Source organism: Klebsiella sp. SYXHC3, from assembly GCF_057196925.1.
On record NZ_JBXUNG010000006.1, the window covers coordinates 55738 to 169794 of the forward strand.

General features: G+C 55.9%; 105 protein-coding genes (2 of these 105 cut by a window edge). 46 read left to right on the top strand and 59 right to left on the bottom strand.

Translation table 11 applies throughout. The annotated features are described in order from the left end of the window. The 3 genes in view from AC2CGP_RS16195 to cecR are tightly spaced (each overlapping or abutting the next) and all read right to left on the bottom strand, a layout consistent with a single transcriptional unit that may run on beyond the window. Positions 1-1442: the 5' portion of an ATP-binding cassette domain-containing protein gene (locus AC2CGP_RS16195; protein ID WP_020079305.1), read on the bottom strand. Its footprint begins 298 nt before the window's first position; 1442 of the gene's 1740 nt are visible here — the first part of the coding sequence; the start codon lies at positions 1440-1442; its stop codon lies off the left edge, out of view. Next, complete coding sequence (hlyD, locus tag AC2CGP_RS16200) at positions 1435-2427, bottom strand: secretion protein HlyD (RefSeq protein WP_015704812.1); 993 nt, start codon at positions 2425-2427, stop codon at positions 1435-1437. Before hlyD ends, AC2CGP_RS16195 begins: the two co-directional genes overlap by 8 nt. Continuing rightward, positions 2424-3101: a transcriptional regulator CecR gene (cecR, locus tag AC2CGP_RS16205; protein ID WP_015704813.1), complete on the bottom strand. Its 678-nt coding sequence runs from the start codon at positions 3099-3101 to the stop codon at positions 2424-2426. The genes hlyD and cecR overlap by 4 nt, the downstream gene beginning before the upstream one ends. A 259-nt stretch (positions 3102-3360) precedes the next feature. Between cecR and rhlE the strand changes: the two genes are divergently transcribed. The 3 genes from rhlE (at position 3361) to ybiB (ending at position 8060) form a co-directional block, all read left to right on the top strand. After that, complete coding sequence (gene rhlE / locus AC2CGP_RS16210) at positions 3361-4701, top strand: ATP-dependent RNA helicase RhlE (RefSeq protein WP_015367592.1); 1341 nt, start codon at positions 3361-3363, stop codon at positions 4699-4701. Positions 4702-4896: 195 nt separating this feature from the next. Continuing rightward, positions 4897-7041, top strand: a complete 2145-nt coding sequence (gene dinG, locus AC2CGP_RS16215; protein ID WP_015367590.1) for an ATP-dependent DNA helicase DinG — start codon at positions 4897-4899, stop codon at positions 7039-7041. A 50-nt stretch (positions 7042-7091) separates the two neighbouring features. Continuing rightward, entirely contained in the window at positions 7092-8060 is a 969-nt protein-coding gene (gene ybiB / locus AC2CGP_RS16220) for a DNA-binding protein YbiB (RefSeq protein WP_046883532.1), read from the top strand. A 102-nt stretch (positions 8061-8162) separates the two neighbouring features. Here the strand turns inward: ybiB and ybiJ are convergent, their stop codons facing one another. The 4 genes from ybiJ to AC2CGP_RS16240 all read right to left on the bottom strand — a co-directional run bounded on the left by ybiJ (position 8163) and on the right by AC2CGP_RS16240 (position 10129). Beyond that, a complete protein-coding gene (ybiJ, locus tag AC2CGP_RS16225; protein ID WP_015367588.1) occupies positions 8163-8423 on the bottom strand; it encodes a DUF1471 family protein YbiJ in 261 nt (86 codons plus the stop codon). Positions 8424-8707: 284 nt separating this feature from the next. Next, on the bottom strand, positions 8708-8974 hold the full coding sequence (locus AC2CGP_RS16230) for a DksA/TraR family C4-type zinc finger protein (protein ID WP_046883531.1): 267 nt from the start codon (positions 8972-8974) through the stop codon (positions 8708-8710). A gap of 119 nt (positions 8975-9093) precedes the next feature. After that, positions 9094-9357 (bottom strand): YdgH/BhsA/McbA-like domain containing protein, encoded by a 264-nt coding sequence (locus AC2CGP_RS16235; RefSeq protein ID WP_015704817.1) that lies wholly within the window; start codon positions 9355-9357, stop codon positions 9094-9096. Between the two features lie 157 nt (positions 9358-9514). Further along, a complete protein-coding gene (locus AC2CGP_RS16240) occupies positions 9515-10129 on the bottom strand; it encodes a flavin reductase family protein (RefSeq protein ID WP_015704818.1) in 615 nt (204 codons plus the stop codon). Positions 10130-10226: 97 nt separating this feature from the next. On the opposite strand from AC2CGP_RS16240, the gene rlmF reads away from it, so the two are divergent. Further along, a complete protein-coding gene (gene rlmF, locus AC2CGP_RS16245) occupies positions 10227-11141 on the top strand; it encodes a 23S rRNA (adenine(1618)-N(6))-methyltransferase RlmF (RefSeq protein WP_015704819.1) in 915 nt (304 codons plus the stop codon). On the opposite strand, the gene ybiO is transcribed toward rlmF, so the two are convergent. From ybiO to rhtA, 6 genes are all read right to left on the bottom strand, one after another. Continuing rightward, positions 11138-13336, bottom strand: coding sequence for a mechanosensitive channel protein (gene ybiO, locus AC2CGP_RS16250; protein WP_484502394.1), 2199 nt, complete (start codon positions 13334-13336; stop codon positions 11138-11140). The genes rlmF and ybiO overlap by 4 nt on opposite strands. A 111-nt stretch (positions 13337-13447) precedes the next feature. Beyond that, positions 13448-14170 (bottom strand): glutamine ABC transporter ATP-binding protein GlnQ, encoded by a 723-nt coding sequence (gene glnQ / locus AC2CGP_RS16255; RefSeq protein ID WP_015367582.1) that lies wholly within the window; start codon positions 14168-14170, stop codon positions 13448-13450. Next, positions 14167-14826 (bottom strand): glutamine ABC transporter permease GlnP, encoded by a 660-nt coding sequence (glnP, locus tag AC2CGP_RS16260; protein ID WP_015367581.1) that lies wholly within the window; start codon positions 14824-14826, stop codon positions 14167-14169. Before glnP ends, glnQ begins: the two co-directional genes overlap by 4 nt. Before the next feature lie 125 nt (positions 14827-14951). Continuing rightward, complete coding sequence (glnH, locus tag AC2CGP_RS16265) at positions 14952-15698, bottom strand: glutamine ABC transporter substrate-binding protein GlnH (protein WP_015367580.1); 747 nt, start codon at positions 15696-15698, stop codon at positions 14952-14954. 390 nt (positions 15699-16088) lie between these two features. After that, on the bottom strand, positions 16089-16592 hold the full coding sequence (gene dps, locus AC2CGP_RS16270; protein WP_015367579.1) for a DNA starvation/stationary phase protection protein Dps: 504 nt from the start codon (positions 16590-16592) through the stop codon (positions 16089-16091). Between the two features lie 238 nt (positions 16593-16830). After that, positions 16831-17718, bottom strand: coding sequence for a threonine/homoserine exporter RhtA (rhtA, locus tag AC2CGP_RS16275; protein WP_015367578.1), 888 nt, complete (start codon positions 17716-17718; stop codon positions 16831-16833). Between the two features lie 352 nt (positions 17719-18070). Here rhtA and ompX point away from each other — a divergent pair, with 352 nt between their 5' ends. Further along, positions 18071-18586: an outer membrane protein OmpX gene (ompX, locus tag AC2CGP_RS16280; RefSeq protein WP_015704823.1), complete on the top strand. Its 516-nt coding sequence runs from the start codon at positions 18071-18073 to the stop codon at positions 18584-18586. A gap of 69 nt (positions 18587-18655) precedes the next feature. On the opposite strand, the gene AC2CGP_RS16285 is transcribed toward ompX, so the two are convergent. Together AC2CGP_RS16285 and mntS are read right to left on the bottom strand one after the other, a co-directional pair. After that, positions 18656-20233, bottom strand: a complete 1578-nt coding sequence (locus tag AC2CGP_RS16285; protein ID WP_046883530.1) for a phosphoethanolamine transferase — start codon at positions 20231-20233, stop codon at positions 18656-18658. A 268-nt stretch (positions 20234-20501) separates the two neighbouring features. Then, entirely contained in the window at positions 20502-20627 is a 126-nt protein-coding gene (gene mntS / locus AC2CGP_RS16290; protein WP_015367575.1) for a manganase accumulation protein MntS, read from the bottom strand. A gap of 186 nt (positions 20628-20813) precedes the next feature. On the opposite strand from mntS, the gene mntR reads away from it, so the two are divergent. From mntR to AC2CGP_RS16315, 5 genes are all read left to right on the top strand, one after another. Further along, a complete protein-coding gene (gene mntR / locus AC2CGP_RS16295) occupies positions 20814-21281 on the top strand; it encodes a manganese-binding transcriptional regulator MntR (RefSeq protein WP_015367574.1) in 468 nt (155 codons plus the stop codon). Further along, entirely contained in the window at positions 21278-22390 is a 1113-nt protein-coding gene (locus AC2CGP_RS16300; RefSeq protein ID WP_015367573.1) for an anion transporter, read from the top strand. Before mntR ends, AC2CGP_RS16300 begins: the two co-directional genes overlap by 4 nt. A 107-nt stretch (positions 22391-22497) precedes the next feature. Further along, positions 22498-23538 carry an aldo/keto reductase gene (locus tag AC2CGP_RS16305; protein WP_047036390.1) on the top strand — a complete coding sequence of 347 codons (1041 nt, stop codon included), beginning with the start codon at positions 22498-22500 and terminating at the stop codon, positions 23536-23538. A gap of 156 nt (positions 23539-23694) precedes the next feature. Beyond that, positions 23695-25071 carry a glycoside hydrolase family 1 protein gene (locus tag AC2CGP_RS16310; RefSeq protein WP_015704827.1) on the top strand — a complete coding sequence of 459 codons (1377 nt, stop codon included), beginning with the start codon at positions 23695-23697 and terminating at the stop codon, positions 25069-25071. A gap of 60 nt (positions 25072-25131) precedes the next feature. Further along, a complete protein-coding gene (locus AC2CGP_RS16315; RefSeq protein WP_020079300.1) occupies positions 25132-25848 on the top strand; it encodes a GntR family transcriptional regulator in 717 nt (238 codons plus the stop codon). A 91-nt stretch (positions 25849-25939) separates the two neighbouring features. Here AC2CGP_RS16315 and ldtB read toward each other — a convergent pair whose 3' ends face one another. After that, complete coding sequence (gene ldtB / locus AC2CGP_RS16320) at positions 25940-26854, bottom strand: L,D-transpeptidase (RefSeq protein WP_015367569.1); 915 nt, start codon at positions 26852-26854, stop codon at positions 25940-25942. A 198-nt stretch (positions 26855-27052) separates the two neighbouring features. Further along, a complete protein-coding gene (locus tag AC2CGP_RS16325; protein WP_015704829.1) occupies positions 27053-27835 on the bottom strand; it encodes a tyrosine-protein phosphatase in 783 nt (260 codons plus the stop codon). Positions 27836-28014: 179 nt separating this feature from the next. Between AC2CGP_RS16325 and AC2CGP_RS16330 the strand changes: the two genes are divergently transcribed. Further along, positions 28015-29607, top strand: a complete 1593-nt coding sequence (locus tag AC2CGP_RS16330) for an ABC-F family ATPase (protein ID WP_015367567.1) — start codon at positions 28015-28017, stop codon at positions 29605-29607. 620 nt (positions 29608-30227) lie between these two features. Here the strand turns inward: AC2CGP_RS16330 and AC2CGP_RS16335 are convergent. Then, positions 30228-32591, bottom strand: coding sequence for a glycoside hydrolase family 31 protein (locus AC2CGP_RS16335; RefSeq protein ID WP_213759835.1), 2364 nt, complete (start codon positions 32589-32591; stop codon positions 30228-30230). Positions 32592-32606: 15 nt separating this feature from the next. Next, positions 32607-33908, bottom strand: a complete 1302-nt coding sequence (locus AC2CGP_RS16340; protein WP_475702359.1) for an MFS transporter — start codon at positions 33906-33908, stop codon at positions 32607-32609. A 296-nt stretch (positions 33909-34204) separates the two neighbouring features. Here AC2CGP_RS16340 and AC2CGP_RS16345 point away from each other — a divergent pair, with 296 nt between their 5' ends. Next, positions 34205-35278 (top strand): LacI family DNA-binding transcriptional regulator, encoded by a 1074-nt coding sequence (locus AC2CGP_RS16345; RefSeq protein WP_020079297.1) that lies wholly within the window; start codon positions 34205-34207, stop codon positions 35276-35278. Here the strand turns inward: AC2CGP_RS16345 and AC2CGP_RS16350 are convergent. The 6 genes from AC2CGP_RS16350 to moeA all read right to left on the bottom strand — a co-directional run bounded on the left by AC2CGP_RS16350 (position 35275) and on the right by moeA (position 43128). Further along, positions 35275-36540: a DUF1479 domain-containing protein gene (locus AC2CGP_RS16350; protein WP_015704832.1), complete on the bottom strand. Its 1266-nt coding sequence runs from the start codon at positions 36538-36540 to the stop codon at positions 35275-35277. The genes AC2CGP_RS16345 and AC2CGP_RS16350 overlap by 4 nt on opposite strands. A gap of 139 nt (positions 36541-36679) precedes the next feature. Then, entirely contained in the window at positions 36680-37495 is an 816-nt protein-coding gene (locus AC2CGP_RS16355) for a Cof-type HAD-IIB family hydrolase (protein ID WP_213759833.1), read from the bottom strand. A 150-nt stretch (positions 37496-37645) separates the two neighbouring features. Then, positions 37646-40078 carry a formate C-acetyltransferase/glycerol dehydratase family glycyl radical enzyme gene (locus tag AC2CGP_RS16360; RefSeq protein ID WP_213759831.1) on the bottom strand — a complete coding sequence of 811 codons (2433 nt, stop codon included), beginning with the start codon at positions 40076-40078 and terminating at the stop codon, positions 37646-37648. A 3-nt stretch (positions 40079-40081) separates the two neighbouring features. Beyond that, positions 40082-40981, bottom strand: coding sequence for a glycyl-radical enzyme activating protein (locus AC2CGP_RS16365; protein ID WP_213759829.1), 900 nt, complete (start codon positions 40979-40981; stop codon positions 40082-40084). 156 nt (positions 40982-41137) lie between these two features. After that, positions 41138-41893: a molybdopterin-synthase adenylyltransferase MoeB gene (gene moeB, locus AC2CGP_RS16370; protein WP_046883527.1), complete on the bottom strand. Its 756-nt coding sequence runs from the start codon at positions 41891-41893 to the stop codon at positions 41138-41140. Further along, positions 41893-43128 (bottom strand): molybdopterin molybdotransferase MoeA, encoded by a 1236-nt coding sequence (gene moeA, locus AC2CGP_RS16375; RefSeq protein ID WP_032711277.1) that lies wholly within the window; start codon positions 43126-43128, stop codon positions 41893-41895. Before moeA ends, moeB begins: the two co-directional genes overlap by 1 nt. A 179-nt stretch (positions 43129-43307) precedes the next feature. Between moeA and iaaA the strand changes: the two genes are divergently transcribed. Genes iaaA through gsiD form a run of 5 tightly spaced genes read left to right on the top strand, consistent with a single transcriptional unit; the run spans position 43308 to position 49572 of the window. Continuing rightward, a complete protein-coding gene (gene iaaA, locus AC2CGP_RS16380) occupies positions 43308-44249 on the top strand; it encodes a beta-aspartyl-peptidase (protein WP_015704837.1) in 942 nt (313 codons plus the stop codon). Between the two features lie 14 nt (positions 44250-44263). Then, positions 44264-46117: a glutathione ABC transporter ATP-binding protein GsiA gene (gene gsiA, locus AC2CGP_RS16385; protein ID WP_213198066.1), complete on the top strand. Its 1854-nt coding sequence runs from the start codon at positions 44264-44266 to the stop codon at positions 46115-46117. 33 nt (positions 46118-46150) lie between these two features. Then, positions 46151-47692, top strand: coding sequence for a glutathione ABC transporter substrate-binding protein GsiB (gene gsiB / locus AC2CGP_RS16390; protein ID WP_015367555.1), 1542 nt, complete (start codon positions 46151-46153; stop codon positions 47690-47692). Positions 47693-47738: 46 nt separating this feature from the next. Next, on the top strand, positions 47739-48659 hold the full coding sequence (gene gsiC / locus AC2CGP_RS16395; protein ID WP_020079290.1) for a glutathione ABC transporter permease GsiC: 921 nt from the start codon (positions 47739-47741) through the stop codon (positions 48657-48659). Position 48660: 1 nt separating this feature from the next. Continuing rightward, complete coding sequence (gene gsiD / locus AC2CGP_RS16400; RefSeq protein WP_213759825.1) at positions 48661-49572, top strand: glutathione ABC transporter permease GsiD; 912 nt, start codon at positions 48661-48663, stop codon at positions 49570-49572. A 205-nt stretch (positions 49573-49777) separates the two neighbouring features. On the opposite strand, the gene rimO is transcribed toward gsiD, so the two are convergent. After that, positions 49778-51103: a 30S ribosomal protein S12 methylthiotransferase RimO gene (gene rimO, locus AC2CGP_RS16405; RefSeq protein ID WP_046883526.1), complete on the bottom strand. Its 1326-nt coding sequence runs from the start codon at positions 51101-51103 to the stop codon at positions 49778-49780. A gap of 257 nt (positions 51104-51360) precedes the next feature. Between rimO and bssR the strand changes: the two genes are divergently transcribed. Together bssR and AC2CGP_RS16415 are read left to right on the top strand one after the other, a co-directional pair. Continuing rightward, positions 51361-51744, top strand: a complete 384-nt coding sequence (bssR, locus tag AC2CGP_RS16410) for a biofilm formation regulator BssR (protein ID WP_015367550.1) — start codon at positions 51361-51363, stop codon at positions 51742-51744. Positions 51745-51848: 104 nt separating this feature from the next. Continuing rightward, positions 51849-52952, top strand: coding sequence for a PQQ-dependent sugar dehydrogenase (locus AC2CGP_RS16415; protein ID WP_026612365.1), 1104 nt, complete (start codon positions 51849-51851; stop codon positions 52950-52952). A 5-nt stretch (positions 52953-52957) separates the two neighbouring features. On the opposite strand, the gene AC2CGP_RS16420 is transcribed toward AC2CGP_RS16415, so the two are convergent. Further along, the gene (locus AC2CGP_RS16420; RefSeq protein ID WP_015367548.1) at positions 52958-53584 is read right to left on the bottom strand and encodes a glutathione S-transferase family protein; all 627 of its coding nucleotides are present in this window, start codon (positions 53582-53584) and stop codon (positions 52958-52960) included. Positions 53585-53840: 256 nt separating this feature from the next. Here AC2CGP_RS16420 and dacC point away from each other — a divergent pair, with 256 nt between their 5' ends. Next, on the top strand, positions 53841-55043 hold the full coding sequence (gene dacC, locus AC2CGP_RS16425) for a serine-type D-Ala-D-Ala carboxypeptidase (protein WP_032705602.1): 1203 nt from the start codon (positions 53841-53843) through the stop codon (positions 55041-55043). 28 nt (positions 55044-55071) lie between these two features. On the opposite strand, the gene deoR is transcribed toward dacC, so the two are convergent. Together deoR and ybjG are read right to left on the bottom strand one after the other, a co-directional pair. After that, the gene (gene deoR / locus AC2CGP_RS16430) at positions 55072-55830 is read right to left on the bottom strand and encodes a DNA-binding transcriptional repressor DeoR (RefSeq protein WP_015367546.1); all 759 of its coding nucleotides are present in this window, start codon (positions 55828-55830) and stop codon (positions 55072-55074) included. A gap of 86 nt (positions 55831-55916) precedes the next feature. Then, positions 55917-56510, bottom strand: coding sequence for an undecaprenyl-diphosphate phosphatase (gene ybjG / locus AC2CGP_RS16435; protein ID WP_045359985.1), 594 nt, complete (start codon positions 56508-56510; stop codon positions 55917-55919). Positions 56511-56813: 303 nt separating this feature from the next. On the opposite strand from ybjG, the gene kdeA reads away from it, so the two are divergent. After that, positions 56814-58046: a multidrug efflux MFS transporter KdeA gene (kdeA, locus tag AC2CGP_RS16440; protein WP_015704845.1), complete on the top strand. Its 1233-nt coding sequence runs from the start codon at positions 56814-56816 to the stop codon at positions 58044-58046. 41 nt (positions 58047-58087) lie between these two features. On the opposite strand, the gene AC2CGP_RS16445 is transcribed toward kdeA, so the two are convergent. Both AC2CGP_RS16445 and AC2CGP_RS16450 read right to left on the bottom strand, forming a co-directional pair. Next, on the bottom strand, positions 58088-58900 hold the full coding sequence (locus tag AC2CGP_RS16445) for a Cof-type HAD-IIB family hydrolase (protein WP_015367542.1): 813 nt from the start codon (positions 58898-58900) through the stop codon (positions 58088-58090). Then, a complete protein-coding gene (locus AC2CGP_RS16450; protein ID WP_046883524.1) occupies positions 58900-60102 on the bottom strand; it encodes an MFS transporter in 1203 nt (400 codons plus the stop codon). The genes AC2CGP_RS16445 and AC2CGP_RS16450 overlap by 1 nt, the downstream gene beginning before the upstream one ends. Positions 60103-60215: 113 nt before the next feature. Here AC2CGP_RS16450 and AC2CGP_RS16455 point away from each other — a divergent pair, with 113 nt between their 5' ends. Further along, entirely contained in the window at positions 60216-60770 is a 555-nt protein-coding gene (locus AC2CGP_RS16455) for a TetR/AcrR family transcriptional regulator (protein WP_213759824.1), read from the top strand. Here the strand turns inward: AC2CGP_RS16455 and AC2CGP_RS16460 are convergent. Continuing rightward, positions 60763-61560, bottom strand: a complete 798-nt coding sequence (locus AC2CGP_RS16460) for an SDR family NAD(P)-dependent oxidoreductase (protein WP_046883522.1) — start codon at positions 61558-61560, stop codon at positions 60763-60765. The genes AC2CGP_RS16455 and AC2CGP_RS16460 overlap by 8 nt on opposite strands. Positions 61561-61771: 211 nt before the next feature. Between AC2CGP_RS16460 and AC2CGP_RS16465 the strand changes: the two genes are divergently transcribed. Beyond that, the gene (locus AC2CGP_RS16465) at positions 61772-61993 is read left to right on the top strand and encodes a hypothetical protein (RefSeq protein ID WP_046883521.1); all 222 of its coding nucleotides are present in this window, start codon (positions 61772-61774) and stop codon (positions 61991-61993) included. A gap of 75 nt (positions 61994-62068) precedes the next feature. Here the strand turns inward: AC2CGP_RS16465 and AC2CGP_RS16470 are convergent, their stop codons facing one another. The 3 genes from AC2CGP_RS16470 to AC2CGP_RS16480 form a co-directional block, all read right to left on the bottom strand. Continuing rightward, complete coding sequence (locus AC2CGP_RS16470) at positions 62069-62404, bottom strand: hypothetical protein (protein WP_046883520.1); 336 nt, start codon at positions 62402-62404, stop codon at positions 62069-62071. Between the two features lie 173 nt (positions 62405-62577). Further along, a complete protein-coding gene (locus tag AC2CGP_RS16475; protein WP_015367536.1) occupies positions 62578-63276 on the bottom strand; it encodes a DUF6216 family protein in 699 nt (232 codons plus the stop codon). A 395-nt stretch (positions 63277-63671) separates the two neighbouring features. Further along, positions 63672-65357 (bottom strand): aspartate:alanine antiporter, encoded by a 1686-nt coding sequence (locus tag AC2CGP_RS16480; protein ID WP_015704851.1) that lies wholly within the window; start codon positions 65355-65357, stop codon positions 63672-63674. A 266-nt stretch (positions 65358-65623) separates the two neighbouring features. Here AC2CGP_RS16480 and AC2CGP_RS16485 point away from each other — a divergent pair, with 266 nt between their 5' ends. Then, a complete protein-coding gene (locus tag AC2CGP_RS16485) occupies positions 65624-66007 on the top strand; it encodes an inner membrane protein YbjM (RefSeq protein ID WP_015367534.1) in 384 nt (127 codons plus the stop codon). A 6-nt stretch (positions 66008-66013) separates the two neighbouring features. Here AC2CGP_RS16485 and AC2CGP_RS16490 read toward each other — a convergent pair whose 3' ends face one another. Beyond that, positions 66014-66277 (bottom strand): GrxA family glutaredoxin, encoded by a 264-nt coding sequence (locus tag AC2CGP_RS16490; RefSeq protein WP_015367533.1) that lies wholly within the window; start codon positions 66275-66277, stop codon positions 66014-66016. Positions 66278-66468: 191 nt separating this feature from the next. Between AC2CGP_RS16490 and AC2CGP_RS16495 the strand changes: the two genes are divergently transcribed. From AC2CGP_RS16495 to AC2CGP_RS16550, 12 genes are all read left to right on the top strand, one after another. Next, entirely contained in the window at positions 66469-66759 is a 291-nt protein-coding gene (locus AC2CGP_RS16495) for a YbjC family protein (protein WP_015367531.1), read from the top strand. Continuing rightward, positions 66743-67465 carry a nitroreductase NfsA gene (gene nfsA / locus AC2CGP_RS16500; RefSeq protein WP_015704853.1) on the top strand — a complete coding sequence of 241 codons (723 nt, stop codon included), beginning with the start codon at positions 66743-66745 and terminating at the stop codon, positions 67463-67465. Before AC2CGP_RS16495 ends, nfsA begins: the two co-directional genes overlap by 17 nt. 66 nt (positions 67466-67531) lie before the next feature. Further along, positions 67532-68434 carry a 30S ribosomal protein S6--L-glutamate ligase gene (gene rimK / locus AC2CGP_RS16505; RefSeq protein WP_015367529.1) on the top strand — a complete coding sequence of 301 codons (903 nt, stop codon included), beginning with the start codon at positions 67532-67534 and terminating at the stop codon, positions 68432-68434. A gap of 88 nt (positions 68435-68522) precedes the next feature. Next, entirely contained in the window at positions 68523-69008 is a 486-nt protein-coding gene (locus AC2CGP_RS16510) for a type III secretion system chaperone family protein (protein WP_015367528.1), read from the top strand. 330 nt (positions 69009-69338) lie between these two features. Beyond that, positions 69339-70451 (top strand): spermidine/putrescine ABC transporter substrate-binding protein PotF, encoded by a 1113-nt coding sequence (potF, locus tag AC2CGP_RS16515; protein ID WP_032711260.1) that lies wholly within the window; start codon positions 69339-69341, stop codon positions 70449-70451. Positions 70452-70574: 123 nt separating this feature from the next. Then, positions 70575-71708 (top strand): putrescine ABC transporter ATP-binding subunit PotG, encoded by a 1134-nt coding sequence (gene potG, locus AC2CGP_RS16520; RefSeq protein ID WP_015367526.1) that lies wholly within the window; start codon positions 70575-70577, stop codon positions 71706-71708. Positions 71709-71718: 10 nt separating this feature from the next. After that, positions 71719-72672: a putrescine ABC transporter permease PotH gene (gene potH / locus AC2CGP_RS16525; RefSeq protein WP_015367525.1), complete on the top strand. Its 954-nt coding sequence runs from the start codon at positions 71719-71721 to the stop codon at positions 72670-72672. Continuing rightward, a complete protein-coding gene (potI, locus tag AC2CGP_RS16530; protein ID WP_484502395.1) occupies positions 72669-73514 on the top strand; it encodes a putrescine ABC transporter permease PotI in 846 nt (281 codons plus the stop codon). Before potH ends, potI begins: the two co-directional genes overlap by 4 nt. Before the next feature lie 182 nt (positions 73515-73696). Further along, positions 73697-74185 carry a YbjO family protein gene (locus AC2CGP_RS16535; protein WP_015704855.1) on the top strand — a complete coding sequence of 163 codons (489 nt, stop codon included), beginning with the start codon at positions 73697-73699 and terminating at the stop codon, positions 74183-74185. Between the two features lie 42 nt (positions 74186-74227). Beyond that, on the top strand, positions 74228-75355 hold the full coding sequence (rlmC, locus tag AC2CGP_RS16540) for a 23S rRNA (uracil(747)-C(5))-methyltransferase RlmC (protein ID WP_046883518.1): 1128 nt from the start codon (positions 74228-74230) through the stop codon (positions 75353-75355). Between the two features lie 77 nt (positions 75356-75432). Beyond that, positions 75433-76149, top strand: a complete 717-nt coding sequence (locus AC2CGP_RS16545; protein WP_045359971.1) for a response regulator transcription factor — start codon at positions 75433-75435, stop codon at positions 76147-76149. Then, a complete protein-coding gene (locus AC2CGP_RS16550; protein ID WP_046883517.1) occupies positions 76146-77618 on the top strand; it encodes a sensor histidine kinase in 1473 nt (490 codons plus the stop codon). Before AC2CGP_RS16545 ends, AC2CGP_RS16550 begins: the two co-directional genes overlap by 4 nt. Positions 77619-77681: 63 nt before the next feature. Here the strand turns inward: AC2CGP_RS16550 and artJ are convergent, their stop codons facing one another. From artJ to yahO, 8 genes are all read right to left on the bottom strand, one after another. Continuing rightward, entirely contained in the window at positions 77682-78413 is a 732-nt protein-coding gene (gene artJ, locus AC2CGP_RS16555) for an arginine ABC transporter substrate-binding protein ArtJ (RefSeq protein WP_015367519.1), read from the bottom strand. 179 nt (positions 78414-78592) lie between these two features. Further along, positions 78593-79261, bottom strand: a complete 669-nt coding sequence (gene artM, locus AC2CGP_RS16560; protein ID WP_015704859.1) for an arginine ABC transporter permease ArtM — start codon at positions 79259-79261, stop codon at positions 78593-78595. Next, entirely contained in the window at positions 79261-79977 is a 717-nt protein-coding gene (gene artQ, locus AC2CGP_RS16565; protein ID WP_015367517.1) for an arginine ABC transporter permease ArtQ, read from the bottom strand. Before artQ ends, artM begins: the two co-directional genes overlap by 1 nt. 6 nt (positions 79978-79983) lie before the next feature. Continuing rightward, positions 79984-80715, bottom strand: coding sequence for an arginine ABC transporter substrate-binding protein ArtI (gene artI, locus AC2CGP_RS16570; protein ID WP_015367516.1), 732 nt, complete (start codon positions 80713-80715; stop codon positions 79984-79986). 19 nt (positions 80716-80734) lie between these two features. Then, positions 80735-81463 (bottom strand): arginine ABC transporter ATP-binding protein ArtP, encoded by a 729-nt coding sequence (artP, locus tag AC2CGP_RS16575; RefSeq protein ID WP_015367515.1) that lies wholly within the window; start codon positions 81461-81463, stop codon positions 80735-80737. A 226-nt stretch (positions 81464-81689) separates the two neighbouring features. Beyond that, the gene (locus AC2CGP_RS16580) at positions 81690-82205 is read right to left on the bottom strand and encodes a lipoprotein (protein ID WP_015704860.1); all 516 of its coding nucleotides are present in this window, start codon (positions 82203-82205) and stop codon (positions 81690-81692) included. A 146-nt stretch (positions 82206-82351) separates the two neighbouring features. Continuing rightward, complete coding sequence (locus AC2CGP_RS16585; RefSeq protein ID WP_032707672.1) at positions 82352-83539, bottom strand: OmpP1/FadL family transporter; 1188 nt, start codon at positions 83537-83539, stop codon at positions 82352-82354. Between the two features lie 299 nt (positions 83540-83838). Next, positions 83839-84111 (bottom strand): DUF1471 family periplasmic protein YahO, encoded by a 273-nt coding sequence (gene yahO, locus AC2CGP_RS16590; protein WP_020079275.1) that lies wholly within the window; start codon positions 84109-84111, stop codon positions 83839-83841. A 365-nt stretch (positions 84112-84476) separates the two neighbouring features. Here yahO and AC2CGP_RS16595 point away from each other — a divergent pair, with 365 nt between their 5' ends. Then, positions 84477-85616 carry a GGDEF domain-containing protein gene (locus AC2CGP_RS16595; protein ID WP_015367511.1) on the top strand — a complete coding sequence of 380 codons (1140 nt, stop codon included), beginning with the start codon at positions 84477-84479 and terminating at the stop codon, positions 85614-85616. Continuing rightward, positions 85604-86446 carry an N-acetylmuramoyl-L-alanine amidase gene (locus AC2CGP_RS16600; protein WP_032714154.1) on the top strand — a complete coding sequence of 281 codons (843 nt, stop codon included), beginning with the start codon at positions 85604-85606 and terminating at the stop codon, positions 86444-86446. The genes AC2CGP_RS16595 and AC2CGP_RS16600 overlap by 13 nt, the downstream gene beginning before the upstream one ends. A gap of 45 nt (positions 86447-86491) precedes the next feature. On the opposite strand, the gene AC2CGP_RS16605 is transcribed toward AC2CGP_RS16600, so the two are convergent. The 4 genes from AC2CGP_RS16605 to poxB all read right to left on the bottom strand — a co-directional run bounded on the left by AC2CGP_RS16605 (position 86492) and on the right by poxB (position 91804). Further along, positions 86492-87505, bottom strand: a complete 1014-nt coding sequence (locus AC2CGP_RS16605; RefSeq protein ID WP_015367508.1) for an NAD-dependent epimerase/dehydratase family protein — start codon at positions 87503-87505, stop codon at positions 86492-86494. A gap of 87 nt (positions 87506-87592) precedes the next feature. Further along, positions 87593-89035: an SDR family oxidoreductase gene (locus AC2CGP_RS16610; RefSeq protein WP_046883516.1), complete on the bottom strand. Its 1443-nt coding sequence runs from the start codon at positions 89033-89035 to the stop codon at positions 87593-87595. A gap of 10 nt (positions 89036-89045) precedes the next feature. Next, positions 89046-90047, bottom strand: coding sequence for a low-specificity L-threonine aldolase (gene ltaE, locus AC2CGP_RS16615; RefSeq protein WP_015704864.1), 1002 nt, complete (start codon positions 90045-90047; stop codon positions 89046-89048). Positions 90048-90085: 38 nt separating this feature from the next. Next, positions 90086-91804 carry a ubiquinone-dependent pyruvate dehydrogenase gene (poxB, locus tag AC2CGP_RS16620; protein WP_015704865.1) on the bottom strand — a complete coding sequence of 573 codons (1719 nt, stop codon included), beginning with the start codon at positions 91802-91804 and terminating at the stop codon, positions 90086-90088. 152 nt (positions 91805-91956) lie between these two features. On the opposite strand from poxB, the gene AC2CGP_RS16625 reads away from it, so the two are divergent. Continuing rightward, positions 91957-92391 carry a DoxX family protein gene (locus AC2CGP_RS16625; protein ID WP_046883514.1) on the top strand — a complete coding sequence of 145 codons (435 nt, stop codon included), beginning with the start codon at positions 91957-91959 and terminating at the stop codon, positions 92389-92391. Positions 92392-92708: 317 nt separating this feature from the next. Here AC2CGP_RS16625 and hcr read toward each other — a convergent pair whose 3' ends face one another. From hcr to aqpZ, 4 genes are all read right to left on the bottom strand, one after another. After that, complete coding sequence (gene hcr / locus AC2CGP_RS16630; protein ID WP_020079271.1) at positions 92709-93677, bottom strand: NADH oxidoreductase; 969 nt, start codon at positions 93675-93677, stop codon at positions 92709-92711. An 11-nt stretch (positions 93678-93688) separates the two neighbouring features. Continuing rightward, positions 93689-95341 (bottom strand): hydroxylamine reductase, encoded by a 1653-nt coding sequence (gene hcp / locus AC2CGP_RS16635; RefSeq protein WP_047036376.1) that lies wholly within the window; start codon positions 95339-95341, stop codon positions 93689-93691. A 143-nt stretch (positions 95342-95484) separates the two neighbouring features. Then, on the bottom strand, positions 95485-96384 hold the full coding sequence (locus AC2CGP_RS16640; protein WP_015367501.1) for a LysO family transporter: 900 nt from the start codon (positions 96382-96384) through the stop codon (positions 95485-95487). 117 nt (positions 96385-96501) lie between these two features. After that, positions 96502-97197, bottom strand: a complete 696-nt coding sequence (aqpZ, locus tag AC2CGP_RS16645) for an aquaporin Z (RefSeq protein WP_015367500.1) — start codon at positions 97195-97197, stop codon at positions 96502-96504. 395 nt (positions 97198-97592) lie between these two features. On the opposite strand from aqpZ, the gene AC2CGP_RS16650 reads away from it, so the two are divergent. Continuing rightward, on the top strand, positions 97593-99251 hold the full coding sequence (locus AC2CGP_RS16650) for an ATP-dependent endonuclease (protein ID WP_020079270.1): 1659 nt from the start codon (positions 97593-97595) through the stop codon (positions 99249-99251). Here the strand turns inward: AC2CGP_RS16650 and AC2CGP_RS16655 are convergent. Beyond that, on the bottom strand, positions 99248-100204 hold the full coding sequence (locus tag AC2CGP_RS16655) for a VirK/YbjX family protein (RefSeq protein WP_015367498.1): 957 nt from the start codon (positions 100202-100204) through the stop codon (positions 99248-99250). The genes AC2CGP_RS16650 and AC2CGP_RS16655 overlap by 4 nt on opposite strands. A gap of 158 nt (positions 100205-100362) precedes the next feature. Between AC2CGP_RS16655 and macA the strand changes: the two genes are divergently transcribed. Both macA and macB read left to right on the top strand, forming a co-directional pair. After that, positions 100363-101478, top strand: coding sequence for a macrolide transporter subunit MacA (macA, locus tag AC2CGP_RS16660; protein WP_015367497.1), 1116 nt, complete (start codon positions 100363-100365; stop codon positions 101476-101478). Next, the gene (gene macB, locus AC2CGP_RS16665; protein WP_213759819.1) at positions 101475-103421 is read left to right on the top strand and encodes a macrolide ABC transporter ATP-binding protein/permease MacB; all 1947 of its coding nucleotides are present in this window, start codon (positions 101475-101477) and stop codon (positions 103419-103421) included. Before macA ends, macB begins: the two co-directional genes overlap by 4 nt. Before the next feature lie 68 nt (positions 103422-103489). Here the strand turns inward: macB and cspD are convergent, their stop codons facing one another. Continuing rightward, a complete protein-coding gene (gene cspD / locus AC2CGP_RS16670; RefSeq protein ID WP_015367495.1) occupies positions 103490-103711 on the bottom strand; it encodes a cold shock-like protein CspD in 222 nt (73 codons plus the stop codon). Positions 103712-104035: 324 nt separating this feature from the next. Here cspD and clpS point away from each other — a divergent pair, with 324 nt between their 5' ends. From clpS to AC2CGP_RS16685, 3 genes are all read left to right on the top strand, one after another. Then, positions 104036-104353 (top strand): ATP-dependent Clp protease adapter ClpS, encoded by a 318-nt coding sequence (gene clpS / locus AC2CGP_RS16675; protein ID WP_015367494.1) that lies wholly within the window; start codon positions 104036-104038, stop codon positions 104351-104353. Between the two features lie 30 nt (positions 104354-104383). Continuing rightward, entirely contained in the window at positions 104384-106663 is a 2280-nt protein-coding gene (gene clpA / locus AC2CGP_RS16680; RefSeq protein WP_015367493.1) for an ATP-dependent Clp protease ATP-binding subunit ClpA, read from the top strand. 98 nt (positions 106664-106761) lie between these two features. After that, positions 106762-107238, top strand: a complete 477-nt coding sequence (locus AC2CGP_RS16685) for a hypothetical protein (protein WP_045359950.1) — start codon at positions 106762-106764, stop codon at positions 107236-107238. A gap of 83 nt (positions 107239-107321) precedes the next feature. On the opposite strand, the gene infA is transcribed toward AC2CGP_RS16685, so the two are convergent. The 5 genes from infA to trxB form a co-directional block, all read right to left on the bottom strand. Next, entirely contained in the window at positions 107322-107540 is a 219-nt protein-coding gene (gene infA, locus AC2CGP_RS16690) for a translation initiation factor IF-1 (protein ID WP_001040187.1), read from the bottom strand. A 359-nt stretch (positions 107541-107899) separates the two neighbouring features. Then, complete coding sequence (aat, locus tag AC2CGP_RS16695; RefSeq protein WP_015367492.1) at positions 107900-108604, bottom strand: leucyl/phenylalanyl-tRNA--protein transferase; 705 nt, start codon at positions 108602-108604, stop codon at positions 107900-107902. A 42-nt stretch (positions 108605-108646) separates the two neighbouring features. Then, a complete protein-coding gene (gene cydC / locus AC2CGP_RS16700; RefSeq protein ID WP_484502396.1) occupies positions 108647-110368 on the bottom strand; it encodes a heme ABC transporter ATP-binding protein/permease CydC in 1722 nt (573 codons plus the stop codon). Continuing rightward, entirely contained in the window at positions 110369-112135 is a 1767-nt protein-coding gene (gene cydD / locus AC2CGP_RS16705; RefSeq protein ID WP_046883511.1) for a heme ABC transporter permease/ATP-binding protein CydD, read from the bottom strand. It lies immediately after the preceding gene. A gap of 114 nt (positions 112136-112249) precedes the next feature. Beyond that, a complete protein-coding gene (gene trxB / locus AC2CGP_RS16710; protein WP_015367489.1) occupies positions 112250-113218 on the bottom strand; it encodes a thioredoxin-disulfide reductase in 969 nt (322 codons plus the stop codon). Positions 113219-113750: 532 nt separating this feature from the next. Here trxB and lrp point away from each other — a divergent pair. After that, positions 113751-114057, top strand: partial view of a leucine-responsive transcriptional regulator Lrp gene (gene lrp / locus AC2CGP_RS16715; RefSeq protein WP_000228469.1) — the 5' portion only. 188 nt of this gene lie beyond the right edge of the window; 307 of the gene's 495 nt are visible here — the first part of the coding sequence; its start codon is at positions 113751-113753; its stop codon lies beyond the right edge, outside the window.

The window sequence follows — 114057 nt, forward strand, 5'->3', positions numbered from 1 at the left end:
ATGTCGGGTTCATGCATCAGCGAGCAGGCCAGCGCCAGCCGCTGCTTGTAGCCGAGCGGTAGCTCGTCGGCGGCGTGGCCGGCGATACTTTTCAGGCCAAAGGCATCGCTCATGCGCGCGATTTTTTCATTTTGCGCCCGGCCGCGTAGGCCGTAAACGCCGGAGAAAAAACGCAGGTTCTGTTCGACGCTGAGGTTGCCGTACAGCGAGAATTTTTGCGCCATATAGCCTAAATGTTGACGTGCTTTACCGGAGCTAACCTTGAGGTCCATCCCCAGCACCAGCGCTTTTCCGTCGGTCGGCACCAGCAGGCCGCACATCATTTTGAAGGTCGTGGATTTACCGGCGCCGTTAGGGCCAAGCAGGCCGAAAATCTCACCGCGCTTAACCTGGAAATCGACGTGATCGGTGGCGGCGAAATCACCAAACTTTTTCGTTAACGACCGTGCTTCAATGACCGTTTCGTCTTTGTTGCCGTCCACGTGATGAATAATCTCTCCTAACGGCGACTCGGCGGTTCCGGCGCCGCCTAACAGGTCGATAAAGGCGTCTTCAAAACGCGGCGCAGTTTCGGCCACCTGTAGCGGCGGCATGTTGCCGTTTTGCTGAACCTCATCAATGCGGGCTGCCTTTTTCAGGATCAAACGCACCGATTTGCCCTGAATCACGCCATCGCTAATTTGCGGCAGTTTCAGCGCCCGCTGCAACAGGCGGCGGTTGTTTTCCTGCGGGCTGGAGACCAGAAAGCTGCGCCCGGCCATGGTTTGCGTCAGCGCCTTCGGTTCGCCCTGGTAAAGCAATTTACCTTCGTTCATCAGCAGCACATCGCGGCACTGCTCGGCTTCATCGAGATAAGAGGTGCTCCACAAAATTAGCATGCCGTCGCCGGCCAGTTCGTGCACCATCTGCCACAGCTCGCGGCGCGAGATAGGGTCGACCCCGACTCCGGGCTCATCTAACAACAGCACTTTAGGATCGCCCACCAATGTACAGGCGAGCCCCAGCTTTTGTTTCATGCCGCCGGAGAGTTTGCCGGCTAATCGCCCGGTGAAAGGGCCAAGAGATGTGAATTCCAGCAGGCGCTCGAATATTTTCTTGCGCGCCTCGCCGGTGACGCTGCGCAGATCGGCGTACAGGTTCAGGTTTTCCATCACCGTCAGATCTTCATACAGGCCGAATTTCTGCGGCATATAGCCGAGCGCCGCGTGCAGCGCGCCGTCGTCCTTCAGCGGATCGAAGCCGATTACGCTGGCGCTGCCCTCATCAGGCTTAAGTAAACCGGCCAGCATTCGCATCAGCGTCGTTTTACCTGCGCCATCTGGGCCGACGAGCCCTGTGACGTAGCCTGAGTGAATCGTACAGTTCAGCGGCGCGACTGCGGGTCGGTCCATACCGGGAAAACCGCGTGTCAGTCCGGTTAAAGTTATCGCGTCCTTACTCATGCCCGTTTCCGTTGCTGAAGGAGACGGTCACCGGCATGCCCTGGCGCAGCGCGGCGTCGGCGTCGTTCACCACGATGCGCAGGCGGTAGACGAGATCGGTGCGCAAATCCGGTGTTTCTACGGTCTTTGGCGTGAATTCGGCGCTGGGGGAGACAAAGCCGATTTTACCGTGATAGGGCTTGTTCGGCCGGCTATCGGTATACAGCAGTACTTCGCGCCCCGGCTGCGCCTGGCCGAGATTTTTCTCGTCAACGTAGGCGCGTACCCAAACCGGATGGGTTAACGATAGCGTCAGCACCGTGCCGCCGGCGTTTAACATGGTGCCAGGTTCGACGGCGCGGGTCATCAAGGTGCCGTCGGACGGCGCGGTCAGTACGGTATCATGCAGGTCCAGTTTGGCTTGCGCCAGGGCCGCCTGCGCCTGTTCAAGGCTGGCTTTGGCCTGGGCAATTTCCTGCGGGCGGTTACCGGCGCGATATTGACGCAGTTTATCCTGCGCCGATTTTAAGGTCGCCTGCGCCTGATCGCGTGAAGAACGGGCGTTTTCGAGGTCGTTGGCGGAAATCGCGCTGCTGGCGCGCAGGCCGAGCTGACGTTGATAAAAATTCTGCGCATAGACCCAGGCGGCCTGCGCCTGATTAACCGCGGCCGCCGCCTGCGCAATCTCTTCGGCACGGTAACCCGCCATCATCAAATCGTACTGAGCCTGGGCGGTGGAAACGTTGGCCTGCGCCTGTTGCAGCGCGTTTTCATATGGCGCGCGGTCAAGTTCGCCGAGGGTTTGCCCACGGCGAATTTCATCGCCTTCATCGACGTTCAGGGTTGCCAGCCGCCCGCCGACGCGGAAGCTCATATTCACAGTGCGAATATCGACATTGCCGTAGAGAGTGAGATCTTTTGCCTGGCTGCTTTGATACCACCACCAGCCGCCGCCGAGCGCGGCGAGCACGATGACGACCAATAGAACGACGACGGGTTTTTTCATGATCCCAGGCTCCTTTGCGCTAACCCTTGCAGAATGAAATCGATATGACAGGTGATCACCTGAAAAATTTGTTCAGCCTTTTGTTGATCGAACTGCGCCCAGCCGGTACGCAGTAAAATGGTTTCCCGCCCGAGCCGGAAGGCCAGCACCTCGCCAAGCAGGGCGTGGGTGTGCAGAATCATCTGCGTATCGTTGGCATCGCGCCCGGTCCAGGCGGCGATAAGCCGGGTCAAATAGCTATGTAGCGGGGCGATAACCTGCTGATGGATAAGCTGGTAAGCCGCGGTAGGGGAGAGCTGCTCGCGAGAGATAAACTTGCTGAGGTTGACCGTGTCGTCCTGGGTCAGCAGCAGACTCATATCGCGGCAGCTGCGCAGAATCAATTCCCGCAGCGCCGGTTTGTCAGGTTTCGTCTGGGCCAACAGGGCTTCGGCCGCCTCGGCATGCGGGCGGAAATTCTCGCCGATACAGTCGGCGATCCACTGCGCGCAGGCGAGATACAGGTCGTCTTTCGAACCGAAATAATAGGTGATAGCGGCGATATTTTGCCCGGCCTGCGCGGCGATATCGCGGGTCGTCGCATGGAGGCCATATTCGCCGAATTGCGCGATGGCGGCGGCGATAAGCTGGCTTTTGGCTTGTTCGCCTTTACTGGTCACGGAGGTACTGTTCATCGCACTCTAAAAAATTAATCAATCGATTGATTAAGAATAGGGGCGATTCGCTGAACTGTCCACCATGGTGAAGACGAAAAATTACCCGGCGCAAGCGAGCATTATTTTGCTGGTAATTCCTGCGGGGATATTTTATGCGGTTCGTCACAAAATCTGCTAAACTGCGCCCCTTCATGGCATTGTGGTTTTTGCCATCTCTATCGCAATAATCTCCCTGAAAACTACGCCCTTAAACGGGCCGGGGCGGTTCGGAGTTGTTATGTCTTTTGATTCCCTTGGCCTGAATCCCGATATCCTGCGCGCCGTCGCCGAGCAGGGCTACGTTGAGCCGACCCCTATCCAGCAGCAGGCGATCCCGGCAGTACTGCAGGGCCGCGATCTGATGGCCAGCGCCCAGACCGGGACCGGCAAGACCGCCGGTTTTACGCTGCCGCTGCTGCAGCGCCTGACCCAGGAGCAGCCGCACGCGAAGGGGCGCCGTCCGGTGCGCGCCCTGATCCTGACGCCGACCCGCGAACTGGCGGCGCAGGTGGGTGAGAATGTCCGCGACTACAGCAAATATCTGAATATCCGCTCGCTGGTGGTTTTCGGCGGCGTGAGCATCAACCCGCAGATGATGAAGCTGCGCGGCGGCGTCGATATCCTCGTCGCCACCCCAGGCCGTCTGCTGGATCTTGAACATCAGAACGCGGTCAGCCTGGATAAAGTCGAAGTGCTGGTACTGGATGAAGCCGACCGCATGCTGGATATGGGCTTTATCCACGACATCCGCCGCGTGCTGGCTAAACTGCCGCCGCGTCGTCAAAACCTGCTGTTCTCCGCCACCTTCTCTGATGAGATCAAGGCGCTGGCGGAAAAACTGCTGCATAACCCGCTGGAAGTCGAAGTGGCGCGCCGCAACACCGCCTCTGAGCAGATCACCCAGCACGTTCACTTTGTGGATAAGAAACGTAAGCGTGAACTGCTCTCGCAGCTGATTGGCGAAGGCAATTGGCAGCAGGTGCTGGTCTTTACCCGTACCAAGCACGGTGCCAACCATCTGGCGGAGCAGCTGAATAAAGACGGTATCCGTAGCGCCGCCATCCACGGCAATAAGAGCCAGGGGGCGCGTACCCGCGCGCTGGCTGACTTTAAATCCGGCGGCATTCGTGTGCTGGTCGCCACCGACATCGCCGCGCGCGGGCTCGATATCGAAGAGCTGCCGCACGTGGTCAACTATGAGCTGCCAAACGTGCCGGAAGATTACGTGCACCGGATTGGCCGTACCGGACGCGCGGCGGCGACCGGCGAAGCGTTGTCGCTGGTCTGCGTGGACGAGCATAAGCTGCTGCGTGATATCGAACGCCTGCTGAAAAAAGAGATCCCGCGTATTGCTGTTGCCGGTTACGAGCCGGATCCGTCGATTAAAGCGGAGCCGATTCAAAATGGTCGTCAGCAGCGTGGCGGCGGTGGCCGCGGTCAGGGGCAAGGACGCGGTGGTCAGAGCCAGGGCCGTAGCCAGCAGGCGCCGCGCCGTCAGGATGGCGAAGCGCCGAAAGCGCGTACCCAGGACGGTAAACCACCGCGTCGCCGTCGCCCGCGTAAACCTGCCGGCGAATAATATGCTGCTGCCTGGGACGATAAAGCGCCCAGGCATCATCACGGCCCGTCTCTCCGCGTGCGCGGCGGCGGGCCGTTTTTTTTACCGTTCATTGCGTTTTTATCGAGCGCGATTCCACCCTCTACAGAAAGCAATACCTCCTGGCCGGCAAAAATGGCACAATAGTGGCTGTTTATACAGTATTCAGGTTTTCTCATGGCTTTGACCGCTGCGCTTAAAGCGCAAATCGCCGCCTGGTATAAGGCGCTTCAGGAACAGATCCCGGACTTTATCCCCCGAGCCCCGCAGCGGCAGATGATCGCCGATGTGGCGAAAACGCTCGCCGGGGAAGAGGGGCGGCATCTGGCTATCGAAGCGCCGACCGGCGTCGGCAAAACGCTGTCATATCTGATCCCCGGCATCGCCATTGCCCGTGAGGAACAAAAAACGCTGGTGGTCAGTACCGCCAACGTCGCGCTGCAGGATCAAATCTACAGTAAAGACCTGCCGCTGCTGCGCAAGATTATTCCCGACCTGCGCTTTACCGCCGCCTTTGGCCGTGGCCGCTACGTTTGTCCGCGTAATCTGGCGGCGCTGGCCAGTACCGAGGCGACGCAGCAGGATCTGCTGGCGTTCCTCGATGACGATCTGACGCCAAAAAACCAGGCCGAACAAAAGCTCTGCGCGACGCTGAAAACCGATCTCGACGGCTATAAATGGGACGGCCTGCGCGATCATACCGACAAGCCCATTGATGACGCCCTGTGGGGGCGGCTAAGCACCGATAAAGCCAGCTGTCTTAACCGCAACTGCCACTACTACCGCGAATGCCCATTCTTCGTCGCCCGGCGCGAAATCCAGGAAGCGGAAGTGGTGGTGGCCAACCATGCGTTGGTGATGGCGGCCATGGAGAGCGAAGCGGTGCTGCCAGAGCCGAAAAACCTGCTGCTGGTGCTCGACGAAGGCCACCATCTGCCGGACGTCGCCCGCGACGCCTTAGAGATGAGCGCGGAGATAACCGCGCCCTGGTACCGGCTGCAGCTGGATCTGTTCAGCAAATTGGTGGCGACCTGCATGGAGCAGTTCCGTCCGAAGACCACGCCGCCGTTGGCCAATCCGGAACGGTTAAATGAACACTGCGAAGAGCTATATGAGCTTATCGCCTCGCTCAATAATATTCTCAATCTCTATATGCCTGCCGCCCAGGAGGCGGAGCATCGCTTCCCGATGGGCGAACTGCCGCAGGAAGTGATGGAGATTTGCCAGCGGCTGGCCAAGCTCACCGAAATGCTACGCGGGTTGGCGGAGCTGTTTCTCAACGATCTCAGCGAAAAGACCGGCAGCCACGACGTGGTGCGTCTGCATCGTATCCTGCTGCAGATGAACCGGGCCCTTGGCATGTTCGAAAGTCAGAGCAAGCTGTGGCGGCTGGCCTCAATGGCGCAGTCTTCCGGCGCGCCGGTGACCAAATGGGCCACCCGCGAGATTCGCGATGGCCAGATCCATGTCTGGTTCCACTGCGTGGGAATCCGCGTCAGCGATCAGCTCGAACGCCTGCTGTGGCGCAGCGTGCCGCATATTGTCGTCACCTCGGCGACGCTGCGTTCGTTGAATAGCTTCTCGCGCCTGCAGGAGATGAGCGGTCTGAAAGAGAAAGCGGGCGATCGTTTCGTGGCGCTGGACTCGCCGTTCAATCACGTAGAGCAGGGAAAAATCATTATTCCGCAAATGCGCTATGAGCCGCTTATTGATAACGAAGAGCAGCACATCGCCGAAATGGCGGCTTTTTTCCGTGAGCAGGTCGAGAGCAAAAAGCATCTTGGTATGCTGGTGCTGTTCGCCAGCGGGCGGGCCATGAATCGCTTTCTGGAACATGTTACCGATCTGCGCCTGATGCTGCTGGTGCAGGGCGACCAGCCGCGCTATCGACTGGTCGAGCTGCATCGTAAACGCGTTGAAGGCGGCGAGCGCAGCGTGTTGGTTGGCTTGCAATCTTTTGCCGAAGGGCTGGATTTAAAGGGCGAGCTGTTAAGCCAGGTGCATATCCATAAAATCGCCTTCCCGCCGATCGACAGTCCGGTGGTGATCACCGAAGGCGAGTGGTTGAAAAGCCTCAACCGCTATCCCTTTGAGGTGCAAAGCCTGCCGAGCGCCTCATTCAACCTGATTCAACAGGTCGGGCGCCTGATCCGTAGCCATCAGTGCTGGGGCGAAGTCATTATTTACGATAAGCGCCTGCTGACTAAAAATTACGGCGCGCGATTGTTAAATGCGTTACCGGTATTTCCCATAGAGCAGCCGGGCGTTCCCGAGGTTATAGTAAAAAGCAAAGCAAAACAGACGCGTCGCCGACGCCGCTAAGCGCATAAGCGGTGCGGTCGGCGGAGCCTACCGCTGGAGGGAGCAAGTCGATGGATTACACCAAAATCATCAAAGAAGTCGGGCGCGGCAAAAATCACGCTCGCGACCTGGATTTAGTCACGGCCCGTGCGCTGTATACGCGGATGTTAAACGGCGAAGTGGACGATCTGGAACTGGGCGCTATTCTCATCGCGCTGCGCATCAAGGGCGAAGGCGAAGCTGAAATGCAGGGCTTTTATGAGGCGATGCAGCTACAGACCATCCGCCTGACGCCGCCGGTAGCGAAACCGATGCCGATTGTTATCCCCAGCTATAACGGCGCGCGCAAACAGGCCAACCTGACGCCGCTGCTGGCGGTACTGCTGCATAAACTCGGTTTCCCGGTGGTGGTTCATGGCGTCAGTCATGATCCAACCCGCGTCCTGACCGAGACCATTTTTGCGCTGATGGGGATCCCGGCCACCACCCACGCGGGTCAGGCCCAGGCGCGTCTCGACAGCCATGAGCCGGTCTATATCCCGGTCGGGGCGCTGTGCCCGCCGCTGGAAAAGCAGCTGGCATTGCGTTGGCGGATGGGGGTGCGCAACAGCGCGCATACGCTGGCCAAACTGGCGACGCCGTTCGCTGAAGATGCCGCGCTGCGGCTGTCGAGCGTGTCGCATCCGGAATATGTCGGCAAGGTCGCGGCGTTCTTTACGCAGATCGGTGGCCGGGCGCTGCTGATGCACGGTACCGAAGGTGAAGTCTATGCCAACCCGCAGCGCTGCCCGCAAATTAACCTGATTGATGCGGCGGGAACCAGAGTGTTGCATGAGCGGGCCGACGAGATTGTGCAGGAAAAAGTGGCATTGCCGGAATCCAAAGATCCTGAAATTACCGCGAGCTGGATTGAGCGCTGCGTGAGCGGTAGCGAGCCGGTTCCGCAGTCGCTGAAAATTCAGCTTGCCTGCTGCCTGGTTGCCACCGGTCAGGCGACTTCGCTCGCTAATGGCCTGGCGCAGGTTGCCGAACGCTGGTAAACGGACAAAAAAAAGCCCGTCCGGTGGCTCGGACGGGCAAACAAGGGTATTTAAAAGGTCTTTTCAGGGTTAATTCAGTGGCATTTCAGAGTATTGCTGCGATTATTTGTAGATAACCGCGGTACCGCTAACTTTGTTGTTGGTGTTAGCGGAGGTGATGCTGTAGCCGGTTGCGCCAGCGGCATCGGCTTTAGCAGCCAGTTTGGCTTCCAGACCATCCAGTGTTGTTGCGCCTTCAGCGGAAACAACGCCGATTTTATTCATGCTTTCTGCCTGGGCTGGGGTTACCGGCTGAGCGGCGAATGCGCCGAAAGACAGAGCGGAAAGGGCGATAGCAGCGGCAGCGTATTTGATGTTTTTCATAATTAATCTCTCGCAGTGTGTTCTGTAGGGGGACGATGTTCCGTCGATGTGATAAGTATCACGTTTTTTGTCGCGAGATAAAATCGAAGGAAATTCACAGTCTTCATCGAATTTTTTGAATGAATAATAATTTATTGATTATTAATAAATTATTTTACGCTATTGCTGCGCTAGAAGGACAAACTAGTTGCCATGGCAACTAAAGGCACATTTTGCCACTTTTTTCGCCAAAAAACGTGCGTGAAAAGATAGCGCAATCAGCGGTAATGAACGGTAAAGGAAGGTCAGCGAAGCTGGCTGTCTTTGGAACCGCGACGATTATATCCTGAATATGTATTGTTATGTAAATCTTTATCCTGCTGGCACTTCACGCAGTATCTGACCCCGGCGAGCGCCTTGCGCCGCGCTTCCGGAATAGGCTCTCCGCATTCTTCACAAAATTTGTTGCTCTCTCCGCCAGGAAGCTCGCTGCGGGCGCGGGCGACGGCATCGTTTACCGTGCTGTCAATTTGATCCTGGATGGCTCCATCGTTTGCCCAACCTGATGCCATGATGCGATCCTCGTGTTTGCAATCTATAAACAGTATAGAAAATATGGGGGCGAAAAATGCGCAGCCAAGTCCAGGGAGGCGGGATTTCCGGCTGCGTATTCCCGACGAGGGCAGAAGGATTATTTATAAATTATCGCGCTGCCGGCTAATTTGTTGCCGCCGCCAGCGGCGTTTATTCGCCAGGCAATCGCCCCCTGCTGGTGGGCTTTTTGCGCCAGTTGCGCCTGTAAATCGTCGAGGGTGCTGGCGCCGGAGGCGGAAACTGAGCCGGACGGGCGCAGCGGGCCAACGGCCACGGCAGCGGTCTCGGGGTTGTTGGCCTGTGTGGGTGAGGAGAGAAGAGCAAGGGCGATAAAAGCGGGGGCGAGCAGAAAGGTTCTCATGGCTATATCCTCATTAACAGCATGGGACATACCTTAAGTTTAGGTCGTGATGAGCAGAACCACCGGATAAATAATAATGGGCAAACAAGCACTTTACGTGCGTAATGCCGCCGGGCATTCGCCCGCGGCGGCATGTATTAGCCTTGCTACGCTAAAGTTAACGAGCGTCCGGGCGGATCATATCGAAGCGCTGGCTTTCATCAATGCTGTAGTAGGCCGTCGGCCCGCCGGCGCGTAAAATCGGCTGCGCTTTCGCGGTTTGATAAATCCCGTCTTCCAGCAGCGACTCATCGATATGCACGGCGACCACTTCACCGAGCACCAGCCAGCTATCGATGGCTTCACCGCTGGCGCGCGTTAACTGAATACACTGCGACAGGCGACATTCGAAGTTGACCGGGCTTTCCGCCACGCGCGGGGCGCGGACGATCCGGCTCGGCGCAGCGGTCAATCCGGCGCGCAGGAATTCATCTTCATGACGTGGAATAGTGGCGGAAGTTTCATTCATCGCTTCGGCGAGTGGCCGGGTAGCCAGATTCCAGACAAATTCTTTTGTTTCAACAATGTTCTGCACGCTGTCTTTCCAGCCGCCGCTGGCGAAACCGATGATCGGTGGCCGATAGTTAAAGCAGTTGAAGAAGCTGTAGGGGGCGAGATTGCGTTGCCCTGCGCTATCGAGCGAAGCGATCCAGCCGATGGGGCGCGGCCCGACGATGGCATTCAGCGGGTCGTGCGGCAGGCCGTGGCCTTCGGCAGGTTGATAGAAGTACATAGAGCACCAGAAAGCGAAATAAGAAGATATCCAGACTCCCTTATTTACCGTGCCGCCGTCAACGGGTATCTTACGCGGCTGTTGAAAGGAGATTGCCATGAAAGCCGAAAAGCCGGGGTTGCACCCGCGTAACCGTCATCACCAACGCTATGATTTGCCAGCGCTGTGCCAGACTCATCCCGAGCTGCAAAGCTATATCACCCTGAATCCGGCAGGTGAGCAAACCATTGATTTTGCTAATCCACTGGCGGTGAAGGCGCTGAATAAGGCGCTGCTGGCGCACTTTTACGCGGTAAAACACTGGGATATTCCTGACGGCTTCTTGTGCCCGCCGGTGCCGGGACGCGCGGACTATATCCACCATCTGGCCGACCTGCTGGCGCAGGATAGCGGCGAGATCCCGAAAAATGCCACCATTCTCGATATTGGTACCGGCGCGAACTGCATCTATCCGCTGATTGGCGCACATGAATACGGCTGGCGCTTTACCGGTAGCGAAGTCAACCCGCAGGCCTTTGCCAGCGCCCAGGCGATTATCAACGGCAACCCAGGGCTGACGCGACAAATTCGTCTGCGTCGTCAGAAAGAGGGCCAGGCAATCTTTACCGGCATCATTCATAAGAATGAAACCTATGATGCGACCCTCTGCAACCCGCCGTTCCACGATTCCGCCGCCAGCGCGCGTGCCGGTGGCGAGCGTAAACGCCGTAATCTGGGGCTGGGGGAAGATAGCGTACTGAACTTCGGCGGCCAGCAGCAGGAACTGTGGTGTGAAGGCGGGGAAGTGGCCTTTATTTCGCAGATGATCCGCGAAAGCCAGCAGTTCGGCCGCCAGGTTAAATGGTTTACCTCGCTGGTCTCCCGCGGCGACAATCTGCCGCCGCTGTATCGCCTGCTGACCGAAGTCGGCGCGGTGAAAGTGGTGAAAAAAGAGATGGCGCAGGGGCAGAAACAGAGCCGCTTTATCGCCTGGAGCTTTATGGACGACGCAAAGCGCCGCCGTCCATTTTAAGTCTCTGCCGCCGGGTTTGCGTTGCCCGGCGGCGGCAATACCTGCCAGGTTTGTACCGGCGCACGCACGCCGGCGCGATCGAAATGCTGCTTCACCTGGGTATCGAGGGCAAAGCGTACCGCCCACTGCTTCAGCGGCAGCGTCGTAAAGCTGACGCGTAACGTAAACGCGGTATTGCTTAGTCCTACCAGCCCGGCGAACGACGGTTCGCCAATAATCAGCCCGCGGATCTCCTCCTGCGCCATCAGATCGTCTACCGCCGCCTTCAGCGCCTGATTGGCTTTATCCAAATCCTCCTGCCTGTCGACATCATAGTTGGCGACCACCGAACCGATCCCGCGCACAAAGTTGGCGAAGGTGGTTATCGAAGACCAGGGAATAATATGGTACGCCCCGGTATCCTGGCGCACGCCCACCGAGCGGATCGACATCCGTTCCACCGTACCGGTTAATGGCCCGATGGTCACCAGATCGCCGGTGTTCATCCCGTTTTCAAACTGGATAAAGATGCCGGTAATAATATCTTTGACCAGCGTTTGGGCGCCGAAAGAGATAGCCAATCCTAATGCCCCGGCGCCCGCCAGCAGCGGCGCGATGTTCACCCCCACTTCCGACAATAAGATCATTATCGTAATAGTGGTAATGACCACCGCCAGCGCGTTGCGAAACAGCGTCAGCAGCGTTCTGGCGCGAGCGCTGGGCAGCGGGCGTCCATGAATGTCCGATGACAGGCGGTTCTCAATCAGGCTTGCCAGCAGGGTCCAGCCGACGGCGGAGAAAAACAGGATCAGCGCGATACGAATCAGGACATCCACCGTTTTCTGCCCGGCATCATTGTGAAGCCATTGCTGAAAATCAAATAGACCCCAGGCGCTCAGCAACAGCATCACCGCCACGCATACCGTAAGGATCCGCGCGGCTTTCAGCGAGGCGGAGATCCAGCCGTTGAGCCGTTTTTGCAGCTCCGGGTAGTGGCGTTGGGTTTCTGGCGACAGGGTGATGGTTTTGGCTATCCAGCGTGACAAAATACCGGATACCAGCGCCGCGGCGCCGACGATAGCGAGGCTGCGCAGCGTCGCGCCCATCATAAATTTGAGGCTGTTGCCGGGGTCAAAGAGCGAAAAGAAGAACAGCACGATAAAGTAAGCGCAGGCCAGCCAGTGCCAGACCAGCGCAAAAGCGCGAATAAACAAGCTGAAGAACGGCAGCGAGCGGTCGGCAAGATGGATAAGCCCCTGAGTGATGGCGCGTTTGTTGTGGAAAATCAGATACAACGCCCACACCGTAATGCACAACATTATGATGACGTTGGCCAGCGCGCCAATCTGCACGTTAACCTGGTTGGAGATAATCGGTACCGCCACGATCAGCCCGTAACCAATCAGGCTACTCAGGGCGCTGAGGCGTAAGTTCCAGTAGATTGCGTGTTCGTCGCTGATATTGAAGGGGCGTAAATCGGCGATACGAGGACAAAAAATCAGTCGCAGAATGGCTTTAAAAAACTCGATCAGCGCGAAGGCGTTAAGAAACAGGCTTTGTTGAAAAGCAATGGTGCGGTTGCCGCCGTTTAAACGATCGCTTAACAGCTGGCCGATAAACAGCGTTAGCGCCAGCAAAAGCAGGTCAATGATAAAAGCGCCAGCAATGGTTGCCGGTAACTGGAGCCAGTTATTGCGCTCACGGTTTTTGTGCCTTCCCCAATGGCCCATTTTGCGGTACAGCGGCAGCGCCGCCAGGCGTACTAACCACCAGAAGGCAAATACCAGCCCGGCCAGCAGCAGGAAGTCGCCAGCGGCATTGCGAAAAGCATCGGCATGGAAAGGCTTATGCGGCGAGCCGGTGATATTGCGCCATAGCTGCGAAAACCGTGACGACAGGCGCTCGCTATACTGGCGGCTAATTTCCGTCACGCTTTCCAGAACGGTTTGCTCGTCTTTGACTTCTGGCGGGGTCAGCGTGGGGGCGGCGGCAGGGGGCTGGGTAGCGGCGGCTTTGCGCAGCTCATCGATTAACTCCTGCCGCGAGTCTGGATTATCCAGCACGTCAGCTAATGCCGCCAAGGCGGCTTTTTTTTGTTCGAGGTCAGGCTCGCTGGCTGTGCTTTTGTCGGTTGTCGCCGCCGGAATGCCGGGCAATGACGCCGCCGACAGCGGCGAAATCCACAGCGCAGCGAGCAACAGTAGGATCCACGGCATGGGCGCCTCCATTGCATCTCAAACTGCTAAGTATAGAAGGGGTCAGAGGAGAAGGAGCGGTGGGATGAATCTGGAAAGCGGCTCTCCCCTTACCGGGGAGAGCCGGGCGCATCAGGCTACGTGCTGCAAAAACTCGCGCAGACGCGGGCTTGGCGGGTTCTTCACCAGAACCTGCGGGTCGCCGTCTTCGGCGATGCGGCCTTTATCGATGAAGATCAGCCGTGATGCCACTTTTTCAGCAAAGCCGATTTCGTGGGTTACGATGACCATCGTCATGCCTTCTTCGGCCAGGTCCTGCATGACTTTCAGCACTTCATGGCGCAGTTCCGGGTCAAGTGCCGAAGTCGGCTCATCAAACAGCATCATTTTCGGTTTCACCGCCAGCGCGCGGGCAATAGCGACGCGCTGCTGCTGGCCGCCGGAGAGTTCGGATGGATAGTGGTGCGCGCGTTCCGCAAGACCCACCTTCGCCAGCAGCTCTTTCGCCAGCGTTTCCGCCGCCGCTTTCGACGCGCCGCGCACGCGCTGCGGGCCGAACATCACGTTCTCCAGCGCCGTCAGGTGCGGGAACAGATAGAACTGCTGGAATACCATTCCGGCTTCCTGGCGAATTAAGCGCTCGTCAACTTTCGGGTCGTTCACCTTCAGGCCATCGACGATAAGATCGCCGCTGGTGATCTCTTCCAGTTTATTGATGCAGCGCAGCAGCGTGGATTTACCGGAGCCGGACGGCCCGATGATCACGACCACTTCGCCTTTGTTGATCTTCAGATCGATATCGTGCAGCACTTTAGTCGGGCCAAAGTGTTTGGAAACGTTTTTAAATTCAATCACAGGATTTTCATCCTTCTTTCAAGACGACGCAGAATGAAGCTCAACACCAGGGTGATGATCAGATAAATGACGGCAACGGCGCTCCAGATTTCCAGCGCGCGGAAGTTACCGGCAATAATTTCCTGGCCCTGGCGGGTCAGTTCGGCGACGCCGATAACGATAAACAGCGACGTATCTTTGATACTGATAATCCATTGGTTACCGAGCGGCGGCAGCATACGGCGCAGCGCCAGCGGCAGGATCACGTGGCGGATGGTCTCGCGGCGGGAGAGTCCCAGCGCCAGACCCGCTTCGCGGAAACCTTTATGGATGGACAGCACCGCGCCGCGGGTGATTTCTGCGATATAGGCGCCGGAGTTGATCATGATGGTCACCACCGCGGCGGTGAACGGGTCAATGCGTAAGTCGCTAAACGCCATCGGCAGCGCGAAGTAAATGAACATCACCTGCACCACAATTGGCGTGCCGCGGATGATTTCAATAAATACCAGCGCGATGTGGTTGGCTATCCAGCCGCCGAAACAGCGGGCGAAACCGGCCACCAGACCGATGATAAGGCCGCCAACCAGGCCGAGGACCGAAATCCACAGCGTCATTTTGGCGCCTTCCAGCAAAATAGGAATGGCGGGCCAGATGGCACTCCAGTCAAACTGCATAATGTGTTCCTGTTACTGTTACCGTGTCGAAAGCAGAGAAAGCCTCTGCGAATACGGCGCCGGGGAAAGAGACTCTGGCGCCGTGGAGCCCGCGGCGGATTGGCCGCGGGAAGTCGTCCTGATTATTATTTTGGTTCAGTACCGAACCATTTTTTGTAAATTTCGTTGTAGGTGCCGTTTTCACGCAGCGTTTTCAGCGCGCCGTTCACTTTTTCGCGCAGTTCGTCGCTGCCTTTCGGGAAGGCGATACCGTAGCTTTGCGCTTCCAGCGATTCGCCTACCGCTTTGAACTTGCCCTGACCGGCAGTTTTAATGAAGTACAGGATGTTTGGCGTGTCGTGCAGTACCGCGTCAGCGCGGCCGGTGCCCAGTTCCATATAAGCGTTATCAATGTTCGGGAACTGGCGCAGATCTTTGGTTTTGATGTTGGCTTTCGCATAATCAACGGAGCCGGTGCCGCTCTTCACGGCGACCACTTTGCCGTTCAGGTCTTTCACATCTTTGATGTCATTGTTTTTCGCGTTCACCATCACCAGCAGGCCGCTTTTGTAGTAGCCGTCGGAGAAGTCGATTGCTTTTTTACGTTCGTCGGTGATGGTGATCCCCGCCAGCGCCAGATCGATGTTTTTGGTCTGCAGCGCGGGAATGATGCCGCTGAAGTCCATTGGTTTCAGGGTGTAGTCCAGTTTCAGCTCTTTGGCGACCGCGGCCCACAGGTCAATATCGAAGCCGACGTATTTATCACCTTGCTTAAATTCAAACGGAACAAACGCCGTATCGGTGGCGACTACCAGTTTTTTATCTGCGGCGTGAGACGAAACCGCAAAAGCCAGGGTCAGTGCAGCCAGTGACACTTTTAATACAGACTTCATAGTATTTCCTTTTTTATCCACGGGACGAGCCCCTGCGAGAACGTGTAGCCTAATGAAAAAATCGTGCCAGTTTTACAAGCTATTGTTTTTCAACAGGAGCTTTCATATTGCTTGCACAATTTCGGTTACTCGATACAGCAAACGCACCGTGACGGGGCATCATTTTGGTGCAATATAAACGTAGCGAATAACCAGAGCATTTTTAACGCAAACCCTGATGGGAAAACAATCTTGCTGTAACGATTGTGTGAGGTGATTATTACAATTGTTTTACTTTAGTACGTATTGTGTACATACATATGCACCAAAAGAGGGCGAGCTAAGCGATTGCGGGGGGGAGTGTGGGAGAAAAGGAAAAAGCCGCCAGCGGGCGCTGACGGCGGTAGACGTTTATTCGATATTCGCTTCGATGAACCACAGGAATTTATCCAGGTCGCGGGAAGCCGCGGTAAAGATATCGGCGGTGTCTTCATCTTTCGCTTCGCTGATCGCTTTACGCACATCATTGGCCACGATGGCGTAACGGTCCGCCAGCTCTTTCAGGTGTTCCTGAACGGTGTGAATATCCAGCGGGTAGCTTTTCAGCGGGCTTTTGCTGTTGATGACCTGAGTGGTGCCCAGTGCGACGCCGCCCAGTTGAACGGCACGTTCAGCCATCGTATCAAGGTGATCGGTGAGCGCAGTGCGGAAACCATCCAGCATTTCATGGACGGCGATAAAGTTGGCACCGCGCATATTCCAGTGGGCCTGCTTGGTAATCAGCGACAGGTCGATGAACTGGATCACCTGACGATTCAACAGCTCAACGGTAGCTTTTTTCTCGTTGTCTGCGACATCGTTACGGGTATAGAGCAGGTTAGACGCTTTAGTTTTAACCAGTTTTGCGGTACTCATAGTTTCATATCCTCTTGATATTGATACTCGTCATACTTCAAATTTGAATTATGTAGAGCGTTTGTCCCAAATGACTTCGGGACTAATTATAGCAAGGGATATTGGGTATGAGGCATCGGCTGTCCATATCAGTCCGATAGCGCTAAGTTGTTGGCTATTTAAAAAAATTTATTAAATCAGATAATTAGAAGTAAATGACTGGCTCGCTATGAACGCGAGCCAGTGCGGTAACAAAATCTTAATTTATATCGACTTTCTCGATTTTGCTTTGCCGTTGCATGGTCAGCGTTGAGCCCATTGAGGCAATAATGATGGCCCCTAATGCCAGAGTTTGCGTCAGCGTCAGCGTCTCGCCGAGGAACACCATTCCCGACAGCGCCGCCAGCGCCGGCTCCATGCTCATCAGCGTGCCGAAGGTACGGGTGGGCATCCGGGTCAGGGCGATCATTTCCAGCGAATAGGGTAGGGCGGTGGAGAGAATGGCGATGCCAAGCCCCAGCGGCAGCAGCGACCATTGTAGCAGCGTATCGCTGGCCTGGACGACGCCGATGGGCACAAAAATTACCGCCGCGATGAGCGAGCCCATGGCCACCGTCGCCGGGCCATGTTCTTCACCCGCGCGCTGGCCGGTAAGAATATAGACCGCCCAGAATGCGCCGGCGCCGAGCGCGAACAGCGCGCCGACTAAATCCACTTCCCCTACGTTTTGCCCAAGCGGCAGCAGGAACCACAGCCCGAGCACCGCCAGCGCCACCCAGACGAAATCAAGCGGGCGGCGTGAACCGAAGAGCGCCACCGCCAGCGGCCCGGTGAACTCCAGCGCGACCGCGACGCCAAGCGGGATCCGCTGCAGCGATAAATAGAAGAGATAGTTCATCGCCCCTAGCGCCACGCCGTAAAAGAACAGCGGTAGCCGCTGCTGCGGGGCAAAGCGCAGTCGCCACGGCTTAAAAATAACGACTAAAATTAAAGTGCCGAGCGTCAGGCGTAGAGCGGTGACTCCCGGTGCGCCAATCAACGGGAAGAGCGATTTCGCCAGCGATGCGCCGCTCTGAATGGAGACCATGGCGATCAAAATAACCAGTATCGGCAACCACGCCGGAACTTTACGGGACGAGCCGGGCATCCTTTCTCCTGTCAGGGTTTGTCAAAAGAGGTAAAGGTTCCAGTGTACTGGAATAACCGCTTAACGGTTTACCGATTGTTGAAAAAAGAGGGTGGAAAAACAGTACAATGGCGTAAAATGCGTAGGGGAATGCCTTCGCGACTAGGAATAATCTGGATGCACAGCGCTTACGGCTGGTAAACGTTAAGCACTTTTTGCGCGAAAAGTGTTTGATTTCCAGATTGTTACGAAATCGTGGAAACTTTTGCTTACATGAAAAAGTATGTTAGACAATGTAAAGTCAAAAGAGTTTCCCAAAAGTTTTTGATATATTTAAGACTTAGGACTTATTAGAAACACATTTGAGGTGGTTATGAATAAAATTGCACGTCTTTCAGCACTGGCCGTTGTTCTGGCTGCATCCGTAGGTACTACTGCTTTCGCTGCAACTTCTACCGTTACCGGTGGTTACGCTCAGAGCGACATGCAGGGTAAAGCTAACAAAGCAGGCGGTTTCAACCTTAAGTACCGTTACGAGCAAGATAACAACCCGCTGGGCGTTATCGGTTCCTTCACCTACACCGAAAAAGACAACACCAGCAACGGTACTTACAACAAAGGTCAGTACTACGGCATCACCGCTGGTCCGGCTTACCGTCTGAACGACTGGGCGAGCATCTACGGCGTAATCGGTGTTGGCTACGGTAAGTTCCAGAACAACAACTTCCCGAACCACAAATCCGACATGAGCGACTACGGTTTCTCTTACGGCGCTGGTATGCAGTTCAACCCGATCGAAAACGTTGCCCTGGACTTCTCCTACGAGCAGTCTCGCATTCGTAACGTTGACGTCGGCACCTGGATTGCTGGCGTAGGTTACCGCTTCTAATCACTTCGGTGATATAAAAAATCCGCCTCAAGGGGCGGATTTTTTTTGCCTGTGATTCGGCGATACCGTTTAGTTGACGGTAAACTCGTCGCTGCCCAGATGGTTGTAGTCCACCTTCTGTAACTGGAAATTGGTGATATACACCGGTCCGGCTTTCTGTTCCGAGATAAAGCGATAGCGTGGGGTAATTTCCTGTGCGCTGATGCCGGTCCACTGCGAGAAGAAGCTGAGGAAATCATTCGCCGAGCGGCGGGCTTTAATCATCTTATGCGCTTTATCGTCGCTGGAGAGCACCATAAACGGTACCTGGAAGTTCTGCTGATATTTGTCATCATGGGCGAGATACTGCACCGCTTTACCGCGTTCTTTAAATGCCAGACCGTGATCGGAAAAATAGGTGAGCGAGAAAGAGCTGCCGGAATTCTGTAGCTGGCCGTAGAGTTTCGCCAACAGCGCGTCGGTTTGCGTCACGCTGTAGAGATAGCATGAGGTCTCCTTTGACTGCACAAAGGTGGTGTACTTGCCTTTGGTACGATCGCAGGCCTGCGGGTGCGAGCCCATAATATGCAATACGATCAACTGCGGCTGGCTGCGCTCGACTGATAATACCTGCTCGGTCAGTTTCAGCAGCTGCTCATCCTGCGTATTTTTATTGGCTTCAAAATCCCCATTTTTCAGGAACTGCACCTCATCGGCGCGTTTGGCGATGCTGGCGATGGCGGTGTCGTATTCACCAATTTGCCCTTGATTGGAGAACCACCAGGTCTGGAAGCCCGCGCGGTTGGCGAGGGTGACGAAGTTATCCTGATACTGGGGTTTACCGTCTACCACCCGATTGAGGGTCAGGCCCAGCGATTTCTGCGTGGAGCCGCTGGCGGCGACGTAGTTTTTAAACAGATAGCCGTTGACCGAACTGGCGAACGGCGTGTTGTCCCAGTGGCCGCCGAAAGCGCCAAGCGCATCGCGGCGCGCGCTCTCACCAATCACCACGACATAGAGATGGTATTTCGGCTTCACCGCCAGCACGTGCCAGCTATCTTTCATGTTCGCCAACTGCGCCATCCGCGCCTGTTCATCCAGCACTTCATTGTTATTAACGATCACGTCTTTTACGAAGCGCACGGCGGGGTAACCGCTATCAATGACTTTAAAGACGCCGCCCCAGGCCAGATTCTGCACAGGTTGCAGGAAGAAGATACCGATGCTAAACAGCAGCCCCAGATATTCCACTTTGCCAAGGCGCGCGGGCGGCTGTGGTTTCCGCCGTACGGCAATGACGCCGAGGGCGAAGATAAATACCGCCAGCAAATAGTTGTACCACGGGAAAATAGTGAGAATTTCCGTCGACTCTTCCACGTTGGTGGCGTGCAGCGCCAGCAACGTATTGAAGTTTGGCGCGCCGTAAGCCTGGCCGAAGGGATAGTACATCGCGGCCAGCAGGGAATAGAGGCCAACTACCCCTTTTTGTACCCGCGGAAAGGTGCGCCAAAGCAGATGGAGTACGCAGGTAAACGCAACGGTATAGAGCAAGCTAAATTCATACCCAAGCGCCAGATTAATCAACAGCGACTGTAAAAAGTAGAATCCTGTCCACGGGTTCAGGGCCAGTCCGCGGGCGGCCAGCGTTTCTTTCAGAGTGACATTCATAATTCGTAATCAACAAGACGCCATGTTCGTCCCCTGGCATCAAGGGGGTAAAACCTGCTGGACAGTGCGTGAAGAGGGTCTCTGCGAGCCGCAGTAGTGGCAGGGCTGACAAACGATAGGGCCTGTGAATGGTAAGGTCAACTGTTCATAACAGATTGTTTTGCGAGAAAGCTTACAAAACTTGAAAAAAGCGCTGAAGGGCGAGACAACCGGGTAGGTTAACGGGGAAAAATGACAAAAAAATGAAGCGGCGTACCGCGACGCCGCGTTAGTGGTTAGGTTTATCCTGCTGCGGTTTGCCGTTGATCATGTCGCACAGCATGCCGATCAGCATTAAGCGTACTTTAAAGGGTGAATGGCTAAACACGTTTAAGCACCTCTTGAATTCGTTCATGGTTATTCCTCCTGCGTTTTCGCGCCGTCAAATCCGTGATGGCTGTTTGCATTACATACAGATATAGCACAGGCTATATTTTATAGCTATGGCTAAAATGTTATTTTTTTGTGCTCCGGGCGCAATCCATTACAATGTGGATCCTTTTATATGATGCTTGACGCGTCACACCAACGAGGAAGCACAATGAACCGTCGCGCAGGTAAGCCCATAACTAAAAAAGTGACGCAGCTGGTTAATGTCGAAGAACACGTAGAGGGGTTTCGTCAGGTGCGTGAAGCGCATCGTCGCGAGCTGATTGATGACTATGTGGAGCTTATCTCCGATCTGATCAACGAAGTGGGCGAAGCGCGCCAGGTGGATATGGCTGCGCGTCTTGGCGTTTCGCAACCGACGGTGGCGAAAATGCTTAAGCGTCTGGCGAGCGTCGGCTTGATCGAACAGATCCCCTGGCGCGGGATCTTCTTAACCCCGGAAGGGGAAAAGCTGGCCCATGAAAGCCGCGAGCGTCATCAGATAGTGGAAAACTTTCTGCTGGCGATTGGCGTGAGTCCGGAGATTGCCCGCCGCGATGCTGAGGGAATGGAACACCACGTTAGCGAAGAGACGCTGGCGCAATTTAAGCTGTTTACCCAGAGATTACACGCAGAATGAATCTCCCCTTTGTGCAGTCGCTCGCTCGCGACCGTTTCCTGCATCTTTTGTTACTTATCGCCGTTATCCTTAGCCTGTTTGTTCCTTTCGCGCCTCAGCGCTGGGGGCAGGCTATCGACTGGCACACGATCATCACCCTTAGTGGGCTAATGCTGCTGACCAAAGGGATTGAACTGAGCGGTTATTTTGATGTGCTGGGGCGCAAAATGGCGCGCCGTTTCGTCACCGAACGCCAACTGGCCATCTTCATGGTGCTGGCTGCCGCGCTGCTTTCCACTTTTTTGACCAACGACGTCGCGCTGTTCATTGTCGTTCCCCTCACGTTAACGCTAAAAAAATGGTGCGCCATCCCGGTGAACCGGCTGATTATTTTTGAAGCGCTGGCGGTTAACGCCGGCTCTTTATTAACGCCCATCGGCAATCCGCAGAATATTTTACTGTGGGGCCGCTCCGGGCTATCGTTTCTTGCCTTTATCGGCCAGATGCTGCCGCTAGCGGCGGCGATGATGATCACGCTATTGGTGCTGTGTTGGTTCTGTTTCCCCGCCGCTCGGCTCAATTATCAAAGTAGCGACAAAGCGCCGGAGTGGCGGCCGCAGCTGGTGTGGAGCTGCCTCGCTTTCTACCTTATCTTTCTGGCTGCGCTGGAGATGAAGCAGGAACTCTGGGGGCTGGCGCTCATTGCCGTCGGGTTCCTGCTGCTGGCGCGAGCGGTGATTATCAACGTCGACTGGTCGCTGCTGCTGGTGTTTATGGCGATGTTTATCGACGTTCACCTGCTGACGCAGCTGCCGGTGCTGCAGCAGTGGCTGAACGACGTCGGCCAGCTCTCGCATGGCGGGCTATGGCTGACGGCAATTGGCCTGTCGCAGTTTATCAGCAACGTGCCGTCGACTATTTTGCTGCTCAACTACGTGCCGCCAACGATGCTGTTAGCCTGGGCGGTGAACGTCGGCGGCTTTGGACTGCTGCCCGGATCGCTGGCGAATCTGATTGCGCTGCGGATGGCCGGCGACCGCCGGATCTGGTGGCGTTTTCATCTTTATTCCATTCCGCTGCTGATCTGGGCGGCGCTCACCGGTTACGCCATGCTCGCGCTGTGGCGCTGATTTTCAGAGGATTGGGCAAGAAACGGGCAGGAACACCCCATTCGCGATGACGACGCTCGGGCTATAACTATCTGGCTGACGTTAATCATCCGAATGAGGAGACTGCTATGCGTTATCAAAAACTGGGAAATACCGGCCTGTTTGTCTCTGAGCTGTGCCTTGGCACCATGACCTTCGGCGGCGAAGAGGGGATGTGGGGAAAAATCGGCCAGCTGCGCCAGGCGGAAGCCGAACAGCTGGTGGGCAGCGCGCTGGATGCGGGCATCAACTTCATCGATACCGCCAACGTTTATTCAGAAGGACGCTCGGAGGAGATTACCGGCCAGGCGTTAAAGAATCTGAAGATACCGCGTGAAAACGTGGTGGTGGCGACCAAAGTGTTCGGCGAAACCGGCACCGCTGGGGTGAACTCGCGCGGCAGCTCACGCTACCACATTATGGGCAGCGTGAAAGAGAGCCTGCGCCGCCTGCAGCTCGATCATATCGATCTCTATCAATTACACGGTTTCGATCCGGCGACGCCTATTGAAGAGACGCTGTCGGCGCTCGACACCCTGGTGCAGCAGGGGCATGTGCGCTATATCGGCGTTTCTAACTGGGCGGCATGGCAAATCGCCAAAGCGCTGGGCATTGCTGAACGCCTCGGGCTCTCGCGCTTTGCTTCTCTGCAGGCTTACTACACGATTGCCGGGCGTGAGCTGGAACGCGAACTGGTGCCGATGATGCAAAGCGAAGGTCTCGGCCTGATGGTCTGGAGCCCGCTGGCGGGCGGTCTGTTGAGCGGTAAATATCGCCGCGATGGTCAGGCGGAAGCGGGCGGTCGTCGACTGGAGTTCGATTTCCCGCCGGTGAATAAAGATCGCGCCTTTGACTGCATTGACGTGATGCAGGTGATAGCCGAAGCGAAAGGGGTCTCGGTGGCGCAGATTGCGCTGGCGTGGTTACTGCATCAGACGGCGGTCACCAGCGTTATTATTGGCGCCAAACGGGCCGAGCAGTTGCAGGATAACATTGCCGCCACCGCTATTCGCCTGAGTGAAGATGAGCTGCGCCAGCTTGACGCGGTCAGCGCGCTGCCGCGCGAGTATCCGGGTTGGATGCTGGAGCGCCAGGGGGAATATCGCCGTAAGCAGCTTGACGCCCAGTAACGCTGTTTTTTTCGTGCTTATAAAGATCGCCGCTTGCGGCGATCTTTTTTGTTTGTATGGCTCACAGAAAACGATCCTGCTTTTGCTTCGGCGGTAGTTTTTTTGTATATGACTAGTCATAATATTTAAATGACTAGTCATATACAGAGGCGAACCATGAAAGACAAACTACCGGCCAATTTTTTATGGGGTAATTCGGTCTCCAGCATGCAGACCGAAGGGGCGTGGAATGAGGGGGGGAAGGGGATGTCGGTGTACGATATCCGTGAGCCGTCGGAGTTCGCCTCGGACTGGAAGGTAGCGACCGACTCCTACCATCGCTTCCGCGAAGATTTTGATTTAATGCAGGATCTGGGCATGAACTGCTATCGCTTCCAGATAGCCTGGAGCCGCGTCTGTCCGCAGGGAGATGGCGAGTTTAATGAAGAGGGGATTGCGTTCTACCATCAGTTTATTGATGAGCTCATTGCCCGCGGTATTGAACCGATGATCTGCCTCTATCACTTCGATATGCCCTTGTCGCTGGCGGAGCGCTATAACGGTTTTACCGATCGCCGGGTAATGGACGCTTTTATCCGCTATGGCCAGAAGATGATCGACTGCTACGGCGATAAGGTGAAGTACTGGCTGACCTTCAACGAACAGAATCTTTACCATTCGCCGGAGGCTTTTCTGATCACCGGCTATCTGCGTGGCGATAAAACGTTGCGCGAACTCTACCAGATCCAGCACCACGTGATGATGGCGCACGTCCATCTCACCGACTATCTGCATCAGGCCAAACCGCAGTGTCTGATGGGCGGAATGCTGGCCCATGCGCTGGTCTACCCGGCAACCTGTAAGCCGCGCGATATTCTGTGCGCCCAGCAACTGGACGAGTTTTTAAACCAGAATCTGCTGCGCGCCTACGCGGGCGAGGGCTATAGTCCGGAAGTGATGCATTTTGTCGCCCGTGAAGGTTTTGACGATATCTATCGCCCTGAAGATATCGCGTTGATGGCGAGGGTGAAGGTCGACTATCTGGCATTCAGCTACTACGCCAGCCGCACGCTCAATAGCGACGCGATTCCGCCAGGTACGGCGGTGAACAACTATATGTTGTTCGGTAATCAGGACAATCCATACCTGAAAGCGACGGAATGGAACTGGCAGATCGATCCGCTGGGATTCCGCACGATCATTACCCGCTATTACAACGACTGGCGGCTGCCGGTCTTCCCAATTGAAAACGGGATTGGGGTGATCGAATCCTGGGACGGCGAAAATCAGGTCGCCGATGATTACCGCATTGCCTACCACCGTGACCACATTAACGCCATGAAAGCGGCAATGTTTGAAGACGGGGCGCAGGTGATAGGCTATCTCGGCTGGGGATTAATCGATATCCTTAGCTCGCAGGGCGACATGCGTAAACGCTACGGCGTGGTGTACGTCAATCGTGAAAACCACGATCTCAAGGATCTTAAGCGGGTACCGAAGAAAAGCTACGCGTGGTTGAAGCGGGTTATCCACAGTAATGGCGAAGAGATGTAACGGCGAGCGGGCGGTGTATGCTGCCCCCCAGTCGCTCACAAAATAGTAAAGGATCGGAGAATGACGGCGAAGTATCTTAATATCGCGCGGGAAATAAAAAAGCGGATCATTAGCCAGCAGTATCCTGCCAGCGCGCCGTTACCTGACCAGTTTGCGCTGGCGGCAGAGTTCAATACCAGCCGGATGACGATCCAGCAGGCAATGCGTCAGCTGATTGTCGAGGGGCTTATCTACACCCGCAAAGGGCAGGGTACCTTTGTGCGGAAAAATTTCCTCCAGCTATCGCAGTGGGAACTGCCCGGCAGCGACTATTTCGGCGCCACCAAAACCTGGGAGCATCTCGGCGAGGTGCAAAGCGAAGTCGTGCGCTTTGAACTGCGTTTTCCCAGCGAGAAGGAACAGAGTTCGCTGCTGATCGACGCCGATGCGCCGGTGTATGACTTTGTCCGCCTGCGGTTGCTTAACGGCGAGCCGATTTCGCTGGATTTAACGGTAATGCCGGTGGCGCTGGTGCCGGGGCTCAATAAAAGCCATCTACAAAGCTCGGTGTTTCGTTACGTGCAGGAGACGCTGGGGCTGAAGCTGATGGGGTCTTATCGGGTGGTACGGGCGATGAAGCCGGATGAGCTGGATAAATTACATCTTAACTGCGAGCCGACCGACCCGGTGCTGGAGGTTGAGCAGGTTATCTATCTGGAAGACGGTACGCCGCTGGAGTACGCGCACTGTCACTACCGCTACGATCATGGCGGGGTCATTCTGGTCAATAACGGCTAACCGGGAGCGCTCCCTGCTGGCGCAGCGCTTAGCAGATGCAGATAAAAAAACGGCGGGCACCAGGCCCGCCGTTTTCATGTGCTAGCTGAACTTAGTTCAGGCGCACCGGCATCCCTGAACGGTTCTGGATCGCCTGATCCATTACGCTCTGGTCAACGTCAGGCTGGCTGGTCACCGACTGCACGGCCTGAGTCAGGCTGATAGGCACGATTTCGCCGCCTTTGAACTGCGCTTCGGTGGTCGACAGCGGGTTGTGTACTTCGACGTAGCGGCTGCCATCCGGTTCGGTGGTGGCTTTTACCGGCTCATCGATAAACTGCACGCGGGTGCCGACCGGCACGTTCTCAAACAGGAATTTGATGTCTTCGTTACGCAGACGCACGCAGCCGTGGCTCACGCGCAGGCCGATACCAAAGTTGGCGTTGGTACCGTGGATGGCGTACAGACGACCGATATACAGCGCGTACAGGCCCATCGGGTTATCCGGGCCTGCTGGTACGACTGCCGGCAGCGGGTTACCTTCCGCGGCGTATTCGGCGTGCATTTTCGCCGTCGGGGTCCAGGTCGGGCCCGCTTTCTTACGCTCAACTTTGGTCGTCCAGTTGATCGGCGTATCTTTACCCAACTGGCCGATACCGATCGGCAGTACGATCACGGTATTGGTGCCTTTCGGGTAGTAGTACAGACGCATCTCGGCGCTGTTGATGACGATGCCTTCATGCACGGTGTCCGGCAGAATCAGCTGTTGCGGAATATTCAGCACGGTACCGCCTTTTGGCAGGTAGGTATCCACGCCCGGGTTCGCTTCCAACATGTTGGACAGACCCATCTGATATTTGGCAGCGAAATATTCCAACGGCTGTTTATTATCGTCTGGAATAGTGATGACCTGGTTCTGGCCAATCAGACGGCTGCCGTCGGTTGGCAGAGGATAGGTAACAGCTGAAGCTGTGTTGCAAAAGCCCACGATGGCGAAGGCTGCCGCTAAGAGTGTCGATAATTTCATATTCTTCATGTCGTGCGCGGTGTCAACGCCACACGGGCCTTGTTAGATATTCAGATAGTAGATGGGAGCGCATTATATGTGCTTTCCGATAAACAGGTAAATCAGATGTGTACGAAATCACAATTTTTTCCTGTTGCTACTAGTGTAGTGCGCAACGCGCCGCTTTCACGGCGAATCGTCTGGTTAATGAAACGTGGATTAATCTTCCAGCAGCCGCGACTGCAACGCTTCGCGCGCCTGTGGCGTCAGGCGGTATTCCTGTTCCAGCCAGCGGTCGACATGACCGTAACGCTGTTCAATGCTGGACAACGCGGTCGCCAGATATGACTCCTGAACGGTCATGATGGCGGCGAGATTTTTACGCCCGTGCTCATTAAGGCCTTCGCCGAAGGTGTCGAGCAGGAATCCTTCGACCTGCGCCAGCATCCCCTGGGTCAGCAGATACTCTTCCATGACCGTATTGCTATCACAGCCGAGCGCGAACAGCGTCAGGGCGCAGCCGACGCCGGTGCGGTCTTTACCGACGGCGCAGTGCTGCAGCAGGGCGCCGTCAAAAGGCTCCATTAGCCATTGCGTCAACTGGCGATAGGCGGCGTTATTAAACGGTAACTGGCGGTAGAGCTGTAGCATAAACTGCTCGCCGTCCATGGTGTTGAGGGTCGCGGCGTTAAACTCGGTGACTTTCGCATTGACGCTGCTGGAAAGCGGATTGGCCGGGGCGTTGAGGTAAAAGGCTTCGCTATTCAGCCGATCGGGGCTGCGATTGACCTCTGTCGGATCGCGATAATCCAGCACCCGGCTCAGCGGAATGGCGCTGAGATGATTGAGATCCTCCGGCGTCATGTTGTGCAGCGAGCCTGAGCGCAGCAGTTTGCCTGAACGTACGCGCCGGCCGTCGGCCGCGCGTTGACCGCCGAGGTCGCGAAAGTTGATGCCGCCTTGAAGCGAGATAAATGCAGGATGGCTGGTGCGGGTGGTCATAAATTCCCTCTGAATTGCGGATAATTATTATGTCTTAGCAATCGGTCATTTTGCGGTAAAACCCTGACCATAGCATAGTTATTGGCGGGCTTTTTACCGCAAGCCGTGAAAAGTGAACCATTTGCTGGCATAATGTCTGGTTCATCACATCCCTAATTCTCTATTTTCAGGATATCCTCGTGCTAGTATCCAGCAACGTCACCATGCAGTTTGGCAGTAAGCCGCTGTTTGAAAACATCTCCGTCAAATTTGGCGGCGGCAACCGCTACGGCCTGATTGGCGCCAACGGCAGCGGCAAATCTACGTTTATGAAGATCCTCGGCGGCGATCTTGAGCCGACGCTGGGCAACGTGTCCCTCGATCCGAACGAGCGCATCGGTAAGCTGCGCCAGGATCAGTTCGCCTTCGAAGAGTTCACCGTGCTGGATACGGTTATCATGGGCCACGGCGAGCTGTGGGAAGTGAAGCAAGAGCGCGATCGCATCTACGCGCTGCCGGAAATGAGCGAGGAAGACGGCTATAAAGTGGCCGACCTGGAAGTAAAATACGGCGAGATGGACGGCTATTCCGCCGAAGCGCGCGCCGGTGAACTACTGCTCGGCGTCGGTATTCCGGTGGAGCAACATTACGGCCCGATGAGCGAAGTCGCGCCGGGATGGAAACTGCGTGTCCTGCTGGCGCAGGCGCTGTTCTCCAATCCGGATATCCTGCTGCTCGATGAACCGACGAACAACCTCGACATCGATACTATTCGCTGGCTGGAGCAGGTGCTGAACGAACGCGACAGCACCATGATCATCATTTCGCACGACCGTCACTTCCTGAACATGGTCTGTACTCATATGGCGGATCTCGATTACGGCGAACTGCGCGTGTATCCGGGTAATTATGACGAATATATGACCGCGGCGACCCAGGCGCGTGAGCGTCTGCTGGCTGATAACGCCAAGAAGAAAGCGCAAATTGCCGACCTGCAGGCCTTTGTTAGCCGCTTTAGCGCCAACGCTTCAAAATCGCGTCAGGCGACCTCTCGCGCCCGTCAGATAGATAAAATTAAGCTGGATGAGGTGAAAGCCTCCAGCCGCCAGAACCCGTTCATTCGCTTCGAACAGGATAAGAAACTATTCCGTAACGCGCTGGAAGTGGAAGCGCTGGCGAAAGGCTTTGATAACGGCCCGCTGTTCAAAGGGGTTAATCTGCTGCTGGAAGTTGGCGAAAAGCTGGCGGTACTGGGGACCAACGGCGTCGGTAAATCAACGATGCTGAAAACCCTGGTCGGCGAACTGGAAGCGGATAACGGTACCGTCAAGTGGTCGGAAAACGCCCGTATCGGCTACTACGCTCAGGATCATGCCGAAGATTTCGAGAACGACCTGACGGTCTTTGACTGGATGAGCCAGTGGAAACAGGAAGGCGATGACGAGCAGGCGGTACGCAGTATCCTCGGTCGTCTGTTGTTTAGCCAGGACGATATCAAAAAGCCGGCGAAAGTCCTCTCCGGTGGCGAGAAAGGTCGCATGCTGTTCGGTAAGCTGATGATGCAGAAACCGAACATCCTGGTGATGGATGAACCGACTAACCACCTGGATATGGAATCGATCGAATCGCTGAACATGGCGCTGGAGATGTATCAGGGCACCCTGATTTTCGTTTCTCACGACCGTGAGTTCGTGAGTTCGCTGGCGACTCGCGTACTGGAGATTACCCCAGAACGCGTAATCGATTTCAGCGGCAACTACGAAGATTACCTGCGCAGTAAAGGTATCGAGTAATCCCTCTCCGTTACCCGGGTAGCGGCTACACCTTACCCGGGTAATCCGAGGTGCCGTTTTTTGTCGGGTGGCGGCTAACGCCTTACCCGACCTACGGTCCTTACGACCTGCCTTTAATGTCTTCACCGCGCTGGCTGAAACTGCCGGTGTTGGTGGCCTCAAAATCGCTGAGACGTTCCCGGAAGGCCGGGGCAGCCCGCATGGATGCGGGCTGAGGGCCGTGTTTTGCACGGACGCTGCCTCGGCCCGACCCGAAGCCTGCCGGGATAAGTCGAAGGAACCACGAAGTGGCGATTTTGGCGGCCAAAGCCCGGGGGTACAGGGGGCGGCGGCGACTGGCCGCCCCCTGTGCGCTCCCTGCGCCATGAGAGCCATAACGCAGAAGACATTTCGGGAGCGCAATAGGCTCTGAATTAATACAAAAGAACTGTTTTTCCCGGACCAAACCCGTTGCCAACCGATAGCAGTATCTACCCGCGGTGCCGTTTTTTGTCGGGTGGCGGCTAACGCCTTACCCGACCTACGGGGCTACCAAACCGCACAGTGTTGTAGCCCCGGTAAGCGGTAGCGCCACCGGGGATTTTGAGACCACAATACCGGCGGTTTCAGCGGGCCTATGGTCAGAGCCTCCACTCGGTCCCTTCGACGCCATTCACCAGCAGTTGGCGTTTTTCTCCCGCCGGTAATGACAGCTTCAGCGCTTTCCACGCCGGGCGATAGTTGCCGCGAGCATTGATATTCAGGTTTATGCTGCTGGCGCTGCAGGTCATTTCCCACTCCAGCCATAGCGCATCACCCTCTTTATAGCCCCAGCTTTCGCCGTCGTCTTCAAACAGCAAACCGCGGGTTGAGCCGGTACCTTTCAGTGGGAACAACTGCAGTTCGCGACGATCGTCTTTTTGCGCATCGACGTGGCTGATACGTTCACTGAGCGGCAGACCGGCGCCGGCGCGGACCAGCAGCGGCAGTTTTTCCAGCGGTGCGTCCAGCGTCACCCACTGACCACCGGCGAACCACTGGTGGTTGTAAAAATCGTACCAGCCGTCCTGATTATCGGGCAGCCACAGCTGGCGCTGACGGGCGCCAGGCTCCACCACGCTTGCCACCAGCAGATCGCGCCCCAGCATGAAGTCATCACACTCGGCGAAGGTCTGGGTATCGTGCTGGTGGTCGAGGAAGGTCGGGCGCAGCATGGGTTCGTCATCGGCATGCGCCTGCCATAACAGGGTGTACAAATAGGGCAGCAGACGGTAGCGCAGCTCGATGGCAGAGCGGATCGCCGGGGTGATTTCCGGGTACATCCAGGGTTCATTGACCGTCTGGTCGTCATTCCACGAGTGAATGGTAAAGCGCGGATGCATCACGCCGTTTTGCACCCAGCGAACGAACAGTTCTGGCTCGGGTTTATCGCCGGAGAATCCGCCGACGTCATGGCCGACGTTAAACAAGCCGGAAAGACTCATCCCTAATCCCATACGGGTGTTATAGCGTAGCGTATCCCAGTTGGTGCGGTTATCGCCGCTCCAGGTTTGCACGTAGCGCTGCATCCCGGCGCAGCCGGAGCGGGAGATCAGATACGGGCGCTTTTGCGGCGCAAAGCGCTGCTGGGCTTCCAGCGAGGCGCGCATCATCAATAATGGCATCACCGGACGAATATGCTTAATGGCGATTTCGCGGCCAAAGCCGTAGCAGCGCGCCTCGCCGTCCCATACCTCATATTCGTTATTATCGTTCCAGGTCGAATCGATACCCATCTCCAGTAGCTGGGTGGTCACGCCTTCCTGCCACCAGGTCACGGTGTGCGGGTTGGTGAAGTCGAGATGCGAACCTTCATCGTCCCAGAAGCTGGAGCGCTCCGGCGCATCGGTTTGCGAATCGCGAATGAAAAGGCCGCGTTCCGCCACTTCGCCATAGCGTGGGTGATCCTGCAGCAGACACGGTTTGATATTGGCAGCCAGTTTCAGCCCGGCATCGTGGAACGACTGGCTCATCACTTTTGGCTGCGGCACCTTGTCGTAGTTCCAGTTAAAGACGTAGCGTTTGCCGTTGATTGAGGTATAGCCGGAAGAGAGCTGGAACGAATCACAGGGGATTGCATGCTGCTCGCACAGGCGGATAAAGTTCATCAGCTGATTTTGCGCATCCGGCGCGTCGGTATAGTGCATCGTCGAGCCGCTATAGCCGAGGCTCCATTTCGGCCCAAACAGCGTTTTACCGGTCAGACGGACAAACGCTTTGGTCACATCCAGCACCTGCTTACCGGTAAACAGATAATAATCAATGTCGCCGGCCTCCGCCTGCCAGCGGCGATAGGCGGTGTGGTAGTTGTCGATTTCATTGCCCAGATCCAGCCAGCAACTGCTCAGGTTGTCATAAAACAGGCCGTAGCTGATATCGCTGCGCTGCGTGATGGTAAACGGAATATGTTTATACAGCGGGTCGGTGCTGACGGCGTTGTAGCCCATGGCATCGAGGTTACGCATTTCGTAGCGTTTGCCGTTACGCTGCAGGTCACCGGCTTTTTCACCCAGCCCGTAGAAACGTTCATCTTTGCGGCGGCTAAGATAATGGGCGACGCCATCCCCGTGGGCGTTTGCCAGATAGGCGCTGGTTGGGCGGTCATTGGCGAGCGTCTGCCACTCACCGGCCTCGTCGCGATAGCTCCACTCCAGCCAAAGCGGCTGATGGACGGTAACGCGCAGCTGGCGGGTGGCGATGGTCAGCGTGTCATCCGCTTCGCTCATCTGCCAGGCCGGGAGGCTAAAACCGCTGAGGTCATCCCGCGCACGGCCTTCCCACGGCACATCCTGCTGCGGGGCGATACTCCAGGTGCGATCCAGCGCCAGTTGGCCCTGGCGCTTCAGCAGGACGCGGAATAAATTCTCTTCCAGCACGTACAGACACAAAGTGTGCTGACCATCAACGGTCAATTCAACGTGATGCTCCAGCTGTTGGTGCAAACTCCAGTGTTTCAACGTCTTCATATTTTACATCCACTCTCAGGCGCGCTTGGCGCGACGTTCAGCAATAAATGCCACCAGGAAAACGGCGCCAATCAGGTCAAAGAAACCCATGGCGATAAACAGCGGGTTGAAGCCAATTTTGTCGGCGGTCACCCCGATTAATAATGAGAACAGGAAGCTGGCGATCCACGCCGCGGAGCCGCGCATACCGTTGACCGTCGCCATTTGTCCCTTGTCGAAAGACTCCACCACCAGCGCGCTGAGCATGCAGGAGATGATCTGATGGCCGAAACCGCCAATGGAGATCAGGATGATGGTGATATAGGGATCGCGGGTAATGGCCACCAGGGCCAGCGAGAGCATCAGAAACGCGCCGGTCACGGAACTGGCGATGACCGAATTGACTCGCGTACAGCCGAACCAACGGACGTACAGGCGGGTGAGATAGCCGCTGACCACGCTGCCAAGGTCGGCGGCGAGGAACGGCAGCCAGGCGAACATCGCTATCTGCTTAAGATCCATACCGTGCTCTTTCGCCAGGTACAGCGGCACCCAGAAGCTCAGCACCGCCCAGGCGGGCTCGGCCATAAAAGCGGGGATGGCGATACCGTAGAAACGTTTGTTCTTCGAGACGGTTTTTAGCGCGGTAAAAAAGGGCTGCTTCACCGCCGGCGCTTCGTTGTCCTGCTTGATGTACTCCAGCTCGCTTTGGCTGAGATTCGGGTGCTTTTCCGGGCTCTGATAGAACGCCCACCACAGCACGACCCACAGCAGCGCCAGCACGCCGGTAAACATAAACGCGCCCTGCCAGCCGAAGGAGGCGTGGGCGAAGTAGATGATAGGTGGCGCCAGCATTGCGCCGATAGAAAAGCCGACGCCAGCCCAGCCGGCGGCGATCGGCCGTTCGGATTTCGGGAACCACTCGCCGATGGTTTTAGCGTTAGCCGGGGTGGCGGCCGCCTCCGCGCCGCCCATAAAGAAGCGTAAAATAGCCAGATGCAGCCAGCTGCCTGCTCCGGCGTGCGCGATACAGGCTACCGCCCACAAGGTGGCGCAAACCATAAAGCCCAGCTTGAGCCCGATGACGTCGATAAGCCAGCCGCACAGCGGTTGGAAGATGGTATAAGCCAGCTGAAATGCGCCGACGATCCACGAATATTGCTCGGTGGTAATACCGAGAGTGGCTTTCAGTTCCGGGGCGATAATCCCCAGCGAGTTACGTGTGATGTAGTTGACGGTGACGCCAAGTAAAAACAGCACCAGCACCCACCAGCGCAGGTTTTTCACCACCCGGCGCGTTTTGCTGACTGCCATATCATTGTTGAGGCCTTGACTCATAGAACTCTCCACAAGACGTTGTAGGGGGAAATGACGCTTCAGCCGCTGAGTCGTCACGTAATAGTTCTAACCATTTGAATTATTTGTTTTTATTTCAATATCTATTGGTATAACTAGTATGGAAGATATTGGACCAATTCAAAATAAGGGAGAAAGTCGGCGGGCAGTAGCGCTATTTATGCAAAATTTTTCATGAGATGACGTAGTTCTCATAATTTGCCGGAGTATTTGCTTGTTGGTCAGGGTTTGGCGACTATGAAAATTCTTTCATTTTTGAATTGGAGCTGGATCACAGAATGGATAAAAAGCTGCGAGTCGCCGAAATTGCCGCCCGCACCGGGCTGTCAGCCAGTACGGTTTCGCGCGTCTTAGCCGGAAAAGCGAATACCAGCGAAAAGGCCCGTCAGGCGGTATTGGCCTGCGCCCGCGAGCTGGGGGTGATGCAGGGATTGGCCGCCGGGCGGCTACTGCTCAACAACCTGCTGATTTTTGCTCCGCAACGGGCCTTCGACGAACGTTCAGATATTTTCTACTACCGCGTCATCCAGAGTATTAATAACGCGCTGGCGCCGCATGAAGTACGTCTGCGCTATTGCGCGCTGGAAGAAAACGACAGCGACGCCAATCTGTTTCTGGCCCGCATGAACGAGACCGACACCCAGGCGGCGGTATTGCTGGGTATTGACGATCGGCATATCCACGCGCTGGCGGCGGATCTTGGCAAACCTTGCGTATTAATTAACTGCCGGGATGAAGGGATGCGGCTTCCTTCTATTGCGCCTGACCATCGGCTGATTGGCCAGTGCGCCGCTCGTTATCTGTTTGATATGGGCCATCAGGCGGTAATGAACGTGATGTGCTTGCGCCGCTATACCATGGAGCTACGGCTGGTGGGTATCAAGGAGGCGTGGCGCGCGCGCAACCTGCGATTTACCGGTAGCCGTGACCTGATTAGCGTCGCCAACTTTAGCGCCAGAGAAACGGAAGAGCAGGTCGGTGCCTGGCTCGACGCTTTACAGGGGCGCCCGATGCCGACGGCGTTTCTGGTGGGCGGCGATTTTATGGCCGCCGGTACCGTCAGCGCGCTGCAAAAACGAGGCCTGCGGGTGCCGCAGGATGTCTCGGTGATGAGTATCGACGGTTTTAATCTGGCGGCGATTCAGGACGTGCCGCTGACGGCGATTCATGTGCCGCGGGATGAGCTCGGCAGCGAGGCGGTGCATCTTCTCCAGCAGCGTCTGCTGCGCCCGGAAGCGCCACACGGTTCGCTACTACTGCACGGCGCCCTGGTGGTACGCGATTCGGTGCGGCGGATCCGGCCAGGCAAGAGCCATACCGCCGTAGAACAGCAAGGTCTGTATGATGATTAGATCTTCATGCCCAATGCGCGTTTGCCGTGATCGTTAAGATCGGCAACGGTGAAGCGCGCCTGCCAGTCGCATTCATAATCCTCGCGCGGGAAATCCCCCGGCGAGGCGCCTTTTTCCAGCGCGATTTTTACCTTCTGCGCATAGGCGAGGTTTTTCTCGCACATCGGCGCGGCCGGGATGTACATGACGTTGCCCCAGCCCTGTTGATTTTCCACCGGCGCGACCGAGTGAATGACATCGCAGTGCCACCAGACGGAATCACCGGCATTCAGCGCGGGAATCGAGCTTAGCGCTTTGATCAGCAGGGGATGCCATTGCTCAGAGATCGGCAGCACCTTGCCCGGCGCGACGCCGCACAGTTCATCTTCCGGCACATCATCCAGCAGCGGACGCAGCAGAACGTAAGCCATCGCCTCCGGGATCGGCACCACGTGCAGCAGCCCTTGACCGGGGATCATGTCCGACAGCGCTGTCCAACCCTGGAAAGTGCGGAAGACCGAACATTTGGTGGTGTTATCGACGGTGTACTCTTCCACTTCGGTACGATGCGCCGCGTCCCACGGATCGTAGGCGTCGATATTGCCATTAAAGACGTTGGCGAAAACCTGCTGATAAGCGGGAAGTAACCAGCGCTCGAGCGCCCCGGAATCGGTATGCGCGCCCAGCCCCTTTGACGTGGTTCCCGGCGGGCGGCGGCGGATGCGGTCAGGGTAAATCACGCTGACATCCGGATCGAACCAGCGTTTGCCGTCCTGCTCAAAGCGCCACAGGCGGTTAAGGAAGGATTGTACCGCCGCCATTTCATCGCTTTGGCGCGCCTGCATTTGCGAGGGCGACCAGTAGATCGGATAGATCTCCGGGCGCGAAGCCTCCAGCGAGCCGAAGAAGCTGTCGCCGGGCCCTTTGTAAACGTCGTCGAAATGGTTCAGGTCCAGGTATTCCAGCATCGCGTTATCCCAGGCCAGCGCCTGTTCGCGCGGGTAGTGGCCTTTGATAACCGCGCAACCGCGGCGCTTAATCGCCTCGCGCTGCGCATCGCTCACTTTACCCTGGGCGATATCGCTAAACGGGATCGTCGGCCAGACCTCCTGGCCCGCGGCTTTCAGGGCATTAATCTCGTCCAGGCGCTCGCTGATGCGCGCCGAGAGTTTATCGAACACTGCCTGAACATCGCCGATTTGCGCCCGTAAGGCCTGTTTCATCTGGCGAATCGCCGCTTTATGGTCGGCAGGTAATGTTTCGTGGGTAGGGAGAGCAGCCATAATCACCTCGCTGTATCTTTCATTCGAAAGTATTAAATCTTACAAACGTTAATTTAAGTTAAATTAGAGTTAATGCAAGTTTAAAATTATGCAGCGGCGCACAAAATGGAAAAGCCGGGGCGGATACCCCGGCACAGGATCAGTCGTTGAAAGGGGAGGTCTTATCGAGAACGGCCTGAATCACCTTCAACGCGCCGTCGTGGTTATTGTCATCGGTGGTGAAACCGGCGATGGCTTTGATGCTGTCGGCAGCGTTGGCCATAGCAAAAGCATATTTCACCAGTTTTAACATTTCGGCGTCATTGCCGCTGTCGCCAATTGCTACGCATTGCTGCGGCGAAAGGTTCCAGCGTTTGAGCAGGCGGCTGATGCCGTTGGCTTTATGCAGGCCGGGGATAATCAAATCGACAAAGCCAAAGCCGCTGGTGACCGGCTTCATGATCCCATCCAGCGAGACGTGCAATTTATCGATAAGCTGTGGGATATCGCTATCCGGCAGGTTGAGGGAGAATTTGAATAGCGTATCGTCGATGCGATGGTAATCGCTTACCCGCTGCAGACGATGGTAGTGCTTCGACATCAGCTCAACAAAGGCGTCCGGGGCTTTATCGCTCACGTATGCGCTTTGCAGGCCGCAGGCGACAAAGTTGAGCTGCGGGTCTTTTAGCAGTTCGCCAATCACCACCTGTGATTCGTGACGGGTCAGTTCGCCGTGGAACACCTGTTTGTCATGCTCGTAAACCAGAGCGCCGTTTTCTGCGACGAACGAAATCTGCTCGCGGATTTCCGGGAAAAATGAGATCAGCTGATAGTACTGGTTGCCGCTGGCGACAACAAATTCAATACCTTGCTGTTTAAGCTGCGCAAACTGCGCGAGGAAACGCGGGCGGTCGTACTGCTTGGCGTCATTGAGAAAAGTTCCGTCCATATCGGTGACGATAACTTTAACGGTCATAAGAGGTGCTCCTGGCTTAACTTCGACCAGTAACATTCTAATTACAATGTGATGGGGAGCACAAATTTATTTCGAATGAAAGTTTATCCAATTATCAACGGGTACAGAAGATGTCACCCGGCTCAGCGCAGCGCCGGCCGGGTATTTTCCTTACAGCGTATGCTCGGTACGGGCGATGATATCGTCCTGGGTATCCGGCGACAGGGCGGTGAAGAACGCCGAGTATCCGGCGACGCGGACCACTAAATCGCGGTACTGGTCAGGGTGTTTCTTGGCTTCCAGCAGCGTTTCGCGTGATACGATGTTGTACTGAATATGCCAGCCTTTGTGCACTTCAAAGAAAGTACGCAGCAGCACCATCAGCTTCTGCTTATCGGACTCGTTCTCCAGCGTGGAAGGATTCAGCTTCTGGTTGAGCAGCACGCCGCCGAGGATCGCGCCGGTCGGCAGTTTGCCTACCGAACTGATAACCGCCGTTGGCCCCAGGTGATCGGTACCGGAGGCAGGGCTGGCCCCTTCCGCCAGCGGCGCGTGCGCTTTGCGGCCATCCGGCGTCGCCATGGTCTGCGCGCCGAACGGGACGTTAGCGGAGATAGACGACGTACCGGCGTAATAGTTACCGCCAATCGGGCCGCGGCCGTAACGCGGGTTATGGTACTGCTTCAGCTCGTCGATATAGGTCTGATAGGCCCGCGCTAGCAGAATGTCGACGCTGTCGTCGTCGTTACCGTACTTCGGCGCGCCGTTGATCAAGCGCTGACGTAACTGCTCGTGGGTCAGGCCGGCAAAATCTTCCGCCAGCGCTTTCGCCAGCTCCTGCTGGCCGATGACGCCCTGATCGAAGACCAGTTTTTTCACCGCCGCCAGGCTGTTGCCGAGGTTGGCAATCCCGACCTGCAGACCAGAAACCCAGTCATACTTCGCGCCGCCTTGCTTGATGCTTTTCGCCCGTTCGATGCAGTCATCGACTAATGCTGAGCAGAGAATATCGTGGACGTTCTCTTCCAGCATGGTATCGACAACGTACTCAATCTCGATGGATTTACGGGTGTAGTAGCGGATCTGAGTATCCCAGTCTTCCAGCACCTGGTCGAAGTTAGCGAAATTGCCTTTCGACAGCGCATGTTGTTGGGCAAGGAACACCTGGCCGCTGGTGGCATCGCGGCCGCCTTCCAGCGTCGCCAGCATCACCCGCGCGAAGTTAATAAAGCTCATGCCGGTGCAGCGATAGCCCCATTTACCGCCGACCGCGGTTTCGATGCAGCCGATAGCGGCGTAATCGTAGGCGTCCTGCGGCTCAATCCCTAGCTTGATAAATTCCGGAATGACGATTTCATCGTTATTAAACGCCGGCATGCCGAAACCGCAGCGGATCACCTGAACGCAGGCGTCGAGGAAGTCGTTGCTCATCCCGGCGTGGTAACGCACGCTGAGGTTCGGTTGGGTAGAGCGCAGGCGGCCGCAGGATTCGAGGATCGCGTACGACAGCGGGTTGACGGCGTCCTGCGGTTGACCGTCGACCAGATTTTGCCCGCCGATGGTGACGTTCTGGTACAGCGGGCTGCCGGCAGAAGCTTTGGAATGCGAGCCTGAGCGAATTTTGTTGACCTCCAGCAGCTTCAGCCAGCAGCAATGCAGCAGCTCAATGGCCTGTTCGCGATCCAACGATTGCTGCAGTTCAACGTCGCGGCGGTAGTATGGATATAGGTACTGGTCCATGCGGCCAAAAGAGACCGAGTGGCCGTTGGATTCAATCTGCAGGATCAACTGAATGAAGTAGCAGAGCTGCAGCGCCTGCCAGAAGGTTTTCGGCGGCTCGTGGGCGATAATTTCACAGTTTTCGGCGATCGCCAGCAGCTCGTCGCGGCGCAGTTCGCGCGGCTCCTGCGCCGCCATGTCGCGCGCCAGCGTAGCGAAGCGTTTGCAGTGTTCGCTCACTGCCGCGAGCACGATATCGATCGCCTTCAGGAACTGTTCGCCGTGCAGATCTTCCAGCACCGTCAGATTAATACGCGAGCGGCGTTCAGCGACCTTCGCGCGCATGCCGTCGAGCCCTTTTTCCAGCAGCAGCGGATAGTTGACCGCCAGGTGGGCATCGCCGGAAGTCATGTTACCTTCGGCTTTGATAATACCGGTAGCGAGCAGCGCTTTTTGTTCATCGGTAAACATGCCGTAGCAACGGTCCTGAACGGTCTGCCCGCGCCACCATGGGCACACTTCATGTAATACGCGCTTATTCTCTTCGCTGACCGAGAAGCCGGCGCCCGGACGGTCGGCGAGATCGTCGATCTCTTTCTCAATCCAGCTGACGGTATATTCCGGGAAAATCGGCGCGGCGCGAACTTCGCTGGCCTGGTTGCCGACGATCAGCTCATCGTGCTTGATCCAGATAGTGCGTTCCGCCAGGTGATGGGCCAGCGCCAGCGCGCGACGTACCGGGATGGGTTTATCGAGATGTTGCTGATAGGCGGCGGTATAGTGTTGGGCGCGCTCGGTACAAACCGGCGGCTTAACGATAAGCACCAGCGCCATTTTATGCGCCTGAATGCGGGCGCTCAGAGTATCCAGTTTTAAGGTGGTCATAAGTTATCCTCGTAGGGTCGCCGTTAAACCTTTGCTTTGCGCGTACTGCTGTGCAAAGGCCAGCAGCTCTGGAGCGGCCAGCGGTTTGTCCGGTGCGGTATAGGGCTGACTGAGTAGTTGGTATTTATTCATTCCCAGCGTGTGGTACGGCAGGAAATGGATTTCGCTGACCTGAAGACGGTCGGCGGCAAAATCGGTAATCGCGGTAATGTCGGCTTCGCTGGCGTTAAATCCCTGAATTAATGGGACGCGAATGATGATTTTTTTCCCTGCCTGCGCCAGGCGCTGCAGGTTATCCAGCACCCGGCGGGCGCTGCCGTCGGTCCACTGCTGGAAGACGGCGTCATCGACGTGCTTCAGGTCGGCCAGAAACAGATCGACAAACGGTAAAGCGGGTTCAATGTACTTCCACGGTACGTGCAGGCAGGTTTCCACGGCGGTGTGAATGCCCGCCTGATGGCTGGCTTCGAACAGCGCCTGCGCCAGCGTCGGGTTCATAAAGGGCTCGCCGCCGGAAAGGGTGATGCCGCCGCCGCTGCGATCGTAAAATGGTTTATCACGCAGCACCGTCGCCATAATTTCCGCCACGCTTTTTTCCTCGCCGCAGACCGTCAGCGCGGTAGTGGGGCAGCAGTCGCGTAGCGCGGCGATATGGTCGTCGTTGACGTTTTGCCGATGGATAATCAGGCCGTCCAGAGTACGGGTAATCACCTCCGGCGCCGCCTGCTGACATAGTTCGCAGCCGTCAAGGCACAACCGCGCGTCATACAGCAGGTCTTCGCTGCGGGCGCGGCTTTCCGGGTTCTGACACCAACGGCAGCCCAGCGAACAGCCTTTAAGGAATACGACGGTACGGATCCCCGGGCCGTCATGGGTGGAGTAGCGCTGGATGTTGAAGATCATGATTTACCCTCTTATTTGCATATGAAGATTAAATAACTTTCGAATGAAGGTTATATTGACGCAAATCAACAATCAGAGTGGGTAGTAGAGATGGGGAAAAAAAGAACGGCGTGGTTCACAAAATAACCGGCGACCTGCCTCGCCGGCGGCTGGAGTTTAGCGTGAACCGCACACCTCGCACTGCGGGTGGCGCATCAGCTTCATTTCGCGAAACTGGCAGGTCATCGCGTCATACATCACGATTTTGCCCCTTGCAGGGGCGCCGTAACCGGTCAGCAGTTTAATCGCCTCCATGGCCTGCAGTGAACCGATAGTGCCGACCAGCGGCGCCATCACCCCGGCTTCGACGCAGGTGAGGGCGTTTTCGCCGAACAGGCGGCTCAGGCAGCGATAGCAGGGCTCGCCGTCCTGATAGGTAAAGACGCTGATTTGCCCTTCCATACGAATTGCCGCGCCGGAGACCAGCGGGGTTTTGTGTTGGAAGCAGCCAGCATTGAGCTGGTTGCGAATAGCAACGTTGTCGGTACAGTCCAGCACCAGATGGTGGTCGGCAATCTGCGTTGCCAGCGCCGCGTCATCCAGCATTGCATCGATGGTGACCAGCCGGACGTGCGGGTTAATGTGCGCCAGCGCATTGCGGGCAGAATCGACCTTGGGCTGGCCGATGGTTGCGTCGCTGTGCAGCGTCTGGCGTTGTAGATTGGATAATGAAACGGTATCGAAATCCAGCAGGGTGAGCTGACCTACCCCGGCTGCCGCCAGGTATTGAGCGGCGGCGCAGCCAAGCCCGCCGAGGCCGACGACCAGTACGCGAGCGGCTTTTAAGCGCTCCTGACCGTCGAAATCAAACCCTCGCAGTACGATCTGCCGGTTATAGCGCAGCATCTCCTCGTCGCTCAGCTCAACGGCCATTACAGCCCCCCAAACAGATGATTAAAGGGTTCGACTTCGACCCATTCGCCCGCTTCGACGTTGCCGCGTTCGCGCTCCAGCACGATAAAGCAGTTACCGAGGCTGAATGAGCTGAAAATGTGAGACCCCTGATGGCCGGTGGTACTCACCACCAGTTCGCCTTCCGGATTGCGCTGCAGCACGCCGCGCTGGAAGTCGAGGCGGCCCGGCGATTTTTTCAGCCGGCTGGCGGCGCGCACGCGCAGACGCATCGGCTGGGTTTGGCCGCGGTTGCCGGAGAGCTTCGCCAGCAGCGGCTGCACCAGTTGATAGAAGGTTAAGGTGGCGGAAACCGGGTTGCCCGGCAGGCCGCAGAACCAGCTGTTGCTGAGCTTGCCGAAGGCGAACGGTTTACCCGGCTTAATCGCCAGCTTCCAGAAGCCGATCTCGCCCAGTTCTTCGAGGATAGTTTTGGTGTAATCGGCTTCGCCCACGGAGACGCCGCCTGAGCTTATTACCACATCAGCCTGCTGGTCGGCGGCGATAAAGGCGTCGCGCAGCTTCGCCGGATCGTCAGGAATAATGCCGAGGTTGATCACCTCGCAGCCCAGCTGTTCGAGCATCAAATGTACCGCCAGGCGGTTAGTATCATAAATCTGGCCGTCGCCGAGCGGTTGGCCCGGCAACTGGAGTTCATCCCCGGTCGAGAAGACCGCGACGCGCACTTTACGGACTACCTCGACGTCGGCAATGCCCAGCGATGCCAGCACCGGCAACTCGGCTACGGTAAGACGCGTACCCGCCGGGAATACTACCGCGCCGTTGGCGATATCTTCCCCGCGCCGGCGAATATTTTGCCCGGCTTTTACCGGCGCGATGAAGCGCACGCCGGCGTCGCTTTGTTCCGTTTCTTCCTGCATCACCACCGCGTCGCAGCCTTCCGGCACCGGCGCGCCGGTCATGATGCGGATACAGGTGCCCGCCGGCCAGGCGTCGTGGAACGGTTGGCCAGCAAAGGCCTTACCGGCAACCGGCAGCGCCGCGCCGTCGGTGAGGTCGGCCAGGCGCACGGCATAGCCGTCCATCGCCGAGTTATCAAAACCGGGTACGTCCAGCGGCGAAACGACATCATGGGCGGTCACGCGCGAAAAGGCCTGCAGCAGCGGCAGGGTTTCCGTGGCCTGCAGCGGCGAAATACGGTCGAGCATCTGAGTCAGGGCTGTGTCGAGCGGCATCAGTCCGGCGGTAAAATCCATGGGTTACTCCTGCTGGCAAAACGTCGAAAACGCCTATTATGGCAGAAAAGCGCCGGCGACTGTATGCCACTGCGGTACGAGGCTTTACATCACCGGATGCTCTTTCTATATTCAAAAAACGTATAAAAAGTTAGTCAGTATAATGATATCTATACAGTTTATGGCAAAGGAAAGATTGAATGGGTAAGGCGGTAATAGCAATCCACGGCGGCGCCGGCGCGATTAGCCGCGCGCAGATGACTCAGGCGCGCGAACGCGAGTATGTGGCCGCGCTGTCGGCCATCGTCGATAGTGGACAAAAAATGTTGGCAGCAGGCGCCAGCGCGCTGGATGCAGTGACCGAAGCGGTACGCCTGCTGGAAGAGTGCCCGCTATTTAACGCCGGAATAGGTTCCGTGTTTACCCACGATCAAACTCACGAACTGGATGCCTGCGTGATGGATGGCTATAGCCTGCAGGCCGGCGCGGTGGCTGGCGTAAAGCATCTGCGTAACCCGGTGCTGGCGGCGCGTCTGGTGCTGGAAGAAAGTCCGCACGTGCTGCTTATCGGCGAAGGGGCGGAAAAGTTTGCCGCCTCGCGCGGCATGGCGCTGGTTGAAAACGAGTTATTTTCCACTACCGAGCGGCTTCTGCAGTTGCAGCAGGCGAAAGAGGGCGGCGAGATTATTCTCGACCACCATGCCGCGCCACTCGATGAACGCCACAAAATGGGCACCGTCGGCGCGGTGGCGCTGGATCTGGCCGGTAATCTGGCGGCAGCGACCTCCACCGGCGGAATGACCAATAAACTGCCCGGACGCGTCGGCGACAGCCCAGTGCCGGGCGCGGGCTGCTATGCCAATAATGCCAGCGTCGCGGTCTCCTGCACCGGCACCGGCGAAGTCTTCATGCGCACGCTCGCCGCTTACGACATTTCAGCGTTGATGGAGTACGGCAACCTCAGCCTGTTTGAGGCCTGTGAGCGAGTGGTGCAGGAAAAACTGCCGGCGCTGGGCGGCAGCGGGGGCCTTATCGCCATCGACCGCGAGGGGAATGTGGTGCTGCCGTTCAACAGTGAAGGGATGTACCGGGCGTGGTGTTATGCGGGCGATACGCCGACGATTGGAATTTATCGCGAATAAAAGGAGAAGCGAGTTTGCCGCAAAGTCATGAAATTGATGAAGACGATGTGCTGGTGGTACGCGATCTTAACGTCGCCTTTAGCCAGCAGCGGCAGCGCGTTTCCGCGGTGCGTAACCTGTCGTTCAGCCTTCGCCGCGGCGAAACGCTGGCGATTGTCGGCGAGTCCGGTTCCGGAAAATCAGTGACCGCCCTGGCGCTGATGCGCCTGCTCGACGGGGCGGTCAGCGAGGTCAGCAGCGAGGCGTTGCTGCTGCGTCGACGCAACCGTCAGGTGATTGATATTAATGCACAAATGGCGGGGCAGATGCGTCAGGTTCGCGGCGCGGACGTGGCGATGATTTTTCAGGAGCCGATGACCTCGCTGAACCCGGTATTCACCATTGGCGAACAGATCGCCGAGTCTATTCGGCTACATCAGGGGCTGCGCCATGACGAGGCGCTGCGGGAAGCGAAAAAGATGCTCGAACGGGTGCGTATTCCGGAGGCGGAAGCGATGCTTTCACGTTACCCGCATCAGCTTTCCGGCGGCATGCGCCAGCGGGTGATGATCGCCATGGCGTTATCGTGTCGCCCGGCGGTACTGATTGCCGATGAACCCACCACCGCGCTGGACGTTACGATTCAGGCGCAGATCCTGCAGCTTATCGCCGCGCTGCAAAAAGAGATGGCGATGGGGGTGATGTTTATCACTCATGATATGGGCGTGGTGGCGGAAATCGCCGATCGCGTGCTGGTGATGTATCGCGGCGAAGCGGTAGAAAGCGGGCGCGTCGAGGATATTTTTCGCGCCCCGCAGCATCCTTATACCCGGGCGCTACTGGCGGCGGTGCCGAAGCTCGGCTCGATGCGCGGCAGCGATTTGCCGCGACGCTTCCCGCTGCTCAACGACGGTGCGACCCAGCAGCCGGAACAGAATACCGTGGTCGCTGGCAAACCGATTTTGCAGGTACGCGACCTGGTCGCGCGTTTTCCGATCCGCGGCGGTATTCTCAACCGCGTCACCCGCGAAGTGCATGCGGTGGAAAAAGTGAGTTTCGACCTGTGGCCGGGCGAAACGCTGTCGCTGGTCGGCGAATCCGGCTGCGGTAAATCGACCACCGGGCGGGCGCTGCTGCGGCTGGTGGAAGCGCAAGGCGGTAGCATCATCTTTAACGGCCAGCGTATTGATGCGCTGTCCGGCGGCAAGCTACAGACGCTGCGCCGCGATATTCAGTTTATTTTTCAGGATCCTTACGCTTCGCTCGACCCGCGGCAGACGGTCGGTTATTCCATTATGGAGCCGCTGCGCGTGCATGGGCTGCTGGAAGGGGATGCGGCTCGCGAACGCGTCGCCTGGCTGTTGCAGCGCGTGGGGCTGGAGGCGGAACACGCGTGGCGTTATCCGCATGAGTTTTCCGGCGGTCAGCGGCAGCGTATCTGTATCGCCCGCGCGCTGGCACTCAATCCGAAAGTGGTGATCGCCGATGAGTCGGTGTCGGCGCTGGACGTGTCTATTCGCGCGCAGATTATTAATCTGCTGCTCGATTTACAGCGTGAAATGGGCATCGCATTTCTGTTTATTTCCCATGACATGGCGGTGGTGGAGCGCATCAGCCACCGCGTAGCGGTGATGTATCGCGGGCGGATCGTGGAGATTGGCCCGCGTCGCGCCGTGTTTGAAAACCCGCAGCATCCTTACACCCGTAAACTGATGGCGGCGGTGCCGGTCGCCGATCCGGCGCATCGTCAACCGCAGCGCGTATTACTCTCTGACGAGCTGCCGGGGAATATCTATAAACCGGGAGAAGAAATCGACAGCGCGCCGTTACAGCTGGTAGCGCCGGGGCATTATGTCGCCCGCGAGCCCGCCGATGTACTGAGCCGATAACAACCTAACGCACTCTTGCAGGAGCATAACAACATGACTCAACCTGTTACACGCAAATGGCTACTGGCGCTTGGCATCGCCTCGGCGCTGGCGGCGACGCCGGCCTTCGCCGCGAAAGATGTGGTAGTGGCGGTCGGTTCCAACTTCACGACCCTTGATCCCTATGACGCGAACGATACGTTATCGCAGGCGGTGGCGAAGTCGTTTTATCAAGGCCTGTTCGGCCTTGATAAAGAGATGAAACTGCAAAACGTATTGGCGGAAAGTTATACCGTTTCGGCGGATGGTCTGGTGTATACCATCAAGCTGCACAGCGGGGTGAAATTCCAGGATGGCACCGATTTTAACGCCGAAGCGGTGAAAGCGAATCTCGACCGCGCCAGCAATCCGGATAACCATCTCAAACGTTATAACCTGTATAAGAATATCGCCAGCACCGAGGCGGTGGATCCGACGACGGTCAAAATCACGCTCAAACAGCCGTTCTCGGCGTTTATCAATATTCTTGCCCATCCGGCGACGGCGATGATTTCGCCGGCGGCGCTGAAAAAATATGGCAAGGAGATCGGCTTCCACCCGGTAGGTACCGGGCCGTATAAGCTCGATACCTGGAACCAGACCGATTTCGTCAAAGTCAGCAAGTTTGACGGTTATTGGCAGCCGGGGCTGCCGAAGCTGGATTCCATTACCTGGCGCCCGGTGGTCGATAACAACACCCGTGCGGCGATGCTGCAAACCGGCGAGGCGCAGTTCGCCTTCCCGATCCCTTACGAGCAAGCGCCGCTGCTGGCGAAAAACAGCAAGCTGGAGCTGGTGGCCAGCCCGTCGATTATGCAGCGCTATATCAGCATGAACGTAACGCAGAAGCCGTTCGATAATCCGAAGGTGCGGGAAGCCATTAACTATGCGATTAACCGTCAGGCGCTGGTTAAGGTCGCGTTTGCCGGATACGCCACCCCGGCGACCGGCGTCGTACCGCCTTCTATTGCTTACGCCCAGACCTACAGCGCATGGCCTTACGACCCGGCGAAAGCCCGTCAGTTGCTGAAAGAAGCCGGTTTCCCTAACGGCTTTAGCACCACGCTGTGGTCATCGCATAATCACAGCACCGCGCAGAAGGTGCTGCAGTTTACCCAGCAGCAGCTGGCGCAGGTGGGTATAAAAGCGCAAGTGACGGCGATGGATGCCGGACAGCGTGCGGCGCAGGTTGAAGGCAAGGGGCAGAAAGAGAGCGGGGTGCGGATGTTCTACACCGGCTGGTCAGCGTCGACTGGCGAAGCCGACTGGGCGCTGTCGCCGCTATTCGCCTCACAAAACTGGCCGCCGACCCTGTTTAACACCGCGTTTTACAGTAACCCGCAGGTCGATAAAGATCTGAGCGAGGCGCTGAAAACGACCGATGCGCAACAGAAGACCACACTCTATAAAGATGCGCAGGACATTATCTGGAAAGAGTCGCCGTGGGTGCCGCTGGTGGTGGAAAAGCTGGTATCGGCGCATAGCAAAAACCTGACCGGGTTTTATATTCAACCGGATACCGGTTTTAGCTTCGAGCAGGCGGATCTGACGCAGTGATAGTGCTTATGCTCACGCGTTCCCTCTGCCGAAATGGGAGGGGGCGATGCTGAATTACGTTCTGAAGCGCCTGCTGGGGCTCATTCCGACGCTGTTTATCGTCGCCGTTCTGGTGTTCCTGTTTGTACATATGCTGCCGGGCGATCCGGCGCGGCTGATCGCCGGGCCGGAAGCCGATGCGCAGGTGGTGGCGATGGTTCGCCAACAGCTGGGGCTCGATCAGCCGTTGCACGTGCAGTTCTGGCACTACATCACCAATGTATTGCAGGGTGATTTCGGTATCTCGATGGCTTCGCGCCGCCCGGTGACCAGCGAAATCGCCAGCCGCTTTATGCCGACGCTATGGTTAACGCTTGCCAGTATGAGCTGGGCGGTGCTGTTCGGCATGGCGGCGGGCATCGCCGCGGCGGTGTGGCGCAATCGCTGGCCGGATCGGTTGGGGATGGCGCTGGCGGTAACCGGTATCTCCTTCCCAGCGTTCGCCCTCGGCATGCTGCTGATGCAGGTTTTTTCCGTCGAGCTGGGCTGGCTGCCGACGGTCGGCGCCGACAGCTGGCGGCACTATATTCTGCCGTCGTTGACCCTTGGCGCCGCGGTGGCATCGGTGATGGCGCGCTTCACCCGCGCGTCGTTCGTCGACGTGCTGCATGAGGATTACATGCGTACCGCGCGGGCTAAAGGGGTGAGCGAAACGCTGGTGGTGTTGAAGCATGGCCTGCGCAACGCGATGATCCCGGTAGTGACCATGATGGGTCTGCAGTTCGGTTTTCTGCTCGGCGGCTCCATTGTGGTGGAGAAGGTCTTCAACTGGCCGGGGCTTGGCCGGTTGCTGGTCGATTCCGTGGAGATGCGCGACTACCCGGTGATCCAGGCGGAAGTGCTGCTGTTTTCGCTGGAGTTCATTCTTATCAACTTAGTGGTGGACGTGTTGTATGCCGCCATTAACCCGGCTATCAGGTACAAGTAAGGTGCGATTGCTCAACTGGAGAAGGGAAGCGGTTATCAACGCCATGCCGGGCGTTAAGCCCGGACAGATCCGCACGCCGTGGCACGAGTTCTGGCAGCGTTTTCGTCGCCAGCCGGTGGCGATGGCAGCGGCCCTATTTGTGCTGCTGCTGATTATCGTCGCGATTATCGCGCCGTGGATAGCGCCGTATGACGCGGAAAACTATTTTGATTACGACCGGCTCAATGAAGGGCCGTCAATGGTGCATTGGTTCGGCGTTGATTCGCTGGGGCGCGATATCTTCAGCCGTGTGCTGGTCGGAGCGCAAATTTCGCTGGCCGCAGGGGTTCTGGCGGTACTAATTGGCGCGCTAATTGGCACCGTGCTCGGCCTGCTGGCCGGTTACTACGAAGGCTGGTGGGACCGCATCACCATGCGTATCTGCGACGTGCTGTTTGCCTTCCCCGGCATTCTGCTGGCGATTGCGGTAGTGGCGGTGATGGGCAGCGGGATGGCCAACGTGATTATCGCGGTGGCGATATTCTCAATTCCGGCGTTCGCCCGCTTGGTGCGCGGCAATACGTTGGTGCTGAAGCAGCAGACGTTTATTGAGTCGGCGCGCAGTATCGGCGCCAGCGATACGACCATTCTGTTCAACCATATTTTGCCCGGTACGGTATCGTCGATAGTGGTTTATTTTACCATGCGCATCGGCGTGTCGATTATCTCCGCCGCCAGCCTGTCGTTCCTCGGCCTTGGCGCCCAGCCGCCGACGCCGGAGTGGGGGGCGATGCTGAACGAAGCGCGCGCGGATATGGTGATGGCGCCGCATGTGGCGTTATTCCCGGCGATCGCCATTTTCCTGACGGTGCTGGCGTTTAATCTGTTGGGCGACGGCCTGCGCGATGCGCTGGATCCGAAGATAAAGGGGTAGGGGACGAGCACGACGGTAGCAAAGTTGGTAGGTTAGCCCAGCCTGCGCTACGCCTGGCAGGGCTACAGGTTTGAGCGGTTGGTAGCCCGGATAAGGCGTAAGCCGCTATCCGGGTTAGCCCAGCCTGCGCTACGCCTGGCAGGGCTACGGGTTTGAGCGGTTTGGTAGCCCGGATAAGGCGTAAGCCGCTATCCGGGAAGCGGGATTAGACCCGGGAACCCCACAGGTCATATTCGTCGGCGTGTTCGACTTTCACCCGCAGCACGTCGCCCGGTTTAACGTTGGTTTCACCGTTCAGATAGACCGCGCCGTCGATTTCCGGGGCATCGGCCATGCTGCGGCCAATCGCGCCTTCTTCATCGACTTCATCGACCAGTACCATAATTTCGCGGCCCACTTTCTCCTGCAGACGCTCGGCGGAAATCTGCTGTTGCAGCTGCATAAAGCGGTTCCAGCGCTCTTCTTTCACCTCTTCCGGGACCTGACCCGCTAGTTCGTTGGCGGTGGCGCCTTCAACCGGGCTGTACTTGAAGCAGCCCACGCGATCGAGGCGAGCTTCTTTCAGGAAATCGAGCAGCATCTGGAAATCTTCTTCCGTTTCGCCCGGGAAACCGACGATAAAGGTGGAACGCAGGGTCAGATCCGGGCAGATCTCGCGCCACTGTTTAATACGCGCCAGCTGACGGTCTGCGGAACCCGGGCGCTTCATCAGTTTCAGAATGCGCGGGCTGGCGTGCTGCAGCGGAATATCGAGATACGGCAGAATCTTGCCTTCCGCCATCAGCGGAATCACATCGTCAACGTGCGGATACGGGTAGACGTAGTGCAGACGCACCCAAATGCCGAGCTTCGCCAGCTCTTCGCACAGGCTGACCATACTGGTTTTCACCGGCATGCCGTTGTGGAAACCGGTGCGGTGCTTGACGTCAACGCCATAGGCGGAGGTGTCCTGCGAAATCACCAGCAGCTCTTTCACCCCGGCGTCGGCCAGGCGTTTGGCTTCCGCCAGCACTTCGCCAATCGGGCGGCTCACCAGATCGCCGCGCATTGACGGGATGATGCAGAAGGTGCAGCGATGGTTGCAGCCTTCAGAAATTTTTAAGTACGCGTAGTGACGCGGCGTCAGCTTGACGCCCTGTTCCGGCACCAGGCTGAGGAACGGGTTGTGCTTCGGCTTTGGCGCATAGTGATGAACGTGTTCCAGCACCTGCTCGTAGCTATGCGGCCCGGTAATTTCCAGCACCTTCGGATGCACTTCGCGGATTTGATCTTCTTTCGCGCCGAGGCAGCCGGTAACGATCACTTTGCCGTTTTCTTTTAAGGCTTCGCCGATCGCTTCAAGCGACTCCTGCACGGCGCTATCGATAAAGCCGCAGGTGTTGACGATAACCATATCGGCGTTGTCGTAGCTGGGAACCACATCATACCCTTCGGTACGCAGTTCGGTGAGGATACGTTCTGAGTCTACCAGGTTTTTCGGGCAGCCCAGGGAGACGAAGCCGATTTTCGGCTGGTGCGTGACATTGCTCATAGCTTAAAAAATGTTCATTTATTGGAATGGTCAGGGCAGGAATTCTACAGATCTTTGCGAAAAAGAGTATAGCCAGGCGGCGATGAATGATGAAAAAGCGTTAGCGCAGCGGAGGCGTTTAAGCCGCGTTGTTGGCCGCCCAGGTTGTAACATTGTAAATAATGTTAATTGCTGTGCGATTATTGACCTCGCTCATGATTCCGTGCAAAAAATGACCATACTATGATTATGGTAATGGACGACAGAGGAGGACCGTGATGAGCGTTGACAGACGTTACACTAACCTTTTGAATAAGCTGATTAATGCCAATATCGATTTGGCGGCTTATCTCCAGCTTCGTAAAGCGAAAGGCTATATGTCAGTCAGCGAAAATGACCATCTGCGTGATAACTTGTTTGAGCTATGCCATGAACTGCGCGTACACGCGCCGCGTTTGCAGCACGCCATCGCGCCGGAAGAGATGGAAGCCTTCCGCCTTGCCGGCGAATCCGTCGCTTCGGCGGCGGTTTGCCTGATGAGCGGGCATCATGATTGCCCGGCTTATATTGCCGTTAACGTAGAGAAGCTAGAACGCTGTCTGTCGGGATTGACGATGAATATTCACATTCTGAATAACTCAGCGCCAATGACCCACGCCTGAATCCAGGGGGAGGCGACTCCCCCTGTTAAAGTTTATGTAAAAATCCCTGCCTGACCGCCCACGCTGGCTACCCTTATCAGCAATGCTGACGAAAGGAGTGCGCCATGCGCCGATATCTCAAAATAACACTTATGACTGTGCTGCTGCCCATGGCGGCGATGGCCGCGCCGCGCGTTGAGGTGCTGCAGGATAACCTCGACCACCCCTGGTCACTGGCATTCCTGCCGGACAATGAAGGCGTGCTGATTACCCTGCGCGGCGGCGAACTTAAACGCTGGCAGCTCGATCAAGGATTATCGGCGCCCATTCGCGGCGTGCCGAAGGTGTGGGCCAACGGCCAGGGCGGCCTGCTGGATGTGGTTCTGGCGCCGGATTTTGCTCAGTCGCGCCGGGTATGGCTGAGCTATGCCGAAGCTGGCGATGACGGCAAAGCGGGGACGGCGGTGGGGTATGGCCGCCTCAGCGCCGACCTGCAAAACCTGGAAGATTTTAAAACCGTTTTCCGCCAGCAGCCGAAGCTCTCCACTGGCAATCATTTCGGCGGGCGGATGGTCTTCGATGGCAAAGGTCATCTGTTTATCGGTTTAGGCGAAAATAATCAGCGCCCGACGGCCCAGGATCTCGATAAGCTGCAGGGAAAAGTGGTACGCCTGACCGAACAGGGGGAAATCCCCAAAGATAATCCTTTCGTCGGCCGTACCGGCATCAGACCGGAAATTTGGGCTTATGGTATTCGCAACCCGCAGGGGATGGCGATGAATCCGTGGAGCGATACGCTGTGGCTGAACGAACATGGCCCGCGCGGCGGCGATGAGATCAATATTCCCCTCGCCGGGAAAAACTACGGCTGGCCGCTGGCGACGCACGGCATTAACTATAGCGGTCAACCTATCCCGGAAGCTAAAGGAAAGAGCGCGCCGAATACCGAGGCACCGTTGCATGTCTGGCCGGTCTCCCCGGCGTTGAGCGGGATGGCATTTTACAACGCGTCAACTTTCCCGCAGTGGCGACATAAGTTGTTTATCGGCGCGCTGAAGGATGAGTCCTTGATTGTGCTCTCGGTGGACGGCAATACCCTCAGCGAGGAGACGCGGCTATTAAAAGATCGCGGCAAACGCATTCGTGATGTGCGCGTTGGGCCCGACGGTTATCTTTATCTGTTAACCGACGAGCCCGACGGTGAACTGCTCAAGGTCAGCCCGGAGTAATCACCTCAGGTGACCGGGATCATGACGACGTCGCGGAAGGCCTGACGCTGCTGGATTTGCTGATACCAGCGCTGCAGATGAGGCCGCGGCTGCCAGCTGTCGAGGATGGAAAGCAGGTTATAAACGAACGGCGCCACCGCCACATCGCCAAGGCCGAACTCATCGCCAGAAAGCCAGGCATGCTTCGCCAGTTCATCGTCGAGCATGGCGAACAGCCCTTCACAGGCGTGAATACCCGCCTCAATGGCCGCCGGATCGCGCTGGTCCGGCGGCGTTCTGACCAGCCCCATTAATACCGGACGGTGCGCCGGGGACAGCGTAGCGTTGGCCCAGTCCATCCATTTTTCACCCTGCGCGCGCTGCACAGGCGACTCCACCCACAGACGGTTTTGCCCGTACTGCGCGGCAAGATAGCGAATAATGGCGTTGGATTCCCACAGCACCAGCCCATTGGCATCGTCTTTGAGTAGCGGCACCAGGCCGTTCGGGTTCATCGCCAGATACTCCGGGTCGTGATTGAGGCCATACTCCAGCCCCGCCAGAATCTGCTGATAAGGAAGATCCAGCTCAGCCAGCACCCAGCGTACTTTCTTCACGTTGGTCGAGTTATTTCTGCCCCATAACGTAATCATATCCGCTCCTGCATGTTATTTAATCGCCGTTGCAACATGGTGAGCAATCATGTTGGAATAAAGTTAATATTAAGGCAATCACGATCAAAAAAATTGCCTTGTTTTCAGCAGGCAGCGTCGTTATTGCGTAAACTTTAAAAACTTTACCAACTCGCTGTTTCTTTAAGGTCATTTGTACGCTTTACTCACCGCCTTGTGCTGTGCGGCAAGAGTGTTGCGGCATATTTTGTTTGGAAAGGATACTTGGGTGGCTCTTATGACGCATGATGCTTTTTCCCTTCGCGGCCTCGCGGCAGGCTGCGCGCTTTTACTTCTCGTGGCCCCTGCAGTGCAGGCGGCGGATCAACTTCCTGATGCGCCATCGATTGATGCGCGAGCCTGGATCCTGATGGACTATGCCAGCGGCAAAGTGCTGAGTGAAGGCAATGCCGACGAGAAACTCGACCCGGCCAGCCTGACCAAAATCATGACCAGCTACGTGGTAGGCCAGGCGCTGAAAGCAGGCAAAATCAAACTGACCGATACGGTCACCGTCGGCCGCGATGCGTGGGCCACCGGTAACCCGGCGCTGCGCGGCTCCTCGGTGATGTTCCTGAAGCCAGGCATGCAGGTATCGGTTGAAGACCTCAATAAGGGCGTGATAATTCAGTCCGGCAACGATGCCAGCATCGCCATCGCCGACTATGTCGCCGGCAGCCAGGATTCGTTTGTCAATCTGATGAACGGCTACGCGCAGAAAATCGGCCTGACCAACACCACCTTTAAAACCGTCCACGGCCTGGACGCGCCGGGGCAGTTCAGTACCGCGCGCGATATGGCGCTGCTGACTAAAGCGATGATCCATGATGTGCCGGAAGAGTATGCGGTACACAAAGAGAAAGAGTTCACCTTCAATAAAATCCGTCAGCCAAACCGTAACCGTCTGCTGTGGAGCACCAACCTCAATGCCGATGGCGTGAAAACCGGCACCACCGCCGGCGCGGGCTACAACCTGGTCTCTTCCGCCACCCAGGGCGATATGCGCCTTATCGCGGTAGTGCTGGGCACTAAAACCGACCGTATTCGTTTTAACGAGTCCGAAAAACTGCTGACCTGGGGCTTCCGTTTCTATGAAACCGTCACGCCAATCAAACCGGATGCCACCTTTATTTCCCAGCGCGTGTGGTTCGGCGACAGTAATGAAGTCAAACTGGGCGCCGGCGAAGCCGGATCGGTGACCATTCCACGCGGGCAGTTGAAAAACCTGAAAGCCAGCTACAACCTGACTGAGCCGCAGCTCACCGCGCCGTTGGCGAAAGGGCAGGTGGTGGGCACCATCGACTTTAAACTCAATGACAAAACTATCGAACAGCGACCGCTGATCGTCATGGAAGACGTGAAAGAGGGCGGCTTCTTCAGCCGCATGGTCGACTTCGTGCTGATGAAACTGCACGGCTGGTTCGGCAGCTGGTTCTCTTAAGCGACAGGCCGCGCCCTACGGGGCGCGGTTAGTACAGCAGTGATATTTGCTTTTCTTTTGCCAGCGCCAGCAGATCGTCATCCGGGCGAACGTCGCTGGCGATGACGTCAAAACGCGATAACTCCCCCATCCGCGCCGGCCGCACTTTGCCGAACTTACTGTGATCGACAACCAGCACATGGTAGCGAGCGTTGTTCATGGCCCAGTGTTTCACCGGCAGCTCTTCCAGGTTATAACAGGTCGCGCCTTGCTCGCAGTCGATACCGGCGGCGGAGTAGTAGGCGATATCCGGGCTGAGATGGCTCAAGGTATCCTGCAGGCTGAGCGGCAGAAAGATGGCGTTGCTGGCGTGGAATTCGCCGCCGCACAGAATAGCGCGACACAGCGGTTTTTCTTGCAGGGCGAGAAAGGTATTTAACGAGTAGCACACGCCGGTAAACGGCAGCTCGTTATCGATGGCGTCGATGATCCATGGCGTCGTGGTGCCGCAGTCAAAAAAGGCCATCTGATGCGCTTCAAGCAGCCCGGCGGCATGGCGCGCGGCACGGCGTTTTTCATCCACCAGACGGGTTTTCTGATCGCTCAGCAGATAGTGCGTGGCGCTACGCGGTTCCAGCACGATGTAACCGCCCAACAGCACCACCGGGCCGCTGTGGCCGTTTAAATCGCGACGAATGGTCATTTCTGATACGCCAAGCAGCGAAGCTGCTTCTTTCAGGTGAAGTTTATCGCTGCGCTTGAGTGCCTGAATGAGCTGGTTAATGCGTTCGTCACGACGAGTTTCCATATACCCTCTGAGCTAAAATCGCCCTGCAAGGGCAGGGCGTCAGCTTGATTTTACCCGGCGGCGAGGGGTTCGTCACCTGTCAGACGTTAGCCGCGTACCCAGCCTTTACGAATCGGCAGCGAGAAGCAGAGACGATACAGGCGCTGCAGCCATTGGTAGAGACCATGACCGCCGCTCTGCCACAGCAGTTGCGCCCCAAGGCAGCCGCACATGCCGGCCAGCAGCCCGCCCAACATATCCAGCGGCCAGTGTACTCCCAGATAGACGCGCGACCATGCAATCGCCGAGGCGATGACCAGCAGCAGCGCGCCGGACCACACCCGGTGCCAGAATAAAAACGCCAGCGCGAAGGTAAAGATGACGGTGCCGTGATCGCTTGGGAACGAGTCATCCGCCGCATGATGCAGGAAGTTATAGCCGACGCCGTCAACAAACGGCCGGTCGTGTGGAAACAGATGACCGATAACCCACGAAATAGACAGGCTCAGGGCCAGGGCCAGCATGACCTTAAATACCAGCTGACGTTGGTTTGGCCCCCACAGCCACAGCGCCACCACCAGCAGCGGCACAATGATAATTAAGTCTTTGGCAATAAACGTGGCGACCTCAATCGCCCACCACGAGGAGGCCGGGGTGGCGTTAATCAGGGCAAACAGCGCGTAGTTGATATTTTCCAGCATGCTTCCAGTCTCTGCTTACGATGGCAATAAGCCGCTCACCATATTGAAAGGTAACGATAAGGTAAAGCAGCATTGTCTTAATTATCAGTTTGTTACGAAATATACCCGTGAGATGCCCTTGCCGGTATTTCGCCATAGCAAGTATATCGGCTGTAATCTCATTGAAACATAAACGAAATATAAATATTCGTTTCATGCCGGACCGCGGGCTGGCGATATTTTTCATTGTCACTCACAATTCACTATCTCCTCGGGTCGACTTTCATTAAACTTTGCGCGATTTTTTTTTAATTAAGAGATTGCATGCAGAATTATTCGTTATCAGGTAAGCGCCTCGGTCGTCAGGCGTTGCTGTTCCCGCTGTGCCTTGTGTTATATGAATTCTCCACCTATATCGGCAACGATATGATCCAACCGGGTATGCTCGCGGTGGTGCAGGAGTTTCAGGTCGGCAATGAGTGGGTCCCCACCTCTATGACCGCCTATCTGGCGGGGGGGATGTTTTTGCAGTGGCTGTTGGGGCCGCTGTCGGATCGTATTGGCCGCCGTCCGGTGATGCTGACCGGGGTGGTGTGGTTTATCGTCACCTGTCTGGCGACGCTGCTGGCGCAAACCATTGAGCAATTTACCCTGCTGCGTTTCCTGCAGGGCATCAGCCTGTGCTTTATCGGCGCGGTGGGCTATGCGGCTATCCAGGAGTCGTTTGAGGAGGCGGTGTGTATCAAAATTACCGCCCTGATGGCTAACGTCGCTCTGATTGCGCCGCTGCTCGGGCCGCTGGTCGGCGCTGCCTGGGTGCATATGCTGCCGTGGGAGATGATGTTCGTGCTGTTTGCCGTGCTGGCGGCCATCTCCTTTGTGGGGCTGCAGCGGGCGATGCCGGAAACGGCGACGCGGATGGGGGAAAGACTGTCGGTAAAAGAGCTGGGCCGCGACTATCGTCTGGTGTTGAAAAACCTGCGCTTTGTCGCCGGCGCGCTGGCGACCGGTTTTGTTAGCCTGCCGCTGCTGGCGTGGATTGCGCAATCGCCGGTGATTATCATCAGCGGCGAGCAGGCCACCAGCTATGAGTACGGCATGCTGCAGGTGCCGATTTTCGGCGCGCTGATCGCCGGCAACCTGGTGCTGGCGCGTCTGACCTCGCGCCGCTCGGTACGTTCGCTGATTATTATGGGCGGCTGGCCGATTATGTTTGGCCTGCTCCTGTCGGCGGCGGCCACGGTGGTCTCGTCCCATGCTTATCTGTGGATGACCGCTGGTTTAAGCTTCTACGCTTTCGGGATTGGCCTGGCTAACGCCGGGCTGGTGCGCTTAACGTTGTTCGCCAGCGAAATGAGTAAAGGGACGGTTTCGGCGGCGATGGGTATGCTGCAGATGCTGATCTTTACCGTGGGCATTGAGCTTAGCAAGCATGCGTATGAGCTTGGCGGTAACGGCCTGTTCAGCCTGTTTAACTTGCTGGGCGGGGTGCTATGGCTGGGGCTGATTATTTACTTCCTGAAAGATAAAAGCGTCGGCAGTTCGCAGCAGGCGTGATACGTAGTAAACCCGGATGCCCAAAGGCATCCGGGTTCTCATCAGGCGAACGGCGCTTCGCGATTCAATACCTTATCAATAATATGCAATACGCCTTCTTCGTTATTATGCGGGGCATGATGACTGGCGACGGCTTTGACCTCCGCTTTGGCATTCGCCATGGCGAAACCAAAACCGGCATGCTGCAGCATTTCAATATCATTGCCGCTATCGCCGAAGGCCACCACCTCATGGTTATCAATGCCCCAGCGCTCCTGCAAAATGCGCAGGCCGTTGGCTTTATGCACGCCAGGGATGATTAAATCGATACTGCCGTAGCCGGTGGCGACGGCGGTAACCATATCGCCCAGCGCCGCGTGTAGCTTCGGCTGAATTTCCGGGATCAGATGATCCGGCACGTTCAGACCGAATTTGAGGATCGCGTCATCGAGATGGTTAAAATCATCCACCAGTTCGAGACGGTGATAGTACTTCGCCGCCACCGCTTTTAGCTCGTCGTTATAGCTATTGAGCGTATAGGCGCTGCGTTTGCCGCAGGCGATAATTTCGATATGCGGCAGCGTTTGCAGGTGGTCGACGACGGCGTTGAAATGCGTCGTCGGCAGCTGGCAGTTAAAGATATCCTCTTTACCGCTCACCACCCAACCGCCGTTTTCGGCGACGAAGGCGATTTCATCGACCAGCTCGGGGAAGAACGATATCAGCTGGTAATACTGGTTGCCGCTGGCGACCACGAAGCGAATGCCCTGTTCGCGCATGCGCTGATACTGCGCCAGAAAACGTGGGCGATTATAGGTCTTGGCATCGCTTAAAAAGGTGCCGTCCATGTCTACCGCAATCAGTTTGATGCTCATTAGCTATTCTCCATCACAGGTTCAGGCTGCGGTTTGGCTACCGCGCGGGCTACCAGCGCTGCCACCATCACCAGACCCAGTACTACCATCATGGCGCTACGCAGGCCAAAATGTTCGCCAAGGAAGCCCAGCAGCGGCGGCCCGACGAGGAAAGCCAGATAGCCGGTAATCGCCACGACGCTCACGCGTTTCGGCGCATCCGGGCCGGTATCGCTGGCGGCGGAAATGGTAAGCGGGAAACCGAGCGACGCGCCGAGTCCCCACAGCAGTACAGATACCCCGGCAACCCAGGTGATGTCGACAAAAATAATCAGCCCGATACCCAGCGCGCCCATTACCGCGCTGGCGCGTACGACGGTGACGCGACTGTAGCGGTCGATAAACCAGCCGCCGGTGAAGCGGCCGAGGGTCATGCCGAGGGTGAAACCGGCGTAAATCAGCGAACCGGAAGTGGGGCTAAAGCCGTGGCCGTCGACCATCAGCAGCGGCAGCCAGTCGTTGGCGGAACCTTCGGCAAAGGCCATTGCCAGCACGATCACGCCGATCAGCAACAGCTGCACGTCGCGCCAGACCGGTAGGCCTTTGGCCTCGCTATGGGCGGATTCGGCGGCGTTTTTGCCCGTGCCGTCGGGGATGGCGCGAATGGCGATAACGATGGGGGCAATCGCCACCAGCGCGGCGATCAGAATATGCGGCGCGGCGGGCAGGCCAAAACCGGTCACCGCCATACCGATGCCGGCGCCCACGAGGGTGCCGAAGCTGTAAAAACCGTGCATCATCGGCAGCACGGTTTTATTCATTTCCCGTTCAACGGCGGCGCCTTCGACGTTAATCGCCACTTCCGCCGAGCCGAAGCTGGCGCCAAAGATAGCCAGCCCTAAGGCGAACAGCGGCGCAGAGGCGAGCCACAGCGCCAGGCTTAACACCAGCATGCCCGCCACGGCGCACAACATAGTTGTGCGGATGACTTTACGGGTACCGAAGCGCTTCACCAGCCATGCTGAACAGAGAATACCGCTCATCGAACCAATCGACAGGCCAAATAGCACCATTCCCATTTCAGCAGTGGAAAGGGTTAGTAAATCGCGAATCGCGGGCGTACGGGTGGCCCAGGAGGCCATCAATAAGCCGGGGATAAAAAAGAACATAAATAGCGCCCACAGCCGAAGCTGGAGGGCTTTGCGAGAAGTTTGCGCCGTCATCCATAAACGCCCGAGAAAGAAGAGTTGCAGACAACAGTAGCAAGGTTGTGTACATTTGTACACATTCCGCTATCGCTTGACCTGCGTAGCGCACAGAGGGGAAAAACACACCGATGACCCGCAGACCGAACGATCCGCAGCGGCGCGAGCGCATCCTGCAGGCGACGCTGGATACCATCGCCGCGCACGGTATTCACGCGGTGACGCACCGTAAAATCGCCAGCTGCGCCGGGGTACCGCTGGGCTCGCTGACCTATTATTTTAGCGGTATTGAGGCGCTGATTGAGGAAGCGTTTCGTAACTTCACCGTCGAAATGTCGGCGCAGTATCAGCAATTCTTCAACGGCGTCGGCAGCCGCCAACAGGCCTGCGACGCTATCGCCGAACTTATCTTCAGCGCCCAGGTGACCACCGCGCGCAATATGGAGTTAATGTACCAGCTATACGCGTTTTGCAGCAGCCGACCAGCGCTGAAAACGGTCATGCAGAGCTGGATGCTGCGCAGCCAGCAGACGCTGGAGCAGTGGTTTGAACCGGCGACGGCGCGCGGGCTGGATGCGTTTATCGAGGGGATGACGCTGCACTTCGTGACCGATAGCGCGCCGCTGTCGAAAGCGGCGATTCGCTTAATGGTCGGGCGGCTGGCGGGGGAGTATAGCGCTAGCTAAGCGTCGCTCCGGCGGTGACGTTAACCACCGTGGCGGTCATCGCCGCCGCCGACGGTGAGGCAAGAAAGGTGATGACCCCGGCTATCTGCGCGAGCGTTGGTAACCGCTGCAGCATCGTGCCGTGCGCCGCACCACCCAGCCACTGTTCGACGCTCAAGCCCAGCGCCTGTGCTTTAGGCGCAAACACCTCGGCAGTATAAGAACCCGCCAGCGCCGCATCCGCTATCGCGTGTGACCGTACGCCGAGCACGCGGATTTTTTTGGCGCCGAGTTCGCTGGCCAATGCTTTGATAAAGGCTTCCATTGCGGCGCAGCCGACGATATGGCCGAGGTGTCCAGGGATGGCCATCGTCGCGGAAGGAGGGATAGTGGTAATAATGACGCCCTCGCGTTCGCCACCCATCCACGGCGCCACAGCCTGGGCAATAGTAAATTGGGCATCAAGAAAGGGGACAAAACCCTGGTGATACTCGGCAAGGGATAATTGTGCCAGCGTTTTCCCCTGATTGTGGGGAAAGCCGGTGGCATTAACTACGATGTCAATCCCGCCGGTTCGCCCGGCCAGGTTGGCCACCTGCGCGGTGGTTTGCCCGCCATCCAGCACATCCAGTTGCAGGGTCTCGACGCTCCCGCCTGCGGCGCGAATCTCAGCCGCCGCCTTTTCCAGCTTATCCGCCTGCCGGGCGGCCAGAAAGATCCGCGCGCTTTCTTTCGCCATGGCGAGCGCCGCCGCGCGGCCAATCGCGCCGCTGCCGCCGAAAATCACCACGGTCTTATCTTTAAGCAACATGAAGAGCGCCTTATGTGGGAGTGGATCAGCAAAGTATGGGTGAAAAAATAGACTGTGCAAGTAGGGGGGAGTTACGTTTAGGGATTGATTTTCTTTATTAGGTGTTTGTTTAACTTGTTGATTTAATAAGGAAATGATTTAATTATTACTGGCCAATAGACGCGCTTTTGATTAGCCTTGGGTTACCTGATGCAGGGATAAGAAAGAGCCAATGAAACCTAAAAGATTCTCTTCAAGCTATGTTTGTAAAAAGATCTGCATTCATGCAATCAATATGTTTGAAGCTGTCGGAACGGGCAGCTTCTCTATCGCCGCTGTGGTTTGTTTTATTGCTCTGGATGGCTGGTTATTCAAGCTGGGTGGTTTCGCCATCTGTTTTACGCTGGTGTGCTTGATAAGCTTTATCGCCGATTATTTAAGAGGGGATATTTAAGTGGCATGTTGAGGACATATCAGTTATACAACATAGGGAGAACGTATCGTACTGATGAAAAAATTGCTTGTTAAATTAATTTGGGTAGAGTTTCTTTCTTAAGAATATTATCGCTTTCCATGAGAGCGGATAAGGTGTAGCTATTAGTGCAAAGGCGCAGCAAACTGCAGTCACAGCAAAGTAAGCCAGCCCATTACCGGTATCATTAGTCAGCACCGCGTAGCTACAAAAGATAAGCAGGGCAATGATAATAATACAGGACATGTAAAAACGACGCCTTAGCTCCACCAACAAGACCTGCAGGCTTTGGTCTTTACGTTGTGGACTCTCAAGTCCTTTTCGCAGCATATTGATCTCTTTGCTGGTAAAACCGTGCTTCTGAAGTGTTTGTTCCTGCTGTACATCAATCATGTTTTTACCTTCAACCGAAACACCTCTTAATCGTTGCGGACAATAATATCAATAATTATCACAGGATGATAGGCTCTGCAGTTCCAGTAACAATATTACCGGAACTGATAATATACGTCGTGCAAATGACAAATGTAACAGAGTTCTCACCCCCTAAGCTAAAGTCTGGAGTGCTATGTTAGATAGTCATAGGCTTTTTCATGCTCCCGGATAATGAATTTTTTAAGTCTGAGAGTATATATTAACGTCAATATTAAGCTGGTTATGAACCATATGCAGCCAACGGTAATGATCGAGATGAGAAAGGTGATGACAGGTTTATTGTGAGTGGTATCTTTAATGGATTTCATTATGTTCTCTTTGTCATCTGTATTGGTGAAGGATTCACAAATAAATCTCCCTAGTTGTGGTGTTATTATTTTGTCATTTGCCAGTTGCTTGGCCTCGCCAGAGAGACAGCTTTTTTCTGTGAGATGCCATGAGGGATGGAATGCGTGTTCTGATGCTTCTTTTTCCGAGATTAAAAACCATTCATCCGTTTCTTTAAGAATTAAAGATGTCCAGCCCGGACGTACTTGTAATAGCTTTACGCCATAATATGAACTGGTTGCTAAGCTGCCAAAAAGAAATAATAAGACGATGGAAAACAATATCACATTTGCGCGAGTCAGCCTGGGTATCTCTTTTGTCGATATTTTGATCATGAAAAATCGAATTCGCCATGTGCTTAATTTGGCTTTTTTATATATATCATCGATGTCATCTAAAGGTTTGTTTAAGTAATTTAAGATGGCTTTTATGATGGGCAGGGCGGTGATAACTGTCCCTATCATTTCTTTGCTGAATATATTAATAAGACTTTGCGTTAACATCTGAATTCCTTATCAGTAGAAGTAAAGTATCAACACTACGTTTTACATAGCAGGTTAAGTACGTCAATTCAATAGCAGTAACTATCGGACGTTGAGGAAGCGCTTTTCTGCGAGGAGAAAGCAAGACCAGAGACTGCTGTTAAGACGGGGGCGGTTTTCACGGGAGGGGCATTGCATGCAGAAACGAGTTGTCTGCTAAGAGGTTGATTCTAAGGAAGCTGAATTTCAGGCAACAAAAAACCCATCAACCTTGAACCTAAACGGCGGGGTTGATGGGCTCCACAAAATGGGGACATCAAAGAAAAGCAGTGGCACTAGTTATGACTGACGTCCTGGGAAAAAGTTCTGTTCATCACCGATTTTTTTGCGAAAAAGTTAAAAATTTTCGGCCGGGACTAGCCAAGGCCCGGCCAGATGATGACGATTAGCGTACCGGCAAGGGTGAGCAGCACGTTGGCAATAGCGTAAGTGCCAGCATAGCCGAGTGCGGGAATGTTGCTGCGCGCGGTATCGCTGATAATTTCCATCGCCGGGGCGCAGGTGCGCGCGCCCATCATCGCGCCGAACAGCATCGCGCGGTTCATGCGTAGCACATAGGCGCCGAACAGGAAGCAGATCACCACCGGCACCAGGCTGACGATAAGACCGGCGGCCAGCATTTGCCCGCCAATGGCACCCAGACCGTTATTAATACCCGCGCCGGCGCTCAGGCCGACCCCGGCCATAAACACCATCAGGCCGAACTCCTTGACCATGTTCAATGCGCCCTGCGGGATATAGCCGAAGGTCGGATGGTTGGCACGCAGGAAGCCAAGCATAATGCCGGCGAACAGCAGGCCGGCGGCGTTACCGATGCCGAAGCTGAACGAGCTGAACTGGAAGGTGATCATGCCGATCATCAGGCCGACGATAAAGAAGGCGCAGAAAGCCAGCAGATCGGTCACCTGGCTATGAATCGAAATAAAGCCGATGCGGTCAGCGACGGTTTTTACGCGGCGGGCGTCGCCGCTCACCTGCAGCACGTCGCCTTTATTGAGCACCACGTTATCGTCGATTGGCATCTCAATCTGGCTGCGGATCACCCGGTTTAAGAAACAGCCGTGATCGGTCAGCTTCAGCTGCGCCAGGCGGCGGCCGACGGCGTTATGATTCTTAACCACAATCTCTTCGGTGACGATACGCATATCGAGCAGGTCGCGGTCAAACACCTCTTTACCGTTACGGAAGCTTGGGTCGAGGCGGGCATGGGCGTCCGGGTAGCCAACCAGCGCGATATCGTCGCCCATCTGCAGTACCGCGTCGCCATCCGGGTTCGCCAGGATACCGTTACGACGAATACGCTCGATATAGCAGCCGGTCTGGCGGTAAATCCCCAGCTCACGAAGATTTTTGCCGTCCGCCCACGCGACCAATTCCGGGCCGACGCGGTAGGCGCGGATAACCGGCAGATAGACTTTACGCTTGGAGTCGGTATCCAGACCGCGCTCGCGGGCGATCTGCTGGGCGCTGGTCTGCAGATCCTGATGCTGCAGCTTCGGCATATAGCGCGCGCCGACGATCAGGCTCACCAGGCCAACCAGGTAGGTCAGGGCGTAACCGAGGCTCAGGTGGTCAAGCGACTGCGCCAGCTGATCGCTGGGCAGGCCAAAGTGGCGTAGGGTATCGCCAGCGCCCACCAGCACCGGGGTGGAGGTCATAGCGCCCGCCAGCATCCCGGCGGTCAGGCCGATGTCCCAGCCAAACAATTTGCCCAGCCCCATAGCGATTAACATCGCGCTGGCCACCATCACCAGCGCCAGCATCAGATAGTTTTTGCCGTCGCGGAAAAAAATCGAAAAAAAGTTGGGGCCCGCTTCGACGCCGACGCAGAAAATAAACAGCATAAAGCCAAGATTTAGCGCATCTGTGTTAATGGCGAAGTGCTGCTGACCTAATAATAAAGAAACCACTAAAACGCCAATGGAATTACCAAGTTGTACTGACCCGAGGCGAAGTTTCCCCAGGCAAAGACCCAGTGCGAGTACAACAAACAATAACAGGATGTAATTCCCGTTTAACAAATCTGCGACGTTTATATTCACGAAAGCCAACTTCTCGTTTACTAGTAAGTTGTTGAAGGAAATGGTTTTTTGGTCTAAGGTTGCTCAAGCGTTCGCACTATGCCGAACGTTATTCTGGCATCCCGTTAATACCGATAAAACAGTGCCGCTAGTTTAATCTTTCCTGGTTGCTGCGGCTAGTCACAATCGTTTTACTCTGACGGGAGCGTTATAAGCATGGACTGCCAGAATGCTATTTCTGACTGGATGAAGTGAAAGATAGTTAGAGGCGAAATCAGGAGGATATCGTGAAATCTGAGCGCGCGTGGGCCGGTATAATTTGTGGGTTCTTTCTGTTTATTGTGGTCTGTTTATCGCTGTTGCTGCATATGAAAGGGGCTTTTCGGCAAACGGGCAACCCCGAGCTTGGACTGCTGTTCTTTGTGCTACCTGGCGCTGTGGCGAGCTGTTTATCCCCCGGAAGGCGCGTCATACGTCCGCTGATTGGCGCCATGCTGGCGGCACCGGTTTGTCTGGTGGTGATGCGGATGTTCTTTATTACTCATCGATCGTTTTGGCAGGAACTGGCGTGGCTTTTTAGCGCGGTCTTCTGGTGCGCGCTCGGGGCGCTATGCTTTTTATTTATTTGCGTCTGGCTGGACGCCAGACGCAGGCACTCAACGGAAGAGTGAAGTCTCTCAGGCAAACAGGCCGAGATTTTCCTTCGCCCAGGCTTCGAAATCCGTGCAGCCGCCGATGTGTTTCTGATCGACGAAAATCTGCGGTACGGTTTCTACCGGCTTACCGACGGTTTTTTCCAGATCGGCTTTGCTGATGCCTTCCGCGTGGATATCAATGTAGCGATAGCTGAAGTCATCGCGCTCGGTGCTCAGTTTCTCAGCCAGTTCTTTAGCGCGAACGCAGTACGGGCAACCTGGGCGACCAAAAATAACGGTAAACATGCTTCTCTCCTTAAATCTCAGCCGGATGGCGAATGTGGCTATGATGCCGCGTTCCGTTAGCAAGGGGAAGAAGGTTTTACCTTTTATAGCGATGGTTGCGGGTTATGCTTGATCAATATCATCTGCTGCAAGACCCTATACAGATGCGCCAGCGATGCGCTGTGCGCGGCATGAGTATATTGAGGAGCGTTATGCGATCGCCTGCCGCATTACCCAAAAGTATTCTGATTGTTGAGCTCGTCGGCATGGCGCTGCTGACGTTGGCCTGGCTGTCATTAAACCAGTATGTTCAGCTGCCTGCGCCATTTGCCAGCCCGACGGCGGCGCTCATCATGATCTTTGCCGGGATCCTGCTGATGATCCCGGCGGCGATAGCCTTAATGTGGCGAATAGCGAAAATTGTCGCGCCGCAGTTGACCGATAATAAGACCTCATCTTCTACCCCGTCCGAACGAGAAAAACACCATGACGCCGACCATTGATCTGCTGCGTAACCACCGTTCCATCCGCCATTTTACCGACGCGCCGATTAGCGACCAACAGCGTGAGGCGATCATTGCCGGGGCGCAAGGGGCTTCCAGCTCCAGCTTTTTACAATGTACCTCGATTATTCGCATTACCGACCCGCAGATGCGTGAGCAGCTGGTTGAGTTGACCGGCGGCCAGCAGCACGTGGCGCAGGCAGCGGAGTTTTGGGTATTCTGCGCCGATTTCAACCGCCACCTGCAAATTTGCCCGCAAGCGCAGTTGGGACTGGCTGAACAGCTGCTGCTGGGCGTCGTCGACACCGCGCTAATGGCGCAGAATGCCTTAATCGCCGCGGAATCCCTGGGATTAGGCGGCGTCTATATTGGCGGCCTGCGTAATAACATTGACGCGGTAACCGAGCTGCTGCAGCTGCCGAAACACGTGTTGCCGCTGTTTGGCCTGTGCCTTGGCTGGCCTGCTGACGACCCGCAGGTTAAGCCGCGTATTCCGCCTGCGATGCTGGTGCATGAGAATCACTACCAGCCGCTTGATCAACAGGTGCTGGCGCAGTATGACGAACAGCTGGCGGACTATTATCTGACGCGCGGCAGCAATACCCGCCGCGATACCTGGAGCGATCATATCCGCCGCACCATCATCAAAGAGAGCCGGCCGTTTATTCTCGATTATTTGCATAAACAGGGCTGGGCAACGCGCTGATTCCCTATACACTTCAACCTGCAAACGCAGAGTGCTGGCCGCCAGTTATTTTCTAAGAGGTGTTGGGTGAAAATCGCTATATTATCCCGGGATGGAACGCTTTATTCTTGCCGCCGCTTGCGTGAAGCCGCGCAAAAACGCGGGCATCAGGTCGAGATCCTCGATCCGCTCTCCTGCTATATGAGCGTCAGCCCGGTTGCCTCCTCGATTCACTACAAAGGGCGACAGTTGCCCCATTTTGATGCAGTCATTCCGCGTATTGGCACGGCGATCACCTATTACGGCACCGCCGCGCTGCGGCAGTTCGAACTGCTGGGCAGCTATCCGCTAAACGAGTCGGTGGCGATTACCCGCGCCCGCGATAAGCTGCGCTCGCTGCAGTTGCTGGCGCGTCAGGGAATCGATCTACCGGTCACCGGTATTGCTCACTCGCCGGACGACACCAGCGATCTGATCGCCATGGTCGGCGGCGCGCCGCTGGTGGTGAAGTTAGTGGAGGGGACGCAGGGGATCGGTGTGGTGCTGGCGGAAACGCGACAGGCGGCGGAAAGCGTGATTGACGCCTTCCGGGGCCTCAATGCGCACATTCTGGTGCAAGAATATATCGCTGAGGCAAAAGGGTGCGATATTCGCTGCCTGGTGGTTGGCGATGAGGTGGTGGCGGCCATTGAGCGGCGGGCGAAAGAGGGCGATTTCCGCTCTAACCTGCACCGCGGTGGCGTCGCCACTACGGCCACGCTTAGCGATCAGGAGCGGGAGATGGCGATTAAAGCGGCGCAAACGCTGGGTCTGGACGTGGCAGGCGTGGATATCCTGCGCGCCCATCGCGGTCCGCTGGTGATGGAAGTTAACGCCTCGCCGGGGCTGGAAGGGATTGAAACCACCACTCACGTCGATATTGCCGGACGTATGATCGCGTGGATCGAACGTCAGGCAACGCCTGGATATTGTCTAAAAATGGGAGGGTAGCGTCACTTCGTTATCCTTTCATGGAATGCGACGCATTTTTTGCGTAAGCTATGCGTCGTTTTTTATCCAGCAAGAGGTCACAGGCACTATGGATTCACTGGTCGTTCCGGGTCTTGATACATTACGTCATTGGCTCGACGAGTTAGGCATCAGTTTTTTTGAGTGCGACTCCTGCCAGGCGTTGCACCTGCCGCATATGCAGAATTTCGACGGTATTTTCGATGCCAAAATCGACCTGCTGGACAACGTGGTGTTGTTTTCGGCGCTGGCGGAAGTGAAGCCCTCTGCGCTGCTGCCGCTGTCGGCGGATCTGTCGGCGATTAACGCCAGTTCGCTGACCGTAAAAGCGTTCCTTGATATTCAGGATGATAACCTGCCGAAGCTGGTGGTCTGCCAGGCGCTGCCCGTTGGCGCGGGCGTCACTCTCGAACAGTTTGCCTGGTTCTTCCGCCAGAGCGAAGAGCAGGTCTCGATGGTCATTCTGGAAGCCGGCGCCAATCAACTGCTGTATAAAGCGGAAGAACAGGAAGAAGAGGCCGCAGCCGAAGAAGTGCAATACCATTTTCTGCACTAATTAATAAAAGCAGCCGCTGCGATGGCGGTTGCTTATTTATTCTGTCTCAAACCCGTCTTTAAAGAATTATTCACTGCTGTTTTAGCGCTTCGCTTTTATCTCGTAGACCTTTATTGGCTGGAAATATGATCCAGGGCGTTTTTTTGCCTGGGCTATATCCTCTTATTCTGGCTACAGTTATTCTGGCGAGGCGTCCTTTTGCGGGCAGCCAATCAGGGAGAGGTTTCCTCTCCTTATCTCAGGCAATGAAAAATATGCATGATTCTTGCATGCGTTCAGGTTCGTCTATTGCGTCCGTGAATTAACGGGCCTTGAGAAGGAAACAGAGATATGACCGCCTTGGGTAAAAAATGGTTAACAGGTGTAATTACGGGTGCGCTGATGGCCGTTTCTGCCGGCTCGCTCGCAGCGGAACAAAAAACGCTGCACGTTTATAACTGGTCTGATTATATTGCGCCGGACACGGTTGCCAATTTTGAAAAAGAGACCGGTATTAAAGTGGTGTATGACGTATTTGATTCCAACGAGGTGCTGGAAGGTAAATTAATGGCCGGCAGCACCGGGTTCGATCTGGTGGTGCCGTCGGCAAGCTTCCTTGAACGCCAGCTGGCGGCCGGGGTATTCCAACCGCTGGATAAAAGCAAACTGCCGAACTGGAAAAACCTCGACCCGAAAGTTTTACAACTGGTGGCGCGTCACGATCCCGATAATAAATATGCGATGCCATACATGTGGGCGACCACCGGCATCGGCTATAACGTCGATAAAGTGAAAGCGGCGCTGGGTAAAGACGTACCGTTGAACAGCTGGGATCTGGTGCTCAAACCGGAAAACCTTGAGAAGCTGAAAAGCTGCGGCGTCTCCTTCCTTGATGCTCCGGAAGAGATTTTCTCGACGGTGCTGAACTATCTCGGCAAAGATCCAAACAGCACCAAAGCCGATGATTACACCGGACCGGCAACCGATCTGCTGCTGAAGCTGCGGCCCAATATCCGTTACTTCCACTCTTCGCAATATATCAATGACCTGGCAAACGGTGATATTTGCGTCGCTATCGGCTGGGCGGGCGATGTCTGGCAGGCGGCGAATCGGGCCAAAGAGGCGAAGAACGGCGTCAATATCTCCTACTTTATTCCGAAAGAGGGGGCGCTGGCCTTCTTTGATGTCTTCGCCATGCCGGCGGATGCCAAAAATAAAGACGAAGCCTATCAGTTCCTGAACTATCTGCTGCGTCCGGAGGTTATTGCGCATATCAGCGATCACGTCTACTACGCTAACGGTAACAAAGAGGCGACGCCGCTGGTCAGCGCCGACATCCGCAACAATCCGGCGATTTACCCGCCAGAGGATGTCTTCGCCAAGCTGTTCACCCTCAAGGTGCAGGATCCGAAGATTGACCGCGTGCGCACCCGCGCGTGGACCAAAGTGAAAAGCGGAAAATAACGCCGTCAGGCCCGGTACGCCGGGCCTGTAAAGGTCTGACCTGCTGTTCGCTGGCGGACATAGAACTGAAGAATGTATGGCAACCGGGCCATACGGTGATTGTATTTGCCGGAGAGCACCCGAGTGAATGACGCAATGCCCCGCCCACAGGCGAAAGCCCCCAAAGCGCTGACCCCGCTGCTGGAAATCCGTAATTTAACCAAATCCTTCGATGGGCAACACGCCGTCGATGATGTCAACCTCACTATTTATAAAGGCGAAATCTTTGCCTTACTGGGCGCGTCCGGCTGCGGGAAATCGACGCTGCTACGCATGCTGGCAGGTTTTGAGTTGCCCACCGCCGGGCAAATTGTGCTGGATGGCGTCGACCTGGCGCGCGTGCCGCCGTATCAGCGGCCGATCAATATGATGTTCCAGTCTTACGCGCTATTTCCCCACATGACGGTGGAGCAAAATATCGCCTTTGGTCTTAAGCAGGACAAGCTACCGAAGGCGGAGATTAACGCCCGCGTCCAGGAGATGCTGGCGTTGGTGCATATGCAGGAGTTCGCCAAACGCAAACCGCACCAGCTCTCCGGCGGGCAGCGTCAGCGCGTGGCGCTGGCGCGAAGCCTGGCGAAGCGGCCGAAATTGCTGCTGCTTGATGAACCGATGGGCGCGTTGGATAAAAAACTGCGCGACCGGATGCAGCTTGAGGTGGTGGATATTCTTGAGCGCGTCGGCGTCACCTGCGTGATGGTCACCCATGACCAGGAAGAGGCGATGACCATGGCAGGCCGTATCGCCATCATGAACCGCGGTAAGTTCGTGCAGATCGGCGAGCCGGAGGAGATCTATGAACATCCGACGACCCGCTATAGCGCCGAGTTTATCGGCTCGGTAAACGTCTTCGAAGGGCTGGTCAAAGAGCGGCTGGAAGATGGCCTGGTACTGAATGCGCCGGGGCTGGTGCATCCGCTGAAAGTCGATCCGGATGCCTCGGTGGTGGATAACGTGCCGGTCTGGGTGGCGCTGCGTCCGGAGAAAATCATGCTCTGCGACGAACCGCCGGCGGACGGCTTTAACTTTGCGGTAGGCGAGGTTATCCATATTGCCTACCTCGGCGATCTGTCTATCTATCATGTCCGTCTGAAAAGCGGGCAGATGATCAGCGCGCAGCTGCAAAATGAGCATCGCCATCGCAAAGGAATGCCGACCTGGGGTGATGAAGTTCGCTTGTGCTGGGATGCCGATAGCTGCGTTGTTCTGACGGTGTAAGGAGAGGACGATGAGCACATTAGAACCTCCAGCCGGCGGCAAAAAGCCCGGCGGTTTTGCCCTGTGGCTGGCGCGCCAGCAGATGGCTCACGGGCGTAAGCTGGTGATTGCGCTGCCGTATCTGTGGTTAATCCTGCTGTTTTTACTGCCATTCCTGATCGTTTTTAAAATCAGTCTGGCCGAAATGGCGCGGGCGATCCCGCCCTATACCGAGTTACTGTCGTGGGCCGACGGTCAACTGACGTTGACGCTCAACCTCGGCAACTTCCTGCAGCTGACCGACGATCCGCTGTACTTTGAGGCTTATCTGCAGTCGTTGCAGGTGGCGGCAATTTCCACCTTTTGCTGTCTGCTATTGGGCTATCCGCTGGCGTGGGCGGTGGCGCATAGCAAGCCGTCGACGCGCAATATCCTGCTGCTGCTGGTGATATTACCTTCGTGGACCTCGTTCCTCATCCGCGTTTACGCCTGGATGGGGCTGCTGAAAAGCAACGGGGTGCTCAATAACTTCCTGTTGTGGCTCGGAGTTATCGATCAACCGCTGGAGATTTTGCATACCAATCTGGCGGTGTACATCGGTATCGTTTACGCCTACCTGCCGTTCATGGTGCTGCCGATTTATACCGCGCTGACGCGTATCGACTATTCGCTGGTGGAAGCGTCGCTGGATCTCGGCGCCAGGCCGTTAAAGACCTTCTTCCAGGTGATTGTTCCGTTAACGAAAGGCGGCATTATCGCCGGCTCGATGCTGGTGTTTATTCCGGCGGTGGGCGAGTTCGTGATCCCGGAACTACTCGGCGGCCCCGACAGCATTATGATTGGCCGCGTGCTGTGGCAGGAGTTCTTTAATAACCGCGACTGGCCGGTAGCATCGGCGGTGGCGATTGTGATGCTGCTGCTGTTGATCGTGCCGATCATGTGGTTCCACAAGCATCAGCAAAAACAGATGGGGGATCATGGATGAATGACTTACCGGTAGTACGTTCGCCATGGCGGATTCTGATCCTCGTGCTCGGTTTTACCTTCCTGTATGCGCCGATGCTGATGCTGGTTATCTATTCATTTAACAGTTCGAAGCTGGTGACGGTATGGGCAGGGTGGTCGACGTGCTGGTATAGCGAGCTGTTTCATGATGACGCGATGATGAGCGCGGTGGGGTTAAGCCTGACCATTGCCGCCTGCGCGGCGACGGCGGCGGCGATCCTCGGCACGATTGCCGCGGTGGTGCTGGTGCGTTTTGGCCGTTTTCGCGGTTCCAACGGTTTTGCTTTTATGATCACCGCGCCGCTGGTGATGCCCGATGTGATTACCGGGCTGTCGCTGCTGCTGCTGTTTGTCGCGCTGGGGCATTCCATCGGCTGGCCATCGGATCGCGGCATGTTGACGATATGGCTGGCGCATGTCACCTTCTGTACCGCCTACGTGGCGGTGGTGATCTCTTCACGTCTGCGCGAGCTGGACAGGTCAATCGAAGAGGCGGCGATGGATCTTGGCGCCGCGCCGCTGAAGGTGTTTTTCGTGATAACCTTGCCGATGATTATGCCCGCGGTCATTTCCGGCTGGCTGCTGGCGTTTACTTTGTCTCTTGATGACCTGGTGATTGCCAGCTTCGTTTCCGGGCCAGGGGCGACGACGCTGCCGATGCTGGTCTTCTCCAGCGTGCGGATGGGTGTTAACCCGGAAATTAACGCCCTGGCGACATTAATTCTCGGCGTGGTGGGAATTGTCGGTTTTATCGCCAGGTATTTAATGGCTCGCGCAGAAAAGCAGCGAGTGCGTGATATCCAGCGTGCAAGAAGGGGCTGAACCCCCTATACCCGTCATACTTCAAGCTGCATGTGCGTTGGCCGCGTTTGTTCACCCCAGTCACTTACTAGAGTAAGCTCCTGGGGATTCACTCACTTGCCGCCTTCCTGCAACTCGAATTATTTAGGGTATAATCTCTGCAATAGAGTTAACATTGGCGCCGCACTCGTGGCGCCGTTTTCATGGATGACTTTACGTTGGGATTGTTTACAAAAACTCGATCGTCTCATGCTCGTCTTAACGTCCCTGCGCTGGTACAGGTGGCGGCCTTTGCTATTATCTTAATTCGCGGTCTTGACCTGTTAATGATCCTCAATCAGCTTGGCGTGCAGGGGATTGCCGATTTTGTCCATCGTAGCGTGCAAACCTGGGCCCTGACGCTGGTGTTTCTGGCGAGCCTGGCGCTGGTGTTTATCGAGATCTGGTGCGCCTTTTCGCTGGTGAAAGGCCGTAACTGGGCGCGCTGGCTCTACCTGCTGACGCAAATTATCGTCATCTCTTATCTGTGGGCGGCCTCGATTGGCTACGGCTATCCGGAACTGTTCAGCGTGGCCGGGGAGTCAAAGCGGGAAATTCTCCATGCGCTGTTTTTGCAAAAGCTGCCGGATCTGCTGGTGCTGGCGCTATTGTTTATCCCGGCGTCGTGCCGACGGTTTTTCCGCTTGCAATAACGGTGATACAATCCCCGCCCCGGTTTTCTTGAAGGTCTTCTTATGCATTGCGCACTTTACGACGCGGGCCGCTGCCGTTCCTGTCAGTGGCTGGAATTGCCATTGACGCAACAGCTCGCCGATAAAATGGCGAACCTGCGCGAACTGCTGGCGAGTCATCCAGCGGCGAGATGGCTTGCTCCGGTCTCAGGTCCGGAGACGGCGTTTCGCAACAAAGCGAAAATGGTCGTAAGCGGTAGCGTCGAGCGCCCGCTGCTCGGCATGCTGCATCGCGATGGCACGCCGGAAGATCTCACCGATTGCCCGCTGTATCCGCCGAGTTTTGAACCGGTTTTCGCCGCGCTGAAGCCGTTTATCGCCCGCGCCGGACTCACCCCCTATAACGTTGCCCGCAAGCGCGGCGAACTGAAGTATTTGCTGCTGACCGAAAGCCAACAGGGCGGCATGATGTTGCGTTTCGTTCTGCGCTCTGCGGCTAAGCTTGCACAGTTGCGCGCCGCGCTGCCGTGGTTACAGCAGCAGTTGCCGCAGCTTAAGGTGATTACCGCCAATATTCAGCCCGTGCATATGGCTATCATGGAAGGGGAGCAGGAGATTTTCCTCAGCGATCAACAGGCGCTGGCGGAGAACTTTAACGGCGTACCGCTGTGGATCCGCCCGCAAAGCTTTTTCCAGACCAACCCGACGGTGGCGAGCCAGCTCTATGCTACCGCCCGCGACTGGGTACGCGCGCTGCCGGTCAACCACATGTGGGATCTGTTTTGCGGCGTCGGCGGTTTCGGCCTGCACTGCGCAACCCCGCAGATGCGCCTTACCGGTATCGAAATCGCCCCGGAAGCCATCGCCTGCGCGAAGCAATCCGCGGCCCAGTTGGGATTAACCAATCTTCATTTTCAGGCGCTGGATTCCACGCAATTCGCGACGCATGAAGACGATATTCCACAGCTGGTGCTGGTCAACCCGCCGCGGCGCGGCATCGGCGCCGAACTGTGCGATTATCTAAGCCGCATGGCGCCGCCGTATATTATTTATTCGAGCTGTAACGCGCGGACGATGGCCGCAGATATTGATCGTCTGCAGGGCTATCGCCTTGAGCGGGTGCAGTTGTTCGATATGTTTCCACATACCGCGCATTATGAAGTGCTGACGCTGCTGGTTCGTGAAGTTTAAACAAAATGTGAACTCTTTAAGCGGCTGAAATCGGGTAAGCTTTATGAAACGAGCGTGAAATTCGTGGAGCGAATCTGATGAGTAAAAAAATCCTGCTGGTGGAAGATGATGATGATATTGCGGCTTTGTTGCGCCTGAATCTGCAGGATGAAGGGTATCAAATCGTGCACGAGGCGGACGGCGCGCAGGCGCTGCGCCAGCTGGATAACGGCGTCTGGGATGCGGTGATTCTTGACCTGATGTTGCCCAACGTCGACGGGCTGGAGATTTGCCGTCGCATCCGTCAGCAAACGCGCTATCTACCGGTGATTATTATTAGCGCCCGTTCCAGCGAAACCCAGCGCGTGCAGGGGCTGGAAATGGGGGCCGATGATTATCTGGCGAAACCTTTTTCTCTACTGGAGCTGATTGCCCGGGTGAAGGCGGTTTTCCGCCGTCAGGAAGCGATGGGACAAAATCTCTTGATGGATGCCGGACGTATCGCCTGCCACGGCCTGAATATCGACCCGCTGTCCCGGGAGGTCAGGCTGCACGGTGAACTGGTAGACCTCACGCCGCGCGAATTCGATCTGCTCTATTACTTTGCCCGCCATCCCGGTGAAGTTTTTTCGCGTCTGGCGCTGCTGGATAGCGTCTGGGGCTATCAGCATGAAGGCTACGAACATACGGTCAACACGCATATTAATCGTCTGCGTACGAAAATAGAGCGCGACCCGGCAGAGCCGGACATTATTCTTACCGTCTGGGGGAAGGGGTATAAATTTGCGCCCTATAGCGCCGGGGCGCAGTCATGATCCGCCGACTCAGCCTCAGCCAGCGGTTATCGTTGGTGTTTATCGCCTTGCTGCTGCTGTGTGCGCTGTCCGTTTGTCTACTCCAGCTCTATAGCAGCGCGCAGTACGGTAACGTCATGGTGCAACGGCTTTCAGCCGGTCTGGCGCAGCAGATCGCCGCCCGCGAGCCGCTGCTCAACGTGCGCGGCGAGGTGGATCGCGCGGCGTTGAAACCACTATTCGACCGTCTGATGGTGTTTAACCCAAGCGTCGAGCTGTACCTCGTTTCGCCGGATGGCGAGCTGCTGGCGGATGCCGCGCCGCCGGGGCACATTAAACGCCAGCGCATTGCCATGGCGCCGGTGCAGGCGTTTCTCTCCGGCGGCGCGTGGCCAATTTATGGTGACGATCCGCGCAGCATGGACCAGCAAAAAGTGTTTAGCGCCGCGCCGCTGCGCCTTGACGGCCAGCTACGTGGCTATCTCTACATTATCCTGCAGGGCGAAACTTTTAATGAACTGGCACAAAACGCCTGGCAGAAGACGCTGTGGAGCCTGCTGCTATGGACCCTGCTGCTGGTGGCGCTGTTTGGCCTGTTGGCCGGCGGCCTGGCGTGGTATTGGGTAACACGCCCGGTACGCCAGCTGACGGCGCAGGTGGCAGCCGGAGACAGCGATAGTATTCGAGCAATCAAAGCGCTGGCGGCGCAGGCGCCGGACCCGCATCCCGGAAATGAAGTGGCGCTGCTGCATAACCGCTTTATCGAACTGGCGCAGCAGATCGCCGGGCAATGGGATCGGCTGGCTGATAGCGATCGTCAGCGCCGGGAATTTATTGCCAATATTTCGCATGACCTGCGCACGCCGCTCACTTCGCTGCTGGGATATCTGGAGACGTTATCGCTAAAGGATGATCGCCTGACGGCGCAGGAGCGTAAGCAGTATCTGAATATCGCGCTACGCCAGGGAAATAAAGTTCGTCATCTGTCGCAGCAGCTATTTGAGCTGGCACGCCTTGAACATGGCGGTATTAAGCCGCAGCCGGAAAAGTTTATCCTTGCCGAGCTGATTCAGGACGTGGCGCAAAAATTCGATCTGGCGATTGCCACCCGCGAAATCCGTCTGCGCCTGGAATTGGCGTCAGGCTTGCCTTTGGTTGAGGCAGACCTTTCGATGATGGAGCGGGTATTAACCAATCTGCTGGATAACGCCATTCGCCATACTCCGCACGGGGGCGAAATTCGTCTGTCGTCGCGCCTGCAGGGGGCGCAGGTGGTGGTCGAGGTGGCCGATAGCGGCCCGGGCGTCGCCGGTGAGTTACGGGCCAATCTGTTTGAGCGGCCATCGGTACTGGAACCGGGGCAGCAGAGCGCCTCACGGGGCGGGCTGGGGTTGATGATTGTTCGCCGGATGCTGCAACTGCACGGGGGGGAAATTCGCCTGCTGGAAGTACCGGCAGGGGCCTGTTTTCAGTTTACCCTGCCGCTGTGAGGGGGGGGCGTTACCGATAGACCCGGCTCAGGCGGCTGCGCCGTAAGCCGGGAAGCGTAGATCTTACTCCGGGAACCACTGGTTGCTAATTTTCTGGTAGGTTCCGTCAGCTTTAATCGCTTTCAGCGCGGCGTTCAGTTTTTCCAGCAGTGCTTTATTATCCGGGCGCACCGCAATGCCGAGGCCGGTACCGAAATACTGCGGATCGGTCACTTTCGGCGTCGCCGCGCCTAACTGCGGGTTGGTCTTCAGCCATTCGTTGACCACCGCGGTATCGCCGAAGACGCCGTCGATACGGCCGTTTTTCAGGTCGATAATGGCATTCTGGTAGCTATCGTAAGCGACGGTTTTGACTTCCGGGTGCTTATCCTGCAGGTATTTCTGGTGCGTGGTGCCGTTTTCCATGCCGATACGCTTACCTTTCAGGTCATCAAAAGAGTGGTACGCGTCTTTTTTGGCGATTACCAGCGCCGAGTTGGCGTAGTACGGGTCGGTAAACGCGACCTGTTTGCTACGCTCAGGCGTGATGTCCATGCCGGAGATCACCGCATCATACTTTTTAAATTTTAGCGCCGGGATCAGGCTGTCGAAAGCGTGGTTGGTAAAAGTACAGTCAGCCTGCATTTGCTTACACAGCGCTTTGGCCAGATCGAGATCGAAACCGACAATCTGGTTATTCGCATCCATGGATTCAAATGGCGGATAGGTCGCGGAAACGCCAAAGCTGATTTTTTCCGCGGCAGCGGCGCCAAAGGCGAAAGAGCTAAGCAGTGCGGCCAGAACTAACTTTTTCATAGTGGGACTCCCGTCGGTCAATCTTATGATGTTGTGCCGGTTTACGGCTGAAGTTCACAATGCCACTAAATGAATTTATATGCAATAAAGTTGTATGTTTATTTTATTGGTTATAAAAAAAACGGGTAAGCATTAGCACTTACCCGTTTCATATATTACTGTTTATGCATTTCGTGATGTTAGTTACGGCGCTCGAAGGCCAGCGCTTTTCTTTCCACCAGACGCATCAGCAGCGTCAGCAGGCCGTTCACCACCAGATAAATGATACCGGCTGCGCCGAAGACCATCACGTCATAGGTGCGCCCGTATAGCAGCTGGCCATGACCCATCACTTCCATCAGCGTGATGGTGTAAGCCAGCGAGGTGCTTTTAAAGACCAACACCACTTCGTTAGAGTACGAGGAGAGGGCGCGTTTAAAAGCATACGGTAGCAGAATCGCCAGCGTATCCTTCTTGCTCATCCCCAGCGCGCTGCAGGACTGCCACTGGCCGTCCGGAATGGCGCGGATGGCGCCATAGAACAGCTGGGTGGTATAAGCCGCGCTGTTTAACGACAAAGCGATCAGCGCGCACAGCCAGGGCTCAGAGATCAGATGCCACAGCACCGGGTAATTCTGTAATGACGGGAACTGTCCTGGTCCATAGTAGATCAGGAAGATCTGCACCAGCAGCGGTGTCCCGGTAAACAGGGTGATATAGCCGCGGACGATCCACACCACCACCGGCGTTTTTAACGTCAGCACAATGGTAAAGATCAGCGCCAGGATCAGCGCCACGACGATCGATGCCGCCGTCAGCGTCAGGCTGGTATGCAGCCCTTTCAGCAGTTCGGGTAAGTAATCGAGCATCAACCTGGTCTCCGTTCGAAGCGCGTCGCACGCTGATCAATACGTTTGAGAATGTATTGACTCAACAGGGTGATGACGAGATAAATAGCTGCCGCAATGATGTACCAGTTAAACGGCTCCTGAGTACGGGTAGCAATACTTTTGGTTTGCAGCATCAGATCGTTGACGCTGATAAGGCTGACCAGCGCGGTATCTTTCAGCAGCACCAGCCACTGGTTGCCCAGGCCCGGCAGGGCATGGCGCCACATCTGCGGCATCACCAGGCGGAAGAATATCGCCGCCTTCGACAAACCCAGCGCTTGTCCGGACTCCCACTGCCCCTGCGGCACCGCTTTCAAGGCGCCGCGCAGGGTCTGCGAGGCATAGGCGGCATACAGTAGGGAAAGCGCAATGGCGCCGCAGAGGAACGGGCTGACGTCGAAATTCTCAATTTGCATCTGTACCGGAATCTGCACAAACCCAAGATTAAGAGTAAAACCGTCAGACAGCGTCAGCAGCAGCTGTGAGGAACCAAAGTAGATAAACAGCACCACCAGGATTTCCGGTAGGCCGCGTAAAATCGTCACGATGCCGGTCGCCAACCATGCCACAGGGCGCCATTTCACCGACTCCAGCACGGCGAAAAGCATCGCCAGCACCAGGCCGATGACCAGCGCGCAAACGGCAAGGCCGACGGTCATCCCGGCGGCGCTTGCTAATGGAAAAAATTCGTTCATTCAGCGTTACTTCTGGAACCATTTGCTATAGATGGTCTGGTACGTCCCATCTTTCTTCACTTTTTCCAGCGCAGCGTTAAATTTCTGCTGCAGCTCGGTATTGCCCTGACGAACCGCAATGCCGAGACCGGTACCGAAGTAGTCTTTATCCGTCACTTTATCACCCACCGGCGCCAGCTTCGGATTGCTCTTCAGCCATTCGGTCACTACCGCCGTGTCGCCGAAGACGGCGTCAATGCGGCCGTTTTGCAGATCCAGTTTAGCATTCTGGTAGCTGTCATAAGGAACGGTGGTGATTTCCGGATGCTTATCAGTGATGAATTTCTGATGGGTAGTACCGTTCTGCACGCCAACTTTCTTGCCTTTCAACTGGTCAATGCCGGTGAACTTGCCCTGCTGGCCGACAAACAGCGCCGAGTTTTCATAATACGGGGTGCTGAACAGCACCTGTTTTTCACGCTCAGGGGTGATATCCATACCGGCCATGACGGCGTCGAAGCGGCGGAATTTCAGTCCTGGGATCAGGCTATCGAAAGCCTGGTTAGTAAAGGTGCAGGTCGCGTCCATCTCTTTACACAGCGCGTTAGCCAGATCGACGTCAAAGCCGACGATTTTGTTGTTGGCGTCTACCAGCTCAAACGGAGGGTAGGAGGCCTCGGTGGCGAAACGGATAGTCTGGGCTGCGGTAGCGGAAAGGCTCATGCCCGCGAGCAGAGCGGCAATCAGTACTTTTTTCATCGTTATTTCCCCGAAAACATCAATGTGAAAGATAGTTTTTAAAGGCGTCGGTTTGCGGATGCGCGAAGCAGTTAGCATCCCCTTGCTCAACGATATGCCCGTTTTCCATATACACCACGCGGCTGGCGGTTTTACGCGCCACTTCCACTTCGTGGGTAACGATAACCTGGGTGATTCCGGTTTCCGCCAGTTCGCGAATGATGCTGACGATCTGGGCGGTGATTTCCGGATCCAACGCGGCGGTGGGTTCATCAAACAGCAGCACCTGTGGCTCCATCATCAGCGCGCGGGCAATCGCTACGCGCTGCTGTTGACCGCCTGACAGATGCAGCGGATAGCGGTCGCTGTAAGGTTTAAGGCGTAAACGCTCAAGTAGTTTTTCGGCGCGCGCCAGCGCCTGATCTTTGGTTAAGCCCAGCACGCGGCACGGGGCTTCGATCAGGTTTTGCACCACGGTCAGGTGTGGCCACAGGTTGTACTGCTGGAAGACCATCCCGACATTCTGGCGCAGCTCGCGAATAGCTTTGTCAGACGGCGCTTTGGTGAAGTCGAATTGATTACCGGCGATGTTTAAGGTACCGGAACGCGGCATCTCCAGCAGGTTGAGTACGCGAAGCAGCGAGCTTTTACCGGCGCCGCTTGGGCCGAGGAGCACCAGCGTTTCCCCCTGCGGGCAATCCAGCGTGATGTCGAACAGCGCCTGGTGCGCGCCGTAGAAGCAATTAATGCCGTTTAGTTTAATACTCATCTGGGCAGTCTGATACAAATAGCTATTGAGGCCGCAAATAGTACCTTTGACAGAATAGTTATGCAATATTTATGCGTTAAAAGTTAAATGTAAACCACATTTATCACTAAAGTTAGCACAAAATATGGGTTCGTGTGGTAGGGGGGAACAAATGTCGGCATTACCACACGGAATACCGACATTTTACCGGGGTTATCGTTTCAGCGGGGTGGCTTTAACGCCGAAATTAGCGTTTCTCAAGACTCTGACGCAGCGAGCCGGCCGGAGCGTGGCTGTTTATGCCGAGGTAGCGGACATCGTCAACCGCCCAGCACTGGCCTTCCTGAATCATCAGCACTTCATCTTTCCAGCTCTGGGTTCCCTGTTTTAATTCAACGCGCAGCGGAATATTGCGTGCATCGCGGTTCGGGATGGTTGAGGCGCTGGCGACGTCGGCGCTATCCGCCGGGGTGGAACTGCTGGAGAATGGATTTGATTGCAGTAGCCCGTTACGCGATGGGTCCTGACGAGCGTCGTTCAGCAGTTTAGCCAAATCGTCGCTCAGATACGGGCGCAGCGCGGTGAGATCGTTATTACGATGCTGGATTTGATAATCATAGAACTGCTGCGCTACCTCGTCCGGGCCGCCCTCGATGCAGGAACCGCTGCGGGTGCCGTTGTCTTTATAAGCCGGGGTCACGGTGGTACAGGCGCTCAGCGCCAGTGCGCAAGGCAAAACAAGTGCAAGAATGTTGTAGCGCATGATGATTTCCTTATGAACTCACTACGTTGTTAGATTCTGCTAAAGCATAGCGTAAGCGCGACAATTGTACTTGACGCAAAGAGCTAAGACCTTGATGTGACAACGGCCATCGGCTGCCCGCGCCTCTTATGCGGGCAGCCGGCGTATCAGAATTGATAACTATAGTTGACGCTGGCGAACCACAGGTAAGGGTGATCGTAGCTGCCGGAGACGATTTCCGGTGATTTTACGTGGGAAGATTGCATGTGCAGATAAGAGACCGCGACGCCGATATTGCTGGCCGGGGTTATCTGGTATTGCGCGCCGGTGGCGAAGCGCCACTCATCGCCGGTTGGCAGCGAGAGCGCCGTGTCGCTTTGTGAATCATAAACCGTGCTGTCGAACCCGACGCCGGCGTTCAGACGCCACTGCTCGGTCGGCCGGTACTGTACGCCGACGGCGGTATGCCAGGAGTCCTTCAGGCGGTTATTTTTACTACTTTCGTGACCGGAAACGGTGATTTGCGGGCTGCCGAACTGGCTCCAGTCCTGCCAGCCGAGATCGCCCATCACCGACCACTGTTTATTAATATCGTGGACCATGCTGAGCATGATCTGCTGCGGCGCGCGGACCTGGGCGGAGATAGGCAAATCATACGCAACGTTCGGTAAATTGGGAAAACGCGCTTTGCCCTTAACGTTAAAGTCATAATCGGTTTTACTGTTCCAGGTGATGCCGGCGCGGGTCTGGTCGGTTAACTGCATCAGCAGACCCAGACGATAGCTCATCGCCCAGTCATGGTCTTTATCTTTCTCGTCATTACCGTCGACGTTACGCGTCAGCGATAAATAACCATAGTTCAGGTTGGCGGATGCGCCGACAGAGAGACGATCGTTAAGTTTCCACGCCAGCGACGGGCTCAGCGTCATCGCCACCATGGTGCTTTTCTTGATAAGACGATCGCCGGCCCAGTTGCCAAAATCGATGCCTAAACCGTAGTTGCCGTACAAGCCAATCCCGGCATATAAATCATCGTTAATTTTCTGTGCGTAAAAGCCGCTGGCGTTAGGAAACAGATTCATCACGTTACCAGGGCTATTACCGCCGTGTTCGTTATTCATCTGATACGGGATATCGCCGCCCATGACCTGCGCGCCGCCGGTAAACATATGGTCAGGAAGCCGGGTCATGCCGGCTGGGTTGGTGACGATGGTGGAGGCGTCCTGCGCGCGGGCGGCCTGACCTGCGCCTGCCAGGCCGACGTCTTCGGTGCCGATTTCATAAAAATAGAGTGCGCTGGCATGGCTGAAGCCAGAGCAGAGCAACCCAGAAATAAGGAATGCGATTTTTTTCATTTGCCACCTGCGGTAATGTAAAACGCGAGCATATTCTTATGCCCAAAGTATAGAGGACATATCTTTTTTAGCGTCGGATTTATACTGATAGTCCGGGGGATATATTGCGAGTCCGTTAACGGAGTGGATTACCAATTTTAGGCGTTATACGGATTAGCATCCTGATGAAGGCGCATATTTGATATGACTATTAACGAGGGGTAAATGGAAAAAGAGTATAAAAATAAATATTCACAGAGTAATAAGTAAGAAACACTATCACCATACGATGATAATGTTTCTATATCGGCAATAACTAATTATTTCTTCTTATAGATATTCGCGGATACGTGCAGTTTCTTATCGGTGTTACCGGAAGAGAGCACCACAACGTCAGCGCCTTTTTCATCGGCTTTTTTGATCAGTTCTTCGCGCGCATCGCTTGGCGCAGTTTGTCCGGTAGAGGAGATGGTGCCAATTTTTTGGTATTGACCCTCTACCTTAGCGAAATCTTCTTTGCTCAGAATTTCTGCAGAAAACGCGTTCGCGGTTAAAAACAATGCTGCACCTGCCACTAAAGCTGCATATTTCATATTATTAATCTCCATTGTTTATCTTGCTATCATCATGCTCTTGTTTTAACTAACCAATGAGCGCCATCAGATTGAATCAAGCCCGTCTTTTTTTCAAGCGAAATGCTGCATTTTTATGACCTAAAATTAACGATTTTTTAAAGAAAAGATGACAGGGTTCTCATTGATAATGCTTGCTTTTTTTTGCGTAATAGACGTTGTCGGAGCCTAAGACCATTTTCATCTGTCGTTAGCTGAAAATGACGTTAAGCGGCGAGGGGCTGAAGCGGCCAGCAACAGACATTCCGGGGTTGATGGTTTATCATAAAGAGAAAGACACAGCGGGCAGCTCAACTGCTTGTCCAGTCGCTAAAAAAGGAGTAGCTATGCCGACCGAACAACGGCTGGATCCGCGCCAGGATCGAGCAATGCTGTGGGCCAATCGCGAAAATGTGCAAAAACATGCACTGTCGCGCAGCATGCCGTGGTTAGCGTTCGTCAATATCGCCTTTGCCTTGATGGTCATCTTCCGCAACGTTCTGTTCACCGAGTTCGATCATCAGAGCTTGACTCACCAGGATATTATTCCTTATCTGGAGATGGCGCTTGGGGCCATTATCGTTTTCTCGCTGGCGCTTTGCATGATGGTTATCTCCGGGCGGATATTAAGCGGTATTTATGCCACAAAAGTGATTTCCGCTATTTTGTTGATTCTCAGTTTATGCTGGTCGGTGAGTAGTTACTGCTTCATCATTTTATGGTCGCTGCCGTTCGCGTGGCCGCTGCTGGTTATTTTAATGACCACCGGTCTTGCCGCGCTCTATTATTTTCCGGTGGGCCTCGTGGCTTACCTTGTTCCTTTATGGGGTATTTCATTACTCGCTGGCGTGCAAATACATCATGGTGTCGATTTACGTTTTCTGATTCTGTGGGGAATATGCACCGCCATTATGATTTATGGCCGGCAGATATTACAGCGCTGGTATGACGAGGCCTGGAAAACCCATCAGGAGAACATGCAACTGATTAATCGGTTGGAAAACATGGCGAATCAGGATGCCTTGACGGCGACCGCCAACCGCCGGGCTCTGGACAATTTTTTAGCGCAGGCCTGGGAACGTAAAGAGCCGCTGGCGCTGATCATCCTCGATGTCGACTTTTTTAAACGTTATAACGATCACTACGGTCACCAGGCGGGAGATTACTGCCTCTCCTGCATCGCCTCCGTGCTGAAAATGTCGGTACGCGCGCAGGAGGATATGGTGGCGCGCTATGGCGGCGAGGAGTTTGTGATTGTCCTGCCGCTGCAATCATTAGATAGCGCCACGGCGGTGGCGCAGCGGATCCAACAGAAGATTCGCGAAGCGGCGCTGCCGCATGCCAAATCCGATGCCGGGCCGCTAGTGACGGTCAGTATGGGTATTGTCGCCTCGGACGGGCGCGTCCCGGCGTCAGAGTTAATCGCGCAGGCGGATGCTGCGCTGTATAAAGCCAAGCAAGAAGGACGTAATCGATGGTCTTATTAGCAAAGCGCATTATCCAGCTTGCGCTTGCCGCTTTGCTGCTGGCAGGCTGTGCGCAGGAGCAGGGTATTGTCGACAAACAGGGTTATCAGTTGGATACCCGTCATCCGGCGCAGGCGGCCTATCCGCGTATTAAAGTCCTGGTCATTCACTATACCGCCGATAACTTTGATGTCTCGCTGGCGACCCTGACCGATAAAGAGGTTAGTTCGCACTATTTAATTCCCGAGCAGCCGCCTCTGCACCACGGTAAACCGCGTATCTGGCAACTGGTGCCGGAGGAAGATTTAGCCTGGCACGCCGGTATCAGCTTCTGGCGCGGCAGCACGCGTATCAACGATACCTCTATTGGTATTGAGCTGGAAAATCGCGGCTGGCAAAAAAACGGCGATATAAAAAGTTTTACCCCATTTAATCCGACGCAAATTGACGCGCTTATCCCGCTGGCGAAAGATATCATCGCCCGCTATCACATTCAGCCGCAAAATGTCGTGGCTCATGCCGATATCGCGCCGCAGCGCAAGGACGACCCTGGCCCGCTGTTCCCGTGGCGGGCGCTGGCGCAGCAGGGAATTGGCGCCTGGCCTGATGATTCACGCGTCGCCTTTTATTTGCAAGGGCGTCCAAGCTGGCAGCCAGTTGATAGCGGAGAATTGTTAGACCTGCTGTCGCGCTACGGCTATCAGGTCACCCCGGAGATGACCCCGGCGCAGCAAAAACGGGTGATTATGGCCTTCCAGATGCACTTCAGGCCGGCACGCTGGGACGGCGTGGCCGATGCGCAAACGCAGGCGATCGCCGAGGCGTTGCTGGAAAAATATGGACAAGGATGAGTATTTGGCAGCAAACAGGGTGGCTTGCTGCCGTAAGCGTCGGTTTTAATCGTGTAGTTTACCGTGGTCTTTTAACCACGCGGCGGTGCGGGTAACCCCCTCATCGAGGGTAACGATCGGCTGATAGCCAAGTTCCTGCTGAGCGCGGCTGATATCGAGGGTAAAGTCGAAATTGAGCTTCGAAACGCCGTAATGGGTGAAAGCGGGTTCTTTTGCCGATTTATTGCCGAAATGCTCCATGCTGCGGGCAATAATATCCAACATCGGATAGGGCACCGAGCGGATTCGGCACTTGATGCCCAGCTCGTCGATGAGCTTCTGCACGATACTGCGCAGCGTCCGCGGCTCGCCGTTGCTGATATTCCACGCCCGCGCGGAAGGTAAGTGGTCGCACTGCGGCTGACTGGCCAACCACATCGCATGCACCGCGTTTTCGTAGTAAGTCATGTCCACCAGCGCGTTACCGCCGCGCGGCAAGAGCACGCTGCCGTAGTGGCGCATCATCTGCACCATTCGCGGAATAAAGACCTTATCATGCGGCCCAAACAGGCTTTGCGGGCGCAAAATCGTAAAGCGGGTATGCGGGTTCGCCTGCGCCAGCAGGTTGATAACCTCTTCGCTGGCCGCCTTGCTGCGGGCGAATTCATTGGCGAAGCGGTGCGGGCGGAAATCTTCCTGAATATCGCGATGGTGGTGATAATCGAAATAGAGCGAAGGAGAAGAAATATGGACGAAATTGCGTACGCCCCAGGCAACGGACCATTCGCCAAGGCGGCGCGTTGCGCGAACGTTGGCTAAATCGAAGGCTTGCTGGGTACCCCACGGCGAGGTAAAGCTGGAACAGTGCCAAAGCGTATCAATACCGGCGAGCATCACTTTAGCCTGCGAAGAGACCAGTTCGGTTAGATCGGCAGGAATAAACTCCGCGCCCATTTTGCTCAGAAGCTTACCCATCGCTTCGTTGCGCCCGGTCGCTCGCACGCTGATGCCCTTGTTGCGCAGATATTCCACCGCATTACGGCCTAATCCGCTGGTCGCACCGGTAACCAGTACCTTCATATCAATCTACTGTCCCAGAAAAGAATTTCGTGCGCATTTTTCCGTGATTCTCCCGAGTATGCAATGAGAATCATGAAAGAATAACGCTTAATCTTCGTTTTTGCCTGTGATTTGCTCGGCCTGGCGGGCGATGCGTCGCGCCATGCCGCGAAAAATAAACAGATGCGCCGGGATCATCAGTAGCCAGTAGAACAGGCCGGGCATGCCGTGCGGATGCCACCAGGCGCGAACGTCCAGTTCACGATGGTCGACTTTATCGCTAATGGTAAAGCTTAAACGACCAAGACCGGGGGCTTTCATGCCAAACAATAGGGTTAGCTGTTGTTCTTCTTCCACAATAATCACTTTCCAACTGTCGACAGTATCGCCAGTTTGCAGATAATCATGCTGCGGCCGCCCTTTTGCTAAACGATGGCCGACCAGCAGATCCATGGCACCGCGGATTTTCCACAGAATGTTGCCGAAGAAATAACCCTCTTTACCGCCGATTTGGTTCACCACTCGCCATAGCGCCTTACGGCTTGCCTGGGTGCTAACGGTGCAGCCAGCCTGCTTTGGGTAGTAGCCATACTCCGGCCGCCAGCGGGCGAAAGCCTGAGCGTCGTAGCCCCAATCGCTGGAGTTCACCAGCTGTTCTTCTTCTTTCAAAGTACGACGCACCGCCTGATCGAAGGGAATCAAGGTTTGCGGGATCAGCGCGCGCAGCGAACGATCGTCGGCGATCAGATCGTGCTTGAGACCCTGAATCAGCGCTTTAGCGATGGTGGGGGGCACCGAGGTGATAACGTTCAGGAACCACACCGAAATCCAGCGGGTCGGAAAGGGGATAGGGATCAACAGGCGATGCTTGCCGCTGACCGCCATAAAATGGGTGAACTGCTGCTGATAGCTGAGAATATCCGGGCCGGCGGCCTCGAAGACGCGGTGCTCGCGAGCCGGATGGTTAAGTAACTCCACCAGATAGTAGAGCAGATTTTCCAGCGCGATGGGGGTTGTGCGTGAGCGTACCCAGCGCGGCGGCGTCAGCACCGGCAGGTTGTAAACCATGTCGCGCATCACTTCAAAAGCGGCGGATCCGGCGCCGACGATGATACCCGCCCGTAACTCGGTAACGGGGATCCCTGACTCGCGTAGGACATCGGCCGTCACCTGGCGGGCGCGCAGATGGTCGGACTGCTCCTGCGCCGGAGCCTGCAGCGAGCTGAGAAATATCACCTGGCGCACCGGCGTCTGACGCAAGGCATCGCGCACGTTAATGGCGACCCGACGTTCATGGGCGATGAAATCGCCGCCTTCGCCCATGCCATGCACCAGATAGTAAAGGGTATCGACCCCGCGAAGCAGTGCCGGGAGATCCTGCGGCTGATTGAGGTCGATAGCGTGGCAGGTAACGCCGGGAAGATCGAGCTTCTGCAGCCTGTCGATATGGCGTGCCGCCGCCAACACCGGATAACCTCGTGCGCTTAATTCGCGCACCAGATGCTGGCCAATATAGCCGCTGGCGCCAAGCACCAGAATAGATTGCGACACGCCTGACTCCTTAGCGTTGTAAAAAGGCTTGCCAGTGACCGACCACTTCCGTCAACTGCTGGCGATTAACATCGAGATGCATGACCAGACGCACGACTGGCGAGGCGTTGATCAACACGCCGCGAGCCTGCATGAATTCGCCGAGCGCCCGAGCCTGCTCCTCACCGACGCGTACGAACAGCATGTTGGTATCGTGACGCATCACATCAGCGCCGACGGCGCGTAGCTGTTCCGCCATCCACGCGGCGTTGTCGTGATCCTCCTGCAGACGGGCTACGTTATTCTGCAGCGCGTACAGACCGGCAGCGGCCAGAATGCCTGCCTGACGCATCCCGCCGCCGACCATTTTACGCCAGCGAATGGCGCGGCGGATGTACGCTTCGCTGCCCAGCAGCAGAGAACCGACCGGCGTACCGAGCCCTTTTGACAGGCAAATGGTGAACGAATCACAGTACTGCGCAATATCGCGCAGCTCGCAGCCGTACGCTACAACGGCGTTGAAAATACGCGCGCCATCGACATGTAACGCCAGATTGCGCTGGCGGGTGAACGTCCAGGCCTCTTGCAGATAGCCGCGCGGCAACACCTTACCGTTGTGCGTATTCTCCAGGCTTAACAGGCGGGTGGGGGCGAAATGGATATCGTCGGGCTTAATTTTGGCCGCGACTTTATCCAGCGGCAGCGAACCGTCCGCCGCGGCATCGATCGGCTGCGGCTGAATACTGCCCAGCACCGCTGCGCCGCCGGCTTCATACAGATAGTTATGCGCGCCCTGGCCGACGATGTACTCTTCGCCGCGCTGGCAGTGGCTAAGCAGGCCAACGAGATTGGCCTGGGTGCCGGTAGGCAGAAACAGCGCCGCCTCTTTGCCTGCGAGCTCAGCGGCATAGCGCTGGAGTTCATTGACGGTTGGGTCGTCGCCATACACATCGTCCCCGACCGGGGCGGCCATCATGGCCTCCATCATGGCGCGCCCGGGGCGAGTTACGGTATCACTGCGAAGATCTATCACGGCATATCCTTGTTCTGATTCAGGGTGATAGCATTGTTTTACCTGAGCCAGTTGGTTTTCGCCAGTTCGATCACTTCATCGCCGCGTCCGCTGATAATCGCCCGCAGCATATACAGGCTAAATCCTTTGGCCTGCTCCAGCTTAATTTGCGGCGGGATCGCCAGCTCTTCCTTCGCTACCACTACATCGACTAATACCGGACCGTCGGTGCTAAAGGCGGTCTGCAGCGCCTCATCAACTTCAGAAGCTTTCTCGACGCGTATTCCTTTGATCCCGCAGGCTTCGGCAATGCGGGCGAAATTGGTGTCGTGCAACTCGGTACCGTCGGTCAGATAGCCGCCGGCTTTCATCTCCATCGCTACAAAGCCGAGAATGCTGTTATTAAAAATAACGATTTTCACCGGCAGCTTCATCTGCGCCAGCGATAGAAAATCCCCCATCAGCATGCTGAAACCGCCATCGCCGCACATGGCGATGACCTGGCGATTCGGCGCGGTCGCTTTGGCGCCAATAGCCTGCGGCATGGCGTTGGCCATCGAGCCGTGGTTAAACGAACCCAACAGGCGGCGTTTGCCGTTCATCTGCAGATAGCGTGCCGCCCAGACGGTGGGGGTACCGACGTCGCAGGTAAAGATCGCGTCGTCGTCGGCAAAGCGGCTAATCTGCTGCGCCAGATACTGGGGATGGAGCGCTTTTTCGCTGGGTTTGGCGAGATCGTCAAGCCCTTTACGCGCTTCGCGATAATCCTCCAGCGCTTTATCGAGGAAGCGACGATCGGTTTTCTCTTCCAGCAGCGGCAGCAGGGCTTTCAGTGTCGATTTGATATCGCCCACCAGCGCCATGTCGACCTTACTATGCGCGCCGATGCTACCGGGGTTGATGTCGATCTGAATAATTTTGGCGTCGGTAGGGTAGAACGCGCGATAGGGGAACTGGGTGCCGAGCAGGATCAGCGTGTCGGCGTTCATCATGGTATGGAAACCGGAAGAGAAGCCGATAAGCCCGGTCATGCCAACATCGTAAGGATTGTCGTATTCGACGTGCTCTTTCCCGCGCAGGGCATGGACGACAGGGGCCTTAATTTTTGCCGCAAACTCCACCAGCTCCTGGTGCGCGCCGGCGCAGCCGCTGCCGCACATCAGGGCAATATTACTCGAGTAGCGGATCAGCTGCGCCAGCTTGTGCAGCTCTTCATCCGCCGGAGTGACCGTGGGCTGCGGAGCGTGATACCAGTGGCTGCTGGCGCTTTCCGGGGCCGGTTTCAGCGCCACGTCGCCGGGCAGGACCACCACAGACACGCCGCGGTTAATCACCGCCTTACGCATGGCGATAGCCAGAACTTGCGGAATTTGCTCCGGAGTGGAGACCAGCTCGCAGTAGTGGCTACATTCGCGGAACAGCTCCTGCGGATGCGTTTCCTGGAAATAACCGCTGCCGATTTCGCTCGACGGAATATGGGCGGCGATGGCCAGCACCGGTACGTGGTTACGATGGCAATCAAACAGACCGTTAATCAGATGAAGGTTTCCTGGTCCGCAGGAACCGGCGCACACCGCCAGTTCGCCGGTGAGCTGCGCTTCCGCGCCGGCGGCAAAAGCGGCGACCTCTTCATGGCGGGTCGGCATCCATTCGATGGTACCCATGCGGTTTAAGCTATCGCTCAAGCCGTTGAGGGAATCCCCGGTCACTCCCCAAATACGTTTCACGCCGGCCTGTTCAAGCGTTTTGGCAATATATGACGCTACGGTCTGTTTCATGGTTTTCCATCTCCTTTTTGTGATAACGCTATCAAGCTTAGATGAAACTACAGGTTACGTTGCCAATTGCCCCTTATTTTTCGCTGGTTTTGTTGGCGGAATATTGGGCATACTCTGGGATCACACAGGGTGTAAAACAGGAAGCACATCAAATGGTTAAGGGATTGTTAAACGTAGTAAATAAAACGCTGTCGCATGAAGATGCCGGTAAACTCTTGTTACGACTTGCCGTTGGCGGCTTAATGTTGTTTCACGGTCTGCATAAGCTCATCGACGGCGTGGATGGCATTAGCGGGATGCTGGTCGCGAAAGGGCTACCGGGGTTCATTGCCTACGGCGTGCTGGTGGGGGAAGTCGTCGCGCCTTGTTTACTTATTCTTGGCGTCTTGACGCGCCCGGCGGCGCTGGTGCTGGCATTTACCATGGCGGTGGCCTGGCTGATGGTTGGGACAGGAAAGACATTTGCGCTGGATGCCGTCGGTGCATGGGCGATTGAAAGCCTGGTCTATTTCTTTATCGGCGCGTTGGCGATTGCGCTATTAGGGGCTGGGCGTTATTCGTTGGCCGGTCAGTCGGCCTGGCGATAAAAAAGTGCCGGATGGCGGCATTAATGCCTCATCCGGCCTACGGTCCGTGCGGCCTGCCTTTAATTTATTCACCATGCTGGCTGAAACTGTCGGTGTTGGCGGCCAGAGCCCGGGGGTACAGGGGGCGGCGGCGACTGGCCGCCCCCTGTGCGCTCCCTGCGCCATGAGGGGCATAACGCAGAAGAAATATCGGAGCGCAATGTGCTCAGAATTAACACAAAGCACATGTTTTCCCCGACCAAAACCGTTGCAAACCGATAACAGTATCTACGGCCCTGTAGCCCCGGTAAGCGGTAGCGCCCCCGGGGATTTTAACCTCAGGCGAGAACCAGATCGCTCTGCGGGTGGCAGGAGCAGGCTAGCACGTAGCCGTCGGCGATTTCGGCATCGGTCAGCGTCATGGTGCTGGTAACGCTATATTCCCCGGCAACCACTTTGGTTTTGCAGCAGCCGCAGACGCCAGCGCGGCAGGCGACGGTCACCGGTACTTTATTGCTCTCCAGCGCTTCCAGCAACGTGGTGCCGACCGGCGCGTAGAACGTTTTCGCCGGCTGCAGCTTGGTGAATTTCAATCCGTCGGTAGCGGCTTCCGCCACCGGGGTAAAGAACTTCTCTTTAAAGAAACGCGTCACGCCAAGCGCCGTCACTTCCTGTTCGACCATCTCCATATAAGGCGCCGGGCCGCAGGTCATTACGGTACGGTTGGCTAAATCCGGCACGCTTTGCAGCAGCTCGCGGGTGAGACGACCGGCGACGAAGCCCGACGTCGCGTCGTGTTCCGCCACCAGTGTGACCGGGTATTGACGCCATTCTTCGGCGAAAATGACATCCTGCGGCGAACGCACGTTAAAGATAACCTGCACATCCGCCTGCGGACGATACTTCGCTAACCAGCGGCGCATCGACATAATCGGCGTCACGCCGCAGCCGGCGGCCAGCATCAGAAAACGATCGGTTGTTTTATCTTCACAGGTAAACTCGCCCATCGCGTCCGACAGCCAGATATAGTCGCCGCGTTTCACATCGCGGGTTAACCACTGTGAGCCTGCGCCATCATCAATACGACGAACGGTCAGCGTAATGTATTCACTGACCCCCGGCGTTGAGGATAGGGTGTAGGCGCGCAGCGTATCCGCCGAATGGCGCACGCTGACCAGCGCGTACTGTCCGGCGCGATAGGGATAGTAGTCGTGGCACAGCAACGAAATGGTCCACACATCAGGCGTTTCCTGCTGAATATGATGAACCTGCATCCGCCACGGGCACTGATCGGTTGGCATTGTCATGCGGTGACTCCTTATGCGCTCAGCAACTGCTGCATATCTTGTTCTACGGTGGTGACGGAACGCAGACCAAATTTCTCGTTGAGGATAGCCAGCAGGTCCGGGGTGAAGAAGCCTGGCGCGGTCGGACCGGTGACGATGTTTTTCACCCCCAGCGACAGCAGCGTCAGCAGGATGACGATGGCTTTTTGTTCGAACCAGGAGAGCACCAGCGACAGCGGCAGATCGTTTACGCCACAGCCCAGTTTTTCCGCCAGCGTTACCGCGAGAATAATCGCCGAGTAGGCATCGTTACACTGACCGGCGTCAACCAGACGCGGCAGGCCTTCGATATCGCCGAAATCCAGTTTGTTGAAGCGGTATTTACCGCACGCGAGGGTCAAAATCAGGCAGTCGTCTGGTACGCTGGTAGCGAAATCGGTGAAGTAGTTACGTTCGCCGCGCGCGCCGTCGCAGCCGCCGACGAGGAAGATGTGACGCAGTTTTTCACGACTAACCAGATCAATCAGCGTATCCGCCGCGCCGAGCAGCGTCTGGCGACCGAAGCCGACGGTGATCAGATGCGGGATTTCGCTGTACGGGAAGCCTGCCATTTGCTGTGCCTGGGTGATAACCGGGGAGAAATCTTCGCCTTCCAGATGATTGACGCCCGGCCAGCCGACGATGCTGCGGGTCCAGATGCGGTCGTCGTAGGCGCCGACGGTTGGGTCGATGATGCAGTTCGAGGTCATCACGATGGGGCCCGGGAAGCGGGCGAATTCAACCTGCTGGTTTTGCCAACCGCTGCCGTAGTTGCCAATCAGGTGTTTGAACTTACGCAGCTCCGGATAACCGTGCGCCGGCAACATTTCACCGTGGGTATAGACGTTAACGCCGGTGCCTTCAGTCTGCTCCAGCAGGTTATAGAGATCTTTCAGGTCGTGTCCGGAGATCAGGATGCACTTACCTTCGGTCGCTTTAACGTTGACCTGAGTCGGCGTTGGGTGACCATATTTCGTGGTTTCACCGGCGTCGAGGATACTCATCACTTTGAAGTTCATCTGGCCGATTTCCATCGAACACTCCAGCAGAGCGTTCATATCGGCAGGCCAGGTACCCAGCCACGCCATGATTTTATGATACTGGGCGTAAATGTCGTTGTCGTACTGACCGAGGACGTGCGCGTGTTCCATATAGGCCGCGGCGCCTTTCAGGCCGTACAGGCACAGCAGGCGCAGGCCGAGGATATTCTCGCCGATCGCGGCCTTGTCTTTATTTGGCGTATAGTCCGCCGCCTGACGCTGCAGATCGCCGAGATCATCGCTGACCAGTTGCAGATCGGCTACCGGGCTGTCGACCGAAGCGTTGGCATCAATATTCAGGCATTGCGCTTTCAGCGCCTCGCGCATGGCGATCGCCTGACGGGCGTAAGCAACGATACGCGGCGAGTCGAAGTTCACGTTGGTCAAAGTAGAGAAGAATGCGCGCGGGGCAAAATTATCCACCTCATGATCGATGATGCCATATTCACGCGCTTTAACGGCCCATGCGGACAGACCCTGCAGAGAAGCAATCAACAGATCCTGCAAATCAGAGGTCTCAGCGGTTTTACCGCACATACCCTGCGCGTAAGAACAGCCATTTCCTGCCGGCGTACGGATAGTTTGTTCACATTGCACACAAAACATGATCACACCTTTTAAAGTTATATTTTAGATACATGTTTAAGGTTATGCCTGTGGCTGTACGGAGAAAAGGTATTTCTGACACAACTTAAAGGGAGATTGATTTAGCGCAATTTTGGCGGTAGGGAATCTACCGCCACGGGGGATCAGGCTGAGAAGAACGCCATCAGTACCGGCACCAGCAGACTAAGGATAAAACCGTGTACGATGGCCGCAGGGACGATTTCTACGCCGCCGGAGCGCTGTAGCACCGGTAGAGTAAAGTCCATTGAGGTTGCGCCGCACAGCCCAAGCGCGGTAGAGCGGCTACGCAATACCATGCCGGGGATTAACATTATCGCCAGCAGTTCGCGGGCCAGATCGTTAAAGAATGTCGCGCTGCCAATGACCGGGCCATAGGATTCGGTCATCAGGATCCCGGAAAGGGAGTACCAGCCGAAGCCGGACGCCATCGCCAGACCGGTTTTAATGGGCAGGCCAAGAATAAGGGCATTAATCACTCCGCCAAATAATGAGCTGGCCGCGACCACTACCGCGACAATCATTCCGCGGCGATTAAGCACAATTTGCCGTAATGTCATTCCATTATTACGCAGCTGAATACCGATAAGGAATAACAAGAAAATTAACGTATATTCGCTGGCTTCAGTCGCGTGTTGTAAAAATGAGAGGCCGCTTAACCCCAGCAGGAAACCAATTAGTACCACGCCAAGCAGCTGCAGCGACTCGAGAGCCATCGCCAGGCGCGAGGGTAATTTTTCCGGACGATGCTTGACCCGCCACGGCATTTTTTTATCCAGCCATAGCAGTGCGGCAATATTGCACAGAATAATAACCACAATGCTTACCGCGGAGTAATGCAGTATCGATAACAGATTGCTGCTGAGATTATCGAGGAAAGCAAGGCTAATCCCCATGAAAAAGAGGATCACGTAAACAATCCAGCTCAGCAGCCGGGTAATCAGTTTAAGTGCGGAAGGGTGACGCAGCGGAATCAGATAGCCGACAATCAACGGCAGCAGAATGATTAATAGTCCCGAAAACATGAACGGCATGGTCCTTGCGAATTAAGAATAGCGCCAATGACACTACCCAATTCGCCAGGCCGAGTAAAGCTGTCGGCAAAAAGAAAAAGCCCGGCGTCGCCGGGCTTCTCGCGAGGGTTAATCGCGTTTTTCGAGCAGGGTACGATACAGTACGCCGCCGAGGATACCGCCGATAATTGGCATCACCCAGAACAGCCACAGCTGTTGCAGCGCCCAGCCGCCCTGGAAGATAGCCACCGCGGTGCTACGCGCCGGGTTAACGGACGTATTGGTCACAGGAATGCTAATCAGGTGGATAAGGGTCAGCGCCAGGCCGATAGCAATCGGCGCAAAGCCCGCCGGGGCGTTTTTATCGGTCGCACCGTGAATGACCAGCAGGAATCCGCAGGTCAGCACGATTTCGATAACGATAGCGGACAGCATGGAGTAGCCACCCGGAGAGTGTTCGCCGAAACCGTTTGAAGCGAAGCCGCTCGCTGCAGCGTCAAAACCGGCTTTACCGCTGGCGACAACATACAGCACCGCGGCGGCAATAATACCACCGACAACCTGGGCGATAATATAACCAATGACGTCTTTAGCCGGGAAACGACCGCCAGCCCACAGACCTAACGTCACCGCCGGGTTAAAGTGACCGCCGGAAATATGGCCCACGGCGAACGCCATGGTTAATACGGTTAAACCAAAGGCTAAAGCCACGCCGGCAAAACCAATTCCCAATTCCGGGAAAGCCGCCGCCAGCACTGCGCTGCCGCAGCCGCCGAATACGAGCCAGAATGTGCCAAAGCACTCTGCTGCTAATTTTCTGAACATAACCACCTCAAATAATAATGTAAACGAACACGTTATGACGTGCCGGTCTTTATTTATCGACGCAAAGGATGACGATAAAAATAAAGCGTCGCTATTTTAGGGACGAACGCCACCCTCAGACTAGTTAAATAAATTGATGTAATTTGATTTAGAGCAATGAGATGATTTTCCTTTCACCATGCATGATTTATGCAAGTGTAGAACACAATGCTGAAAAATAAACTACTACCGAAGATGAATTAATTTATTAATTATATGAAATCAAGAGCCGTTACCTTACAAACTCATTCATTTCTGGATTCAATTATCGGCCAGCGACGCTGGGGGTGCCATGTCGTGTGCGTCTCGCTATACTACTGATTACTGAAGGAGAATGTGGGCCAGGCGGAGGGGATATGCATCTTGAGCGTGTAGAGATCGTCGGATTTCGCGGTATCAACCGTTTATCGTTGATGCTTGAGCAAAACAATGTGCTGATCGGCGAAAACGCCTGGGGTAAATCCAGCCTGCTGGACGCTCTGACGCTGCTGTTATCGCCGGAATTTGACCTGTACCATTTCGTGCGCGATGACTTCTGGTTTCCACCTGGCGATATTCAGGGACGCGAGCATCATCTGCATATCATTTTAACTTTCCGTGAAAATGAACCCGGGCACCATCGCGTGCGCCGTTTTCGTCCGCTTAGCGATTGCTGGGTGCCCTGTGATGACGGCTATCAGCGCATTTTCTATCGCCTTGAGGGTGAGCTGGCGGATGACGGCAGCGTGATGACCCTGCGTAGTTTTATTAACTGCCAGGGAGAGGCGCTGGAGATGCAAGATATCGACGAACTGGCGCGCCACCTGGTGCGCTTAATGCCGGTATTGCGCCTGCGCGACGCCCGCTTTATGCGCCGAATTCACAACGGTACCGTGCCGCATTCGCCGCAAATTGAGATCACCGCCCGTCAGCTGGATTTTCTCTCCCGCGAACTGGTCAATCATCCGCAAAATCTCACCGATGGGCAAATCCGCGAAGGGCTGTCGGCGATGGTGCAACTGCTGGAACATTATTTCGCCGAGCAGAGCAGCGCGCAAAGCCGCAATCGCCTGATGCGCCGCCGTTCTCATGACGAACAACGCAGCTGGCGCTATCTCGATATTATTAACCGAATGATTGATAAACCCGGCGGACGCAGTCATCGGGTGATCCTGCTTGGGCTGTTCTCCACTTTATTACAGGCGAAGGGAACCGTCCGACTCGATCGCGATGCACGGCCGCTGCTGCTGATTGAGGACCCGGAAACGCGTCTGCATCCGATCATGCTCTCGGTCGCCTGGCATTTATTGAATCTGCTACCGCTGCAGCGAGTGACCACGACCAATTCCGGCGAGCTTTTGTCGTTGACGCCGGTTGAGCAGGTGTGTCGCCTGGTGCGTGAATCGTCCCGCGTCTCGGCGTGGCGGCTCGGTCCCGGCGGGATGAATGCGGAAGATAGCCGCCGCATTGCGTTTCACATTCGCTTCAACCGCGCCTCATCGCTGTTTGCCCGCTGCTGGTTGCTGGTGGAAGGCGAAACGGAAACCTGGGTTATCAACGAACTGGCGCGCCAGTGCGGGCATCATTTCGACGCTGAAGGGGTGAAGGTGATTGAATTCGCCCAATCCGGGCTCAAGCCGCTGATTAAATTCGCCCGCCGGATGGGGATTGAATGGCATGTGCTGGTTGATGGCGATGAGGCAGGAAAGAAGTATGCCGCTACGGTACGTGGGCTGCTCAACAATGATAACGAACTGGAACGGGTGCACTTAACCATGCTTCCGGCAATGGACATGGAACACTTTATGTATCGTCAGGGGTTCGACGATGTCTACCACCGTGTGGCGCAGATCCCGGAGAATATGCCGATGAACATGCGCCGGGTGATAACAAAAGCCATACATCGTTCGTCGAAACCCGATCTGGCGATAGAGGTCGCGATGGAGGCCGGGCGGCGGGGAGTAGACGCCGTCCCGACGTTACTGAAAAAGATGTTTTCCCGCGTGCTGTGGCTGGCGCGTGGGCGCGCTGATTAGGGGCGGCAGCATGCGACGCTCTGTTGCTGTAGGCTATCCAGTAAGGCATAACGACGGCGGTATTCCGCTCGTTTTTTACTGGCAATCTCTTCCATTGGTTTACGCGGCATGACCAGCGGCAGTTGGAAATCGCCGCTCGCCAGCGGATGCGCGCCTAACGATTGCCAAAAACTATCGTAATCCGCATGCAGTAATCCCTGTTTTTTCTTGCGATAGCGAATACTGCGATAAATATGTGTGGTATTGCTCACTGCCTGCAGGCGCTCAACAGAGAATGATTGCCCCATTGACATCGCCGCTTCCACCAGCAGTCGTTTCGGGAACAGTCCATGACAGGCTTTAGTCGCATCTTGTATCAACTGATGCGATACATTTGCTTTGGCACCTTGAAGCCCGCCAATCCACATGACGCGTTTGCCTTCCAGTCGACAAAGCGTAAAGGTGAGTTCGGCAAGTACGATATCTTCTTCTGTCACGAAACTTAGCGTGGCTTCGCCTTCCTTATCGAGATTCGGCTCAGCGCGCAGCACAATACGAAACTGCCGATCGTCTTTACCGCTGATAGTCGCCAGCAGGGTTCCCGCACGTGATAAATACCCATTTAGCGCCAGCGGCGTCAATTGTTCACTCATAGCTTGATAGTGGAAATTGAGCGCATCCAGAATCTGCTGTTGGCTGCAATTTACCGACAACCAGGGACGATGCAGTCGGCAGGGTAAACCCGGCTGTACGTTAAGCATGGCCGGAAGCTGAGGCTGACGCGCCAGGTCGTTTAATAATTGCGCGGTGGCAAATGGCTTCATCAATGAACGTAAAATAAACTTGCGGCGGTATGCCGGGTTACGCCAGGCACGTCCCGGCGTTATCTCTCCGCTGGCGAGACGGCAGAAAAGTTTCCAGCCTGTTTTAGGTTGCGATAGTTCGGAATCTGGATTTTCAGCGATTGAAGACATGATCATTCCTGGTTCTGTTATTTTTTCGCCATTTCATCATCCCCCCGATTAACACCGCTTAAACAAAAATGAAGGATTGCTAAAAATTAAGTTCTGTTGTCACGCGGTTTAGATAGAATCATCATCCGAGCTGCGGGGAAAAGATCAGGAATTTTTTTATGACATTGAATGGAAAACGCAGGAAAGTCTGGTGGCTGTTGGCGTTAGTGGTAGTGATAGCGGCCATCTGGGGATGGCGCATTCTTAACGCGCCGTTGCCGCAGTATCAAACGCTGGTGGCGCGCAAAAGCGATCTGCAGCAAAGCGTTCTGGCGACGGGCAAATTAGATGCTCTGCGTAAAGTCGACGTCGGTGCCCAGGTCAGCGGCCAGTTGAAAACGCTGCGCGTCAATATTGGCGATAAAGTGCAGAAAGACCAGCTACTGGGGGTCATCGATCCGGAGCAGGCGGAAAACCAGATTAAAGAAGTCGACGCGACGCTCATGGAACTGCGCGCGCAGTTGAAACAGGCGCAGGCCGAACGCAAGCTCGCGCAAGTAACATTAGCGCGCCAGCAGCAGTTGGCGCAGCGTCAGCTGGTTTCTCGCCAGGATCTGGATACCGCCGCCACCGATGTGGCGGTGAAAGAGGCGCAAATCGGCACCATCGAAGCGCAGATCAAACGCAACCAGGCGACCCTCGACACCGCGAAAACCAACCTCGACTATACGCGTATCCTGGCGCCGATGTCCGGTGAAGTGACGCAAATCACGACCCTGCAGGGACAGACGGTGATTGCCGCCCAGCAGGCGCCAAACATTCTGACCCTGGCGGACCTCAGTACCATGCTGGTCAAAGCGCAGGTTTCGGAAGCTGACGTGATCCATCTTAAGCCGGGACAAAAAGCCTGGTTTACGGTACTCGGCGATCCTCTGACTCGTTACGAAGGTACGCTGAAGGATATTCTGCCGACGCCGGAAAAGGTCAATGATGCCATATTTTATTATGCGCGTTTTGAAGTCCCTAACCCGCAGGGGATCCTGCGTCTTGAAATGACTGCGCAGGTGCATATCCAGCTAGCGGAAGTGAAAAACGTGATTACTATTCCCCTCAGCGCGCTGGGCGACGCCATCGGCGATAACCGCTATAACGTGCGCCTGCTGCGCAACGGGGAAGTGAAAGAGCGTGAAATCGTTATTGGCGCGCGTAACGATACCGATGTGGCGGTGGCGAAAGGGCTGGAAGAGGGCGATGAGGTCATTATCAGCGAAAGCACGCCCGGAGCGACAAAATGACGGCGCTGCTTGAACTGCGTGATATTCGCCGCAGTTACCCCTCTGGCGACGGTGAAGTTGACGTGCTTAAGGGGATCACCCTTAGTATTGCCGCCGGGGAAATGGTGGCGATCGTCGGGGCTTCAGGGTCCGGGAAATCGACGCTGATGAACATCCTTGGCTGCCTTGATAAGCCCACCAGCGGCACCTATCAGGTTGCCGGGGTCGATGTGGCGCATCTGAGCGGCGATGAACTGGCCAGGCTGCGCCGCGAGCACTTCGGCTTTATTTTCCAGCGTTACCATCTGTTATCGCACCTCACGGCGGCGCAAAACGTCGAGGTCCCTGCTATTTATGCCGGCAAAGAGCGCCGGATTCGTCTTGAACGGGCGCGAGATTTACTCACCCGATTAGGTCTGGGCGAGCGAGCGGAATACTTCCCGTCGCAGCTCTCCGGCGGCCAGCAGCAGCGCGTGAGTATCGCGCGCGCCCTGATGAACGGCGGTGAGGTGATCCTCGCCGATGAACCGACCGGGGCGCTGGATAGCCGCTCAGGCGAAGAGGTTATGGCCATCCTGCATCAGCTAAAGGCGCAGGGGCATACGGTGATTATCGTCACCCACGACCCGCAGGTCGCGGCTCAGGCGGAGAGAGTCATCGAGCTGCGCGACGGTGAAATTGTGCGTAACCCGCCGCCGTCATCGCCGGAGAAAGGCGGCGTGCTTCGCGCCGAATCCCGTGCGGAGCCTTCCGTCTGGCGTCAGTTCAGTAGCGGTTTTCGCGAGGCGCTGGTGATGGCCTGGCGGGCGATGGCGGCGAATAAAATGCGTACGCTGCTTACTATGCTCGGCATCATTATTGGTATCGCTTCGGTGGTCTCTATTGTGGTGGTTGGCGATGCGGCGAAACAACTGGTCTTAGCCGATATTCGCGCTATCGGCACCAATACCATCGACGTTTACCCCGGCAAAGATTTTGGCGATGACGATCCGCGTTATCAGCAGGCGTTAAAATATGATGATCTGCTGGCAATTCAAAAACAGCCGTGGGTGAGCTCTGCGACGCCGGCGGTATCGAAAAGCCTGCGCCTGCGCGCCAATAATATCGATGTGGCCGCCAGCGCCGAAGGCGTTGGCGCGCAATATTTCAATGTTTACGGTATGACGTTCAGCGAGGGAAATACGTTCAATGAGCTGCAGCTGAATAGCCGGGCGCAGGTGGTGGTGCTGGATAGCAATGCCCGCCGCCAGCTATTTCCTCACAAGGCGAAAGTGGTTGGCGAGGTGATTTTGGTCGGTAATATGCCGGCGACGATTGTCGGCGTGGCCGATGAGAAGCAATCGATGTTCGGCAGCAGCAAAATTCTTCGCGTCTGGCTACCTTACTCCACGATGGCCGGACGGGTGATGGGGCAATCGTGGCTAAACTCGATAACCGTCCGCGTGCAGGAGGGCTACGATAGCGCCACCGCTGAACAGCAGCTGGTGCGATTGCTTGAGCTCCGCCATGGCAAAAAAGATGTTTTCACCTGGAATATGGACAGTGTCTTGAAAACGGCGGAAAGGACCACACATACTTTACAGCTGTTCCTGACCCTGGTGGCGGTGATCGCGCTGGTCGTCGGCGGAATTGGGGTGATGAATATCATGCTGGTTTCAGTGACGGAACGTACCCGTGAAATCGGCATCAGAATGGCGGTTGGCGCCCGGGCCAGGGATGTTCTGCAGCAGTTTCTTATTGAAGCGGTGCTGGTTTGTCTGGTGGGCGGCGCCATCGGCGTGAGTTTATCGTTGATGATTGCGTTCATTTTGCAACTGTTCTTACCCGGTTGGGAAATCGGTTTTTCGCCGCTGGCGCTATTGACCGCATTTTTATGTTCGACGTTGACCGGGGTGCTGTTTGGCTGGTTGCCGGCGCGTAATGCCGCGCGATTAGACCCTGTGGATGCGTTGGCACGAGAGTAAGGTGATAAAAATGCCAGTCAGAAGGACTGGCATTTTATTAGCAGGATGTACACAATGAAGCAAAAGAGTTATGCAGCCGTTTCTGCTTCCACAGGAACAATCACGCTGGCGTGATTGCCTTTCGGCCCCTGGTGAACATCAAACCGAACGGATTGCCCGGCTTTTAGCGTTCTGTAACCATCCATCTGGATGGTGGAGTAATGGGCGAAAATGTCTTCGCCGCCGCCCTCAGGGCAAATGAAACCGAACCCTTTGGCATTGTTGAACCACTTAACAGTACCCATTTCCATACTTCGACATCCTTCGTAAATCTTTATAAGTAAGATGGAATGAACCGGTAGGGAGTCACGAGTTGTACAATTGCTCGCCAACTCTCGCCAGTACAATTTAGAGAAATACGGAAATGCGTCAAGCAATTGACGAGGGTGGACGGTGAAAAATGCGTCAAAATTTGAAGCAGTTAACGCTATTGCTGGGGAATGTGACAGGCGTCGCGGATGGAAGCAATAGATGATAGTTATCTATGATCTATTGTAGATTTGTAACGTGCATAACCTCAGATCATCGACAGGCCGCGGCCTGTTGGCAACAGCAACCGATGACGAACATTGACGATGAGTAAGAGAGATTGGCTGGACTTCGATCAACTGGTAGAAGATGAAGTTCGTGATGCGCTTAAACCACCATCTATGTATAAAGTGATATTAGTCAATGATGACTACACTCCAATGGAGTTTGTTATTGACGTGTTACAAAAATTCTTTTCTTATGATGTAGAACGTGCAACGCAACTGATGCTCACGGTTCACTATGAAGGTAAGGCGATTTGCGGCGTTTTTACCGCCGAAGTTGCGGAAACCAAAGTCGCTATGGTGAACCAGTATGCCAAGGAGAACGAGCATCCATTGCTGTGTACGCTAGAGAAAGCCTGATTACAGGCATGAAAATTGGGGGAGGTGCCTATGCTCAATCAAGAACTGGAACTCAGTTTAAACATGGCTTTCGCCAGAGCGCGCGAGCACCGTCATGAATTTATGACCGTCGAGCACTTGTTGCTGGCTTTGCTCAGCAACCCCTCGGCACGCGAAGCGCTGGAAGCCTGTTCCGTGGACCTGGTCGCTTTGCGTCAGGAACTTGAAGCCTTCATCGAACAGACCACTCCCGTCCTTCCGGCTACGGAAGAAGAGCGAGACACCCAGCCGACGCTAAGCTTTCAGCGCGTGCTGCAGCGTGCGGTTTTCCACGTCCAATCCTCCGGTCGCAGCGAAGTGACCGGCGCTAACGTACTGGTCGCGATTTTCAGCGAGCAGGAGTCGCAGGCCGCCTATCTGCTGCGTAAACATGAAGTCAGCCGCCTTGATGTGGTGAATTTCATCTCTCACGGCACGCGCAAAGACGAGCCCAGCCAGCCTTCGGAAAACAATGCGAGCCAGCCGGGTAACGAAGAGCAAGCAGGCGGGGAGGATCGTATGGAAAACTTCACCACCAATCTCAACCAGCTTGCGCGCGTAGGCGGTATCGATCCGCTGATCGGCCGTGATAAAGAGCTGGAGCGTGCTATTCAGGTATTGTGCCGCCGCCGTAAGAACAACCCGCTGCTGGTGGGAGAATCCGGCGTCGGCAAGACCGCGATTGCGGAAGGGCTCGCCTGGCGTATCGTCCAGGGCGACGTGCCGGAAGTGATGGCGGATTGCACTATTTACTCGCTGGATATCGGTTCGCTGCTGGCAGGAACCAAATATCGCGGCGATTTTGAAAAACGCTTTAAAGCGTTGCTGAAACAGCTTGAGCAGGATACCAATAGCATCCTGTTTATCGATGAGATCCATACCATCATCGGCGCAGGGGCGGCCTCCGGCGGCCAGGTTGATGCGGCTAACCTGATTAAACCGCTGCTTTCCGGCGGCAAGATCAGGGTGATTGGCTCCACGACCTACCAGGAGTTCAGCAACATCTTCGAAAAAGATCGTGCCTTAGCGCGTCGTTTCCAGAAAATCGACGTGACCGAGCCTTCTGTCGAAGAGACGGTGCAGATCATCAACGGCCTGAAACCGAAGTATGAAGCGCACCACGATGTGCGTTATACCGCTAAAGCGGTGCGAGCGGCGGTCGAGCTGGCGGTGAAATACATCAACGATCGTCATCTGCCGGATAAGGCGATTGACGTGATCGACGAAGCGGGCGCGCGGGCGCGGCTGATGCCGGTCAGCAAGCGTAAGAAAACGGTCAATGTGGCGGATATCGAATCCGTGGTTGCGCGCATCGCGCGTATTCCGGAGAAGAGCGTCTCCCGCAGCGATCGCGATACGCTGAAAAACCTTGGCGACCGCCTGAAAATGCTGGTCTTTGGTCAGGATAAAGCGATTGAAGCGCTTACCGAAGCCATCAAAATGGCGCGTGCCGGGCTTGGACATGAGCATAAACCGGTTGGGTCCTTCCTGTTCGCCGGGCCGACCGGGGTTGGGAAAACTGAAGTCACCGTGCAGCTGGCGAAAGCGCTGGGTATTGAACTGCTGCGGTTTGATATGTCCGAGTATATGGAACGTCATACCGTCAGCCGTTTGATTGGCGCCCCTCCGGGATACGTCGGTTTCGATCAGGGCGGGCTGTTGACCGATGCGGTTATCAAACATCCGCACGCGGTGCTGCTGCTTGATGAGATCGAAAAAGCGCATCCGGATGTCTTCAATATCCTGCTGCAGGTGATGGATAACGGTACGCTGACCGATAACAACGGCCGTAAAGCGGACTTCCGCAACGTGGTGCTGGTGATGACCACCAACGCCGGGGTGCGTGAAACCGAGCGTAAATCGATTGGTCTTATTCAGCAGGATAACAGCACCGATGCGATGGAAGAGATCAAAAAGATCTTTACGCCGGAGTTCCGTAACCGTCTCGACAACATCATCTGGTTCGATCACCTCTCTACCACCGTGATCCATCAGGTAGTCGATAAGTTTATCGTCGAACTGCAGGTACAATTGGATCAGAAAGGCGTATCGCTGGAGGTGAGTCAGGAAGCGCGTGACTGGCTGGCAGAGAAGGGCTATGACCGGGCAATGGGCGCGCGTCCAATGGCGCGGGTGATCCAGGATAACCTGAAGAAACCGTTGGCGAACGAGCTGCTGTTTGGTTCGCTGGTGGACGGCGGCCAGGTTACCGTTGAGTTGGATAAAGCCAACAATGTGCTGACCTACGGCTTCCACAGCGCGCAGAAGCACAAACCGGAAGCGGCGCATTAATAAATTCTGAATTGTTCAGTGATAAAGACCGGGCTGGTGACAGCCCGGTCTTTTTTTATTAGCGTGGAGCAGGACGGATCACATCACAAGGATGAACCATGAAACCCGGCAAGCTATTGCTCTGCGCCTCACTGGCGCTGTTTTCTATTACCGCTCAGGCGCAATGTCCGGATATGACGGGAAGTTATCGTTTTACCGGTGCTGAACATCCCTTCTACCTGGTGAAAATCCCAGGACAATCACGCTATAACGCTTTTTTCCCCAACGAAGCGGGCCAGTTTACCCGGGTGCAAACGGTCGATATCTCCGCGGAAGAGATGAAGACGCAGCAGATACCGGAGTGCGCATTAATTATCCAGCGTGTTGGTATGATGATGAAAACCAGCAAAGGGGAAAAGGTGGATGTGATGACGCAGTCACAGAACTACACTACCGAGAAAACCATTACCACCGAATATGGCTTAATGATATATGCTGGGTTCGCTTCCGATTTTATTGGCATCGATAAAATCAGCGCTCAGGTACCGAAAGAAGCGCAAAACGACACCTTGCCGTTGATTACAGAGGCGCAATAATAAGTCGCTGTGAGGGAAGTTGAAATGAAAAGACCGGGCAGGAGCCCGGCCTTCAGCATCTGACGCCTTAGCGGCGGAAACAATTAGCGACTACGGAAGACAATGCGGCCTTTGCTCAGGTCGTACGGGGTCAGCTCAACAGTCACTTTGTCGCCCGTCAGAATGCGGATGTAGTTTTTACGCATTTTACCGGAAATATGCGCAGTTACCACGTGACCGTTTTCCAGTTCTACGCGGAACATAGTGTTAGGCAACGTTTCAAGTACGGTGCCCTGCATTTCAATATTGTCTTCTTTGGCCATCTAGTCCTCTGGGGTATCACTACCGTAGTTTTGAACCGGCAAGATAATGCCGAAGTTCAGCAAGTATGTAAAGTTTTACGTATACCCAAAACAGTTCGCGTCGCAGGCTGGCGGTAAATAATAGCGCGCAGCCAGCGCCTGCAGCTTAAAACATGACGGGTATAAATCGCCGAAGTAGTTTTGGCGCATTGCCCGGAATACACGCGGTAAAACCACATGACAGGCGCAAACGTAAAGGGCAGTGACAGAACGATGGGCGTTATCTGACTCTTAATATTCCCAAACGGCGGCGGGGCAACAGGCAGAAGCTACTCTACCGCGCAATTATACCACCGCGCTAAGAAATGTGCTGAAAACATTTATCCATTACCGGTAAATAGCACCCTTGGTACCCAAAATCGCTCCGGTAAGCGATAGGTGCGTAATACGGAAAGGTAATCGAGATAATCGCGGCGCGGGATTTCAATCGCTCCTAAAGAGGCGGTATGCGCATTAAGAACCTGACAGTCAATTAATCTGCCACCGCCCTGGGCAAAAGCCTGACAGAAGATCATTAGCGCGGTTTTGGAGGCATTTTCCGCCCGGCTGAACATCGACTCGCCGCAAAACAGCGCTCCCTGCGCCACGCCATACATGCCGCCGACCAGCCTATCCTCATCCCATACTTCGATGGAGTGAGCATGACCGAGTTCATGTAACTGGTGATAGGCCTGAACGATACCATGGGTGATCCAGGTGCCTTCATCGCGATGGCTGGCGCAGCCCTCGATAACCTGGCCGAAGGCGTGATTGAGCGTCACCCGATAGGGCGAACGTTGATGGAAACGTTTCATGCTCCGGCTATAGTGGAATTGCTCCGGCCACAGTACGGCGCGTGGATCGGGCGACCACCATAAAATAGGGTCGCCGGGAGAAAACCATGGAAAAATACCGCGCTGATAGGCCATCAACAAACGGGCTGGGCTGAGATCGCCACCCAGCGCCAGCAGGCCATTTGGTTCACGCAGAGCGCCTTCCGGGGAAGGGAAGGCGATAGAGTCACGAGAGAGCTGAACCAGACGCATTTTTGACCTCAATACGCACCAGCAATTGTTGACAATAATAGCTTACAGACGTTGCTTAAACTGGTAATAACGGCCCTGTTTCGCCAGCAGCTCTGCGTGACTACCTTGCTCAATAATTTGGCCGTTGTCCATGACTATTATCTGATTAAAACGCGCCAGCCCGCGCAGACGGTGAGTGACCATCAACACGGTTTTATCGCGCATCACTTCACTAAGTAAATCAAGGATCTGGCTTTCCGTTGTTGCATCCAGGCCTTCGGTGGGTTCATCAAGCAGCATCAGCGGCGCATCGTGCAATAGCGCGCGGGCGATAGCCAGTCGACGTAATTCGCCGCCGGAAAGCTGACGTCCGCCTTCGCCAAGCCAGCTATTCAGGCCGCTATCTTCAAGCAATTTCTCCAGGTCGACTCGCGCCAGGATATCGGCAAGCCTGGCGTCGCTGACCTGCGGCGCGGCGAGCAGCAGATTATCGCGCAGCGTCGCGCTGAAGAGATGCACCCGCTGCGGCACGACGCTCATCGCCTGGCGCAGTGTCGTTTCAGACAGCTCGCTAAGTGGCTGGCCATTTAGCTGAATCTGACCGTTGGCCGGATCCCAGGCGCGGGTCAATAGCTGCAGCAGAGTCGATTTACCGCAGCCGGTACGGCCAAGAATGGCGATATGCTCGCCTGCCGCGACCTGCAGAGAAATATCTTTTAGCGCCGGGGCCGACTGCTGCGGGTAGCTGAAGGTTACCTCATTCAGGGTAAGCGCTACCTGGGAGAAGCTTTGCGGCGTCTGCTGGCTGAACGTCACCTCGGGCTGCTGCTCGGTAATCTGCGTAATGCGGCGAGCGGACGCGATGACCTGGCCGAGATGTTGGAAGGCGCCGGTGACCGGCGCCAGCGCTTCAAATGCCGCTAAGGCGCAGAACACGAAGAGGGCGATCAGCGCCCCCGGCTGGCTATTACCGCCAACGCCTTCGGAGGCCATCCACAGCATGGCGATCACTGCGATGCCGCCAATCAGCAGCATCAGCGCCTGCGACAGGGCGGTGAGCTCAGCCTGGCGGCGCTGCGCCTCCTGCCAGCGCTGTTCCGTTTTTTCCATCTGTTTACGGTAGCGATCGCTGGCATTAAACAGCATTAACTCGGCTTGCCCCTGTAGCCAGGAGGTGAGTTGCTGGCGATACTGCCCGCGGAGCTGGGTGATCTGCTCCCCGGTCGGCTTACCAGCACGGTAAAACAGCGGCGGCAGCAGGAGTAGCGTCGCCAGCATAATTCCGCCAAGCGTTAGCGCCAGGGTGACATCGAGTACGCTTAAGCCGATGGTCACCACCAGGATGACCACCAGTGCACCAACCAGCGGCGAGATCACGCGCAAATAGAGGTGATCCAGCGTATCGACATCTGCCACGATGCGGTTGAGCAGCTCACCCTGACGAAAACGCGCCAGCCCGGCAGGGGAGAGCGGCAGTAGTTTGCTAAACGTGGCGACGCGCAGGTGCTGCAATACCCGGAAAGTGGCATCGTGGCTCACCAGACGCTCAAAGTAGCGGCCGGCGGTACGAATAATTGCCGCGCCGCGAACGCCTGCGGCAGGCAGCATGTAGTTAAAACTGTAAATCCCGGCGACCCCGACCACCGCAGAGGCCGACAGGAACCAGCCGGAAAGCGTTAATAGCCCGATACTTGCCAGCAGAGTGACGATAGCCAGCACCACGCCGAGGGTCAGCAGCCATTTGTGGCGTTTGTATAGCGCCAGATAGGGTAACAGTGCGCGCATTTAAATTTCCTCCTGGCGATGGGCTAACAGTGAGGCAAACGCGCCTCCAGCGGCAGAAAGCTGCGCATAGCCGCCTTGCTCGACAATCTGACCATCCTGCATTACCCAGATAGCATCCCACTCGGCCAGTCCTGCCAGTTGGTGAGTAACCATCAGCGTGGTCTGCTGGGTAGAAGCGTTAGATAGCGCCTGCATCACACGCTGTTCGCTGTGAGCGTCAAGGCTGGCCGCTGGTTCATCAAGCAGCAACAGGCGGCACGGCACCAGCAGCGCGCGCGCAACGGCAATACGCTGAGCCTGGCCGACCGAGAGGCCGCCAGCCTGATCGCCTAACGGGGTATTAATACCTTGTGGCAATTGGGAAATAAATTCGCTGACCCAGGCCTTATCCAGGGCTAGCTGCAGTTGCGCTTCCGTGGCTTCTGGCCACGCTAGCAGCACGTTTTCACGCAGCGTGGCGGCGGGCAGTTGCGGGTTTTGACCGACCCAGCTAATTAGCCGGCGCCAGCGTTCAGCATCGAGATCGCGCAGCTCCACGCCGTTAACCTGTAGCGAACCTTCATAGGGAAGAAAGCCTGTCAGCGTATTCAGCAGCGAGCTTTTACCGGAACCGCTCTGGCCGACCAGGACCACGCGCTCGCCAGCGTTCAGGGTGAAACTCAGCGGGCCTGCCAGCGTTTTGCCATCCGGCGATTTCACCATCAGATCGCGGGCTTCGAGGCGAATCAGTTCATGATCGCTTAGCGTTTTCTCGCCCCGTTCAGCCTGCGCCAGCGGCGTTTCCATAAAAGTCTTCAGGCTATCCGCCGCGCCAATGGCCTGCGCCTTGGCATGGTAAAATGTGCCTAAATCACGTAGCGGCTGGAAAAACTCCGGGGCCAGAATCAGGGTTAAAAAACCGGACATCAGCGTGACGCCGACGCCGTAGTGGCCGAAGTCGAGCTCGCCGAGGTAGGAAAAACCGAAATAGACCGCCACCAGCGCGATAGAGAGCGAGGTAAAGAATTCCAGCACGCCGGAGGAGAGAAAGGCCAGACGCAGGACTTCCATCGTCCGCTGGCGGAAATCCTGCGACGCATCGCGGATATTGTTAATTTCCGCCTCGCCGCGGTTGAACAGGCGTAGCGTTTCCATGCCGCGCAGACGGTCGAGGAAGTGGCCGCTAAGGCGACCGAGCGCAAGGAAATTGCGCCGGTTAGCATCGGCGGCGCCCATCCCGACCAGCGCCATAAAGAGCGGGATCAGCGGGGCGGTGCCGAGTAAAATTAGCGCGGCTGCCCAGTTGCTGGGGAAGATAGTGATAACAATCAGCAGCGGCACGCAGGCGGCCAGCGTCATCTGCGGTAGATAGCGCGCGTAGTAATCATGCATATCGTCGATTTGCTCAAGGATGAGCGTCGCCCAACTGCCGGCGGGTTTTCCTTGAATCCAGGCTGGGCCCGCCTGCTGAAGACGGTCAAGCACCTGGCGGCGAATTTCATAACGGATATGCTGGCCGGCGTGGAAGCCGACGCGTTCGCGTAGCCACACCACCCAGGCGCGCAGGATCAGCACCAGCGCCAGCAAGGTAAACGGCAGCAGCAGCGCCGTCGCCGGGATATTTTCCATTATCATTCGGTGAAGTATTCGCGCCAGGAACCACGCCTGAGCGACGATCAATAGACCGCTCACGACGCCCAGCAGGCGAGAAATCATCAACCAGCGACGGGAGATAATGCTTTTTTCTTTTAACCAGCGGGTTAACTCTTGTTGACGGGTTTTATTCATTGCGCGCTTAGCAGGTGTCGTTATGAGATTTTTGGGCACGGCAATGTTACAACGGGGCAAAAATAAAGGCGACTTTTCGTCGCCTTCTTTACCTTTGTTACTGACTTGTAAAGATTATTTGCAAGCGTCAGCTAAACCATCCAGATAGCGTTCCGCGTCCAGCGCCGCCATACAGCCGGTGCCGGCGGAGGTAATCGCCTGACGGTAGATATGGTCCATCACGTCGCCCGCAGCGAACACGCCAGGGATACTGGTTTGCGTGGCGTTGCCGTGGATGCCGGATTGTACTTTGATATAACCGTTTTCCAGCGCTAACTGACCTTCAAAGATAGCGGTGTTCGGGCTGTGTCCAATGGCGACAAACAGACCGGCGACGTCCAGCGTCTCAACGTTATCGCTATTTTTGGTATCGCGCAGACGCAGTCCGCTGACGCCCATCTGGTCGCCGGTGACTTCTTCCAGGGTGCGATCGGTGTGCAGCACGATATTGCCGCTTTCCACTTTATCCATCAGGCGCTTGATCAGGATTTTTTCCGCACGGAAGGTGTCGCGACGGTGGATCAGATGCACTTCAGCAGCGATGTTGGACAGATACAGCGCTTCTTCAACCGCCGTGTTGCCGCCGCCGATGACCGCGACTTTCTGGTTACGATAGAAGAAACCGTCGCAGGTGGCGCAGGCAGAGACGCCGCGTCCTTTGAAAGCTTCTTCAGAAGGCAGCCCCAGATAACGGGCGGAAGCGCCGGTAGCGATAATCAGCGCGTCACAGGTGTACTCGCCGCTGTCGCCGACCAGGCGGAACGGACGGTTCTGCAGATCGACGCTGCTGATATGGTCGAAAATAATTTCAGTTTCGAACTTGGTGGCATGCTCGTGCATACGTTCCATGAGCAGCGGACCGGTCAGATCGTTTGGGTCGCCTGGCCAGTTTTCCACTTCAGTGGTGGTGGTCAGCTGACCGCCTTTTTCCATGCCGGTGATCAGCACCGGCTGCAGGTTGGCGCGCGCAGCATAGACCGCCGCGGTATATCCTGCAGGTCCAGAACCTAGAATAAGCAGTTTACTGTGTTTGGCTGTGCCCATGAGATCCCCATATTTTATTGGCATACATTGGGCTGGATTGTAGGGAATTTGCGGGCGTAAAAAAAGAGCGTAGCGATTTTGTTAACGATATGTGCAATAGAACCCGCCGATGGATTGGCGATTTAACGAGCGGAAAATATAATTAATTCTACTGTTAGCGCCCTGATTATAAGATGAAAACATGAGATTCAGAGGGGGTTGATGATGAATATCTGGCATCTTGTACTAAAAATCGATGTTTTGCTTTGACAATCCCCTGTGCTTTTGCGAAAACATTCATGGAAGAAGAAAAGCAGTGTTTCGCGTGCGGCGAATGTTCATGCACGCAAATGCCATTTTTATCCGGGTCAGCGAAATCTACGCATGGTGTGGACAGACGCCATGCGTGATGTCGGTGACTGCCATCAGGCAACGGGCTTCTCACGTACCCCTGGGTTACTCAACGTCGTACGGGTAATAACGGGATGGGCTCTGGCAGTGAAGGCGCAGAGTCAGAACAGGAGTAGGGAAGGAATACAGAGAGACAATAATAATGGTAGATAGCAAGAAACGCCCTGGCAAAGATCTCGACCGCATCGATCGTAACATTCTGAATGAACTGCAAAAAGACGGGCGTATTTCCAACGTCGAGCTTTCCAAACGGGTGGGACTTTCTCCGACGCCTTGCCTTGAGCGTGTGCGTCGACTGGAAAGACAGGGTTTTATTCAGGGCTATACGGCGCTGCTCAACCCGCATTATCTGGATGCATCACTTCTGGTATTTGTTGAGATTACTCTGAATCGTGGTGCGCCAGATGTGTTTGAGCAATTTAACGCCGCAGTACAAAAACTTGAAGAAA

Bases quoted from the DNA above. Each gene is read 5' to 3' on its own strand.
- hlyD (WP_015704812.1), bottom strand. From the start codon at position 2,427: ATGAAAAAACCCGTCGTCGTTCTATTGGTCGTCATCGTGCTCGCCGCG.
- cecR (WP_015704813.1), bottom strand. From the start codon at position 3,101: ATGAACAGTACCTCCGTGACCAGTAAAGGCGAACAAGCCAAAAGCCAG.
- rhlE (WP_015367592.1), top strand. From the start codon at position 3,361: ATGTCTTTTGATTCCCTTGGCCTGAATCCCGATATCCTGCGCGCCGTC.
- dinG (WP_015367590.1), top strand. From the start codon at position 4,897: ATGGCTTTGACCGCTGCGCTTAAAGCGCAAATCGCCGCCTGGTATAAG.
- ybiB (WP_046883532.1), top strand. From the start codon at position 7,092: ATGGATTACACCAAAATCATCAAAGAAGTCGGGCGCGGCAAAAATCAC.
- ybiJ (WP_015367588.1), bottom strand. From the start codon at position 8,423: ATGAAAAACATCAAATACGCTGCCGCTGCTATCGCCCTTTCCGCTCTG.
- AC2CGP_RS16230 (WP_046883531.1), bottom strand. From the start codon at position 8,974: ATGGCATCAGGTTGGGCAAACGATGGAGCCATCCAGGATCAAATTGAC.
- AC2CGP_RS16235 (WP_015704817.1), bottom strand. From the start codon at position 9,357: ATGAGAACCTTTCTGCTCGCCCCCGCTTTTATCGCCCTTGCTCTTCTC.
- AC2CGP_RS16240 (WP_015704818.1), bottom strand. From the start codon at position 10,129: ATGTACTTCTATCAACCTGCCGAAGGCCACGGCCTGCCGCACGACCCG.
- rlmF (WP_015704819.1), top strand. From the start codon at position 10,227: ATGAAAGCCGAAAAGCCGGGGTTGCACCCGCGTAACCGTCATCACCAA.
- ybiO (WP_484502394.1), bottom strand. From the start codon at position 13,336: ATGCCGTGGATCCTACTGTTGCTCGCTGCGCTGTGGATTTCGCCGCTG.
- glnP (WP_015367581.1), bottom strand. From the start codon at position 14,826: ATGCAGTTTGACTGGAGTGCCATCTGGCCCGCCATTCCTATTTTGCTG.
- glnH (WP_015367580.1), bottom strand. From the start codon at position 15,698: ATGAAGTCTGTATTAAAAGTGTCACTGGCTGCACTGACCCTGGCTTTT.
- dps (WP_015367579.1), bottom strand. From the start codon at position 16,592: ATGAGTACCGCAAAACTGGTTAAAACTAAAGCGTCTAACCTGCTCTAT.
- rhtA (WP_015367578.1), bottom strand. From the start codon at position 17,718: ATGCCCGGCTCGTCCCGTAAAGTTCCGGCGTGGTTGCCGATACTGGTT.
- ompX (WP_015704823.1), top strand. From the start codon at position 18,071: ATGAATAAAATTGCACGTCTTTCAGCACTGGCCGTTGTTCTGGCTGCA.
- AC2CGP_RS16285 (WP_046883530.1), bottom strand. From the start codon at position 20,233: ATGAATGTCACTCTGAAAGAAACGCTGGCCGCCCGCGGACTGGCCCTG.
- mntS (WP_015367575.1), bottom strand. From the start codon at position 20,627: ATGAACGAATTCAAGAGGTGCTTAAACGTGTTTAGCCATTCACCCTTT.
- mntR (WP_015367574.1), top strand. From the start codon at position 20,814: ATGAACCGTCGCGCAGGTAAGCCCATAACTAAAAAAGTGACGCAGCTG.
- AC2CGP_RS16300 (WP_015367573.1), top strand. From the start codon at position 21,278: ATGAATCTCCCCTTTGTGCAGTCGCTCGCTCGCGACCGTTTCCTGCAT.
- AC2CGP_RS16305 (WP_047036390.1), top strand. From the start codon at position 22,498: ATGCGTTATCAAAAACTGGGAAATACCGGCCTGTTTGTCTCTGAGCTG.
- AC2CGP_RS16310 (WP_015704827.1), top strand. From the start codon at position 23,695: ATGAAAGACAAACTACCGGCCAATTTTTTATGGGGTAATTCGGTCTCC.
- AC2CGP_RS16315 (WP_020079300.1), top strand. From the start codon at position 25,132: ATGACGGCGAAGTATCTTAATATCGCGCGGGAAATAAAAAAGCGGATC.
- ldtB (WP_015367569.1), bottom strand. From the start codon at position 26,854: ATGAAATTATCGACACTCTTAGCGGCAGCCTTCGCCATCGTGGGCTTT.
- AC2CGP_RS16325 (WP_015704829.1), bottom strand. From the start codon at position 27,835: ATGACCACCCGCACCAGCCATCCTGCATTTATCTCGCTTCAAGGCGGC.
- AC2CGP_RS16335 (WP_213759835.1), bottom strand. From the start codon at position 32,591: ATGAAGACGTTGAAACACTGGAGTTTGCACCAACAGCTGGAGCATCAC.
- AC2CGP_RS16340 (WP_475702359.1), bottom strand. From the start codon at position 33,908: ATGAGTCAAGGCCTCAACAATGATATGGCAGTCAGCAAAACGCGCCGG.
- AC2CGP_RS16345 (WP_020079297.1), top strand. From the start codon at position 34,205: ATGGATAAAAAGCTGCGAGTCGCCGAAATTGCCGCCCGCACCGGGCTG.
- AC2CGP_RS16350 (WP_015704832.1), bottom strand. From the start codon at position 36,540: ATGGCTGCTCTCCCTACCCACGAAACATTACCTGCCGACCATAAAGCG.
- AC2CGP_RS16355 (WP_213759833.1), bottom strand. From the start codon at position 37,495: ATGACCGTTAAAGTTATCGTCACCGATATGGACGGAACTTTTCTCAAT.
- AC2CGP_RS16360 (WP_213759831.1), bottom strand. From the start codon at position 40,078: ATGACCACCTTAAAACTGGATACTCTGAGCGCCCGCATTCAGGCGCAT.
- AC2CGP_RS16365 (WP_213759829.1), bottom strand. From the start codon at position 40,981: ATGATCTTCAACATCCAGCGCTACTCCACCCATGACGGCCCGGGGATC.
- moeB (WP_046883527.1), bottom strand. From the start codon at position 41,893: ATGGCCGTTGAGCTGAGCGACGAGGAGATGCTGCGCTATAACCGGCAG.
- moeA (WP_032711277.1), bottom strand. From the start codon at position 43,128: ATGGATTTTACCGCCGGACTGATGCCGCTCGACACAGCCCTGACTCAG.
- iaaA (WP_015704837.1), top strand. From the start codon at position 43,308: ATGGGTAAGGCGGTAATAGCAATCCACGGCGGCGCCGGCGCGATTAGC.
- gsiB (WP_015367555.1), top strand. From the start codon at position 46,151: ATGACTCAACCTGTTACACGCAAATGGCTACTGGCGCTTGGCATCGCC.
- gsiC (WP_020079290.1), top strand. From the start codon at position 47,739: ATGCTGAATTACGTTCTGAAGCGCCTGCTGGGGCTCATTCCGACGCTG.
- rimO (WP_046883526.1), bottom strand. From the start codon at position 51,103: ATGAGCAATGTCACGCACCAGCCGAAAATCGGCTTCGTCTCCCTGGGC.
- bssR (WP_015367550.1), top strand. From the start codon at position 51,361: ATGAGCGTTGACAGACGTTACACTAACCTTTTGAATAAGCTGATTAAT.
- AC2CGP_RS16415 (WP_026612365.1), top strand. From the start codon at position 51,849: ATGCGCCGATATCTCAAAATAACACTTATGACTGTGCTGCTGCCCATG.
- AC2CGP_RS16420 (WP_015367548.1), bottom strand. From the start codon at position 53,584: ATGATTACGTTATGGGGCAGAAATAACTCGACCAACGTGAAGAAAGTA.
- dacC (WP_032705602.1), top strand. From the start codon at position 53,841: ATGACGCATGATGCTTTTTCCCTTCGCGGCCTCGCGGCAGGCTGCGCG.
- deoR (WP_015367546.1), bottom strand. From the start codon at position 55,830: ATGGAAACTCGTCGTGACGAACGCATTAACCAGCTCATTCAGGCACTC.
- ybjG (WP_045359985.1), bottom strand. From the start codon at position 56,510: ATGCTGGAAAATATCAACTACGCGCTGTTTGCCCTGATTAACGCCACC.
- kdeA (WP_015704845.1), top strand. From the start codon at position 56,814: ATGCAGAATTATTCGTTATCAGGTAAGCGCCTCGGTCGTCAGGCGTTG.
- AC2CGP_RS16445 (WP_015367542.1), bottom strand. From the start codon at position 58,900: ATGAGCATCAAACTGATTGCGGTAGACATGGACGGCACCTTTTTAAGC.
- AC2CGP_RS16450 (WP_046883524.1), bottom strand. From the start codon at position 60,102: ATGACGGCGCAAACTTCTCGCAAAGCCCTCCAGCTTCGGCTGTGGGCG.
- AC2CGP_RS16455 (WP_213759824.1), top strand. From the start codon at position 60,216: ATGACCCGCAGACCGAACGATCCGCAGCGGCGCGAGCGCATCCTGCAG.
- AC2CGP_RS16460 (WP_046883522.1), bottom strand. From the start codon at position 61,560: ATGTTGCTTAAAGATAAGACCGTGGTGATTTTCGGCGGCAGCGGCGCG.
- AC2CGP_RS16465 (WP_046883521.1), top strand. From the start codon at position 61,772: ATGAAACCTAAAAGATTCTCTTCAAGCTATGTTTGTAAAAAGATCTGC.
- AC2CGP_RS16470 (WP_046883520.1), bottom strand. From the start codon at position 62,404: ATGATTGATGTACAGCAGGAACAAACACTTCAGAAGCACGGTTTTACC.
- AC2CGP_RS16475 (WP_015367536.1), bottom strand. From the start codon at position 63,276: ATGTTAACGCAAAGTCTTATTAATATATTCAGCAAAGAAATGATAGGG.
- AC2CGP_RS16490 (WP_015367533.1), bottom strand. From the start codon at position 66,277: ATGTTTACCGTTATTTTTGGTCGCCCAGGTTGCCCGTACTGCGTTCGC.
- AC2CGP_RS16495 (WP_015367531.1), top strand. From the start codon at position 66,469: ATGCGATCGCCTGCCGCATTACCCAAAAGTATTCTGATTGTTGAGCTC.
- nfsA (WP_015704853.1), top strand. From the start codon at position 66,743: ATGACGCCGACCATTGATCTGCTGCGTAACCACCGTTCCATCCGCCAT.
- AC2CGP_RS16510 (WP_015367528.1), top strand. From the start codon at position 68,523: ATGGATTCACTGGTCGTTCCGGGTCTTGATACATTACGTCATTGGCTC.
- potF (WP_032711260.1), top strand. From the start codon at position 69,339: ATGACCGCCTTGGGTAAAAAATGGTTAACAGGTGTAATTACGGGTGCG.
- potH (WP_015367525.1), top strand. From the start codon at position 71,719: ATGAGCACATTAGAACCTCCAGCCGGCGGCAAAAAGCCCGGCGGTTTT.
- potI (WP_484502395.1), top strand. From the start codon at position 72,669: ATGAATGACTTACCGGTAGTACGTTCGCCATGGCGGATTCTGATCCTC.
- AC2CGP_RS16535 (WP_015704855.1), top strand. From the start codon at position 73,697: ATGGATGACTTTACGTTGGGATTGTTTACAAAAACTCGATCGTCTCAT.
- rlmC (WP_046883518.1), top strand. From the start codon at position 74,228: ATGCATTGCGCACTTTACGACGCGGGCCGCTGCCGTTCCTGTCAGTGG.
- AC2CGP_RS16545 (WP_045359971.1), top strand. From the start codon at position 75,433: ATGAGTAAAAAAATCCTGCTGGTGGAAGATGATGATGATATTGCGGCT.
- AC2CGP_RS16550 (WP_046883517.1), top strand. From the start codon at position 76,146: ATGATCCGCCGACTCAGCCTCAGCCAGCGGTTATCGTTGGTGTTTATC.
- artJ (WP_015367519.1), bottom strand. From the start codon at position 78,413: ATGAAAAAGTTAGTTCTGGCCGCACTGCTTAGCTCTTTCGCCTTTGGC.
- artM (WP_015704859.1), bottom strand. From the start codon at position 79,261: ATGCTCGATTACTTACCCGAACTGCTGAAAGGGCTGCATACCAGCCTG.
- artQ (WP_015367517.1), bottom strand. From the start codon at position 79,977: ATGAACGAATTTTTTCCATTAGCAAGCGCCGCCGGGATGACCGTCGGC.
- artI (WP_015367516.1), bottom strand. From the start codon at position 80,715: ATGAAAAAAGTACTGATTGCCGCTCTGCTCGCGGGCATGAGCCTTTCC.
- artP (WP_015367515.1), bottom strand. From the start codon at position 81,463: ATGAGTATTAAACTAAACGGCATTAATTGCTTCTACGGCGCGCACCAG.
- AC2CGP_RS16580 (WP_015704860.1), bottom strand. From the start codon at position 82,205: ATGCGCTACAACATTCTTGCACTTGTTTTGCCTTGCGCACTGGCGCTG.
- AC2CGP_RS16585 (WP_032707672.1), bottom strand. From the start codon at position 83,539: ATGAAAAAAATCGCATTCCTTATTTCTGGGTTGCTCTGCTCTGGCTTC.
- yahO (WP_020079275.1), bottom strand. From the start codon at position 84,111: ATGAAATATGCAGCTTTAGTGGCAGGTGCAGCATTGTTTTTAACCGCG.
- AC2CGP_RS16595 (WP_015367511.1), top strand. From the start codon at position 84,477: ATGCCGACCGAACAACGGCTGGATCCGCGCCAGGATCGAGCAATGCTG.
- AC2CGP_RS16600 (WP_032714154.1), top strand. From the start codon at position 85,604: ATGGTCTTATTAGCAAAGCGCATTATCCAGCTTGCGCTTGCCGCTTTG.
- AC2CGP_RS16605 (WP_015367508.1), bottom strand. From the start codon at position 87,505: ATGAAGGTACTGGTTACCGGTGCGACCAGCGGATTAGGCCGTAATGCG.
- poxB (WP_015704865.1), bottom strand. From the start codon at position 91,804: ATGAAACAGACCGTAGCGTCATATATTGCCAAAACGCTTGAACAGGCC.
- AC2CGP_RS16625 (WP_046883514.1), top strand. From the start codon at position 91,957: ATGGTTAAGGGATTGTTAAACGTAGTAAATAAAACGCTGTCGCATGAA.
- hcr (WP_020079271.1), bottom strand. From the start codon at position 93,677: ATGACAATGCCAACCGATCAGTGCCCGTGGCGGATGCAGGTTCATCAT.
- hcp (WP_047036376.1), bottom strand. From the start codon at position 95,341: ATGTTTTGTGTGCAATGTGAACAAACTATCCGTACGCCGGCAGGAAAT.
- AC2CGP_RS16640 (WP_015367501.1), bottom strand. From the start codon at position 96,384: ATGTTTTCGGGACTATTAATCATTCTGCTGCCGTTGATTGTCGGCTAT.
- aqpZ (WP_015367500.1), bottom strand. From the start codon at position 97,197: ATGTTCAGAAAATTAGCAGCAGAGTGCTTTGGCACATTCTGGCTCGTA.
- AC2CGP_RS16650 (WP_020079270.1), top strand. From the start codon at position 97,593: ATGCATCTTGAGCGTGTAGAGATCGTCGGATTTCGCGGTATCAACCGT.
- AC2CGP_RS16655 (WP_015367498.1), bottom strand. From the start codon at position 100,204: ATGTCTTCAATCGCTGAAAATCCAGATTCCGAACTATCGCAACCTAAA.
- macA (WP_015367497.1), top strand. From the start codon at position 100,363: ATGACATTGAATGGAAAACGCAGGAAAGTCTGGTGGCTGTTGGCGTTA.
- macB (WP_213759819.1), top strand. From the start codon at position 101,475: ATGACGGCGCTGCTTGAACTGCGTGATATTCGCCGCAGTTACCCCTCT.
- cspD (WP_015367495.1), bottom strand. From the start codon at position 103,711: ATGGAAATGGGTACTGTTAAGTGGTTCAACAATGCCAAAGGGTTCGGT.
- clpS (WP_015367494.1), top strand. From the start codon at position 104,036: ATGAGTAAGAGAGATTGGCTGGACTTCGATCAACTGGTAGAAGATGAA.
- clpA (WP_015367493.1), top strand. From the start codon at position 104,384: ATGCTCAATCAAGAACTGGAACTCAGTTTAAACATGGCTTTCGCCAGA.
- AC2CGP_RS16685 (WP_045359950.1), top strand. From the start codon at position 106,762: ATGAAACCCGGCAAGCTATTGCTCTGCGCCTCACTGGCGCTGTTTTCT.
- infA (WP_001040187.1), bottom strand. From the start codon at position 107,540: ATGGCCAAAGAAGACAATATTGAAATGCAGGGCACCGTACTTGAAACG.
- aat (WP_015367492.1), bottom strand. From the start codon at position 108,604: ATGCGTCTGGTTCAGCTCTCTCGTGACTCTATCGCCTTCCCTTCCCCG.
- cydC (WP_484502396.1), bottom strand. From the start codon at position 110,368: ATGCGCGCACTGTTACCCTATCTGGCGCTATACAAACGCCACAAATGG.
- cydD (WP_046883511.1), bottom strand. From the start codon at position 112,135: ATGAATAAAACCCGTCAACAAGAGTTAACCCGCTGGTTAAAAGAAAAA.
- trxB (WP_015367489.1), bottom strand. From the start codon at position 113,218: ATGGGCACAGCCAAACACAGTAAACTGCTTATTCTAGGTTCTGGACCT.